The following is a 115,343-nucleotide window of genomic DNA, read 5'->3' as shown; positions in this document are numbered from 1 at the left end:
TCGAAGAACTTGACATCGCCGGATGCCTTCAATTGACCGACGAGTCGCTGCGTTACGTCGGGCAATTGAAGAAACTTCGCAAGCTGGATATCGCTAATACAAACACCACCGACGAAGGTCTTGAGTATCTCTATGGTATGCCGAACCTTTCCTACGTGGAAACGACCGGCACTAGGCTTACGACCGAAGGTCTGCGAAAGTTGTACGATTCACTACGGTGAAGTGGCGCTGTAGATGAGCTCTCGCACGGACCGGCAAACGCTTCGAAAACTTTGCGTTTGCCCCAGGCTTCTGTTAGCTTCAACGGAAACCACCCCTCTCCTCATGCGAGTCTCGCTTTATGCCTCGCTTTCTTCGTCAATTTGGACTGCGGTCGCTGCTGATCTTCTGCACGTTGGCGGCCGGTTGCTTTGGTCTCTGGCGTTGGCACATGACCTGGGTTGATGAGCAGCATGAGGTCGCCGCCCAGATTGCGGATGCTAGGGGAGATGTTCGCTGGGGAACGTGGGGACCCGAGTGGGTTCATCAACTCTTTGGTAGCTACTACTTCTCGAACATCATCGCCGTCGACTGGCATCATAAGCGAATCAAAGACGAACAATTGCAGCTGCTTCGTCAGACTCCTACGCTGGAAGAACTGTACATCCCGGGAGCTCGCATTCAGGACGATAGCTTGGCCGTGCTCGAAGACTTGCCGCGACTGCGGAAGCTGGCTATCTGGAGCATTCCGCTGACCAACGCTTCGCTGGAACATGTCGGCAAGCTGAAACGCTTGGAAGTACTCGACATCCATCGAACCAAGATGGACGAAGAGGGACTGGTTCACCTGCGAGACCATCCTCGCTTGCAGATCTTGCGGCAGGACTTCACGATGACCGACGTCGGTATCGGTCACTTGGCTTCGATCCCCAATCTTTCGATCGAATGGCTGGTTACCAAAGACCTGGGCTTCGAGAGCTTCTGGCTGCTGCGGGATAAGATCAGCGTGAAACGGCTCTACATTTCTCACCCCGTCTATCCTGAGTGGGCCACGTATCTCGCCGGTCATCCGACAATTGTTTCCCTTGAAGTGAGTGACGCGCCGATGACCGACGCGGAACTTCGGGGACTGATCGCCGCTGACACGCTCGTTAATCTGGAACTTACCAGTGTGCCGGTCGGAGACGAAGGCATCGGCAATATGCCGTACGCATCACGTTTAAAGTCGATTAGGCTTTCGCTGACCAACGTGACGCCTGAGGGGTTTCTGCTGACTTTTGGGCAGTACACTAAGCACGTTGTCATCTTCAGAGATTGGATTCGTCTGATCAATGGAACCAACGGACAGAGTGTTGACTGGATGGGACCGCTGACGGCCGAGAAGCTGGAGGCGCTCAAGTATTGCCGCAACACGACCTCGCTACACTTTGAGACAAACCAGCTGGAAGGCATGGACTACCGTTGGCTGGAAGGGCTCGAAAAGCTGAACTATTTACGAATCAATTACTACGGCAGCGACCAGTTGCTACAGCATGTCGCCGCACTGAAACACCTGGAAAAGCTTGATTTGGCAGGCGCGAAGAGCATCACCGCAGACGGATTGAAGGCAATCGTTCCTTTGGACAAACTCACGACGTTAGACCTGCGTAGTGCCGATATCTCGGATGATGCGTTGGAAGTGATCGGCGAGATGAAGCAGCTTGATAATCTCAGCATCGTTGGATCAAACGTTAGCGACCAGGGCATCAAGCATCTTGCCGGATTGAAGAACCTGGTGGTGCTCCATCTTTCTGGCTGCAAGAATCTTACCGATGATGCGCTCAAGACGGTGGGCCAGCTTGGGAAGCTGCAGTACCTGCATGCCCAGAGTACGCGGTTCACCGACAAAGGACTGGTGCACCTGCACGGAATGCCGCGTTTATCCAACGTGAGTCTACACGGTTCGCGGCACACCAGTCGCGGCATTCGGGAACTGCGTGACTCGCTTCCGTCCAAGGGAGGCAACATTTATTAGTCGTGCGGAGCAAGAAAAAGGAAAGGCCTGTCCGTAGACAGGCCTTTTGCGTTTAGCGGGAAGGTTGATTTGGCATTTAGCCACGACCCGATTTGCCCCGGTTGCCATTGCCGCGTCCAGGACGTTCGCCTGAGTTGCCGCGACCACCAGCTTCCCCACGAGGAGGATTGTTCGGTCCTGGATCACCCAATCCAGGATTCGATGGTGGTTGAGGACTCTTCGGAGCCTTGGGCTTGGGCGTCTCGGGCTTAGGAGCTTCAGGTTTTGGAGCTTCAGGTTTTGGAGCTTCAGGTTTTGGAGACTCAGGTTTTGGAGACTCAGGTTTTGGAGACTCAGGTTTTGGAGACTCAGGTTTTGGAGACTCAGGTTTTGGAGACTCAGGTTTTGGAGACTCAGGTTTTGGAGACTCAGGTTTTGGAGACTCAGGTTTTGGAGACTCTGGCTTGGGAGACTCAGGCTTGGGAGACTCAGGCTTGGGAGACTCAGGCTTGGGAGACTCAGGCTTGGGAGACTCAGGCTTGGGAGACTCAGGCTTGGGAGACTCAGGCTTGGGAGACTCAGGCTTGGGACGATCCGGTTTCGGCATGTCCGCACCTGGGCTGGCCGGGTCGGTTACGTTGGGTTGTTCCGGATTTCGCGGCTTCGGTCCCATTGGGTTGTCGTTGCCACGACGCTTGGGTTGCTCCCCGCTTTCCGGCTGAGGACGCTTGTCCTGCTTGGGTTCAGGTTGATTTTCCGGGTCGACATTCACGCTCAGTGGCCCGAAGTTCATACTCGTACTGCTTTGAGCCGAGGCATTTCCGGATGCCGATGCTTGACGGCGATCACCCTTAAACGATTCACGCCGCTGCTTCTCAATTTCCTGATAACGCGAACGCTGGTCGCTATACTGCTGCCATCGCGAGTTGTCTTCGCGGAACTGCAGCTTGACGTTCGTGTCGACGTCGTTGACCAACTGCGTTACCGAAGCGGCCAACAGCGGACGAATGTCGCCAGTGGACGTCCTGTTTCTGTAATCATTCCACACGACAGCCGGACGGGCATTCGCATTTTGAATGAAGTAATCGTGACGCGTTCGGTAGTAATCGAAGCGGTCGCGGTAGACGGTCGAATAGAACACGAACAGCGGATCGTAGTAGCTACGCTGAAGGCCGACCCAGGCCGTCAAACGACCACGTTTCGGACGAACGTCGTAGTAGTTGCCGAAGTGGTAGTGGCCGTAGTCTTGATAAACGAACAGATGCGTTGGCAGCGTTTGAACGGAAACGACCACGCTGGGCGTATAACGAACCTGCTGCTGGGCAGCCTCGATACGCACCGGGCTGAACAGGATTCCGCGTTGTTCCAGTGGGTAATCCCAATAGCCACTGACAAGCAGATAACCGCGTGGCATCCAAACATAACGCTGCGGAATCCAGACTTCGTTTCGGCGACCTTCCGCCCAGAAGCCAGGTTCCCAGCGATAATCATTAGCTTGATACACCCAATGTCCTGGCACCCAGAAGTGATTGGCCGATGGGGCCTGGCCTGGGTCTTCTTCACGAACTTCCGGCGGAGTCTTGGTGACCAAGGTCAGATTGCCTTCTTCCACCCAGGCACCGCTGATCCAGGCATAGCCGCCATCATGCGAAACCCAATCGCCTGGTAGCCACGTCATTCCTTCCGGAGGACGACGCCAAACACCACTGACCCACACGAACTCATAATCGGCCGGATCCCAACCCCAATAACCGGGGATCCATTGGATGTCGTCGGTTTGAGGAACTTCGCGGGGTGGCAGTTCGTCGATCGGTGCCGGTGGTTGCTGATCAACCACGATGGCCGCGCTGCGACTGGTACGCGTCGGCTGTGCGAACGCTTCGTGGACGGGGCCACGGCTCAAGGCGATAAAGTTTTGACCACTCGACGCATTGGCAGGTGCCGATGGACGCGGCGGTGGTGGCTGTTGTCCCAATAATACCGAAGGAATTGTTATTGCTACGGCAATTAGTGGGACCAGTATATGGGTTCTAAAAACCTGGTTCATTAGAGTTCACTCCTAGGGGAACTTGCTTGCTAATTCACGCGCATCACGCGACTGGCGTGCTGGCTCGCAGCCTTAGATCGCAAGTCTCGTTCCACAAATCTGGGTGGATCGAAGTTGGAGTGAAAGGAACCAAGAAGATCAGACTGGCTGAATTGGCAAGGAGAAGCACCACGAGGGATGGTCCCACCAAGGGGATTTGCCGTCATCCAGTTTCAATGGCGAGAACGTCCGAACCGTCAGCGTGACGCCATCAGGCTCAAACGTAAGCAGCCGCATCCAGCCATCGCCGCCGTTCCCTTTCTCAGCGGATCCACCTCCCATGCCTTGGGCGTTGAAGAGCATCTGATGAACAGGCGTGCCGCTTGAATTCGGATCGGTGCGGCGACCGACGTGACTTCCCATTTCGTGTCCGTTAAGCACCAGTTGAAACTGCGGGGCATCACGCACCAGTGCCTGCCAGAGGTCTTCGCCGTCGTGCGTGTTGCCGGCCTTGCCAGTGGGGTAAGTGTGTGGGTTGCCACTTCGCTTGCGGTTGCCGTCTTGTCCGTCCCGTTTCGACTCAGGCGTGATGAAGTCATGCACCAGCAGCATACCGGTATGTTGCTGAAAGCGATCTTGCTGGACCAACTGCTTCGCCCAGGCAACCGCTTCGCGGCGCGGTCCCCATTCCAGCGAAACGATCAATAACTTCCGCCCATCTGGCAGGCGAACCTCGTAGGCGGCATTTTCCAGCGTTTGTTCGCCGGCGGCGTTCTTGCCGGCCTCGATCAGGATACCGCCCCCCTGCCCATCGAAAACGAGCTTGTTGTCGGTCATGCCAAAGTAATCATTGAACTGGGTCTCGCGCGTTTCGGCATTGCGGATGCCGTAGTCGTGATTGCCGGTCGCGAAGATCATGGGCACGTGCCCTTCGAGACGAGCCAGGGCGCGTTTGGCGCTATGCCACTGAGACTCCGAATGCTGATCGCCCCAGCCGCGACCACCTCCTTCGGCGATGTTGTTTTGCTCGACAAAGTCGCCTTCGTGCATGACCAGGCCGATTCGCCAGGCATCGAGATGCTCGAGCACCCACTGACACATGCGCTCGAAGTTCTTTTGGTTCTTGCCGTACTTGGCATAGTTCTGGGTGTCGGGAAAAACGGCGATCGTCCACCCTTCGCGAATTCCACGAGATGGATCCGCTGGCAAGTGAAGCGGCCGTGTGGCTTCTTCGGCCGATAGCGACGAGGCCATGCCCAAAAACGGCAACGATGCGAGACCGCTGTTAAACGCACGGCGAGTCATGGAAGGGGAAGCGGAGGTAGGACGTGGCATAGTTGGTCTCAGCCAGGCGGGAAGTTCGGAGAAACGGCAGTGCTTGCGCGAAAACGTATTTTCATGCAGGAGGGGACATCCTGCAATCGGTTTTCTCGAATCGAGCGTAAATCAATTTGATGTCACGATCTACCTTGGTACATTGTGAGAACCCGCCTTTTGTATGCCCGCCTTAAGCCAGGAAATGGAAATCGCCATGCTTCGTTCTCTCATGTCACTCCCGTTTTGCTTGATCTTAGGCTTGATTGCTTTGGTTTCTTCCGCGTCGGCCGCGGAAAAGCAGCTCCTTGCTGGGGCGGCGACCAGCAATATCACACCGCCGCTGGGTGAGCTGATTGTGGGGGGCTGGCAACCGATCCCAGCTCGGCACATTCACGACGAACTCTACGCGCGCTGCCTGGTTCTGGACGATGGTAGCACGCGTCTGGCGATCGTCCTGTGCGACAACGTCGGCATTCCGGAAGAAGTGTTTGACGGTGCCAAGCAACTGGTAGAAGAGGCAACGGGAATTCCCGCCGCGAATCAGTTGATGGCCGCCACGCACACGCACTCGGCGACCACCGCACGCGGGAAGTCGAAGCTGATCAAGCAGAGCGAACTGACCGGATATCAAACCTTTCTTACCCAGCGGATCGCCGACGGCGTACAGCGGGCCGTTAACCAATTGGAGCCAGCCCAGATTGGCTGGGGAAGAACCGAAGAGCCAAGCGAAGTCTTCAATCGCCGCTGGTTCATGACCGATGCGGCGCAACTGACCAATCCGTTTGGTGGTGTCGATCGCGTGCGGATGAATCCACCGCGAGGCAGCAGTGCGCTCGACCGTCAGGCCGGCCCGGTCGATCCTGAAATCTGCTTCATCTCCGTGAAGAGTAAAGACGGGCGACCGATCTCGCTCTTGGCGAACTATTCACTGCACTACGTCGGTGGCGTTCGCAGTGGAGACGTTTCAGGCGACTACTTCGGTTACTTCGCCAAATACATCGAAGACAAGCTGGGGGCCGCCGATCAGCAGCCGGCGTTTGTGGGCATTCTTTCTAACGGGACTAGTGGCGACGTGAACAACATCGATTTCACGCAGAAGAGTCCCAAGCGTTACGCCTCGTACGAGAAGATGCAGGAAGTTGCTGAAAAGGTGGCCAGCAAAGTCGCCGAAGCACACGCCCAGATCGAGTTTCAAGAGTGGGTTCCTTTGGCGGCCGCCGCAACGAAGCTTCCTTTGAAAGCTCGCAAGCCGACGCCGGAAATGCGCAAACACTTCGAAGAAATCGAAGCTCGCTCGAAGGACGATTCTTCCGGGCATCGCCGCGAACAGATCTATGCCGATCGCATTGAACGCTTGAAAGATGCCCCAGATGTGGTGGAGATTCCGATGCAGGTTCTCAAGATCGGCGACCTGGGAATAACGGCGATTCCGTTCGAAACATTCGCCGAAACCGGCCTAGAGATCAAAGATCGCAGTCCGTTTATGGAAGCGTTCACGATCGAGTTGGCCAATGGTTCGTTCGGCTACTTGCCGACGCCTGAGCAGCATCGCCTCGGCGGGTACGAAACCTGGCTGGGCACCAACTTCGTGGAAGAAAAAGCGAGCACAAAGATTGTCGAAAGTTTAATGAGCCTGTCTAATTCTCTTCAGGAACAGGCAAAGTAATTCTTCAAGGCGATCGAAAGAGGCATTCTCGCTATGCCCGAATTCTTTATCGTTTTGCATCGGAAAGTATCGGAAGTCCCGGACGATGTTCCGGGAAAGGAAATCGCGAAGGCAGAGATCTTTCTCAGCCGACTTGCGCGCAAGTTGGGGGTTGTCTCGCTGACAGACTTCAAGAGTCAGTCCCCGGAGGTGACCGATGCGTTGGCTGGGATCAATGGCCTCGATCTGTCCGATGTGAAACTCGAGAGAGAAACCTGGTTTGCGCCAATGCAAGGTCTGCAAACGGTCACGGCACTACGAGACCACTTGCAGTCGCATCCGGCGGCGATTCCCAACACCAAAGAGGTGCTCGGCGAACTTGATCTGTGGAACAAGGTCCTCTGCAAAGCAGCGGAAGAAGGCGTGGCCTGGCATCTGTTGGTGGCGATTTAGCTCGGTACTAGCTGGGTGACACGAACCAAGCGGTGCCTGCGATCATCGCTAAGGCAAATGCCGATAGCCAGGCAGCCTGGGAGTTCACGGGCGAGTCGTCTTTGAACAGATCCGGCGGAGATCCCAATCGGTGCCACATCCAAAAGCCGCAGGGAATCGTAACGACACCGAACAGCCACATCGTCCAAATGGGTGATCCGGTGCGAAGGATCTCCTTGCAGTCGCCCACCTGCTCGAAAGAGCCGATGCCCAGATAAGCCCCGTTGGCAATCAGGCAGAACCCGGCGAAGAACTGCAAAAGGCCGCGTGGCCAAACCCAATTACGTGGAATCAGGCTCCAGACAACCAGCGGAAAGATCGCACCAAACAGCGGTCCTAGCCAGACGACCAGCGCCGGCCAACGGTTCGGTGAGACGTCTGTCCGCGAGATGGCCACCGGGCTGATAACAACCTGCGTAATGGTTCCGCCGCTGGCAACCGCGGCTAGAATGTGCCCTGTCTCGTGCACGGTCATCATGCCCAGCCAGCAGACCCCAAGCCAGCAGAGGCAAAACAGGACGATCGAGAACAGACGCATGAAAAGAGCTTTCTGAATATCGTTTTGGAGTTGGGTCTATGATAATGTGGAGGGCGATCCCCTTCCCCTTTTGTGCCGAGATATTTCATGAACCGTCTCCTCACACTGACTTTGCTTCTCTCGGCATGTGCCGTGGTGCAGGCGCAAGACGGACTCCAGCTTCCCAAACGCTGGACGTATAGCGCTCCGTTGATCACCCCGGAAGTTCGCGACAAGGACCCGAGTCACGCTCAGAAAGATCCGACGGTTGTCTATTTCGAAGGGAAGTGGCACGTCTTCATGACGGCCAAGCTGCCGGATCGTTCGGTGATCGAGTACTGCTCGTTCGCCGACTGGAAGGACGCCGACAAGGCCGCGCGGACCATTCTGCCGGTCAGCGAGAGTGCCTACTACTGTGCTCCGCAGGTCTTCTACTTCACGCCGCACAAAAAGTGGTACCTGGTCTACCAGGTGGGCATGCCAGGTCAGAAGAAGATGTGGGTTGCCTATTCGACCACCGAAGACATCAGCGATCCCAGCAGCTGGACCCAGGCCGCTCCGATATTGGATGGGGGTCCGGATGATCCGCGGTCGCAAGGAGGCCTCGACTACTGGATCATTTGCGACGACGACCGGGCGTATCTCTTCTACACCACCCTCAACGGAAAGATGTGGCGGCTCTCGACACCGATCGAGCAGTTCCCCCGCGGCTTTGATAACTGCGAGCTTGCCCTGGAAGATAAGATCTTTGAAGCCAGCCACACGTACCGGGTTCAAGGGCAGGACAAATACTTGACCCTTATCGAAGAAAACGGCAGACGCTACTTCAAAGCCTACGTGGCCGATCGTCTCGACGGGAAGTGGACGCCGATTGCCGCTACGGCGAAAAATCCGTTCGCGGCTTTCTCGAACATCGAACCTGCCGACGGCGTCCAGGCGTGGACCGACAACGTCAGTCACGGCGAACTTATCCGGGCAGGCCACGACCAAACACTGACGATCGACCCGGCTGACATGCGGTTCATCTTTCAAGGCATGTGGGACGAAGACAAGCGGGGCATCGGGTACGGAAGGTTCTCTTGGCGAATCGGTATGCTTACGCCCAAGCCCGAGTAAACGGCCCAAACGCGATGACCTCGGATTGCAGCCGCTTCACGCTATAATAGCGGCACGTTGATTTTCTGCCTGAGCTTCCGTTAGTGCCTATGTCCAGTCGTCGCAACCTGAGTTTACCGATTACGATCGCCGTGATCATGATCGTGCTGTTGATCGCACTGATCGTGGGCTGGGTGCTGCTCACGGTCTGGGGAGCGACCGAGAACGAACAGGCTGCGCCGCTGTACTACACCGTGCTGCCGATCGGGGCGACCTTTCTCGCCGTGATTCTGGCAGGCGTGATCTTCTACATGGTCCTGTCAATCAAGGCGATCAATCTAAGCCAACGCCAGGCCAACTTCATCGATAGCGTCACGCACGAGCTGAAAAGCCCGATCGCTTCGCTCAAGCTGTACCTGCAAACGCTCAACCGCCGTTCGATACCGCCCGAAAAAGTGGGTTTGTTCTACGAGACGATGCTGGAAGACATCGAGCGACTCGACCACCTGATCAATCACCTGTTAGAAGCGGGCCGGCTCGACCGGCGACGGGAAGACGCCGAAGAAGGCGATGTCCGGCTCGATAAGGTCCTGGCCGGCTGTGCCCAGTCGGTGGCCCTTTTGTATCGCTTGCCGCCGGATACCATCAAGGTGAAGTCGGTCCCGTGCACCGTTCGCGGTTTGCATGGCGATATTGAGATCATCTTCCGAAACTTAATCGATAATGCCGTAAAATATTCGGGTAAAGATCCCGAAGTAAAAGTACAACTACGCGTAAAGTACAACGACGAAGCGGTTATCGAAGTGACCGACAACGGGCCTGGGATTCCCTTCTCGCAGCGCCGGAAGATTTTCGGTCGCTTCGTGCGACTTGGCTTGGAACTTCAGCGTGAGAAGCCGGGGACCGGGCTGGGACTGTACCTGGTGCGTACCCTCGTCCGCCGCATGAAGGGAGAAGTGCGGGTCAAAGATCCGCCGAAAGGCACCGGCACGGTATTTGTTGTGATGCTTCCGGGAGCGAAGACCTTGGCAGAAGGCCAGTCGCCTGAACCTGCTTCTGCTTCGCCCGTCCCTTAATTGTAGTGTTTGTTAACGTCCCTACCGCCTGCTGATAATCCATGACGATGAAATCGAACGCCGACACGCACATCCTAGTGGTGGAAGATGAAGAGCATCTGGCCGTGGGGATACGCTACAACCTGGAAGCGGAAGGCTACCAGGTCTCGGTCGCGGAAGATGGACGCATGGCCCTGCGGATCGTCGAAGAAAACACAGGCCGCGTCGATCTGGTGATTCTTGACCTGATGCTGCCGGGCATGAGCGGTTACGCCGTGTGTGAAACGCTGCGAAGTAACGGCGAGGACATGCCGATCCTCATCCTGAGTGCTCGCACCCTTTCCGAAGACCGTACCCGCGGCTTCGATGTGGGGGCCGATCAGTACATGATGAAACCGTTCGACCTCGACGAGTTTCTTAGCCGCGTGAAGAATCTGCTCTCGCTGCGTCGACGTCGCCAACCGCAGAAAGATGCCGAAGAAGAACTGGTCCATCAGTACAGCTTCGGCGACGTCGAGATCGACTTCGATACCTTTCAGGCTTTCGTCGACGGTAAACCGATTCGGCTGACGCAGCTGGAATCAAAGCTGCTGTACTACTTCGTCAGCCATCCCAATCGCATCATTCCTAAGGGAGAACTGCTGCGAGAAGTGTGGGAGATGCCAGCCAACGTCTCGACCCGCGCTCCCGACCAGTTCATTGCCCGGCTGCGGAAGATGTTCGAGAAGGACAAGTCGAAGCCCAAGCACTTCATTACCATCCGCGACGCCGGCTATCAGTTTATTCCCGATGGGAAACCAGCCGTGCCGGAAACCGAAAAGAAGCAAGACGCGGACGAATCCGATTCCGCGGAAGCGTAACGAAATAAAAAAAGGCCATGCGGTTTGCATGGCCTCTTCTTTGGATTGTGTCAGCTTACGATCCGGGATCCGGTGCTTAAACCTTGATCGTGCCGTCTTTGGTCTTTTGCTTGTAGTCGACCACGTTCCAGACCAGACCGCACGCTTTCAAAACGCGGATCACGTTCCAGGTCAGGTCGAATTCCCACCACTTGTGACCGTGAACGGCCATGCGTGGGTAAGCGTGGTGGTTGTTGTGCCAACCTTCGCCGAAGGCCAAGAGACCGACCCACCACAGGTTAGTGCTCTTGTCGGTCGTTTCGTAGTTGCGGTAGCCCCACATGTGCGTGGCCGAGTTGACGAACCAAGTGACGTGCAGCAGGACGGTCAATCGCAGGAACATGCCCCACACGACCAGCGAGATGCCGGTGTACCAGCCGCCGATTGCGTAGCCGAGGCCGAGCAGGCCAAAGCCAAGTGCGAGGTGCCAGAAGATGAACGTCTTGTGCAGGAACCAGATGACCTTGTCTTTACGCAGGTCGGGACCCCAACGCATGTGCAGTTCGTCCTTTTCAGGACCAGTATGATGTGGGAAGAGCCAGATGATGTGGGCCCACAGACCGCCATCGAGTGGCGAGTGCGGGTCGTCTTCCCCATCGCTATGGGCGTGGTGTTTACGGTGCGTCGCGACCCAATCGAGGGCCGAGCCTTCGCCGGACAACTGACCGATGAACGCCAGGGTCCACTTCACAGGCTTGGTGGTCTTGAAGCCAGCATGGGTCAGGTAACGGTGGAAGCCCAACGTCACGCCGATGCAGCCGGTCAAGTAGAACAGCACGACTGCGGCAACCAGACCACTCCAGGTGAAGCAGAACGGAGCGGCGAGCGCACCCAGGTGAATCAAGCCAATCCAGCCAATGATCGGCCAGGCACCGCCGTGGCGGAAACGCTGGGCGTAGGGCTTCGACTGACGGGGCTTATCGGATTTCTTATTTTTGCTAGGTCGCTCTTTTGTGAGATTGCTCTCACCGAGTAGCGAAGTCTTTTCGTTTTCGGTGGCGATCGACATGGAAATGTCCTTACTTTCGATCCATTCGGGGGAGAGGTCCAAGTCGCGATTCTCTAGCGGTCGCTGAAGGGTCGCGGATTGAGAAGAATTGTAAGAGGAATCGTCTCAACCAGGGTAAATGGCGTGTCGAAGCTGTGTAATAGTTATGTAAATGCCGGCGTGAACTGGGGTTAACGCCCCTAACACGACGCAAAATTGCCCCGCCCAGGTGGGGAGTCTACCGCTAGCTGAGTCGTTCGAGGCCGAGTTATTGCCCTTTCGCGCGTCGCTCGGAATCGGGCCAGGCCTTCGCAGGTGCTTCCGTTCCACCAAGACTATGGTAAAGGACATACGACGTCCCAGGGCCGCGGGTTGCGTGCGGTCCGTAGAGTTCAAACGACTTGCTAAGTTGTTCTTTGGTCATCGTCCACTTCGTCAAAATACCCACGGCGTACGCATCTTTTCCGCGAAGGTTGTCATCGCGACACACGACGTCGATACCAAGAATTGTCGGAATCTTTGTATTCGAGACCTGCCCGCGAATGGCAATGACACGGCCGACGTATTGATCCAGATCGGTACTCTCGGTCAGCAGTGGAGGCGTGAAGTTCAAGACCTTGGGGCGAAACGAATCGCCAGTTTCTGAAGGCTCGTCGGCCAGTGATACTCCGGTGCAGATAACAAGAAACAAGAAAGCAAGAGTGCGGGTCAGCATCGCAATCTCCATAAAAAAACGACGTAGCGGGTTGGTACGTCGTATCGTACAGAAAGGGAGATCAACAAGCGAATCGCAGCTGCGATTACTTCTTCTCGTCTGCGTCCTTCTTCGCTTCTTCTTTCGGCTCTTCGGCTTTCACCTCAGGCTTGGCTTCTTCCTTGACCTCTTCCTTTTTGGGTTCTTCGGTCTTGGGAGCAGCTTCTTCCGCAGTCGCTTCGCTTTCCTTGGGCGGAGCCGCGGTGATCTTTTCGGTCGACCAGTCAGCACGCCAGCGGACCATCTCGGTGTCTTCCGGCACGAACGTTGGCTCGATCGACTCGATCTCGCGGACCCACATGTTGCGGAAGCGGACCGGGTTGCCGTGGAACTGCAGGCTAATGCTTTCGGCGTCCTTGTGGCGGTCGTAGGCTGGCGGCTTATGCCAGTTGGTGCTGCCGCGGATCGGATAGCTGTTTTGCAACAGCACACCGTTATGAATCACGGTGATTCGCGCCGGAGCGACCACGTCCCCCTTCTCGTTGCGGATTGGCTTGGTGAAGACGATGTCGTACGTATTCCACTCGCCGGGCTTCTTCATGGCGTTGACCATCGGTGGCGACTGCTTATAAACGGCACCGGCCTGGCCATCGAAGTAGGTCGTGTTGTCGTACGAATCGAGAATCTGAATCTCGTAGTGTCCCATCAGGAACACGCCGCTGTTGCCGCGGCCTTGGCCACTACCTTTGACTTCATCCGGGGCGGCCCATTCCATGTGCAATTGGATATCGCCGAACTTCTGCTTGGTGTTGATTCCCCCCTTGGCTGCCGTCGCGACACCGTCTTCAAACTTCCACTTCTCGCCGCCATTCCAGGCCGACATGTCTTCGGTGCCGATCAAAACGATCGCATCCGAGGGAGGGTCCGAAGGCTTCTCGCCTGGGGTAATGATCTTCGGTTCCGGCCATTCGATACCGCTTTTGAACTCTTGACCGCAGGCAACCGAGGCCACCGCTAAGCAACAAACCAAGGAAAGAAAACTACGCATCGACATCAGATGTCCTCTTCGGGGTGGGTGATTTTTGCAACAATACAAGGATAGTATCCGCTGCAGACGTGGCTACCTATTCTAACTTGCCCCGTTTTGAAAAACGATAGGCAGGCCTTTGGGCCTCAAAATCCCCGGAAAAAGCATGCTGAGAGAAATAAGCTGCCCCGATTGTCACTGGCATCGACTGGTCGGGACAGCCGAGAAACTACGCCTGTTGCACCAGGTCGGGATGCTTCGCCGTGAAGAAAACCCCGATCAGGCCATCATCGAGGAGCTGTTCGAGCGCAGCAGCCGCAAGCTGACCTGCGGCGAGTGCGGTCGGGTGGGGCTGCGAATAGATTTCCCGCGGGACGAAGAGGAAGACTGGGGCGATGGCCGTGTCTGCGAGCAGTGCCGCAAGACGATCCCCGCCGAACGGTTAGAAATCTTTCCCGATACCAAGATCTGCGTGGCCTGCCAGCAGAAAGATGACGACGGCGAAGACGACACCCAGCCCGATTTCTGCCCGAAGTGTGGAGAGGTTATGATATCAGGCACCTCTCGCGGTGGCGGACTAACACGGTATCGACTGCGTTGCCCTCGCTGCGGCTGACCTACCTGAGCTACTTATTTCCGAGAAGATCGAATGTCGCGTTTCCTGATTCTTTTATTGGTTGCCTCGCTGACCGGCTGTTTCGTCAAACCACCCAGCCAAACAGAGCAGCAGGCCGAGCCCTCCTTCGAGCGGCAACTGCTCGACGTCTCGTCGGCCGCGACCGATAGTATCCAAGTTTCCCAGTCGGCCGTGCCGCTGCAGCAGCTACAGCACCTGACCCAGGCGACCGATCTGCGTGAGCTTCGCCTCGATCAAACTCCGGTCACTGATGCGGAAGCCGAAGTCATCGCGTCGATTCCCACGCTGAAGATCGTCAACTTGCCGATGAGTGAGTTGACCGATGCAGGCATCGCCAAGATCGCATCGTTGCCCAACTTGGAGCTACTGCGAATTGGTTCGCCTCATCTTACTGACGAAGGGATCGCCAAGATTAGTGACAGCTCGACGATTCTCTATTTGCATCTGCTCAACACTCCAGTTACCGACGGGGCGGTCGACGCGATTGCCGCGATGGAGCAGCTTGAATCGTTCTACGCCGATGGTACGCAGCTCACCGACGACGGCATGTCGAAGCTAGTCAAAGCTCGACCAAAACTGCATATCCACTTCAACGATCTACATCCGTCCGGTAGCCAGGCCGGACATTCACACGATCATGATCATCACGACCATGACCACGATCACAGCCATGATCATTTCCACGACGATCACGATCACAAGCATTGATGCCTGGCCGACTTGATTTCCTTTTCATTGCTTGCGATAAACAAACAGCCGCGCGAATCTCTCCCGACAAACCTTCTCTTGAATTGATGAACTATGGCCCGCGACTTTTCGGAACTGCATGAACTCGCCACCGATCTATTTGCCTGGCCCACCGATGCCGCTGGCTGGGATCAATATCGCCTGACGCCTGAGCAAGTGGAGTTCTTCCACGAACAAGGCTACTTGGCTGGCGTGAAGATCTTGGATGAAAAGCAAATCGAAACGCTTCGCAGCGAACTGGCCGAGTTCTTTGAAGCGGATCATGAGGGACACGAGCTGTGGTACGAATACCATACCAACGAATCGACCACGCCTGAGACGGTCCTCTTTCACGCCTTGGGTGCCTGGCGATTGCGGCCAGCGTTCCATGATATTTTGTGGGCTCCCGGCTTTGTGATGGCCGCCAGCCAACTGCTGGGCGGTCCGGTTCGCTTCTGGCACGATCAGCTCTTCTGCAAGCCGGCCAAGCATGGCGGTGTGGTAGCCTGGCATCAAGATTATTCGTATTGGACACGCACCAAGCCGATTGCTCACCTGACCTGCTGGATCGGCCTGGACGACGCCACCAACGACAACGGCTGCGTGCAGTACATTCCCGGCAGCCACAAGTGGGACCTCCTACCAATTACGGGTCTGGCCGGCAACATGGAAGCCATCCGCGAGGTATTGACCGACGAGCAGTGGGAACAGTTCCAGCATCCGGTCGGCGCCGAACTGAAAGCAGGCGAAGCAACCTTCCATCATCCGTTGATGGTGCATGGCTCGTTTGAAAACCGCATCGATCGCCCACGCCGCGCGACGGTGATCAATGCCTTCCGTGACGGTGTAGTCAGCGACAAGAACGAAGAACTGCTCACCGGAGTACCGCCCATTCCGCAAGGTCAGAAGATGGAAGGCCAGTTCTTTCCGCTCTTGTTTGATCCCGCTACGGTCGGTTAAAGGGAAAAATTCTTGTCAAATTTCCCGATCGTTCCTACGATACGGAAGGTCTCTTCTTGAAGAGCCTTTCGCTGTCTGATCATGTCCGTGGGACGTCTCGGGAGTCGTGGTATGGGGCAAAATCCCCGTAAAGTCGTGTCTTTGTTGTTCTCGGCTGCCGTCGTTTTGGTCGGCAGTCTGGTTGCGCTTCAAAGCGAGGTGGTGGCCGCGGATGCCCAGGTCGTGATCGACGGGCTGTTGCGCGAAGGTTGGCAAGTCGGCCCCGACGGGATGGCTGCGGCTCGGCAAGGGACCGCCGAGGCACGGCAGCTGCAAGATGCGGATGCACTGTATGCCGCCGGTCTGGCACTGCTGCGGCATCATCAATACGACGACGCTGCCGAAGTCTTTCAAGCCGCGATCGATGTCGACCCGAAGCACTACCGCAGCTGGCGAGCGTTGATCTGGATTCGTACTCTGCAAGAGAAGTTCGACGCGGCGCTCGTGCAGATTCAGCGTCTGTCCAAGCAGCTTCCCGCCAGTGAGCTTACCGGCCAGGATGAAGCGAAAGTCCTCGAGACGGTGCGTCTGCTTGGCCGTTTGTTTGGCTTCTACGAAGGACCTCGGTCCGGCGATGTCTCGGCGGCGCTGGTGACGCGTGCTCGCGATGCCGTCCGCCCTGCGTTGGTGGGTCAGCGTCAGACCGAATTCGACAACAACTATCAGGACGTAGCGACCCTGTTCACCTCGTCGACGACCGAGCAACAAGATGCCAAGGACGACGCCAAGCTGAAGGAGCAGATGGAGAAGCAAAACAATCAGCAGCAAATCGAAGTCCGCCGGAAGCAGATCGAAGTCGATCAGCAGCAAGCTACCGATCAAATCGACAAGCTGCGTAGCGAGTGGACACAGGAAGAACAACGCTTCGCCCAGCTGGAAGGTCCCCTGAATGTTTCCATCTCGCAGTTGGAATCCCAGCAGAGCGTCATTCGCCGAGAGCTGGCGATCTTGATTGACGATGTCTTTCGCTTGAACGAAGCACGACGTCAGACAAATGACCCGGTACGCAAAGACCGACTCGATCGCGAGATCTTCCGGCTCGAGCGATTGATCAACGACTACGAGCGAGACCTGGCGTTGGTTCAGGCTGAAGGACGACGATTGGTTGCCAGTCGCGATGTTTTGCGAACGCGTCGATTGCAGACGCAGCAACGATTCGAGGCCGAGATCAAACAGCACGTGGACCGGAAGCAAGATTTAGAGCGAGCTGGCAAACGGCTGTCTTTGGAAACGCGTCGCAATAATCGGCCAGCGACCGGTAATTCAGCCAAGGTGCGCGTCCTGTCGGCGAAGACATCGAGCATTCGCACCTACTACGACTTTCCTTTGGAAGTCGAGCGGTTGACCCTCTTGGGGCCTTAGTAATAGGTGCCGGTCGTTTCTGGCTGGATGGCCAATTCCATTTGGCAAATGCGACGCAGAATCGCTTCTTCGGTGATCACGCCGTAGCGTTCTTCGCCACGCGGACAGACCATCACGGCGTTGATCTGTTGTTCGTACATCGTGGTAGCGGCTTGTCCCAAGTTGCTTGTTCGCTGTAGGCAGCTAGTCGTTTTCAGAAGATCAATCGCTTTGCTCGTTTCGCCCAGCCCGCCGTCGAAGAGAGTGCGTGCCATTTGGCGACAGCGGTGCCGCCGAAGATCGCGGGCCGTGATGACCCCCAGTGGGCAATCGCCTTGTACGACCAATACGTACGAAAGGCAGCCTTCGATGAACAGCTTGCGTACCTCATCGATCGGCGTATCAATTTCGACGATTTGAGGATCGGTGTCGTAGGTCTCGCCTACCGGTATGTCACGTACAGGATGCGAACTGTAGGCAAATTCGCGGATGAAATCGGTGGTCGTTATCATTCCCCACAGAACATCATTCTTCGTGACCGGCAGGCAGTGGATGCCTCGCTCGAGGATTCGGCTCAAAGCTTCGCGAGGGCTTCCGGAATGGTCGAGCGTTTCTACTTGCCGTTTCATGAAACTACGGATCGATACCTGGTAGTTCTGGCGGCACTCTTCCCGAGAAGCATTGGCGATGTATCGCTCGGTGGCTGCCTTGACGATGTCTTGGTCCGAGATCATGCCAATGACATGCTGCTGATCATCCACGACCGGCCAGTGATGAAAGCCGGTGCTGTAAAGCCGCTCGAGCAACTCATCGAGCGTGACTTCTTCGTGAACGCTGATCGGGTTGAACGTGACCAGCGTATCCATGCCCTGCGTTAGAAACGAGTGACTGACGATCATGACCAAGTCTGCCCAAATGGGTAAGCGATTGTTGGTTTGTTTCCCTTTTGAAGCTTACGGCTTTACCCGTGGATAAATGGGCATTTTGTCTGACAGATCATGCCGTTTTAGGGGGGATTTGAGTCAGCTGGTAACGGTTGTAACAACGATCTGGCCCCCAAGCAGGGGTCGGGGTTGTGGATGCCCGATGCCGTTTTGCAAGGCTCCAACCGGTGGCACGTGATATCACGATGCCTGAAAGAAAGCCCGACGGCGGGCTGATTCCAGAAAGCGTTTCGGCAGCCATCAGCGGATGTAAAGTCCGTCGATAGCTGCCGAAGACGATGTTCTTATTGTCTCTTGAGTTACCCGAAAAACGGTCGCTCAGGTAACCTCCTGACTTACTTCTTTGCGTCGATCATGCCGCGGTTCTTCAGCCACAGGTAGGCGAGATTGCCCCACTCGGCAGTGCCGGGGATCGACTTGGCCAGGCCAACGCCGTGGCGGCCTTTCTCGAACACGTGCATTTCGGCCGGAACCTTGTTCTTGATCAGGGCCAGGTAGAAGACCACGCTATTCTGGGGAGGCACGCCGGTGTCTTCGGTCGTGTGAAAGAGGAACGTCGGAGGCGTGTCGGAAGTGACCTGCAATTCGCTCGACATTGACTGGACCAACTCTTTGTCGGCGTCTTTGCCCAGCAAGTTGTTCTGAGATCCCTTGTGCGTGTACGGTTGGTCGAATGCGATCACGGGGTAGCACAAAATGGCGAAGTCCGGTCGGCAGCTGACGCGGTCGATCGGATCTTTCGCTTCCGGGTTGCCAGCGTCGAAGTGGGTCGCTGCCGAGGAGGCCAGGTGGCCGCCGGCCGAGAAGCCTTGGATACCGATGCGACTGGGATTAACGCCGTACTCTTCTGCGCGAGCACGCACGGTACGGATGGCTCGTTGGGCGTCTTGCAGCGGAATAGGGTGCTTGTAGCCACGACCCGAGTGACGGTATTCCAGCACAAATGCGGCCACGCCCAGGTCATTCCAGAAGTTGGCGATATCGACCCCTTCATGCCCGACGGCCAGATGACCGTAGCCACCGCCCGGAAAAACGACCACGGCACAGCCGGTATTGATTTCCGAGGCCGGCAGGTAGGTAGTCAGCGTGGGAATGTCCTTTTCCTCGGTCCCTTTGGCACCTGGGGCACCATCTTCCCACAGCGGGGCCTTCTTTCCTTCAGCAGCCCAAACGGCCGTGGACGAGAGGAATAGGACAAGGCAACACAGCGCAAGATTCTTCAGCATGATGGTCTCCAGGGGTGAAATCGTTAAGGCAGGGGCCGAGTTTGGCAGGTTTGGCGGATAAGCGGGATGCAATTCGCCACGGCTCATGGTAATTTATATTACTCCGAAACACATTGTTTCGCTTGATGACCTGTCCGATATCCTACCTGCTTCCCCTCCCCTACCAAAGGACTTCCTGTGCGAAAAAGTCTGCTTGCCGTAACCTCTGTGGTGCTTGCCTTGGCCACCGTGACCTCCGCTTACACGTTCTATCGCCTGGCCGGGACCGGCGAGAAAATGACCTCAGCGGCAGGTGCCCTGGTCGATACGCTCGATGCCGAGCAGAAGAAGGTGATGCTTTATCCGTACGACAGCCCCCAGCGTCTCGGCTGGCACTTCATCCCCAAGGATGAACGCAAGGGCCTGCAGATGAAGCACATGACCGAAGACCAACGCAAGAAGACCCATGCCCTGCTTCAGGTCGCACTGAGCGAAGTTGGTTACGACAAGACCACCCAGATCATTTCCCTGGAAGCTCTGCTGAAGCACATTCAGACGAAGGGACCGATCCGGGATACCCAGCGTTACTACGTGACCATCTTCGGCGAACCTAAAGCGGATAGCCGCTGGGGCCTGAGCTTCGAAGGGCATCACCTCTCGCTGAACTTCGTCGTCGAAGGTGATAAGGTCGTTTCGTCGACGCCGCAGTTCTTTGCCACCAACCCGGCCGAAGTCAAAGAGCAAGTCCTCGCTGGCTACCCCAAGGGGATGGAAGTGCTGAAGGCCGAAGAAGAAGTCGCGTTCGGCTTGGTCAACTCGCTCTCGAAGGAACAACTCGAGACGGCTGTGATCGCCGAGAAGTGCCCTGCCGAGATCCGCAACGCGGGCGAACCTCACCCGCCGCAAACCGCTGCTGAAGGCATTGCCTGGACCGACCTGACCGCCGACCAGAAGGCCACGCTGAAGAAGCTGATCGAAGCCTACGTCTCGGCCATGCCGCAGGACGTCGCAGCCAAGCGTTACGCCGACCTGGAAGCCGCTGGCTGGGATGGCATTCACTTTGCCTGGGCTGGTGGTTTCAAGGATGGCATTCCGCATTACTATCGCGTTCAGGGCGAAACGTTTCTCATTGAATTCGTCAACGCTCAGCCGGACGTCTCAGGCAACCCGGCCAATCACATTCACTGTGTATGGCGTGACATGCGAGGCGATTTCGCTTTGTCGGCGAAGTAACGCATTCGTGGTCATTCCATCCCAACGGAATTGATGATGGAAAGTTTGTGTGTCTTTTGCGGGTCGGCATCCGGAAGCCGACCTGCCTATGCTCAGGTCGCTACCCAGCTGGGCCAATTGATGGCCGAGCACAAGATTCAGCTCATCTATGGTGGCGGCAAAGTCGGCATGATGGGTGCCCTGGCCGATGCCGTGCTGGCAGCCGGGGGCGAAGTGATCGGCGTCATCCCCGGAGCGCTCGTCGAACGAGAACTGGCCCACCACGGTGTGACCGACCTGATCGTCGTCGATTCGATGCATCAGCGGAAAGCAAAGATGTCGGATCTGTCCGACGGTTTTCTGGCCCTGCCCGGCGGGTACGGAACGCTGGAAGAACTGTTCGAGGTCATCACCTGGGCCCAACTCGGCTTCCACCACAAGCCGTGCGGTCTCTTGAACATCGAAGGCTTTTTCGATCCCCTGCTGGCCATGCTCGATCAGGCCGCCGACCAAGAGTTCATGTCGGCCGATTGTCGCAGCCTGCTGCTGACGGCCAGCGACCCGGCCGAAGCCCTGCAGCAACTCATCGCCGCCCACCCGCACGAACAACCACGGTGGATTGATCGCTCGGAGACGTGAGCAGCGCGGTAGATAAGGAAAAGCCACAGAGGACACAGAGCCGGGGTGCCACGCCCAAGTCTTCTTGGGCGTGCGAAGGCAGGCTCAGGCGACCATCTTCGAGGTGCTTGGCGTTTCGATTCGCTTGGGTTTCGTAGCACTCACGCGGTTTAAGACACGCCCAAGCGGACTTGGGCGTGGCACCCAGGATTGGTTAACGAACCAGCGTCAAGCCGGTTGGCAAGCTCTCGCCAAAGATCTGCGACTGTTCTTCTTCATCCAGCTGACCACCGTCGCGGACGATGCGGACCCAGTGCTCGGTTGCTTTCTGCTGCTCTAGCCAAGTCGCCGCCTGGTCGCGGGCATCTTCGGCCAGGTCGCGGTAGCGGTCGTCAGTGCGGCGAGCCAGTTGCATTACGGCCAGCAGGTCGGCTCGGTCGGTGCTCTTCTGCTTGATAATCGCTGTTAGCCACTTCGCCGCGATCTCTTTCGGAACCAGCGTATTGAGCGGGCCATACACGGGCGTGCGAGTTCCCAAGCGGCCAATCGTCCACGCCATCGCACCGCGGGCCGGTTCCAGTTTCTTCTTGCCCAGCAGGTCGACCAGCATGCGACCGATCTCGGTTTTCTCTTGAGCACCAAGCAGTTCCAGGCTTCCCAAGAGACGCCATGCTTCGATCGCTTGTTGCGGGGTGAACGTCGCGGCGGCGCTTCCTCCGCCACCGCTGGTCATTCGCTTGTGCATCGCCCGCGTGGCGACCAGAAGGGGTTCGGCGATGGCTAGTTGCTGCCCGCGATTGAGTCCCCCGGCGATCCGCCGCCAGAGGATGAGCGATTGATTGCGGCAATTGTCGTCGTTGTGCAGCACCTTGCCTTGCAGCAGCTTCCACGTCTCGGAAACCCGCCAGTCATCGAGTGCCAGGCCATACCCAGGCCGTAGGCAGTATCCGGTCAGGTTCAGCCAGCGCGACTCGTGCGTGGGGCTCTTGCTGCGGCCTGCCTCCAGGTCCATCAGGTGTTCCCACATCCGCCGCAACAGCGAAGTCGGCCACTCGTCACGCCGCATCTCCAAAGCCGCGTCCAGATCTTTGATTAGCGGCTGCGGCTTGCGGGATGCGTCTTCGCCGAACGTTTCGTTCAGGACCTGAGCCGCTTCGTTCCACAGCGACTCATCGAGCATCCCTTCCGCTTCCTTGGCCGACTCGTGCGCGGCGACATCGGTCTGCGTGGCGCTACGAATGTCGAATTGCAGACGCCACGTCCGGTCGCTGTCGACCTGAGCGCACCACAGTTCAATGGTGCCGATCTCGGTCAGCTTGGCGTGCAGATGCACCGGAATCGTTTCCGCTTCGGCGCGTCGCCGGGCCCGCAGCACCGTACGGATCGGCGGCAAGGCTTTGATCTGCTGCGGATCGATCGGCACCAGTTGCCCTGGCTCGTCGATCAGACGCGTGCTGGAAATGAACAGGGGAAACTCGACCGGCTCCGACACACGCAGCTGGAACGTCAGGTCGAGGTCGATCTCTTGTCCCGGCTCGGTCGTTGCCGGCAACAGACATAACGCCTCGGTCGCTTCGCCGCTGCCGATCCCAATGTAATACGTGCGGGCCAGGTTGGCCGTGATCTTGACGCCAGTGCCGCGGCGGACTTGGCCGTAGTAAGTTGCCCCGCGCGAGACCGCCAGGTCGAGATGCTGATTCTCCAGCAGGACCGGCTGCCAGTTGGCATCGTCCTGGGTGAACCAGCGAGTCAGGACGTCGAGCAGACGCTCTTTCAGCACCGGCGATTCGAAGAAGCCACCGTTCAATAGAACCAAATCGGGACGAACGGATCCGCTCGCGTGGCGGCTCTCTTCTTCGATCACTTCATGATGCGTTCGCAGGAAGTAGGCCAGCCACCGCGTGATCGCCGCATCGGGGGCGTACGGCAAGCCAAACTCCTGAAAGCCAGAGGTCCGCGTGTCAGGCTCGTCGGTCAGTTCACAATCAGGCAAGAAGCCTTCGGCCAGTACCTGGTGGACTTCTTCTCGCGTCACTTCGCACTGCAAAGCACCGCCAATCAGCTTCGAGCCCAGTGCCGGAAGACTGACCGTCTGCGAGTCCGGGGCATCGGGGCCGAGGAACGTCTCTTTGATCTGACGACATCGCCGCACCAGGATCGACCAACGATCGGCCGGTAGCTTATCCTTGGGCGAAAGCTTTTGTTCCAGATGATGCGCCAAGGCCAGGTCGAGGTTGTCGCCACCCAGGATCAGGTGTTCGCCGACCGCCACGCGATGGAACTGCACCAGGTTCTCTTCGCCTGCCCGGGCACGGATGAGCGTGAAGTCGCTCGTACCACCACCAATGTCACACACCAGGATCGTCTGCCCTGGCGAAACGTGCTGCTGCCAACTGTCGGCATGCTTGGCCAACCAGTCGTAGAACGCGGCTTGCGGTTCTTCGATGAGGACCACGCGATCGAGCCCTGCCTGCTTGGCCGCTTCGACGGTCAGCTCACGCGCGATTTCATCGAACGACGCCGGCAGCGTCAGCACGATGTCTTGCTCTTCAAGCGGTTCCGACTTGAACTGATCGTTCCATGCACGACGCACGTGCTGGAGGTAGCGGCTGCTGACTTCGACCGGCGAAAGCTTTTCGACATCCGCGCTGCCATGCCACGGTAATAGTGCGGCGGTACGGTCGACGCCAGAGTGCGAGAGCCAACTCTTGGCCGAGTTGATCATGCGGCCAGGGACGCTTGTGCCGTGGTCGCGGGCAAACGCTCCGACGGCGGTCGTTTCGTCCGACTTGCTCCACGGCAGACGCAATGCGTCCTGGGCGAACTCTCCTTGGGCCGATTGATAGTGAAACGACGGCAGCGTCGTCCGCGCTTCGATCTGGCCGGGGGCGATGACCTGGGGGGCCGCGAAGGTCTCGATGCTGGCACCTTCGGTCTGCGTATCGAGGAAGGTCACGGCCGAGTTGGTCGTGCCGAGATCGATGCCGACCAGATAGCGGCTGGGGAGTTCCTCTTCGTCGCCAGGGCGTGGCTGAGCGGAGGTTGCTTTGACGATGGACATGGTGGGAGTGGTTTCTTGATTAGCCACAGAGCACACAAAGAAGAGGGTTTAATCGCGGATTTCGCGGATAGCACGGATGGGATTCGCAAGACGCGACTTCCTTATTACTTATCCGCGTTTATCTGCGTAATCCGCGGTTGAACTTCTTTTCTTCCCTCGGTGCTCTCTGTGTCCTCGGTGGCTAAGGCTTCTCTTGTTTCGTAGCCCCTCACCCTAACCCTCTCCCCTCAGGGGCGAGGGGACGAGATTAGGTAGATTCGAGGCTTAGTCCTCTTCGCGGACGTTGAACTCTAATTTCCAGCGGCCGGAGGTTTTGCTGCTGACGCACCACAGCTCGAGCATGCCGAGCTCGGTTACCTTGCTGTGGAAGGTCACCGGCACGTAGGGCTCGTTGATCTTGTCGTCGCGCGGCAAGGAAGCTTCCAAGCTGTCGGTCTCGGAAATCTCGGCTTCGTCCCACCGCTGGATCATCTGGCCAGGCTTGTCGTCTTTGCGAATCGGCGAAGAGAAAAAACGGAACTTGGTCGTCTCGCCGACTACCAGGCCGATCTCGGCGCTGGGTACATCGGTCTCGGTTCCTTCTTCCATGCCGATCGGCACCACGTTCAGCAGATGCAGCGGACGTGGGGCACCGGGGATTGCCAGGCCTGATGTCTGAATCCCGACGTAATAGGCCTGGGCCGTTCCGCCGCGAATGCGAATGCCCCCCTTCTCTTTCTGCCAGCCGTAGAAGGTTGCACCACGAGCGACCGCGTAGTCGAGGTCGTGATCCCCTTCCAGTCGCTGCGGTGGCAGTTCCGGTTGCCACGAACCGATGGTTTCCATCAATCGCGTTTGGAACGGTTCGCTCTTGAACACGCCACCGTTGAACAGCACGTGCGTCGGATGGATCGCGCTGCCTGCTTTCTCGGAATGTTGCGCCAGAAACTCGGCCAGGTGCCGCGTAACGGCTGGGTCCGATTCAAATGGCAAACCGAGTTCCTGAAAACCGGAAACGAAGCCTCGCTCTGGTTTATCGGTCGCCGCACAAGCAGGGAAAAAGCCTTCGAGCAGCATCTGCTTGATCGGCTCGCGCTCGACGTCGACGGAAACTGTCTTGGCGATCAACTTGCTGCCGCGGCCCAGGATGCTGACTGGATGCTTGTCGGGGCCGTCCTCTTGCAGCAGTTGTTCCTTGGCTGCTCGGCAGCTGTGCCACAGCGAGACCGACTGCCACGGATCGAGCGTGACGTTCTTCTCTTTGAACAGTTCGGCCACATGAAACGCCAGGGCAAGGTCCATGTTGTCGCCGCCCACCAACAGGTGATTGCCGACGGCCATCCGTTTGAGGACCAGTTCGCCCCCTTCTTCTTCGACGGTGATCAGCGTCAGGTCGGTCGTACCACCACCCACGTCGCAGACCAGCAGTTTGTCGCCGACCTTGAGGGCCTTCCGCCACTTGTCGCCCATGTGGCCAAGCCACGAGTAGACGGCAGCTTGGGGTTCTTCCAGCAAGGTAAAGTCGGCCGGGAAACCAGCCGCGATGGCCGCTTCGTGCGTCAGCTCGCGGGCACTGGCATCGAACGAAGCCGGTACCGTCAGCACGACCGCTTGATCGGCGAACGCATGCTCGGGCTGAGCTTCGTTCCAGGCAGCGACCAGGTGCTGAAGATATCGCTTGGAAGCTTCGACCGGCGAGATCTTGCCGACCTCTTCCGGTGCGTTCCAAGGAAGGATATTGCCTTGCCGGTCGACCTTATGATGCGAGAGCCAGCTCTTCGCCCCGCCGACCGTCCGGTCTGGCGTATCGGCCGACTGACGCCGAGCCCACTCGCCGGTGGCGTACGTTTGGCTTTCGTCCCACGGCAGCCCGAGCTTGCCACCTTCCTGATCGGCCTCGGTCGCGAGGTACAAGAAGGAAGGAAGCGACTTGCGGTTTTCGATCGTGCTGGCCGCGACCAGTTGCGGAATCTCTAACAACTCGACGACGGGCTGTTCCGCTTCCAGGTCGCTGTAGGCGATGACGCTATTGGTCGTACCGAGGTCGACGCCGATGACATATTTCGCTGCCATGGTTTAGACCTCCACTTCTGCCGGATTGAGCACTTGGGCCTGCTCGAGCGTGCCGTTGAACTTAGGCACGTCGCACTTGGTGGCCTTCCAGCCGCGATGCACGAGCGTCCCGGCTGAAGGCTTTTCGTTTTGCACGTTGCCGACCAGGCGAATCTCGCTGGCGTCGAACGACTCAGGCAGATCGATACGGCCCCCTTCTTCTTCACCACGCACTGGGCTGATGGCGAACAAGCGGTTGAGAGTGGCCTTGGTGTCGCGCTGCACGTCGCGAACGGCGGCACCGATCTGGGCGTCGTCGTACTCGCTCAGGTCTTCCTGGAAGAGATCCAGAAAGCGGGCCTCGCGCTGCAAGGTTGCCAGCAGCACCAACGCGTCGATGCCATCGGGCCGTGGCGGCTTGGGAGGCTTCGGTGGTGGTGGCGGCGGAGGAGGTGGCTCCGGTTTCTTCTCCTGCTCGTTCGGGGCAGGCAGCGAGAGCTTCTCCGCTCGCTTGGCGACATCAGAATTAAATAGTATTTGGAAAAAGAGCTTGAAAGCTAAACCAATTCGGCTCATTCACTTCACGCTTTTGTTGGATTATCTGTATGGAAAACAGCTGCTCCTTCGAGCAAAGTCACACCCAGGTGGGTGTCTAAGACGTTCCAACGTATCGGCAATGTTAACTGCTTGCAATTGGCCTGCACGTGTTGGCGAAGATGCCAACGGTAACGCCGCTTAGGGGCGTAATGATGGGTGCTAGAAAATACGGCGAACCGAACGCCCTTTAGACGTTTCCTACCTGTGGGCCCATTGTTAGTATATGAGTCCGCGCAGGCAATGATTAGCTTGCTTACCTCCGCTAGAACAACTTCAGGCAATCCTCCACTATGGCCACCGACGCCGCCTCCCTTGAGGCAGCATCTTTGCGACGCGATCCGCTCGTCCGAGCGACCCCTTTCTTCTACGGTTGGGTCATGCTGGGCGTCGCGATGGTCGCTCAATATTGCACCAGCCCCGGTCAGACGTACGGCGTCGCGCTGTTTAACAAACACATTGCCACCTCGCTGGCGACCGAAACGTTCAAAGCCGCTCACCCTGGCCAAGAGGTCGTTCTGACCAAGGAACTGATCGACGCCGAGATCGTGACGGTGACGACCGCCTATTTGTGGGGAACGATCCTCGCTGCGTTTCCCGTTCCGTGGATCGGTGCCCTCGCCGATCGGTGGGGACTGCGCAAGACCATCACGCTGATCATTACCCTGTTCGGCCTGGCCTGCATGTTCATGTCCCAGGTCGAAGGACCGTACGCGTTGTTCGTGGCATTTCTCGCGATACGAACCTTAGGGCAAGGCTCGCTCACGCTGCTGGCGACCAATACGGCTGACATGTGGTTTCAACGAAAGCTGGGCTTTGCCAATGGCATTCGTAACCTGTCCGCGCCGATCGCGTTCGCCACGTTTCCGGTCATCACCATCGCGTTGATTAACGCGTTCGGCTGGCAGCAGGCCTACTTCGCGTTGGGCGTGGGCGTGTGGGCAATCATGTTCCCGATCTTGCTCTTCGTCTTCCGTAACCATCCGGAAGAAGTTGGCCAACTGCCTGATGGCGAGAAACGCGTTCCACGTAAGGATAATGAGCCTGAGAGTCGCGGTTCGTTCTTCATGATGCCGCAGCTAACGCTGGGCGAAGCGTTTGGCGAACGCTCGTTCTGGATCGTGCTTTCCTTCATGACGATGTGGGCCATGATCGGCACCGCGCTGATGTTCATGGTGATCCCGTATGTCGAAAGCCGAGGGCTGACCGAAGAAGACGCTCAGGTCGTCTTCTGGACCATGGCCATCAGCATGGCCAGCTGTCAGTTCTTTGGCGGCATCCTGGCCGACTACTTCAAGTTGAATTACCTGTTGGTGGCTGGCGCCGTGTTGCTGGGCAGTGGCGTGCTGGTCTACCTTTCGATCGACTCGGTTTGGATGGCGGGTGCGTACGGTCTGACGTTTGGTGTTGCTCAAGGTGTTTCGGCTGCCGGATCGAATTCGCTGCTGGCACGCTACTTTGGCCGGGCTCACTTGGGCAAGATCAAAGGCTTCCAGATGATGTCGATCGTCGGAGGCAGTGCGGCCGGGCCGTTTCTGATGAGCCAGGGGAAAGAACTTCTGGGCAGCTATGACGCAGTGCTCATGTTGTTTGCTACCATGTTGTTCGTTCAGGCGGTTGCGTGCTTCTTCGCGACCCCGCCCGCCGCACGCGAGGAAGTGGCGGACCCCAGCAAGCACTCCCATCCGCAAAGCACCACTCATGGCACGGCTCCATTTACGGGGACTTCCTCCGGGGACCAATCGAAACCAACTCTTCAAGCTGCTGATTGAAGAAGCGGACATTCCCGGTAAAGAAATCGGCGCGATCGATCTGGTCCGCCGTCAGGCCAGCGTCGAAGTCGCGGAAGACCGCGCGAAGCGGGCCGCGAAGACCCTTCGCGAGAATCTGCCGGAAGTCGATGCCTTCTTCGAGCCAGACCAGATCGAGTGGCCCTCGCTGTTCGAGGACTTCCGCCGATGGATGGCGCTGGAAGCCAAGGAAGAGTCGCAGCGTCTGGCCGATGGCAAGCAAAAAGAAGGCGTGCTCAAAGGAGTCAAGCTGCACGAACAATGGTCGGCCCTGGCTGGCCGCGTGATCTGCCAGTTTCGCCCCAAGACCCAAGGAGCCTCGCTGCCGGCGCATCGCTTTCGATCGGGCTCGCCGGTGATTGTGCAAGACGTCGAGCAAAACCAGGTTCGCGGGCTCGTCGCTTCGGTGCGTGATGGCTCGATCGAAGTCGTCACGCAAGACTTTCTCGAAAACGACGATGACCCGTTCAACCTGATCCCCAGCGACGACGAAGTCACGCGTCGGCGAATGGAGTTCGCGCTGAAGCGAGCGGCCAGTGCTTCCGGCAATCGACTGGCTGATCTGCGTGATGTGCTGCTTGGCGAAGCGGCTCCGCGGTTCGATGCTGCGGTCGAGACCGGTGACGCGCCACGTAGTTTGAACGAGTCGCAGTGGGACGCCGTTGAGAACGCCCTGCGAGCCCAGGACGTGGCCATCATTCATGGTCCGCCTGGTACCGGTAAGACGGTGACGCTCGCGCATCTGATTCGCAAGCTGGTCGACCGGGGCGAGAAAGTCCTCGCGTGTGCGCCTAGCAACCTGGCGGTCGATAACCTCATGCTACGCGTGATGGCGCAAGGCGTTAGTGCCGTACGGCTCGGCCATCCGGCTCGTGTTTCCGAAAGGTTGCACGACGCGACACTCGACTACCTGGCTCGCTCGCACGCCGATGCCAAGCTGGCCGATAAGCTGATTCGCGATGCCCAGGCCAGGCTGCGGAGTGCCGGCCGCTACACGCGAGCCAAGCCTGCCCCCGGCGAACGCGCTGCGCTGCGTGATGAAGCCCGGCAACTGTTCGATGACGCCCAACGCATTCAACGACAGACGCTCGATCAGATTCTTTCCGGGGCCGACGTGCTGTGCGTCACGTTGACCGGGATCGACGATGACCTGTTGGCTGGTCGTAACTTCGATACGGTAGTGATCGACGAAGCCTGTCAGGCAGTCGAGCCCGCTTGTTGGATTCCGCTTTCGCGAAGCCAGCGCGTGATCCTCGCAGGCGACCACTGCCAACTTCCGCCGACGATCCTTTCGCAGGAAGCGGCCAGCGAAGGTTTTGCCGAAAGCATGCAGCAGCGGCTAGTGAGAAAGCGGCCTGAGATCGCCAGGCTTTTGAAGCGGCAGTACCGGATGCATTCTTCAATCATGGATTTCAGCAGCCTCGAATTTTACGAAGGCCAATTGGAAGCCGACGATTCGGTGGCGGCGCATGACCTGCAACCGCTGCTCAATGACGAGGTCTACGTCGATCCCAAGCCGTGGCAGTTCTACGACACGGCCGGGGCCGACTTTTTAGAGGAGGAAGACGAAGCGACCTCCAGCCGCTTCAACGATGCCGAAGCGCGATTCGTCGCGAAGAAGGCCACCCAACTTGTCGAGGCAGGCATTGAGCCGTCGGCGATCTCGGTCATCTCTCCGTATGCCGCCCAGGTGCAGCGTCTGCGGAATCAGCTGCCTGACGGCGTTGAAGCCGACACGGTCGACGGATTTCAAGGCCGCGAAAACGAAGCGGTGATCATCTCGCTGGTTCGCTCGAACACCTCCGGCGAAATCGGATTCTTGCACGATACGCGCCGCATGAATGTCGCCCTGACGCGGCCTCGGCGGAAGCTGATCGTGGTGGGGGACAGTTCGACGATCGGCGGTAACTCGTTTTACGAACGGTTCTTACAGTACGCCGAAGCGGTCGACGGCTATCACAGCGTGTGGGAAGAAATGGACTAATCTAATAACCCACCGATAGTGGTGGTTTCTTTGACTTTGCGCGACAACCAATTTCAGTTAAACTAAGAAGCTTACCGCCTCGGCTAACTTTCTTACCTATGGGCCGGGTTCCGGTTGAGCTTGATCGAATCGAACTGAAGAGGATTTCATGGCCGCTAATCATCGCGTCTCGCGTCGTACATTTATCAAGACATCCAGTGTTGCTGCCGGTTTGGCGGCTGCTCCGATGTTCATTCCTTCGACCGCTTTTGGTGCCAACGATCGTGTCCTGACCGGGCACATCGGTGTCGGCGGTATGGGCCGCGGCAACCTTGGCAAGTTCCTCGATAACGCCGTTGCCGTGTGCGATGTCGACTCGAAGCATGCCGAGAACGCCGCGAAGACCGTGCTCGACAAAAAGGATCGCAAGGTCGAGATCTTTGAAGACTACCGCAAACTGCTGGATCGCAAAGACATCGACGCCGTTGTCGTGAGCACGCCGGATCATTGGCACGCCCTGACCACTATTCACGCCTGTGAAGCGGGTAAAGATGTCTACTGCGAAAAGCCTCTGTCGCTGACGATCAACGAAGGCCGCAAGATGGTCGAAGCGGCTCGCGCGAACAAGCGAATCGTGCAGACCGGTTCGATGCAGCGTTCGTCGTCCAACTTCCGCCGTGCCTGCGAACTGGTTCGTAACGGTTATCTCGGCAAGGTCCACACGGTGCATGTCGGTATCGCAGGTGCCAACGACCCCGGCAAGCTGCCGCCCAACAGCGATCCGCCGGCCAACTTGAACTACGACTTCTGGCTCGGCCCAGCACGGGTCGTTCCTTACAACGAGAAGCGAGTTCACTACAACTTCCGCTTCTGGTGGGATTACTCCGGCGGTCAGATGACCAACTGGGGTGCTCACCATATCGACATCGCCCACTGGGGCTTGGGCAAGGACGATAGTGGCCCGCTGTCGGTGCATGCCGAACAGGTCAAGTATCATCCGGAAAACGCCCACGAGGTGCCGGAAGCTTGCCGCATCACCTACGACTATGGCGACGGCGTGACGATGATCGTCGGCCAAGGTCAAAAGGACATCAAGATGGGTACCCGCTTCATCGGCGACAAGGGCGAGATCTACGTCAACCGTGGCGTGTTCCAGCCTTCGTCCGAGGAAATCGGCGCGATCAAGTTGAAGGATTCCGACATCCACCTGATCGACAGCAGCAACCACCACCGTAACTTCCTCAGCTGCATGGAGACCCGCGAACTGCCGATCTGCGATGTCGAAATCGGTCACCGCACGGCAACCGCTTGCCACCTGGGCAACATCTCTTGCCGCCTGGAACGCAAGATCGAATGGGATCCGGTTGCTGAAAAGATCAACGGCGACGCCGAAGCCGCCGAGATGACGCACCGAGCCCACCGTGCCCCATACGTGCTCGGCTAATCGCGGTCAGTACCCAATTCGCAAAAGCGGGATCCGTTCGATCCCGCTTTTCTTTTGGGATAAACCGTGTCAGGATTCTTTGATGTTTCCGTTACTATTTTTGTGCCCCTTGGTGGCTATTCATTCTTTCAACTCCATCAAGTACCTCCTATCGCAATTCCTACCTGTTAAGGACTACACCTCATGATTCGCTTCCTCGCTAGTGCCTCTCTCGTGATGATGCTTGCCGCCGTTAGTTTTGCCGCCGATGGCCAGGTGCCCAAGAGCATTGCCAAGTGGAAAGGCGAGATGGACAAGTTCGCCAAGAAGGACCAGGAAAACCCGGTCAAGCCTGGCGGTGTGGTGTTTGTCGGTAGCAGCAGCATTCGGATGTGGGATCTCGACAAGTCGTTTCCCAAACTCAGTGGTTTGAACCGCGGCTTTGGTGGTTCGCGTTTGGAAGACTCGGTCTACTACGCGGATCGGATCATCCTACCGTACAAGCCGCGTACCGTCGTCGTTTACGCTGGCGACAACGACGTGGCCGCTGGCTATACGCCTGAGCAGATCCACGAAGACTTCCAGGAGTTCGTCGCGACGATTCGCGAAGAGCTTCCAAAGACGAAGATCCTCTACATCGCCGTGAAGCCAAGCCTCAGCCGCTGGAAGCTGATCGACGCAGTGCGTGGAACGAACAAGCTGATCGCCGAGGAATGTGCCAAGACGGAGAACTGCGAGTTCATCGACATCGATGCCCCAATGCTGGGCGAAGATGGCAAGCCCCGTCCTGAGCTGTTCAAAAAGGACGGCCTGCACATGACCGACGAAGGCTACGCCGTCTGGGCCAAAGAACTCGAGCCGCACCTGAAGGACTAAGTGGCACGGCCAACAACGTGAACAAGAAACGAAAACGCCCAGTGTAAACACTGGGCGTTCTCTTTTATATGCTCGGCTTTAGGTCGCCGTTGCCTAGTGGCAGGAAACTAGTCCTGAACGGAACTAGTCTTGAACCAGCAGGCGTTCCTTCATGGCGCGGCGTTCGGCACGCAGGCGGGCTCGACGCTTCAGGTCGCTCGGCTTTTCGTAATACTTGCGACGACGCATCTCTTTCTTGAGACCGCTACGCATGACCAACTTACCAAACCGACGAACTGCTTCTTGAATCGATTCCCTGTCGCGAACGAGTACCTTAACCATTGGTTACCTAAAGATTTCCTTTGTTTCGATAGCCCGACTTGCTGCCGGAAAAATGTGGTTTATGGGAAGCACTACTCAGATACCGGTAGCGCTTGACCTCAAGTCAAACAAGTAATATACCGCCAGAGCAAGCGATGCATCTAGTCCATTTAGAAAAAATCGCCCCTCTACACCCCGTTTCTTGGGCAAATCTTGGTCAATTTGGGAAGAATGCGGCGAGTTGGGGCCGGTTTTTCCGCGTCCGCGAGCCCCTTAGTCGAACAGCGTCGCCTCGCCATATTCCTTAATATAGCCCTTCAGATTCAGCTTTTTCATCGCGCTGTCGCTGGTCATGTAGCGGATTTTGCCGAAGATCTCACGCTCAGGGCCCCAGGCTCGATCGTACCGGCCAAAGCACCAGAAGATGCCGCTGTAACTGTTGGGGTTCCGACCATCCAGAGCGTACTTGTTGTTCAGATGGATCAGAATCTTGGCGGCATACTCTGGCGTGTTGGTCCAGTGCAGGACCTTCTTGCCCCATAGCATCCGCAGATAATTGTGGATGCGCCCTTCACGCACCAGTTGCCGCTGGGCGGCGTTCCAGAGTGGGTCGTGCGTCTCGGCATTCTCGAACTGCTCGAGCGTGTAGACGTGCTCGCGGTCGTCATCTTTGTGCTCACCGAGCGTTTGCTGGGCCCACTCCGGTAGCGAGCTGAACTGGTCGTAGTCGTCCCGCATGTGGCACATGTTGTAGCCCAGTTCGCGCCAGGTGATGAGCTCGTCGAGGTATGCCTCGGCACTCGGGCTCATGTTCCACCAACCTTCCCGGCTGCCGGTCACCTTCTTGCTCAGGCGGCTCGGTTCCCATTTCTCCTGCTTGGCCAACTCGTGGAAGACCTCGTGCACCGAGAGGTGACCAAAGTGCAAATACGGCGACAGCTGGCTGACGCATTCGTTCTCGACGCTGTTCCGCTCTTCACCGTACCGTGGGAGGCCTTTCTTGAGGAACCATTCCATCTGCTTGCGTCCCGCGACTGAGCCGCCATGCGTGTCGACGGGGGCCACTTCGTGATCAATTGGCAAGCTGGCGATGAAATCGGCGGGGCTCTCAAGCGTTCGTTTATCGATCGAGGGCCACTTCTGAATGATGTCGGCGATCAGCTTGTGGTTGGTGGCCGGAAATGACTTCCGGGCCAGCGGATTCGCATTGGGGAAGACTTCCAGATGCGGTGGTAGTTCTTTCTGCAAAAAACGCCGCAGACTGAACGCCCGAGGGAAGTCGCGATCGGCCGCTCGCATCGGCAGCAGGCCGTTGCTATCGATCGCTTCCAGCTTGACGTCCAGCTTCTTGCCGACGGCCTTGACCATCCGCGGCAGGAAGAAGCAGGGAAAGTCATCGGTCACGACCGTGCACGCATCTTGCGAAAGTGCCTTCAATAAGCCCTTGGCGGCGTCTTTCTCCGGTTCGACATAGGGATAGTAAACGACGGGACTGTCGGACAAGGCCTCGAGGTTGTCGAGCATGCCCTGCAAGACGAACGTGTGCAAACGATCGCTGGCCCACTCGTACCCAACCCGCAGGGCCTCGAACACGATCAGCGGCTTCTTCAGCTTATCGGCCCACCAGGCAGCCCTCTGAAGCGAGAAATTCCATTCCGTCCGCCGATTGGCAATCATCCAGTACAGCACGTACTTGCCGTTCTCGTTGACCGGAGCGTCGTTGATATCGCTAATTCGCAGTTGCCAAAGTTCGGCCGACAAGGGACTTCCTTTTCAAATGATATTGGGGGCAAGTTTCCGTAAACCGCTTTGCGGCATCGAGCGCATTCCTAAGCGAACTAAAACCGGAAAAGCTTCGGTCAATTAACAACTCGTTGGCAAGAAAATACTGGAATCCCATTTTGCGAGTTGGTAACTTGCCGACATCCGAAATCTACGGGTTCTTATCAAAGCCAGGCGGAGTTGATCATGGAACTGTTCTTGCAAATCGTCGGGGGCGTGTTTCTCGCCCTGGTTCTCTTTGTGGTCGTGGCCTACCTGGTGATCCGCTGGAAGCTGCGGAGCTGGATCAAATCGCTCGGCGATATGATTGCCCAAGGTATGGGTGGCGCGGTCCCGCCTTTCCGCGTGAAGCTCACCAAGCGAAGTAGTCTGGAAGATCCTCACGAGGATTGGGTGCCGGAAGAGCATCTGAAAAAGTTCGATGCGATAACCGAGCAGTTTCAAAGTCTCGGCTTCACCAAGCTGGAAGACTACGTGATCGAGGAAATCGCCACGCCGATGCGAGTGCTTCTGGATGTCGATCAATCGACGATCGGGGTGATCTATTGCCATCCGGTGATTGGCGTGTGGTGCGATGTCGTCCGCCGCTATCAGGATGGCACTGCCTGGACGTTCGGCAGCACCAAGTACCACGGCATGGACATCCCTCCGTACGCCACCCAGAAGTTCTTCCCAGATGAATCGGTCGAACAGATCGTAACCCGCTTCCGGGAGGAAGCTCCTGCGACCGACATGGTGATGATCACGAAGGAAGAGTACCCCGGCTACTTCGAAAAGGCCTATTCTCGGGAAATGGACTGGCGGATCGAACGCGGCGGCACGACCGAGGAGGAAATCCGCCGTATCGCCGAGATGAACGGCGACGAGTGCAACGACGAAACGGTACGACAAATTCAAGTGCAGTGGCGGACTGCCATTCATCACTTCCTCAGCGAACGCGCGCTGAAACGCTATCGCAAGGATGCCGAGCTCAGCTCCTTCCAGTGGGAGCATCTACAAAACTACGGTGTCGTCGTGCACGAGCAGATGCAGGCCGAACAGCTGCTCCAGGCTTACGACGAAGAGTACTATCCCGACATTCAATCCGAATGGGATGAAGACGATGACGACGAGTACGTTACCGAAATGCGCGAGCAGCGTGCCAAGTGGAATCAGCGGCTTTCCGAGTTAGAAGATGCCCTGCATCGTGGCACCCCGCAACAGGTCTTCCGCGATATGATCGAACTGGGGAACGGTTCCAACTCGCATCAAACGAAGTGGGAATTCCAGACCTCGGTAACTGAGCCGATCGCTGCCGATATCTGGACGCGAACCTACGAAGAGGATGACGAGGAGGAAGACTGGGACGACTAACTGCCGGTAGCTACTGCCGACCCAGCAGCTTCCGCAGACAACGCTCCAGGTTGGGTTCGCGGAAGTGATATTCGGTTTGCTCCAGCACCTTTGGTTCCATGCGGCAGCTGGAAAGGAGCATCTCGTCGGCCATTTCTCCCATGGCCAGCTTCGCCGCAAATTGGGGGACGGTGAAGAACGTGGGGCGTGAAATCACCTTGCCCAGCGTCTTGGTGAACTCCTCGTTCGTCACGGCCTTCGGAGTGCACAGGTTAACCGGCCCTTGAATGTTGTCGTTCATCATCAAGTGATGCAGGCTGCCCACGACATCGTCCAGCGAGATCCAACTCCACCACTGCTTCCCCGTGCTGATCTTGCCACCGACGCCCAGCTTGAACGGCGTGAGCATTTGGGCCAATGCGCCCCCCTTGGGACTCAGCACAATCCCGATGCGGGCATGCACCACGCGAATGCCGGCATCGCGAGCCGGCTGCGCGGCCGCTTCCCACTCTTGGCACACATCAGCCAGAAAACCATCCCCAGGGGGCGAGGCCTCAGTCAGGATTTCATCACCGCGATCGCCATAAAAGCCCATAGCCGATGCACACACTAAGACCTTGGGCTTGTTTTCCAGCTTCGCCAGCGACTCGCATAGCAGACGCGTTCCATCGACGCGCGAGCTGCGGATGGCTTGCTTCTTCTTGTCGGTCCAGCGGGCCGCCACGCTTTCGCCGGCCAGGTGAATGACGGCATCCAGCCCTTCCAGCTTCGCCGTGTCGATCTCTTGTTTCTTGATGTCCCACTGGATGGTGTCTTCGCCGGCCGAGCGAGAGATGGGCACGACTTGGTGCCCGCCGGTGGTGAGGAACGGCCCCAGCTGCGAGCCGACCAGCCCGCTGGCACCAGTGATGGCAATCTTCATCGTCGGACGTTCCTGATAACGGGCATGGGCAATCAAATCGTAGGTAGTCGTATCGTGCCGATAGCGAAACATCTGGAGCAGCATCTTCTCGACCTTCGAGCGGCCAAACCGAGTCCCCAGGCTTCCGCCTGGGATCTGGTAATCGACTTCGTCTTCCAGGACGCATTGGCCATCTTCGCTGGGCAGGAAACGATGCGTATGCTCCCACCTGGCAAAGGGGCCGGAAACCTGGCGATCGTGAAAATACTTATTCGGTTCCAGGGCCGTGTGTTCGGCAACCCAGCGCACGGGGAAGCCGCCAACGTGCATCTTCAACACGACGCGGCTTCCGGGCGCAATCGACCTGCTTCGCTGCTCGATCTGGACGTCTTCCCACGGAGGAATCAACCGATCTAAAGCCCCTGGCTGTTCGTGCCAATGAAACGCCGTGGCGACCGAAACGGGGATTTTGCTGCGAAATGTAAACATGGGTTCTCTCCGAGAAGACTTAATGTCCATCGGATTGACCGCTAAGTCGAAACGCGGTTAACCAACCCCCTGATTTTACAGCAAAACGGGGCTTTTTGTCTGCTCCAACCACGGCGTATGCATGCGCCGCTTTCCTGTCCCCTCGCCCTGCCATGGAGAGGGGACAAGAGATTGTCAGGGAGGTCCGCGTTCCGTTTCGTGATCCCGATCGGGTACCACGCCCAAGTCCGCTTGGGCGTGTCTTGGCTTCGCACGACCGGCGCGTCCTACCGCTTGTTGTTGGGGGACCTCTTCAGCACGCCCAAGAAGACTTGGGCGTGGCACCCCGGACGTCGAGCGTTTCTTCAAGAGCTTCCGCAGCCGATTGATTTCGCTCCCTTGCCGGTCGAGTACCTTCAGGTGAAACGAGACCCACGCCAGCGCGCGATCCAGTTGCCTGGCCGAGGGAACCCGGAGCCCGTCGATCAATTCGCCGGTAAGCGAGTTCGACTCTGGTTGCTCAGGACGTTTGGGACGCAGCGGCCGAGACGGCTTTGGCTTGGTGGCCGGCGGCCGCTGTTCAGTCTGCACGGTGTTACCACTGGCTACCGGATCGACAGCGGGTACGACGCTGGTCGCTTCTTCTCGCGCATCGGGTTCACTGTCCTGTTGATCCTGCGACGAATGATCGACCGCAACGACCAACTGCCCAACGACGTCGGCCGGAATTTCGACCAACGTCCCACAGGCCGAGCACACGTAGGTCTTGCCGGCGCGCACCACGACCTGCGGGGCGTTCTCTGGCGAGAACGATCCGCTGGGATCAGGTTGTGCGCTGGCTGTAGACATGGTGATACTCGTGACGATTGGGGGTGAAATGCCTATGACGGTGCGGGCATGTGGTGGCTTAAAAAGACGAAACATCGCGAGAGTGGCGATGGCTTTCGGGGAAGCGTCCCCGCGTGAGATCTAGGTATACCAGCCTGATGCCGCCTGAAGATAGTGCGCTTGGAAAAAAATTGGTAGGGAGAAGTGACCTGCTTCTGCACTCGGTCGCATTTAGCCCCCATGACTCAGGATGAGGATTCCCGTCGCGTACCATGCACCAATGCAGAATTGATGTTTGGGTTTCTCAGGGATGGGCGGGGAGCGTGTTTTGTGTTCATGCCGTATGACGGACGTTACATCCCAAGAACGGCCATTGAATCGTGCGATTCCAACGTGTTGCGAGCCCATAGAATGAAGTCATTGAGCATCTGCCGTAGATTCTGCATGTTGTCAGCTTCCGCTTCGAGGAAGCGCTGCTTGGTCGTGGTGAAGAACAGGTCGACCTCACCGCGGAGATCCGACAATCGCGACGCGTCACCGATGGATTGATGCAGACGCTGCAGGTCTGCCAGTATGTCTTCCCACATAGTCTTATCGATATCGGTAAAGGTATAGTGGTCATGCTCGGGGCAGTGTCGAATGATTGTCGGTTCGATAAAACCGAAATGCTCTTCGTCGAAGAAAACCGACTGGGAGTTCCAGCATTCACCTTGGAACTTGCCAGGCAGAATTTCGATGTAGCATGTGCCTTCGAGTTCTCCTCGATCCGTGATCATCCAAGACATAGTTCAAAGCTTTTGCGGCATGAATAACAAGCGGTGAAATGTTCGAAGGAGTTACGCGGATTCGCGTGAGTCTTGAAACGAATGCGGAACTGGATTGCCAGCAGATCGGACATAAGAAGGAGTTTATCAGACGGGTGCCGCTGGATCACAGAGTTACTTGTCTTCTGGTTGAATCATGCAATTGGGCAGAGCTTTGCGCAATGCTTGCCGGCCTTGCTCGGTGGTCTTCGTCTTGAAGAGACTAAGGCCTTGCAATCCTTTCATTCCGTTGAGGGGCTCAATTACTTCATCGGTGACGTTGGTTTTAGACAAACTCAAGTGACGTAGGTTCGCCAGGTCTTTGAGGTGAGCGATACCCGCGTCGCTGGTATCTGTGCCGTCGATTTCCAGTGTTTTGAGGGACGACAGCCTAACAAGATGTGCGAGCCCAGCATCGCTTATTTGGGTGTCGCTTAGAAACAAGTGCACTAGCCCATTCATTTTTCTTAAAGGGGCGAGTCCTTCGTCATCGACTTTTGTGCCTGCCAAATCTAGCCACGTTAGCTTGGGCAGACCTTGCAGATGCATCAGACCGGGGCCAGTGATATTCGTATTTTCCAGGTGCAGTGATCGCAAGTCTTTGAGACCCCGTAGGTATTTCAAACTGGTGTCCGTTACCTGGGTGTCTTCAAGATGGAGCCGGTTCAGTTTTGTCATGCCTTCGAGATGCACCATGCCTGCGTCCGTGATACTTGTTTTGCCGAGGTAGAGTTGCTCGAGATTGGCCAAACCGGAGAGATGCGGCATGCCGGCATCGGTGATCCGAGTGCGAATCAGGCCGAGGAATTTCAGCTTCTTATGTCCTTTGAGATGAGCAAGTCCCACGTCACTGATTTGGGTGTTAGAGAGACTCAGTGTTTGGAGATCGGAAAGTTTCTTCAGATGGATTAAGTCTGCATCTTTAACCTGGGTAAAGCGAAGGTGCACCCCGATGACCATTCCGCCGCTTTTTCGCACCTCGCCACCCAATGCTTCGATCGCCGCGATGGCGTCATCCTCTGATACATTGGTCGGCTGAGCCGACGAGTCTTGCCCGAGAGAGAGAACGAAGACCACGGCCGTTGTAAGAACTTTTAAGTAGGTACGCATTCCGGAGTTCCCAGGCGAGATAGTTGGGGCTACGAGGCTATTTTCCGTCGATCAACTCTCTCCACAACTTTAACGCCGCCGCGATATCAATGCCATCAATCCGCTTGCTGAACTTTTCATCAGCCATATCGGCATCTGTGTGCTGGGTATGACTAGCATAGCCAGTCGAGTTTCGGGCGCAAGTGACTGGCTTTTGGGGTAGTTGATAGGCTACCATAGCGGTGTGTCAAAATCGAATCTGCAGCAAGAGTGTGTTTGTCCTGGTGAAGGCCAGGTTGATACTAGTTTCCGATGAACCATCAATGGACCTTCCCGGATCGTGCGCTGGCCATCTTACGCCAGACAATCTGGGACCCCAATGCGATCTGCATCTACGACGGCGTTTCCGGCGGGCTCGTCTGGAGTGATGAGTATCCGCACGAGGCAATGAAGGTGTGTCTTCCCGATAACCATTGGGCATTCCGGTATGTTCTCGCCTACCGTGCTTCCTTAATCCTGGGAGAGCCCCGCGAAGAGTTCAGTGCTCCCTGGGATCAACTGATGAAAGAGTGCCCGAACTGGCCGGGGCTACGACCCGAACGGCAATCGACGGCGCTGCGCGAACAGCTAAAACAGGCGAAGTCCCGCTTCAAGCGAAAATTTGAAGAAGTGGATACCGTCTACGGTGATACACGGCGCGAGGGCTAGAAGTAGTGCTCGCGCGAACGCGGTTCGTTATCCGTTTTACGCGCCAGGATAGTGTTGCCAAACAACGTGAATCGATCACTTCGTAATTACACGCATGTTCGGCAAGCTGTAATACTGCAGTGTAGTCTTCAGGCTGTAGGTGTTGTCTCCAACGTTTACTTTTGCGGTAAGCGGCAAGGTGCTCGGGAAGTTATGCTTTCCCTTAAGTGATGCGTAGCTGATGTGATAGGAATCTAGTACAGCTGGAGGTGGATCTGAAATTGTCTTCGGGCGAATCTTAGCGACCTTAGACGCAAAGATTTCGACGACTTTGGCTTGCATCTTTTCATCGTGATTACGAATGGCGTCCTGTACGGTCTTCTTCACGACATGTGAGAACTCTGCCCGATATGCGCTCATCTTGCGTTTTGCTTTTTCCGGAGCATACGGCATATAGAACACAAGATCCTCAGCCCAATCGATGACAAAGAGCTTGTGGTCGTCGGTCCGAATGAACGTAATGCGTTTGTTTCGTCCAGGCGGAAACACATAGAGCTTACGGATCCGTGAAGAACTACTCGATTGCTTTTCGACTGCCGCAAAGATTGCGTCATCACTGAACTCTTCCGCATGCGCTGCACAAGGCAACAACATCCATGCCACAAGCAGGATGAACGAACTACGAACCAGGAGATGAGAGTAGCTCAGGCGGTTAAGAAGCATGCAAATTCTTCCAGGCCGAGTGTAAGCGAAAGCCAAGCAGTCGAGTCAGAGTGCACCACAGAAAAAGGACTTCTGACTCGAGTAGAGATGCTACACCTGTAGGGGTGGCATCGCAACCCCCTTGAGTGTTAGTGCTTGGGCAACGGAACTTCTGTGCACCTGCTTTGCAGTTAATCGAAGTCTCACCGTTGAGTGACGGTAATCTTTAAACCGCCACCGTATCCAGCTTGGCAATAATCGCTTCGGCGAATTCAGTCGTTGAGGCCGAGCCTTTCAAGTCGCCGGTGAGCGTTTTGCCTTCTTCCAAAACCGAGAAGAGCGAGGCTTCGATCTTTTTGGCGGCTTCGGTTTCTTTCATGTGCTTGAGCATCATCGTGGCGCTCAGCAGAAGAGCTGTTGGGTTGGCCATGTTCTTGCCGGCGATGTCTGGGGCGGTACCGTGGACGGCTTCGAAGACGGCCGCATCGGTTCCCAGGTTACCGCTGGGCGTCACGCCGAGGCCACCGACCAAACCGCTGGCGAGGTCCGAGAGGATATCGCCGAACAGGTTTTCCATGACCAGCACGTCGAACTGATGTGGGTTGAGGACCATCTTCATCGCAGCGGCGTCGACGATGCACTCGTCGTACTCGATGTCGGGATAGTCTTTGGCGACCTTGTTGCACGTGTCAAGAAACAGCCCGTCGCTGAGCTTCAGGATGTTGGCCTTGTGAATGCAGGTCACACGCTTGCGGCCCAGGCTACGAGCGGTGTCGAAAGCGAACTGGGCGATGCGGCGCGAGCCAGCTTCGGTGATCACGCGTAAGCTTTCGACCACGCCAGGGACGACCGTGTGTTCGAGCCCGCTGTAAAGACCTTCGGTGTTCTCGCGCACGACAATCAGGTCGACATCTTCAAACGGAGCTGGCACCCCTTTGAGCGACTTGGCCGGACGATAGTTGGCGTAAAGTTGCAGCTCTTTGCGGAGCGATACATTCACGCTGCGAAAGCCGGTGCCGCTGGCGGTGGCCAAAGGACCTTTCAGCGCCAGCTTAGTGGTGCGGATGTTGTCGAGGGTCTCTTGCGGCAGCGGGTCGCCATGTTTTTCGTACGACGAAAGACCCGCATCGCACGGGATCCATTCGATTGTCACGCCGGCCGCTTCGATGATTTCCTGAACGACATTGGTGATTTCTGGCCCGATCCCATCGCCGGAAAGCAGACAGACTTGGTGCGACATGCGTATGCTCCTAAAGTTTTTTCAGAACGAGAGGCCCCAGCCGGGATGCCTCAATCGGCGATCGTCAGGGTGTTCTACCGACCTATTTTGGACATCAAGCCAAGCATGTCGAGAGTCTCGCTTGCGGCCGCTCGCTTGCGCTTCTGCCGTGAAATGACTAGCGGCGCGGCATCGCACCGCAAGCGTTGACCTTGCGGCAATGCGAATTCCCTTGGTGACCGTTGGGGAATTATGCGGCTGGGTAAAAAATTCTGGCTGGAGGTGGACGATCCCACTTATGAGGGTCGTACAAGCTTACGAGGCGAGTTCCTTGGGACGCAGCACATCGATAAACTTCCAGGCACCCGCTTGGGTGAACGCAGACGGCCAGGCGCTGGTAACATTCTCAAATAACGCAGCGTTAGCGGTTGTCATGCGGACGTTTTGGCTTGACAATTGATGAACCGCTAATTCCCACCCTGGATTGTGCCCGATGATTAAACAGGTGCCGCAATCCTCAGGCAATGATTCCGCAACCTGGCGAATATCGGACGGAGATCCGTGATAGAGCGACTTTGCGGAAACAACCTGTCGTACCTCGGGAAAATGGCTTGCCATCATTTCCCAGGTCTGGGTGGTTCGCAGAGCGGCAGAATGAACCACCACGTCGGGGCTCCAGCCTCGATCCGATAGTTCCGCAGCGATGCGAGGAGCGTCTCGCAGACCGCGACGATTCAAAGGGCGATCAAAATCGGCGACATCATCTTCCCAAGAACTCTTGGCGTGCCGCATCAAAATCATTCGTATCATCCGTGGTCTCTTTCGGCCATCGTGTGGCAGGCGAGGATTCTTATGGCAGTTGCTCCGAACAACGATTCGCAGCAACAACGACAAGTGTGCCCTATTGTGTCGTGTACGGTGGACTTTGAATATGCATCTAGTCGAACTTTTGACGTAAGGATGGCGACCCTATGAGCCAACAACCGACCGAAATACGTCTGACCGGCCTGGAGTCGGATCTTGGCGCGCAGAACGGTGACGAACCTGTCCGCTGCGCCGCGATCGATATCGGCTCGAACAGCATGCGGCTGGTGGTCGCACAGAAGCTGGCCGGGTTCGACTACCGCGTGCTCGATGAAGAACGGGAGTCAACTCGCTTGGCACATAGCCTGTCGGTCAACGGCAATCTCGATCCAGAAGCGATCGATAGTTCCATCAGTGCCCTGCGCCGCTTCAAGAAGATTGCCGAAGGCTTCGGCGTCTATGATATCCGCACCATCGCTACGTGTGCCGTACGCGAAGCGGGCAACGGTGGGTACTTCTGCGAACGCGCTAAGGACGAAGTAGGAATCGATATCGAAGTGATCTCGGCCGACATGGAAGGCCAGTTGGCATTCCGCAGTGTGGCTCAGGCCTTCGACGTGCGCGACATGAACGTCGCTATCGCCGATATCGGCGGCGGAAGTACCGAGATCGTCTTTGCCTGCGGCGGCCACATCGAAGAGATCTTGCCGACCAAGCTGGGCTGCGTGCGCGTGACCGAGCAGTACGGCATCAACGAAGAACTCTTCTCGACGCCTGACAGCCTGAAGAAGATGATCGCCGGCATCGACAGAGAGTTGAAGCCGATGATCAAACGCCGCCCTTTTGTGCCGCAGGTTCTCTTTGGTACCGGCGGCACGTTTACCACGCTGGCCAGCATCCTCATGATGCAGCGCGGCGAAGTGGGCCAGATGGAGTGGGGTTATCGCATTCACCGCGCCGACGTCAGCCATACGCTCGATACGCTCAGCAAGATGACGCTCAAGGAACGTAAGAACGTGCCGGGGCTGAGCGCGGACCGGGCCGATATCATTGTCGCTGGCATTGCGATCATCGATCGGCTGATGCACCGGATGGACGTGAACACACTACGGATTCACGACCGCGGCATTCGTGATGGTCTGATGCTGACGATGATGGAAGAGCTTGAGCCTGGGTCGGCCGAAGATAAAGCGGCCGAAGAGCAGCGTCGTCAGGAAGCCATGTCGACGTTCGCGCGGAGCTGTGGGGTCGACATGATCCACACGCATCACGTTGCCGATTTGGCCGTCAGCTTGTTTCGACAGATGACGCCGCTGTTCGACTTGCGAGAGACCGATGACGAAACGATCTACGCGGCGGCAATGCTGCAAGACGTCGGTTACCTGATTAACTACGAAAAGCACCACAAACACAGCTACAGCTTGATTCTCAACAGTCAGCTGCCTGGCTTCTCGCGGCATGCGCTGGAAATTGTGGCCAACGTGGCCCGGTACCATCGTGGGGCAAATCCCAAGAAAAAGCATGCGAACTTCACGCGTTTGAGCGACAATGACCAGACGCGGGTCAAGCAGTTGGCTGCCATTTTGCGTGTGGCCGGGGCGCTCGACCGCAGCCACCGCCAGCAAGTATCCAAGGTGGAAGTCACCAAGCATCCCGATCACATCTATGTTTCGATCGAGGCCACCGGCGACCCGGAAGTCGACTTGTGGGCAGCTCGATCACGCACCGAGTTGTTTTGCAAAGCGTTCGATACCGATATCCGGTTCGGACTACATCGACCTGCGGTGAGTCGCACGTCGAACGACTAGAGTTAGCTCCATGGGAAAGAACAACAACTGGCTCGGTAAGATCGAGCCAGGGCACGCCATTTCTGAAGTTGCGAAGGAAGCGATCAGCACGCGTTCGAGTCGCATGCTCGAGATCCTTCCGCTGGCCGCCAATCGTTGGAAAGAAGACGTCGAGTACGTTCATCACCTGCGAACCTGGTCGCGTCGCACGCAAGCCGCGCTGCAGTTGTTCGCCTCGCTGTTGCCGCTGAAGCGTTCGACGGTTGTCCGGAAAGCGACCCAGAAGCTCCGCAAAGCCGGTGGCGAGGCCCGCGACCTGGATGTCTTCATTAAGCGGATCCGCAAGGCCAAGTTTGTCATCGGCGACGACGACAAGGCCGACGTGCTGGCGTTTCTCACGCGTCTTCGCAAGGCGGCGCAGCCCAAGGTGGTGCAGGCCTGGGAGTGGGCCAAGTCGGAACACCTGGCCAAGAAATTCGAAGGCGTCGTCCTGCGTACGCGTTGGCGGGAAGTCGCCGAAGAAGAGTCGGTCGAACAGATGGCACCCACGCTGCTGGAACCGCTGGTGGTTCGCTTCTTCCATTTTTCGCACTTGCTCGGCGAGTCGCCTGAGTCGCTGCATCAGATGCGGATCGAAGGCAAGAAGGTCCGCTACGCGATGGAATTGGTCGAGTGCGGCTTCCCCGATAGTTTTCGCGAAGAACTGTACCCTGCGTTCGAAGAAGTGCAGTCGAAGCTGGGCGTGATTAACGACCATCACACGGCGGTCGAGAAGATCCAACGCTGGCAAAACGAAACGGCCACCAAGAAGTTCCCAGCGTTTCTCTTACAGCTGGCCGAACACGAGCGTATCCAGTTCGACGAGAAGGCCGAAGCGTTTCGTGTCTGGTGGACCGATGCTCGGGCTCAAGAGCTGAAAGAGCACTTCGATCAGTACCTGGGTGGTCTGGGCTTGGCGCCGATCGCTTAAGGTCCTTCTTCGCGAACCAGCTGGCTGATCTGCTTGAACTGCGGGGTACCAGCGGCTCGGCACCATTCAAACAAGGCCGACTCGGTCGTGGTCAGCGTCACGCCGGTAGATTCCATGCGTCGCAGAGCAAACTCGTAGTCGTGCAGGTAACGCGAGCCGACGCTATCGGCCGCCAGGTAGACATCATAGCCCAGCGAAAGCAGGTCGAGTGCCGTTTGCTGCACGCACACATGCGCCTCGATACCAGCGATTAGAATCTTCGGCCGGTTGAACTCTTCCAGCTTGGCGATGATGGACTGGCAGCTGCTGAAATGAAGCTTGTTGGGCATCTCTCCCAATTTCTCGGCGAGCAGCGCGACGGTTGCCCCTAGCCCTTTGCGGTACTGCTCGGTGCCCAACGCTGGAATACCCAGGATTTCGGCCCCGTCCAACAATCGCCGTGCATTCCAGACGATACGCTCGCTATCAGGAATCGACGGAAGCAGCTTTTCCTGCATGTCAATCACCAACAGCACGGTGTTGTCAGGCGTCATCAAAAGCGGGTTGGGCAGTGGTTCAGACATGATGGGCACGATCAAAATAGGAAACAACTAACAGCCAAGATTTTAGCCACGGAGGACACAGAGAGCACCGAGGGAAGATAGACGAGGGAACAACCACGGATTACACGGATAGACACAGATTAGTGAGAGGGAAATCGGCGAGTCACTGCTGACAGACAATTCAATTCCCTTCTTATCAGTGCTTATCCGTGTAATCCGTGGTAGGTCCTTCTTTCCCAAGTCCTCACTGCTCTCTGTGTCCTCGGTGGCAACTCCTAGCCGATCGCAGCAAATTGCGCCACAATACAGGGCCATAACCTTAAGCCTAGCAATCGACAAGAAAGCTCGCGAGGACTCCCCGCATGAGAATTCGCTCTACAACCATCCTGGCCGTACGTCATAAGGGCGACGTCGCGATCGGCGGCGATGGCCAAGTTACCATGAACACCAGCGTGATGAAATCGGACGCCTCGAAGATCCGTCCCTTGCTGGGCGGAAAAGTGTGGTGCGGTTTCGCTGGTTCCACGGCCGATGCGTTCGCGCTGATGGAACGCTTCGAGTCGTTCCTTAAAGATTTTCCCGGCAATGTCCCCAAGGCCGCGACCGAGCTGGCCAAGCAGTGGCGAACCGACCGCGCGATGCGCCGCCTGGAAGCATTGATGGTGGTCGTCGATGCGCAGCAGACGCTGTTGCTTTCAGGCACCGGCGATGTGATTCAGCCGACTGACGGCATCCTGGGGATTGGTTCCGGCGGAAACTACGCCACCGCGGCAGCCAAGGCCCTGGTTAAGCATAGCGACCTTTCGGCGGAGGAGATCGTACGCGAAAGTTTGAAGATCGCCGCCGACATCGATATCTATACCAACGACAACATCAAGATACATCGCGTGGAGATGGACTAATGTCGAAAGCCAACCAGGAACTCACGCCACGCGAAATTGTGAAGATGCTCGATGCCGACATCGTCGGGCAGGACGAAGCCAAGCGGGCCGTGGCCATCGCGGTCCGTAATCGTTGGCGGCGCAAGCATCTGCCGAAGGAGCTTCAGCAGGAAGTCTCGCCGAAGAATATCCTCATGATCGGCCCGACCGGCGTGGGCAAGACCGAGATCGCTCGCCGCCTGGCCAAGCTGACCGGGGCTCCGTTTGTTAAGGTCGAAGCGACCAAGTTCACGGAAGTGGGTTACTATGGCCGCGATGTCGAGAGCATGGTCCGCGAGCTGGTCGATAACGCAATCGGCATTGTCCGCGAGACCGAACGCGAGGCCGTTCAAGAGGAAGCCAAGCAGCGGGCCGAACGTCGTTTGCTCGATCAGTTGATCTCACCCCGCCCTGCCCTGAGCAGCGGCGAGCCGGACGAACAAGAGAAGCACGAACGTTCGCGTCAGCGGATGAAAGAGATGCTGGAGGCCGGCCAGCTGGAAGATCGCACGGTCGAGCTGACCGTCGAGCAAAAGGGCACGCCGGTCATGATCGGCGGGATGGGCATGGAGCAGATGGATATGGATCTGCAAGGCATGCTGGAAAAGATCATGCCCAAGAATAGCACCCGCCGCGAAATGACCGTGGCCCAGGCCCGCACGGTGCTGATCGAACAGGAAACGGAAGCCTTGCTCGACAAAGAACGCATCTATGAAGCGGCTATCGAACTGGCCGAGAACCTGGGCATGATCTTCCTGGACGAGATCGACAAGATCGTTGCCAACGAAGGCAAAACCGGCACTGACGTTTCCCGCCAAGGCGTGCAGCGCGACCTGCTGCCGATCGTGGAAGGGACCACAGTCCAAACGAAGTACGGCTACGTGAATACCGATCACGTGATGTTCGTCGCTGCGGGAGCATTTCACAAAGTAAGCCCCAGCGACCTGATGCCAGAACTGCAAGGCCGCTTTCCGATCCGCGTCGAGCTATCCGACCTGACCAAGGAAGACTTCGTGCGGATCCTGACCGAGCCCAAGTCCTCCCTTACGCGGCAATACGTCGAGCTGATGAAGACCGAAGAGGTTGCCGTGCGCTTCACGAGCGATGCCTTGGAAGAGATCGCCTCGTACGCGTTTCAGATCAATCAAACAACGCAAAACATCGGTGCCCGGCGGCTGTACACGATCATGGAACGCCTGCTGGAAGAACTGAGCTTCGAGGCACCCGACATGAAATACGGCACGGTCGAAATCAACGCCGCCTACGTGAAGCAGCGGCTGGACGAGGTGAGCAAGGACGAGGATTTGAGCCGGTTTATTTTGTGAGCTTGGCAGGTCTCATCCGTAAGATGGTCTTGTTTTTCAAGGCATCTTCGATTCAGTTTGCTTGTTCGTTCTCGAACCATATCGCTGGGGCGCGACCCAGCCTAGGTCCTGCAAGGCCGCCCGTCGCCTGAACTTAAATTCCACCCGCCGCCCACGCGAAAGGCCGAAGAAGGCAATGCTTCGTCAAAGCAAAGAGTCCTGACACCGCCTCTTGTCGAGACTTTCCATCCCCACAGGGGCTCACGAGAAAACTGCGTATCCAGCGCAATTAATCGCTTCCTAATTGCAGTGGGCACATATAGAATTGGGCCATGTCCTCGATTCCACCAGAGTCCGGCCGACACCGAAAACCAAAGCCAATGGCTGCCCATGAGGTGCTGCCGATGGTTTACGAGCAGTTGTATGCTTTAGCTTCCAAGCGGATGGCCACGGAGAGAATAGATCACACGCTGCAGGCAACTGCTTTGCTGCACGAGGCTTACGCGCGTGTGGCTGCTCCCGGTCTGGGACCTCGCTGGGATTCGCCTGGCCACTTCTATTCTGCCGCGGCGGAAGCCATGCGTCGCGTTCTGATTGATCATGCCCGCAAGAAGTCGAGCCAGAAACGCGGAGGCAATATTCGACGGCTCGACGTACCGATGCAACAACTCTTACAACGAGATGGCCTGACGCCTGACCGATTGCTGGAATTGGACGATGCGCTGGAAAGGCTTGCGGAGGAAGACCACCGTATTGCGGAACTCGTCAGGCTCAGACTCTATGCCGGACTCTCCGTCACGGAAGCTGCCCAATGTCTGGGCATTTCTCGAAGTGTGGCTTACAGCTTCTGGGAATATGCGTTGTGCTGGTTCGCGATCGAACTAGACGACTAATAAAGAATCGGATTGTAGTCGCCGCATGTCGAGCCCGCAGAGAAGCGTCCATGAAATCTTCCTCCAAGCGATTTCTATTCCGGACGAAGCCGAACGACAGGAATTCGTCAATCAATCTTGTGCCGGTGCTCCTGAGCACAGAGAACGCGTTGAACAGCTGCTTCGCGCAAGAGGACAAGCCAGAAGTGGTACTTTAAGCCGCGCCGTAGGTGATCTGGAAGCTGGGGAAGCAGAAGGGCCATATCCGGGAACCATCTCTTCTGCTCCGGAAAGTTTTCCCGCCCCTGCAAGATCCGACGGCATCGAGAACGCGGAGGCGTCGCAGAAATTCGCCATGGTGGATGGTATGACCGGCGAACACGGTTTCCTAGCGCCTGGTTCAGTGGTCGGTGCCTTTGAAATCATCGAGCGCGTTGGTAACGGTGGAATGGGACATGTCTTTTTGGCTCGAGATCGGCGTCTTTCGCGCGACGTTGCTCTCAAGATGCCGCGACTGGACGTGCTTGGCGTGCCGGGACTCTATCGGCGGTTCTTGCAAGAAGCACGCACGGCCGCGCAACTAGATCACCCGGCATTGGTCTCCATTCTCGAAGCCGGAGCAGAAGGCCCCTTTCTTTTCATTGCTTCGCAGTGGTGCCGCGGGGGTGATTTGGCGGCCTGGCTTGAGAAAAATCCGGGTCCACACTCACCGATGGCGGTTGCGGCCTTTGTCGCCAAGTTAGCTGATGCGATTGCCTATTGCCATAGTCAGGGTATTCTCCATCTCGATCTTAAGCCGTCGAATATACTTCTCACGGACGAGGATGCCGATCAACAGGATCTGAGTCTTCTCAACTTCAAAGTTGCAGACTTCGGAATTGCTCGTTTTTTTGAGTCCGAGACAGTCGAAACATCGCTTTCAAGCCTAATGCTGGGAACTCCTCAATACATGTCCCCCGAGCAAGCGATCAATGATGTTGACGCCCTCGGACCTGAGACCGATACGTTCGCCCTTGGTGTCATTGCCTACGAACTTCTGGCGGGGTCGCGACCTTTTGAAGGCAAGAGTGCGATCGAAGTTCTGAAGAATATCACCGAGGTGGAGTTCGTAGAGTTTCCCAGCGAACTCCGGATCCCCAGAGACCTACAGACCATCTGCTTGCACTGTCTGGAGAAGAAGAAGCAGGATCGTTATGAGTCGGCACAAAGACTGATCGATGACTTAAACAACTTCCTGAACAATCGCCCGATTTCCGTACGACGGGTTTCTCCCCTGCGGAAACTTTGGCTATGGATGCAACGCCCAGCACGAATGACGTATGCCGGGATTGTCGCGATCGCCGTCCAGGCGGCCTTTCTGGCAATGATGGTTGGGCCACTCATCTCGCCGGCCATCGGTATCGAGACTCCAGACAGATTAGAGTTCGATCAGTGGCTTTCCGATGCTCTCCCTTTAGCATTGTTCGTCCACTTTCCTTCGTTTTGGAACAGTATCAGAACAATGCAATACAAACGCTTCGCTTCAACCATTGGTACGCTCTTTAGCGTATTCAGTGCAGCGTTCTTACTCGCAGTGCTCTGGGGAATTGCATCTCCCTTGACTGTTTATCAGGACGAGCCGGTTGCCAAGTTTGTCGTACATTTTGCGTTAGCGATGGTTACTTTATCCCAGCTAGGCTTTTACCTATTGGCTTTGCCGGCGGCTTGGAAGAACCGAACGTACTAATTCGCGATGTGCACGGACCAGGAAACGGCGTGATGGTCACGGCCAGCGCGCACTTTAGGTGATCTACGATAGCGGGATCCGTTTACGGCAGATGGCCGCCGCATCCGCGCTGGCCGATCAGGCAGGTGGCGCGATTATCACCAACGGATATGGTTGGTTCGTTCCCTCTGGTAACGAGGTCAACTGTATACTTGAGCCGCGAACGGGGTTATAGTCTGACTGCATTCCCAAGTAAACGTCCGAGTTCTTGACGTTGCCTGTTGACAGGCAGAACAAATGTCGCATTCAAGTCACCCAGCACCCACGGAATCTCACCAGTGCCCGCAGTGTGGGGCGCACGTTTTTTCGGCCAGTGAACCCTCGCAGTTGCACTGTACTTTCTGTGAGGCGATCACGCTGTTGGCTCCGGAGGACTCGGCGTCGGACACGGCTCAGCTGTCTCGAAACGCGTTGGTCGATCTCTCCAAGTTCAACATCTATGTGGATGGAGATCGCCTACGGATCTGGTGGAACTGGAATCGGTATGCCGGTATCGCGTCGCTGGTAGCTTCCCTGGTCGCTCTTGGGTTCGCCGTGCTGTACCTGGGTCCGGCGATTACCATTTTGAAAGCAGGTGAGTTCAATCAGGAGCGTTTGCTTTCGGTTCTATTTGGGGTGATTCCCTTCTTGGCTTTCGTGCACTTTGCGTACGCCGGGCTGGCGATGCTCTTGAATCGCTCGGTGATTACGATCGATGACGGTGTGCTGAAGTCATCGCACCCGCCCCTGCCGTGTTACCTGTGGCGGCGGCTACCGCTAACACAGCTGAAGGAGTTGGAAACCCATCGCAAGAAAGAGAAGCGGAAACGTGGCGGCATCAGCGTAGGTTCCGGCTACCAGTACGAACTGCATGCCGTGACCCAAACCGGTCGCAAGGTCGTGCTGATCAAACATGAAAAGTCGTCGGCAGTACCCCGGGCTGTCCGAGCCGTTTTAAACGCCCACATCGCCGGCCAGCTCTCGCAGCCTGCAAGATCCGCTACAACAACAGGGCCTGCTAGTCTCGATCAGGAAGCCGCGGAGCCGACACAAAAGATCGTGCTCATTTGTCCTCAGTGCGGCGCCCTGACTCCGCCACCACAGAAGATGACGTCTTCTCAGTGCACCTACTGCGAAGCGGAATTGGAGATTGACCAGGCGGTATGGAAGTCGGTGGGCCTGCATCCACCGCAGCGGCGCAATATCGACCATGTGCCGGTGACCCTGCTACTGCGTGAAGAAGGCCCGACGCTGACGATCACGGCCGACTGGAATCGGGCCGGCGCTTTACCTGTGGTTGTGGTGACGGCTGCGATCGTCGGTCTGGCAATGGCCGGGTGTGTGCTGATGCTCTGGCTCGAAGGCTGGTCGATCGCAGGCTTTATTCAGGGAGGAACGCTGTTCGGATTTCTGGCGTCTCTGCTGATCGGAGTTCCGGCAACCTGCTTGGGCTACCTGGCTTTATGCCAGCTGATCAACCGAACCCAAGTGACGGTCACTCCCGCATGGATTCGTGTCTCCAGTGGCCCGCTTCCGATGAGAAACACTCGGCAGCTTCCGGCCGAACAAATCAAGCAGATCAGTGTCCATCCTTCGGCCTACATCAACGCGCGGGGTAAGGCCCGCGGCAGCTACGATCTGGATGCGGTATCCGACTATGGAGCCACGCTACCTCTGCTGATCGACCAAACCGAGCTGAAGGGATTGAGGACGATTGAGCAACTAATCGAGCAGCGACTGGAAATTGCGGATAAGGTCGTTTCAGGAGAAGCTTAGGTGTGGAAACAGTTATGGTGGATGGAAATGCTCGGATAAACTAAGTGCCGAGTTAGCACAGCTGGATCTAGTCAAGATTCACGAGCAAAGTGCGAATCACAGAAGTCGCAAAGCCTTTTCCCTGAAAGTTCAAACGGATGTTCATCATGCATCGACTGCTTTCCCTCGTATTGCTGACCCCGTTGTTCGTTTACGCGGGTTGCAGCCAGTCGCCGGAGATACCGATTCCTCCTACCTCCGGCGACTTCGTCAAAAGCGAAGACGGTGTCGGGACGGCGAAGGTGTTTGGCATTGACTTCCAGGTTGCGGTGAGTGCCGGTGGCGCGAGCACGGAGGATGAGATTCATGCCGATTTCCTCGAGCCTGAAAAATCGGGTGCCTCGAAACGTTTCACTCTGGGTGACGAAGCCGTGATTCAACTCGATAGCATCAACGAATCGGAAGTTGAATTCGTCTATAACGATCAAGACTACGGCACACTCAAGGTGGGTGACCAGGTCGTGATTGATGCCGAAGGAAACGTGACGGTCAACGGCACCGAGCGAATGCCGGCCGCTGAGTAGTCGACCCAAGCTTTGGTTTACAAAGCGTCCTTCACCTGCAGTGGCACGTTTTCCAGATCTTCCCCCACGGACGAGATCGTGAACTGCCGGGCAGTCTCGCCCAACACTTCGATATCGATCCGCAGGTAGTCGTGCGGCAGGCAGTTCTCGACGCGGTCGGCCCATTCCAGCAGGGTGATGCCGTCGGAATCGAAATACTCTTCGGGCCCTAGTTCCAGAAACTCGTCATCGTCTTTGATGCGATAGACGTCGAAATGGTAGAGCGTCTTGCCGCCAAAGTAACGCTGCATGATGACGAACGTCGGGCTGATGACGTCTTCTGCCGGGATACCCAGGGCGTCGGCCATGGCTTTAACCAGCCGCGTCTTGCCGGCCCCGAGCGTGCCGTTCAGTGCGACGACGGTCCCTGGCGGGATGGCGTCGGCCAGAATGGTGCCGAGCTTCTTGGTGTCGTCTTCGCTGGTTGCTTCCCAGGTGATGCTGCTCATGGTGGGTATTGGGCTATTGGTGCGAGAAACCTTCCGGCTCCAGGGGCTGTCGCTGGCCTGACTCGTCCAGCAGGAACAGGTCGGTGCCTGATTGAATGGTTCCTATTTTTGTCACTGGGGTCGACTCCGTCCATTGGGCTTCCAGCCGTTCGATTTCCGCTTCCGGTACCGTGAACAAGAGCTCGAAATCTTCGCCGTCGTTCAGAGCATGCCACCACGCAGGCTTGCCGGTCGAGTGGTTCATCTGACGGGCCGCGTCGGAAATGGGAAGCGCACGGACGTCGATCTCGGCTCCTACACGGCTCCGTTGGCAGAGGCGTGGCAGGTCGATCGAGATGCCGTCGCTGATGTCCATGCCTGCGGTCAGACCGCAAATCTCGCGAAGCCGGATCGCTTCTCGCACACGAGGATGGAAGTCGATGTGGTCGCCCAGGATGCTGCCACCGAGGGTGCCTGTGACGTAGATCGCGTCCCCAGGCCGGGCTCCTTCGCGCAGCAGCGGCTTATCGAAGGGACATCGCCCTAGCACCGTCACGCTGACGGCCACTTTGCCGGGCCACGTGTTCGTATCGCCACCCAAAATTGGGCAGCCGTATGTTTCGCCTAGCTGAGCGGCTCCCTCGTAGATTCCTGTCGCCAGGTCGAGCGAGGCGTCACCTTGGGGCAGAAGCAGCGTGAGGAACGCTCCTACGGGCTCACAGGCCATGGCAGCGATGTCACTGAGGTTGATGGCCAGTGCTTTGCGACCAATCTGCTGCGGCGTGACATCCGCCAGGTGGAAGTCGGTCTCGTCGGAGATCAGATCGGTGCAGACGACCAGCTTTTGAGCGGCTTGCCACGATAGCACTGCCGCGTCGTCGCCGATGCCAATGCTATCGGGCGAGATGGATTGCTTCTGAGCGGCGAGATATTTGAGGAACGCTTGTTCCACGATCAAAGCCTTTCACAGGAACGTTTAGTTTGCCTGTGAATTATAAGAGAGCGATGCTGCGAGGGAGAGCCCCTCACCCTAACCCTCTCCCCTCAGGGGCGAGGGGACAAGATGCTCGCCCCACGCCTATCGTGGCGTGGGGAAAGGAATGTTGCAGCGAGCCAGTCTTATCGCTGCGTGACCTGCTGGGTGGCGGCCAGGCTGATGTCGCCGTACAGGGTGTCGCGTTCTCGCAGAATGTAGAAGCGAATCGCACCGCGTGTGGTCACCGACTTGTTCTTCAGAATGTAGTCGAGGTTCTCGTACGAGATCGTTTCCCAGTCGTGCATGCCGACCAGGATGTCACCGGTCTGGATGCCTTCGACTTCGGCTGGGCTGCCAGCTCGCACGGCGGTCACTTGCAGGCCACCGCGGTATCGGCTGGAAAGCTGAGCGAAGTCATTCTCTGGCATCGGCTTCACGCGGACACCCATCGTTCGCCAAGCCAGGTCGGAAACGTTGGTCGCTCCGCTAACGCTCTTGGTGACGATAGCCAACTGCTTGCCGGTTTCGCCAGCTCGGTCGACTTCCAGAGTCACTTCTTCGTTGAGCGTGCGGTTGAGCAGAGCCAGTTCCACGTCGAGCTGACGTTGAATGCTTTGTTCGCCAATCTTGGTCAGCGTGTCGCCGATTCGCAGGCCGGCTGCATCGGCAGGGCTGTCCTTTTCGACGCCGGTGACCTTGAAGACTGGGGTGTCGCCTTCCCACATGGTCTTGCCGCGAATGCCGTGGGACTGATCGCTCATGCGTTCGGTCGACATCATGCGGGAAGAGATTTCCATGACGTTGTCGACGGGGATGGCGAAGCCGATGCCTTGGGCACCGACGCGAACGGCAACGTTGATGCCGATCATCTGACCGTCGATGTTCAGCAGCGGGCCGCCGGAGTTGCCGGGGTTGATGCTGGCATCGGTTTGGATCAGGTCGTCGTACTTCTGGTTCTCGGTGACTTGGACGCTTCGGTGCAGAGCACTGATGATCCCGCGAGTGACCGAGTTTTCGTATCCGTAGGCGTTACCCACTGCGATGACCGTTTCGCCGGGCATCAGGTCGGTCGACTTGCCAATGTTAATGCAAGGAAGGTCCTTCGAGGCATCGACCTTAATCACGGCCAGGTCGGTCGTCAGGTCGTGGGCAATCAGGCGAGCAATCAGCGTTTCGCCATTGTTGAACGTCACTTGAATGCGTCGGACACCGTCCACCACGTGATGGTTGGTGACGATGAAGCCGCGGCGATCGATGATCACGCCGGTGCCCATACCATTGACTTGTCGGGGAGTATCGCCGCCAACGGCACTAACGGTCGAGACCGTCTTGTGGCCATGGATGTTGACGATTGCATCCTTGGCACCTTGAACCGCTTTGACGATGGGCGTCATGCGGAGTTCGGTGGCATGAGCAGATTGGCCGGAGAAGACCGGTGAATAGCACACTGCTGTTGCGAGCAAAAGCCAGCAAAGACGAACAGCGAGGTTATTCAAGGAGGGTGAACGCATAGATCTCTCGTCTTTCGGCAACCCGGAGCGTCTTCAGTACCTACGTATTGATAGCACCGCAGCTCCGATCGTTGCTTCTGACTGGCGGAGAGATGGATCAGCGGGCCGAAAGTTGTCATCGGAATAGACGGCTCGGTTGCTTCATCCCTCCCGAGTTGGGCCGTAGAGTCAACCTAAATTGCCAGCGAGGTCTTCGTTTATGCGCTAACTATGCGGTTTACGCGAAGATGCACAGCAAGCATACCATTGGACGGATCGACAGGCGTCAATGGGATGGACGATTTGCTTGCGGGACTTCGCAAGAGGATGAGGTAGATAAGGCCAACAGGCAGTGCTGTCAGGGGAAAACGCTAGTTCTGCGGATCCTCTTCCCAGCCGTTGGCGATGGGACGCACGGGACCTTCTAGGGAAAGAGGACGCGCGATGCGAAGTTCCTCATCGAGCGGCTGCGGAGCGTTGACTTCCTGATCGATCGTGTCCGGCTGGATATCCGTCGGCGGTGGGACCGGCATCGGCTTGCCAATCTTGGTAGGCAACGGACGCGGGATGTCGTCGTAATAAATGACTGGCTGAGCAAAGACCGGGCGGGTCGGAACCGGATGAAACCTCGAGTGAGGCGGAATCACCGGGGCCACCGACGGAGTGTGCTCATGGCCGTGCAGCCAGGCTTTCCAGCGATGATGGAAATTGAAGCCAGCCAGAAAACTGGTCGGACAGGCCTCCTGAGTGATGGGCGGAGGTTCTGCTTCTTTGCCTGCTAGCGGCGACATCTCTTCAGGAAAGGTCGTGTCGCAGGCAATGTGCGAGGCCTCGACAGGAAGCGGCATATCGTCACAACGGACCACAGCGCAGCCGCTACCAAGTAGCGCCGCGAAGGTCATAACGAGAGCAACTTTCCAATCCAACCGCATTGCCGAAGCACCCTGGTGGCTGACAGCATTTATGAACGGACTCCTAGCCATCTAGGAGTGCATTCTCAAGTATCGGTGCGTGCGAGTGGAATCTTTTGCGTAATCGGCAAAGTTTGCCAGCTGGCACTTGGTGTGGTTTTGGCCGAGTGCCAGCTTAGTGGACGAACCAGTGTATAGATTGTGTACCGTAAGGTTGAGCACGCTCGTTCGTCGCGTATCAGTCGAGGTACTCGGAAACAACTCGCCACGTTCCATCTTGCTTTCTCATTTGTAGAAGAGCGAAGTCACCTCGCGGTGGGGCAACCTTGATCAGGACATCCCGGTTTTGGATTTGGAAATGTAACTTCTTGTCCGATTCGTCGATGGCATCGGCCGGGTCAGCGACGATTACGAAGTCTCCCTCGGCGACGGCCAGTTGTTCAAACTTGATTAAGGGAAGCATTTCTTGAATCGCTTCCTTCTTCGTGGGCGTAACTGGATGTTGTGTAAACGCTTTGATGAGCGTCTCTCGCGGGAGTTGGGCTCCTTTCGCACGACTTCCTGGCTCGGTTAGGCCGTACTGGTCCTTCAGGAATTCGTGTCCTGGCATCAATTGAACGTTGGCGGCATAGGTCGTCTTGAGAGTTTTCTCGTCCCCTTCAAAAATTGCGCGAAAATGAGCCCGGGCGGTTTCAGCAGGATCGGCGAACGACCGGGGCTTGATTCCTGGGAGTCCGTCTTGATCTGTCGCGGCCTGCTTTACCCGCTTGAAGATAAAGACTTTGATGTGGGAGCTTGGGTTGTCTTCCAAAGAGCTGGTCGGAAGATACTCATCGTCGGAAAGGGAAATTCGGAGCGTATCTCCATCGAATTCATAGCTGCCCAGGGTGAGTCTCCACTCTTCGTCAATCAGCGTGATTTGATCCCAGGTTGGGTCGAGATAGAAATCGGTGTCCAGCTTTTCTGTTCCGTCATTCCGGATCAGCTTATTGCCTTGAAAGACAAAGGTCGTGGGATTGGCTTTCCACTCGGACGTTTCAATAGGACCTTCGTCATTCATTTTCTCGGTGAGTTGCCAAGTGCCCTGGATGAGCTGGTGATCGGAGAAAGTGGGCGGAACCTCTTTGAAAGTCAGCAGCGTGGTTTTCGACTCGGGAGTCGCCTCAAATGACGTGGGGCGCTCATTGGTCTCGAAGTCTTGGAGGCACAGTCGCATCGTGTCTCCCTCAATTTCATAAATGCAACGAGTCACATCTCCATTGAAAAAGATAAGATTGATCTTCTTGGGGCCGTCGTCACTGTAGACTAGGCGATAGTTGCGTTGCTCCTTCTCTGTGCCAGCGTCGATCACGAGTCGGTCTTCGTCGAAGATGAAATACAAGGGCTCATCTTGTTCCGTTTCCGCTCCATCAGCGACACTTGAAATCAATTGCCAGGTTTTCTCGATACGCTGGCTATCTAGTTGAACAGGTAGATCCAGAAGCTCGAAAGTCGTGAGCGTTGTCCCGGAACCTTTTTGGGACTCCATCTCGGTGGGCCGGTCTTTGTTTCCCGGTTTTGCCGTGCAAATCACCAGCGATTCCCCTTCGACTTCGTAGATGCCGCGCTCGATCGACCCATCTTCGTGTTGAATGTCAATCGTTTTAGGGCTTTGGGTATCGTCCAGGCGAAACTTCGCGTGATCGATCTCGGGGCCGCCAAGCACATTGACGGTGAACCCGGAGATCATGTAGTAGATAACATCTCTTTCGAAGTTTCTGGCAACGGGTGTCCCGTCGACGAATTGTGAAGTTGCACCCCAGTCGCCTTGGATGCGATCGCGATCGGTAACTCGGGGAACCGAACTTGCCAGATCGTTCATGGCCTCTGCGTTGCTAGGCTCTGCTGGCGTCTCAATCTCATTGCGAACCCACAAACCGTTTGGGGCTCGGGTGAGTTTCAAGCCTAACTCAGGCAGAGTGAATTCGACTACTTCCATGCGGCTGGCGTCGTATTTCAGCGCGAAGTCGACCTTGCCGGCGTAAAGTTCGGGAGCCTCGAACCAAACGGTACCCTTGAATAGCTTCGTCTCAGGATCAAGATCAAGCGTTATCTTCTGAATGTATTCTGGCTGAATGATCGATACGTAGCCGTGAGCCTGGCTCGGCGAGATCGCCTTGTGAAGATCTTGTGGCTTAGGCATGCGACTGGTGAGCATGCGGAAGGCAGGAGGGGTCGGTGCAGCGCCGGGATCTGAGGTGCCGGCAGGAGCACTCATGAGAAGCACTTCGGAAAGGGGCGTCCCTTCGATCGCGTCGGTCCCCATGCCTTGGGCGGTCTTTTCCCACTGGTCGTTGGGAATCCCGGCGGCATGGCTGATGGTGGCGTTCAGCTTACTGTTGAACTCGGTAGGGCTTTGCCCCGATTCACGTAGTCCTGCCTGCAATTCCGGAGATAACTTGAGGCCAGATTCCGAATCTGAATCGAGTTGCTGCGGCGCTTTCCACCTTGCGGGCAGCAGTTCACGCTCGGAACGTGGTTTCATCGCTTGCGTGGTGAAGTGATTTGTTTTCGTATCGACCAGAATCAGGAGCCCTGGCGACGATGGATCTTTCCACCTGTGGCTCCAATTCTTTCCAATTGAAATCATGCTATCGGTCAGGTCGAACTTAAATCCATGAAACTTGCAACTCGCTTTGCCGTCTCCAGAATTGCTTGTAAAGAAGACGTTGCCACTTGTATCCCTTTCTCTGGTTGAACTTGCCGGTAACGCATCGGACACCGCCACGTTCACGCCCACGCTGAAATCTCGCGTCGTCGAGATATCTTGTCCCAACAGTGCAATACGGCAGTCGCCGATATCGCAGATCGCTGCTGGTGTTCCATCTAGAGCGTCTCCCTCAACGGTGTAGAGCAGCAGATACTCCTTGCCCTCTGGTGGATAATTGACGGACGTCACGCCAGGGGCCATTTTGGCGAGCTTATCCCCAACCGATTCGCGCATCATGGCGATGGCCAGCGACACGACTAAGCCGATCAGACCCGCGGCGATTAAGAAGTTGCGGAAGGTCTTGGTCTTGCGTGCATTGGAACTACTGACCGTAGCGTTACTCGATTTTTCTCCGTCTGCAAACGGCAGTAATGCTTCCGCGACCTCGGCCGGGGACTGAAAACGCTCGTCAGGGTTCTTGGCCAGCATCTTCTCGACGACAGCACACAGTTCCGCGGGAATATCGTGGCGAATCTCCTGCAACGATTGCGTTTCAGATTCGGCAAGATTCTTGAGCTTCTCAGTCACATTGCTGCCGGCAATTGGCGAGCGGCCTGCGAGCAGATAGTAGAGCGTTGCTCCCAGGCTGTAGATGTCGCTACGAATATCGGCGTTTCGGGCATCTTCCGCTTGTTCCGGCGAGATGAAGTCCGGCGTACCCATGATCGAGCCGGCTACCGTGAGGTCTCCCCGTGCTTCGACCTCGTCGTTATCCGAAAGAGTCTCTGGAGCGAGAGAGGCGAGACCAAAGTCGAGGATCTTCACGGTGCCGTCCGTGGTAACCATCAGGTTATGTGGTTTGATGTCGCGGTGGACCATGCCCCGTTCGTTGGCGTGCTGGAGTCCTAGCGCTGCCTGGCGGATGTAATCGGCTGCTTTGCCGATGGGTAACACACCGTTGTCCCGGACAACCTGGGCAAGGTCCACGCCATCGACGTACTCCATCACCATAAAATGGAAATCGCCTGCCTGGTCGGCATCATGTGCTGTGACGATATTGGGATGAGAAAGCTGAGCCGCGGCTTCGACTTCACGATGGAACCGACTGACCGCTTGCCCTTGGCGAAACAACTTGCGATTGATGACCTTTAGGGCCACGGTGCGTTTCATCTTGCGATGCTGGGCCTTGTAGACATCGCCCATGCCACCTCGACCGATTAGCCCCACGATCTCGTAGCGAGGATGCTCCGCGAGTGGTGTCGGAACACTTTCGGAGCTTGAAGTAGTGGTGCCTGATGATTGATCCACCGTCTGATCGGTTGGTTCCCGATCGACGCTCTGCAAGAGTCCAAGGAATGTGTCATCGGACGAAAGATCGACGATTGTTTCACAGCACGGTTCGCACTTGTTGATGTGCTCTTCAATCGCGGTCGCTTCATCGGCAGACAGTCGACCCAGACCGAAAGCATGCAACTGGGCAGGGCTGGGGTGATTCGCTTTCTCGGGCACCGGGAATTCTCCGTCATTGGATCGTAGTGCTCGTCTGCCCAGGCCCTGACTCAAGTGCCTGTGAGCGACGTGCCGCTATCTGTAAAGAACCGGTCCTGTGAAAACATGCTTAGCTGTCGGCCATAAAACCTGAATAAGAATCAACGAGCCCGTCTGCCTCTTGCCGTAACCTTCTCAGTACTCGGGACTTAGCGGTCACGACCGCATTCAGAGAAATATTCAAATCGGCAGCGACATCACGCGGGCTTTCCCCCTTCAGTGCGACTCGATCGAACGCCATCCACGTGTTTTCAGCGAAATGAGGCTTGGCAAGTTTCAGGAGCTCCCGCAGCACGTATCGGTCGTGCTCGTTATTCCAAAGGCGGGTCAATTCACTGGTCGGGCTTTCCAGTTCGGCCAAGCGTTGTTCCATATTATCCCTACCGTCCGTCTCGTGCCGACGATCGCGGGTTCGCCAGAAATTTCGCAGCCGATTTACGAGAATCCCTTTGAGCCATGCTCGGAACGCGCCCGGCCGCCCCTGGTGCTGGAAACTGGCAACATCCTTGGATACCGCCAGCAGAACTTCTTGGACGAGGTCCTCGGCATCGCTCTCTTGCACGTCGTACTTTCGCAGCCAGGTCCTGATCAGAGGCGCATAGAGATCGACCAGCCGATTCCAGCTTTCGGATTCCGGAGAGTGGCGGAGACGATTGAGGAGACTGAGCGAGGTTTCGTTCATAGTTGGCCGAATAGATCAAGTGATCTTGATTATCCGACCTGAGAATTGCTGCGTCAAATTTTCCCCATTGGGGTGATCGCCGGTTCCCTTCGCGCCAAGGCGCTGTGACGAGCACGTTTTTATAAGCGTCGAAGGTGGAAGCCACCGTCGACGTCGATGCGTTGGCCGGTGCTGAAGGGGAAGTAGTCGGCGCAGATGGCGGAGACCGCCTTGGCGACGTCTTCTGGCTGGCCCCAACGCTTGATCGGCGTGAGCCCCTCGGCGATTTGCTTGTCGTACTTCTCTTTCACGGGGCCGGTCATGTCGGTGGCGATCACGCCGGGGCAGACCTCGAAGACCTGGATCTTCTCATTACCCAGGCGATCGGCATAGAGCTGGGTCATCATCGTGAGCCCTGCTTTGGCAATGCAGTAGTCGGCCCGGTTCGGTGAACTCGCGTAGGAAGAAAGGGACGACAAGTTGATTATCTTGCCGGCCGGAATAATGCCGTCTTCGATCTGGGAGAGCATCTGGTTGGCCGCGTCCTGAGTCAGGAAGAAGGGCCCCTTCAGGTTGGTTTCGAGGACCAGATCCCAGTTCTCGGAGGTGGCCTCCAGGATATCGAGCCGCCCTGGCGAGGTGATACCGGCGTTGTTGACCAGCACGTCCAGGCGGTCCCACTTGGCCATGGTATCGAGAATGAGTTGCGAACGCCCCTGCTCTGAGGCGACGTTGGCTTGCACCGCGATGGCTTCGCCCCCGGCCTGTTCGATGCCAGCGACCACTTCCATGGCGGCATCCGGGCTCGAGTTGTAGTTCACGGTGACGCAAAAGTCATCGGCGGCCAACTGCTCGGCAATCGCCCGGCCGATACCACGGGAACTGCCCGTCACAATCGCAACACGTTTCGACATGAGGCTTACTCTGGGGGGAGAAAGAAACTGAGGGAGAAGTTTCCAAGCTAGGTAGACGACTTTGTGCTGTCAACGCGAGGGAGAGCGAGATCGAACCACGGAGGGCACGATAAGCACAGAATATTGTGCCGAGCATCGAGGATGCTCGCTTGCTGTCGTTCATCGGTGGTGATCTGTGAAATCGGTGGTTGCTCCCCTGCTCTTCTCCTTCTGCACATGAAAAAACGCGGCGAGGATTCATTCGTTGAATCACTCGCCGCGTTGGTGGAGGCGACCTCTGGAGCAAATGACCCAAGCTCCAGAGGTCTAACCGGAAGCCCTCTGTGAAGCACTTGCCAAGACGGCCGACCCAGTAGCCGTGTACCTTGACAAGCATGAGCTTCAGCCCAGGAGGGGGGCAGGCAGTTCCCGCAAACTACCACGTGACAAAAGACTTCCGATGTCCGTTCCTGTGACCTCGTCACCGGTGTTCACCAGCGACGGGGGAGTAAATACGAAATCCCAAGATCCGTGTCACGACCGATTTAGAAATTTTTTTTGGTAGCTAAGCATTGGCGAATTGGTCCGATGGGGCCTGAAGTGGGAAGTTGCTGGGGTATCGACGGGCAAATTGGTCGTAACCAGCGCGGTTCGTTCCTATAAAGAGGGGGGAACTTGGAATCACTTTTCTTGGGTTGATACGCTATGCGACTTACTCTCCATCGCTGTTTATTGTTCGGTGTGGTCTTGTTGGTTCACGCCGTCTTTACGCATTTCATGCTTTCCGCTGCCGAGAAAGACGCGAAGGACTACGAGCGTTTTGGGAAAGTGTTTTATCCCGTAGGCTTGTCGGAATTTTGGGAGAAGCCGTGGGTCGAAGCGGAGACTGGGCCCGCGAATTGGACACGCGAGATTCGCGGCTGGTTGTTGGATGACCGCGAGAGGCAAGTCCTGATCTTGGACGTCGGCGGCAATACTCACATCCTTCGCAAGCCGGAACCAATGGAAGTACGACGCCGGCTGCCTGAGCAAATGGGTGGTTGGGTTTCGTTTGATGATACGCGCGACGAGGACTTTACCGTGCTATGGGGAATGAAGCTGCTAAATTTCGACGAACAAAGTGACATGTTTCTTAAGGAAGGTGCTCCGAAGGAGGAAGACTTGCCGGAGAATATTCTCATGCCGATGCTGGTCCACCGCGGCCAATTGGAACGGCATGTTATAAATGCTGTCCGGTATGCTTACCTTGCCCAAAAGCATGGACGCGAGCAACACGCAGCCGATCTTTATGCGCATGCGAAAGAAGTTCATGACGAGCTGATGGACCGCCAGGTTGGTGGTCCCGGTACGCTGAAAGATGTTTATCGGTTCGTCACCGAGAAACGGGCCTCCGGTCTGCGGAATTCCGCCGTATCTAGTGGACACTATGGAGATCCGCGGGGTGAGCTGTTAACAAAGTGGCAAAGACTTTTGGCAATGCCGGACCACAGTTTCCAAGAGGAAGCGGAATTAATGGTCGAAGGGTATCAACAACTGCTGACCGAGGATGGACAATGGGGCGAGCCAACACCCGAAGAGCGAGCCAAGTTTACTACAGAAGAACAACTTGCTTACTGGATGTATAAGCTGCGTGATCACAACGCTGGGCAATGGTCGGATCCCGGCATGTGTGATGTGTTTATTGATGGACTGAGAGAAGATGATGCCCCCAATCCCGCGAAGAAGATTCGAGAGCTGGGTATGGAGGCGATTCCTGTTCTCATTCAGCACATGGAGGATATACGACCGACTCGCTGCAAAGGGCATTGGCGAAGTTACTCTTCGGACGGACAGTACCTGCTTCGCTATGGTGATTGCTGTCAGCAAATCTTCGAATCGATCACCAAACACAAAATCTACCAACGCAAGTCTTCCATAGCCTATCCCACCTACGACGGCAGCGCCGCCGACTGCAAAGCGAAAGCCCAATCCTGGTGGGATGAATATCAAAAGAATGAGCAGGCGAAGTAGCCAGCCTACTGGATCATCATCTCTTCTTCGTCGCTGGCGGTCAGCTGGATTTCTCCGGCATCTTCCAGGCGGCGGACGATGTCCACGATCTGCTGCTGTACGGCTTCCACTTCGGAGAGCTTGACCGAGCCCAGGAAGTCCATTTCTTCCAGCAGCATTTCGCCGGCTCGTTTGGACATGTTGCCGACCACTTTGTCGCGGAGGTCTTGGCTGGCACCCTTGAGGGCCATCGCCCACTGCGAGGTCTCGACATTCTTGAGCACGGCCTGGATGTCTTTGTCCATCAGCTTCTGGATGTCGTCGAAGACGAACATTAAGCGGCGGATTTCTTCGACCAGGTCCGGGTCTTCCTGCGAGAGATTCTCCAGCAAAGCCTTGCCGGTGCTGCGATCGGTCACGTTGAGGATTTCGGCCACGCTGGGGACACCGCCGGCGTTCTCGAACGATTGGCTCATCACGCTGGCCATTCGGTCTTCCAGCCCTCGTTCGACCTCGCGGATCACCTCGGGGTTCGTCTGACCCATGTTGGCGATACGGCGAATCACGGACAATTGGCGTTCCGCAGGCAGGCCTGCGATCAGCTCGGCCCCGTACGATGCCGGCAAATGCGAAAGAATCAACGCGATGGTCTGGGGATGCTCGTCGACGATAAACGTCAGTAAGTTCTGGCTATCGACCTTTCGCAGAAAGCCAAACGGGACCGACTCGACCGACTGACGCACGTTATCGAGCGTTTCGCCGGCATTCTTTCCCAGGGCTTTTGATACCAGCGACTTGGCCAGGCCAATCCCGCCGCCGCCACCGCCCAGTTGGTTGGGGTTTTGTTCTGCGAAGGCCAGAATGACCTGTTCCTGTTCCTTACCGTCCAGGTTATCGAGCTGAGCAATTTCGATACAAACCGCTTCGACCTGCTTCGGCGAGAGCTTGCCCATCAGCTGGGCTGCTTCTTCCTCCGGCAACGACATCAAAATAATCGCTGCCCTGCGGAGCGAAGGATTCGAGAAGTGCTGGCTAGGATCGCGTTTGTTCATGGCTGCGGAAAGCGTTTTCCTCTCGCCCAACTGGGAGAGAGCTAAATGGAATGGCCCAGGGTAAACAACTGGTCATCCTCATTTATCGACATGTTCGACTTTGACGATTAGCGAAATATGGACGGGCAGGCGGTGCTAGCGGTCCGGTGTTGGCATTCCGTTTAGGAAAACATCTATGTGATGACGTCTAGAACAAGAATCATGAACGGAACGGAGATCGGACCGGCGAATAGCCAGACCGGCCGTTGGCGGACTGCGGCCATCACGATGCCGGCGACCACGCCCATCAAAAGCGGAACGCCCAGGCCGTTCGCCCAGGTTGGGTCTGGGCCGAGATTCACTCGGAATACGGTTACCGAGATCAGCAGGACGAGCATCCCCGTCAGATCGCCGAACTGGAGCTTGAATTTGCCATCTTGGCCAGTCACCAGAATTAGAAACGGCAACGTAAACGAGAGGAAGACGAGGAGACAACCGCATCCGCAGCCAGAGTCATCATAACCGGAAGCGAAATCTCCGATCGCCTCCGACCACCAGGGCTCATTCTTCGATGAGAAATAGTACCAACGGACTTTTTTGGTATCTTCTTGGGTGGCGTTCTTTTCAGGGGCATTCTGCGTCATGGCAGAATTTTAATTTGGTTGAGCAAGAAATGCGAATGGCGACAAGAACTCAGGTTCTGGCCGCCAGTAAGTTCCCTCGCTCAGGCGAAGGAACGTTTTGAATTGGAGCGATCGATTTAGATCATCGCGTGCACAGGCGTGAAGCCAACCTTCAGGGCCATCGGTCCCCAAGGACAATCAAACGTCACGGCGATTGGCTTCACCTGCGAAGGGAAGCGAATGTCGGGAGGGTGACCCAGGACGACGTTTGGCAGGCTGATCGACAGGTTCAGCTCTTCCAGTTCGGCTTTGGCCGATCCGGCGACCATGTTGGCGATTTCGCCGACGGCGTCGATGACGTCTTCGTTCAGGTCGTCGAACTCATTGGCGTCCATCATCAGCATGGCGGCGGCACCTTGGATCGCGACTTCTCGCGAAAGGCTCACAACGACCGAGCCTTGGGCACGACCGGAAAGCCCGATCACACCGCTGATCTCGTACTTGTCATTGACCTGGTCGGCCATGCACAGCTTGTCACGTTTGATGGTACAGCCCAGCATCGTGTCGAAGGTGACAAGCGTGGATTTAATAAAGGGGTTGATGTATTCGACCTGCATGGGAGCACCGTTTTCGAGGTGACGACGTTGAAGCGACCTTGATGTCTTTCGTGGCTGCGACTTCAACGCCAAGCGTGAAGGCTTCCTGGCTCGGAAGACTCCCAAAAATAGAGCGCCGACTTGGTCGGTCAAACCAAAATTCTTACCTTACAAACGGTTTTCCCCGTTTTAAGGGTGCGAGGTCCCCATCGGACCAGATTGATGGACGCTCGGGACGCTGACGAGGGTCAACTGAGATGGGTCGTAATGGTTTTACGGTCGCTTGAGCCTACGAAAATTCGCAATAACCCCACTGACCGTAATTTTCGTCAACACCGACGCGGAGAACTTCGGGTTTCCACTGCAGCTTCTCCTGAAGAGCGATCAGAAGTTGCTCGCCGATCCACTGGGCGAGTAGCTCGGTGGTCGTGTTAGGGATGTCCAGCAGGATGCATTCCTCTTGCGGGAAGACCCACCGGCGGTCTTCAAACGAGGCGGTGACTTCCTTGCCGTCACTTGCGACGTGGATCGCGGGATGCTTGGTCGGCAGTAGCATTCGATGATCGAGCCCGGTGACGATCTCTTGTAGCGAGTCCCGCAGCGCGATGAAGTCGACGACGTAGTGGTTCTCGTCGAGCGGACCATGCAGTTCGACCTCGACGCGGTAGTTGTGCCCGTGAATGCGCTCGCAGATATTGCCGCCGAAGGTGATAAAGTGCCCGGCACTGAATACGAGGTGATCCTTCGTTAGCTTGACCCAGTGACGAACGGGCATCTTCTGCACTCCAGGTAGAATCGATTAGACAAACGGGGCGACGATGGTTTCCTGTCGGAGGCAAACCAGCAGTCCGGCCGCGATCATGTCGGCGGTCGTGCCGGGGTTTCGCTTATGGCCGTCGCAGCGGAGCCAGAAATCGAGATTGGCCAGCTGCTGCATGTAATCTTCTTCCATCGGAGCGCCTGCGTCGATGACCCGCTGCGCTATCATGGCACTCTGCTGAGCCATTTCGTCCCCGTTTTTCCGAGCAATCAGCGTATCGGGCGACTGGGCCATCAAGGCGACGTGCGCATGGACAATCCGTTGACTCAAAGGAAGCGACTTCGGGCTGAGATCGGTCAGCAGCGGTACGACCTGGTCGAACAAATCGGCAAAGCCGTTCGTGTACTGCCGGGCAATCAAGTCGCGGTCGGCGGCTAGCTTCATGGCCTCCTGGATGTGCGGCGGAGCACTGCCGGCGATATCGTGCTCGGTGGAAGCATTCATGCCACCAGGCTTGGCCAGGTTAATCGCCTCGTAAATATCCGCAGCATCTTGGGCGGTCGAGTTCTCGACCGCGGCGGTGGCGGCCTCTTGCAGGTCTGCCGGATCTTGCGCCATGGCTAAGGGGGCCAGCAGCAAGATCATGCCCAGGTTGGTGTTCGTCCGCGTTACCAGCGAGGTCGCCTCGACACTTTGTAGGATGATCTGCCCAAGCGAAAGGGACTGGGCTTGATCGAAGACGGGGCCGATGGCGATCGCACTGGCCAGAAAGTCTTGCAGCGTGACGTCTTCAAAGTCGGCGCTGCGATGGACGTTGCCAGGCTTGGGGGCACTCACTTCCAGGGTGCAGGCCAGCGATGCCATTTGGCCGATCGAGAGTCCTTGCTTCGCGCTCATCGCGGCGTCTCGACTTCGACAGGCGTGGGCATTTGCGTCAGGAAATCACGCAGAATCGGTTCGATTCGCTCGTTGGCGTCTTCGACCACGTAGTGCCCTGCATCGCTGAACACGGTTGCTCGGGCAGTCGGCCAAATCGTTTGGAACCGCTCCATGCATTCCAGGCGAAAACACCAGTCCTTTCCGCCCCAGATCAGCTGAATGGGCAGATGCGACAGGGTCGGCAGTTGCTGTTCCATCTGCTCGAGCACCGCGTAGGTTGGGTGGCTCTTCGAGAGCGGAATATCCTGCACGAAGCGGGCCGTCGCGATGCGATTGGCGTAGTTGTCGTACGGGGCAATGTAGCCTGCGCAAACGTCCGGCGTGAAACGCTCCGGCTTTTCCGTGGCCATCGTCAGTGCCGGCCGGGCAAATGCGTTGAACGTGCGGACCATCCAAGGGCCCAGCATCGGAATACGGCACGCGCGAATTCGCAGCGGACAATATGGAGGCGGAAACGCCGCCGTGTTGAACAGCACCAGTCGTGCAAACCGGTCCGGTCGAGCCAGAGCCGCACCCAGGCCGATCGCTCCGCCCCAGTCATGCGCCAATAAGTTGATGTCCCGCAGGTCGAGGTGGTCGATCAAGGCCACCAGGTTGTCGATATGCCGCTGCAAGCGATAGGTGTATTGCTGCGGCTTGTCGCTTAGACCGCAGCCGATGTGGTCGACGGCCACCATGCGGTGCGAATTGCGAAACTGCGTGATGATGTTTCGCCAATAAAACGACCACGTCGGATTGCCATGCACCATCAACATGGGCTCGCCGGAACCTTCGTCGACGTAGTGCATTCGCGCATCATCAAGCGTCAGATAATGCGAAGAAAACGGGTACAACTTGCGCCAGTCGGCCGACGATGACATAGTCTGAGGGAGTCTCGCTGGAGGATCGAAACTCCTAGTTTACCGCTTCAGGGCAACTTAACTAGAGCGGCGAATTACGGGGCGTTGGCCATCTTGGCCCGTTTTTGCCAGAAATCTCGGGCATCTCGCTGCAAATCGATGATTTCGTTTCGCTGGTCCCCATCCGGCAGGTCGATGTTCATGGCCCGGCGGAAGACCCAATCGCGGAAGAATTCGGCGGCCGATTTGCTGATTCGCGGCTGGCCATTGGCCTCGACGTAGAACGGAGCGGTCGTGGCGTACTGATAGTAGCCAGATTCCTGGGTGACGACACGCACGAGAAACCAGCCCGAGTCGGTGAACGTCACCGGTGGCAGGACTCCTCGCCGATCCTTGTACTCGTCGAGCGAGATTTCCAAATCCTTTTCGCCATTCTTGATCACTTCCAAGTACGCAATGGTCTGCCGCGTTGCCAGGCTCAAAGCGATCTGGAAGTCGTGCTTTTCACCGATATTGATCGGGAAAACGTGCCCTGGCGGGTAACCTTCGACGGTAGCTCGCAGCAGCGGCCCATTGGTGACGAAGACGTTTCCGGCGTCGACGGCATCCCACCACGCGTCTGGCGTGAAATTGCCTTCCACCTTGGCGTAAACGCGATCTAGTCGAGACGATTCGTCTTCTTCATCGGTACCGTTGGCGGCGACCGGGGTCATGCGAACGCCTGTTTCCAGCAGTTTGTAGTAGATATCGAGGGCCAAGCGTGCCTTGCCGGTGACGTCTCCCTTGCGGATTTCAGCGGCCTTCTCGGCCAAGGGATGTTTTTCGCCGAATTCGTACGACTCGATTTCAGGCCCGAGGATGCTGATTGAATCGAGAAAATCCTGAGCGATCCACATCGGCAGGTCGGGTTCCAGTGGGCTCGCAGCGGTCACGTGGGCCGAACCCAGATCTGGCTGAAAGAACGTTGCCGCCGGGTAGCCTGGCTGGAGACGCTGCACCGGAAGTGGCTCGTTCATGCGAGCAAACCAGACCTTTCCGCCAGCCCGGTTATCTTCGCCACCCATTTCCCAAAGCGAGCGAAACGCCCCGAATTCATCACGTGGCGAGGAAATCGGTTTACCGGCCCAGGGATTGATTTGGTTGTTCCAGGTAATGTGATTGCCCAGCACCAGGTCGTCGGCCAGCATGATCGTTTCCAGGTCGTCGGTGCGGCCCGATAATGCCAGGTTGCCGGGGTACCACCCTTCCTGTTTCATGTCGATGAAACGCTTCAGCTCGATGGTGCGGCTGTCGGAATCACCGGAATTGAGGATGAAGTGTCCTTCCATGAAGGGATATTCCGGGCCGGCATCCAGTCGAAAACCATACTGTCCGGGGCGCAGCTTCATTTTTAAGCCGCCGGTGAAGTAGGCCGTTCCGTCGATCATCAGAGCTCCGTCGATCCGCTGGGCACGATCGCGCGAGTTCGTAATGCGAATCTTGGCCGAGCACGGCATCTGTGTCTTCGCGTCGGCCACGCGCAGCTCGTATTCGGCATAGGCACCAAGCAAAGTGGCCGGCGCAGCCAATAGGACAAGCAGCAGCAAGATAGCGCGAACGGCGACGAATATCTGGGATAAATGCATAGCGGCGGAAGTTTCCGGAAACCAGTGCGTGTGTTTGCCGGGCAAATCTGGGATAATTGGCCGCTCTCCCCAGAGCGGCTTCCAAGTATAGAATAGCTTGCAGAAGCAACCGTCTGAGCAGTTAAATCAAGACGGATACGCTCGCGAATATCGTTGGAAGTTGTTTTCAGGGAACCAGTTAGGCGAAAATCAAGAAGTTCATGGCTGACGATTACTACAAGATTCTGGGTGTCTCGAGATCCGCTACGCAGGAAGAGATCCGGAAGGCCTACAAGAAGTTGGCCCAGAAGTATCACCCGGACCTCAACCCGGATGACAAGGCGGCTCATACGAAATTCAAAGAGATTCAAAACGCCTACGACGTGGTCGGCGACGCCGAAAAGCGTAAGAAATACGACCAGTTCGGCAGCAACTACGAAAACATGGGAGCCGGTCCCGGTGGCGGCGGTCCTGGCGGTTTCCATCAATGGCGTTCGGCCGGCGGTGGCCCGGGCGGTGCTCAATATGAGTTCGACCTGGGCGATATCTTCGGCGGCGGTGGTGCCGGACCGGATCTGTCCGACATCTTCGGTGGACTGGGCGGCGGAGGTGGTCGACGTCGGCATGCCCAACCGGTACGTGGTAACGATCTGCAGCACGACGTGACGGTCCCCTTCAAGCAAGCCATGGAAGGGGGCGAGATTAACCTGAACGTTCGCCGCCCTGGCGGCGAGATGGAACGCTTGACCGCCAAGATTCCCCCGGGAATTGAAGACGGCAAGAAGATCCGTCTCCGCGGACAAGGCGACCCCGGTCCCAACGGCGGCCCGTCCGGCGACCTGTTGATCCGCATCCATGTCGAGTCGCACAAGTATTTCAAACGTAATGGCAAAGACCTGGAAGTGACCGTGCCGGTCTCACTGGCCGAAGCCATGCTGGGTGGTTCGATCGATGTCCCGACGCCTGGGGGCACTGTCACCATGAAGATCCCGGCGGGAAGCTCCAGTGGAAAACGTCTCCGCGTTCGAGGCCAAGGTGTGCCATCCGCATCTGGCGAGGCTGGAGACTTGTATGTCGTTCTACAGATTGCCCTGCCAGCAGAGCCCACCGAAGAGTTAAAGCAGGCCGTCGGGAAGTTCGCTGAAGAGCACGCGGAAGATCCCCGCAAGGACCTTCGCTGGTAGCGGAAAGGAAAGCGTGTGACGGAGAAGTCTCATCGGTTTCCGCCGCAACTACGTCTCAAGACGCCAGCAGACTTCGACGCGGTCTTCACGCGCCGAGCATCTGCTGGCAACGGCTGGTTGGTGGTCTATGCCGCCAGGAATTCCTTGAACGTCTGTCGCGTCGGGCTGGTCGTATCCAAAAAGAAGATCGGCAACGCCGTGCAGCGCAACCGCTGGAAGCGACGCCTTCGCGAGGCGTTTCGGCTCAATCGCGAGAAGCTGCCCAGTGGGTTCGATTTCGTGGTTCTGCCGCAATCGAAGAAGCATCCGACCTTCCCAGAGCTGGAAAACGGCCTGGTGCAGCTCGCCCATCGTGCCGCTCGGAAATGGAAGCGAAACCACGGCCAAAAGGCCCAGCCGCCGGAGGCTGCGCCCGGAGGATGAGCTATCTACGGTTTCTTTACCAGGGGTGGCAAGCACTGCTGTCGGAGGTGATGATCTTCGCCGTGCGGTGCTATCAGTACACGCTCAGCCCCTGGATCGGTCAGTCGTGCCGCTTTCAGCCGACGTGCAGCAACTACTTTATTGGTGCGGTGCGGAAGTACGGCCCTATTTCGGGGGCCCTACGTGGCGCGTACCGGATCTTGCGCTGTAACCCGTTCTGTAAAAGCGGGTTCGATCCGCCGTAAACCTAAGTCGAATAAGAAATTGCTCTTGATCGTGCTATCAGGTTTTCCTACTCTTTGGCGCAACTAGATCCGGGGGAAGGGAATTCTTCGGACTGAATACCGTAGGTTTTTGACGGACCAGCAACCCAATGCCACGGCACGGACGCTCTCATACGGCTTACCTGATTACAACGCTTGGCCTTATCGTGGTCGGGCACGCGCTCACCTCGGGGTGTACGGCCCCTTGGACCAGCGACAGCGGATCATCGATGAGTTATCTCAATCCTTGGTCTGATGGCGATGAGAAAGAGGAAGAGCCTTCGCACGATTGGGACAAAGTCCGCACGGTCGGCGATCTGACAGTGCCTGGCGGGATGAACAACGCCAAGATCAAAGGGGTCACGCTTATCACCGGGCTACACGGCACCGGTAGCGATCCACCTCCGTCGCAGGCTCGCGACCTGTTGCTCAACGAAATGCGTATTCTGCAGGTCGATCAGCCTCAACAATGGCTGGCCTCACCTCATACGGCATTGGTGATGCTGGAGGCCGTCATTCCGCCTGGGGCCCGCGAAGGAGACACGATCGACGTTACCGTGTTCGCACCACCCGAAACCGACACGACCAGCCTCGAAAACGGCTACTCGCCCTCGACGCGACTTTCGGAAATGGCCGTCCTGGGTGGTCGAGCCCGTAAAGGTAACGACATCGCCATGGCCTCTGGCCCGGTTGTTCTCGACAGCGTGATCGAAGGCAACAATAGCAAGTCAAACATGCGTCGCGGCCACATTCTGGGTGGTGCGGTGATGCTCGAAGAACGCCCGCTCGGCTTAGGCTTGATCGAAGGCGAAGTCTCGATCGCCGCGAGTGCCGCAATCGGAGCCGCAATCAACGGTCGCTTCCACATGTACCGCGAAGGGACCAAGCAAGGGGTCGCCACGCCGATGACCGACAAGTTCATCTCGCTGGACGTCCACCCACGCTACAAAGAGAGCATCTCGCGTTACATGCGTGTGATTCGCTTTATCCCGCTTTCTCGATCGACCGAGTTCCGACGTCGATACCTGGCCGAGTGCGAAGCCGAATTGCTGGTCGAGTCGACCGCTCAGGCAGGTGCTCTGAAGCTGGAAGCGATCGGCAAAGAAGCGATTCCTTCGCTGAAAAAGGGACTCGATTCCAAGAACGAACTGGTTCGCTTCTGCTCCGCCGAAGCGTTGGCTTACTTGAACGATCCAGCATGTGTCGAGCCGCTGACCGAAGCGGCCCGCACGAACAATGGTTTCCGCTTCCGTGCCCTGCAATCGCTCGGTTCGTTTGACGACCTAGACGTGATCGACAGCCTGGAAGGTCTGCTGCACGAGGAAAGTGCCGAGGCCCGCTACGGGGCGTTCGATCAGCTGAAGAAGCGATCGAACCAGCTTCCTTCGATCGCTGGCGAACTGCTGGACAATCACGTTCAACTGCATCACGTCCGCTCGGCTTCGTCGCCGATGATTCACTTCCGCTTAAAGGATCGTCCTGAAATCGTAGTCTTCGGAACCGACGTTCGCCTGACCGGCGATGTGGCCTTCGTGGGGCAAAATGGTCTCACGATCCGCTCTTCTGGGCATCGCAAGATCAAGGTCACGCGGTTTGAAGCTGGCGGCGGCGAGCTAGAGAAGGAGTGCTCGAGCGACCTGAAGGAAATCATCAAGGCCCTCACCGAAATCGAGTGTGGCTATGGCGAGATCGTCCGAAACGTCTTCGCTCTGCGAAACGAAGGTTACCTGACTGCTCGTGTCGAGGTGAACGCGATGCCGCGACCCGATCGCAGCTACGTCCGCTCGGAAGAGTTGGTCACCGAGGAGTCTCCTTCGCAGGAAAACTTCACGGATAACTTCTCCCAGTCGTCAGATTCTGCCAAAACCGAAGAGTCTTCCGAGGTAACCACCTACGCGGAAGGGGATGACACCTTGATCCCGACGTTCGATTAGAGGACTCTGGAGTGTTTATCCATTGCGTCCTTTTAATCCGCCCCCCCGTCGGAGCCGAATATGCTGAAGGCCTTAGAGCTTCACGGCTTTAAGAGTTTTGCCGACAAGACTCGCCTGGAATTCCCGGAGGGAATTACGGTCGTGGTCGGCCCGAACGGTTCCGGCAAGTCGAATATCGTCGACGCGATCAAGTGGGTCTTGGGGGAACAGAGTGCCAAGAGCCTGCGTGGTAAGGAGATGGCCGACGTCATCTTCAAAGGCTCCAGCGCCCATGGCCGCAAGCCGATGAACGCCGCCGAGGCGACCATCATCTTTGATAACGCCGAAGGCACCCTGCCGATCGACGCCCCGGAAGTTCACGTCACGCGGCGTGTGTTTCGTAGTGGCGAAGGCGAATATCTCATCAATCGGCATCCGTGTCGTCTGCGCGATGTGAAAGACCTGTGCCGTGGCACGGGTATCGGTACCGACGCCTACAGTATTATTGAACAGGGCAAAGTCGATACGCTGCTTCAGGCCTCGCCCCGCGACCGCCGAGCCGTGTTCGAAGAGGCCGCCGGCATCAGCCGCTTCAAGGCCAAGAAGCTGGAAACACAGCGACGGCTCGACCGGGTCGACCAGAACCTGGTGCGGCTGTCCGATATCGTCGAGGAAGTCGGCTCTCGCTATCGCAGCATCAAAGCCCAGGCCGGCAAGGCCCAGAAGTACCGCGAATACACCGAGCGTCTCCAGCTGCTACGCACCGTCGTGGGGATGGAAGACTGGAACAGCCTATCGGTTCGCGTCGAGCAGTATTCCAGCGAGCTGGAAGAGCTGCGCAAGGATCAGGCCAACGCCCAGGAAGTAATCACCAACGCGGAGGCCGGCCTTGAAGGAGCGGAAGCCAAGCTATTCGAGCTGCAGTCGGTGCTTTCGCAGAAGGAAGAGCAGCACGCCAAGCTGGCCCAGCGTCTGGCCACCCTGCACTCTTCGTCCGGCATGCAGTACCGGCTACTTACCGACCTGGAACAGGAGTCGACATCGCTATCGGTCAGCCTGGTTCGGAACTTCGGTTCGCTGCGAACACTGACTGCCGATCTGGCCGAGGCGCAGCACGATCTCTCGAAAGCGAAGACGCAGCGCGACGTCGTCTCGGCCGACCTGGAAAGCGTGGAAGCGGCCACCCAGGAAGTGCAAGCAGAGATCGAAGCCAAACGCGAGCAAGGCGAAGCCAACCGTCAGCAGCATCTGGAACTGCTGCGGCATGTCTCGACGCTCGACAATGCCCTGGGTGCGGTGAAGGCCCGCATCGAAAGCGACCAGAACCAACTGGAAGCGATCGAGACGAACATCGAGCGCGACGAGACCCGCCTGGATGAGCATCGTAGTGAGCTCGAACAGCTGACCGAGGATGAAGGCGGCCTGGTCGAGCATCTGTCGACCGCCCAGGCCGATGTGACCGACGCCAAGGGAGCATTGCGAAAGCAGGAGCAGGAAGCAGCCGATATTCAGGCGGACCTGGATGCCCTGTCTCGCCGCCGAGCGGTCGCCGCGGAACGAGCTTCGGTGCTTGATGAACTGGAACGCACCAGCGAAGGGGTGAACTCCGGCGTCAAGGAAATCCTTTCCCGGGCACGCGTCGAACGGCTTCCGCTGTTTCAATCGGTGATCGGCCTGGTCGCTGATGTGGTTCGTGTTGATGTCGAATACGCTCGGCTGATCGAAATCGCCTTGGGGGATTCGGCTCAGCTGGTGATCTTGGAAAACGGCGAGCTGCTGCAGCAAGTGTTGGAGCGAGAAGTGATTTTCCCGGGTCGCGTCGGTCTGCTCGACATGGAGTCGTTACCCAATCGAGAGGATGACGAGCCGTCCGGACTGCGGCACGAACCCGGAGTGTTGGGCAATGCCCTTGATTTTGTTGAAGCCGAAGACGATTTCCTGCCGGTTGCACGCTTCCTGCTAGGTGGTATCTGGTTTGTCGACAATGCCCGCAGTGCGTTGGAACTGAAGAAACGTTACAAGCAGCCGCTCCGCTTCATCACCCGCGACGGTGAGATGCTGGAAGCGGATGGCCGCGTCTATGCCGGCCCGACGACCAACGTCGGTGGTATCATCTCGCGGCGTAGTGAGCTGCGGGCACTGCGAAATGAAGTCGAGAAGCTTCAGCAGGCTCTCGAAAAGAAACAAGCGATCCTGGAAGAAATTCAAGCTTCCGTTGCCCAGCAAAAGCAGGCCCTGGAAGAACTGGTTGGCCAACAGCAAGAAGCCTCGTCGGTGCTTACCGAGCATCGCCTGGTGAAGCAGCGGCTTGAGTCACGCATCACCGACGCCGACTCCGAGCTTTCCAAGCGGATCGAGCAGCGCGAAACGATCACGACTCGCATCGAGAACGACCAAAAGCAGCTGGCAGAGAAAGAGCAAGAGCTTACTTCGACCCGGGAAACGATCACCCAGCTGGAGCAAGACAGCGAAGGCCTGACGCAGGTCTTGGGCGAACTCGAAGCGAGCCTCAGCGATAGCCGTGGCCAGATCACCGGTCTGAAGGTGGAACTCGCCCGCGCCGAGCAGCAGGTCGAAGCCCACCAGGCCAGCAGCGAGCGGCTACAGGCCAACCTTGATGAACGCAAAGCGTCGATCCAAGAGATTCACACGGCAATCGCCCAGAATCGAGCCAAGCTCGAAAGCCAGCAGCTGGAGATCCTGCGGGCCACTAGCGAGTACGCCTCGGCGATGCTGCAACTGACCGAGTCGCAGGAATTGCTGGCGACCGAACGTGGCGCTCGCAAGGATTTGGAAAAAGCGAAAGCCGAACATACCGCCAAGCTGGTCGAGGCTCGACAGAAGCAGCGAACGGCTGACGATCAGCTTCACCGCAAGGAGCTGGCCTTCACCGACCTGCGGCACGAACGCAGCACGTTGGAGCGTCGCCTACGAGACGACTATCAGATCGAGATCTCCGAAGTCGAGCTCGATACCGAAGAGATCGAACTGCCTGGCGACCGGGCCGCGATCGATGAAGAAATCGCCGACCTGCGGCGGAAGATCAGCAATATCGGCTCGGTCAACATGGAGGCCTTGAAGGAACTGGACGAATTCCAGGCTCGCTTCGAGCAGCTTGATGGCCAGCTGAAGGACCTGACCGAAGCGAAAGAGTCGCTCGAAAAGATCATCAACAAGATCAACGTCGACAGCCGCCGCCTGTTCGAGGAAACGCTGGAAACAGTTCGCAGCAATTTCCAGGTGATGTTCCGCCGCGTGTTCGGTGGCGGTTCGGCCGATATCATCATCGAAGAAGGGGTCGATATCCTGGAAGCGGGCATCGATGTCATCGCCACCCCGCCGGGCAAAAGCTCGCTCAACATCTCGCTGCTATCCGGTGGCGAACGTGCTTTGACTGCCGTCACGCTCCTGCTGGCCATCTTCCAGTTCCGCCCCAGCCCGTTCTGTATTCTGGACGAAGTGGACGGCCCGCTTGACGAAGCCAATATCGGCCGTTTTGTGGACGTATTGAATGGCTTTCTGGATTGGACCCGCTTCGTGATCGTGAGCCACTCCAAAGCCACCATGGCCGCCGCCACGACCCTGCACGGCGTGACGATGCAAGAGTCCGGCATCTCGAAACGCGTGAGCGTACGGTTCGACGACGTACACGAGACGGGCGACGGGGATATCTCGGTGGCGTAAACAGCTACTGCCGAAACAGAAAGCTAAACGTCCCTAAGACGATCGCCGTTACCAAAGTCGCGGCCATGATGTCGACGATGGTTAGCTGGCTCCAGGGAGTTGTTGTCATGCCTTGCTTACTGGCTTCCAGAAGCCGCTGACGCCATCGCCAGTTGCCCACCGTGAAGATGAGGGTGGCAATAACCAGAGCGACAAGCCCGATCGACGTGAAGCCTAACTCGGACACGTCCAGACCATGCCGTGAGATCGTTCGGCCGGCATACCACATCAAAGCGATCGACGCGCAGGTCGCAAGGCTGCCCCATTGCAGGCAAATGATCTTCGAGGCGAACACATCCCGCCTGATGCTGGCCATATACTGGGCGATCAACATTGTTACGGCCCATAGAAATACAAACATCGCAATACAGCTTGCTAGGAACGCCGTTCGCCAAGGAGCAAAGATGGCCAACGGCCCCGAGATCATCGCGACCAGCAAACTGATCCCCATGCCGGTCACGGCAAGCTCGGCATGGTCTGGCGAAGGTTGCGGGGTATTCATGACGTTTGCTTTCTTTAAGAAAGCGGACCGTGGTAGCGATGAATCAAAAAAGCAAGACGTAATTCCACCCCAGCCGGACAAAGTAGGAGGCGATCCCAGATATCCAGCCAATGGCAAGCATTCGTAAGAAAACTTCTTTTAACGTGATGTTGTATGGGGACTCAAGGCATGAAGCTATTCCGAGATCGCCAGTTCTTGGTAGAACGCCGTCTCGGTATCACGATCATAGGTGATGGTGTGATGCAGCGTCTCGGTCTTCCAATACACGGCAAGTCCCTTGTTAACTTGATGATTGCCTTCTGAGATCGGCAACGGAATGCGACTGGGGTCTGGCCGGTGTACGTTGAGTGGACTGGCAATTTCTTCCCAGAGGCCGCCATAGTGATGAACGTCCGAGTCCTCGCTGGTAATCCATTGGTGGAAGGCCGCTTCGTCGATCTTGTAGCTGACCAGTATCCGCCCGTCTCGCTGGCGTTCGTACTCAATGGCCTGAGCCCCTGGGGGAACGGCAATCGGCGCATCCGGCACGGAAACGTTTGCTCGATAAAGGGACGGATTGACGCTGGCACGATAGCTGGCCGGGATCATCAGGAGCCCCACAACGGCACAAAAGACCATGATCTCTCGAAGCGAGATCGTGAGCAATCGCGGAGGTTCGTTTCCGGCATGCTTCGCAAGTTTCCATGCCCACCGGCCGTTGAACCAACCACACGTGAGCGAGGCGATCGCAATGCTTGGCCAGATCAACAGGTGTTCCTCGGGCGAAGTTACCGAGGCATCGGGGCGAGTCCAATCGACTGAGTAGACACGGAGGATTAACAACGCAACGTAAAGAACCGCCGGGCCTCCGAGACTTCCGATCGTGGCGAAACGTGCTCCGTGGGGACTATTGCGAAACGTACCGAAGTATTGCCCGAGCATGGTCGCTAGTCCGATTCCCAACATCAGTAGCATGGTGTAGCTGAGCGCACTCGGCCAAAGAAGTTCAAGTCCTGCCATGGCGACGCTGATGATAGCGGCACCGATCAGCAGGACGATCACCGAGACAACGATCAGACCCACCGACGGGCAAAGCGGAGCAGGTTCTGGTGTTGGAGAAGGATCGGTGTGTGGGGCATCCATCGATGCAGGTTATCCAGAAAGAGGAAGCGGCAGAGCTACAATCTAAAGGGCTGCCGATGGCATCGCAACAATTCTTACGCCAGCGGTTGCGACACCTACCGCGTATGCGAATCGTAATAGAGACGAGCCTTTGGTGCGATGATCAGCCAGTGTCGAGTGATGTCAGCCTCGTTAAAGTGGAGGACCAGAAAACGTCCTCTGCCAATAAGAGCTCACGGCCATCACGAAACTGACCGCGACGACAAACCACATCAGTTCCCCTAAGGAGAACTTTTCGCGAGGCTTCGGAGCTGTCCCCTGCTCTTCGGCGGCTTTCACGTGCTGAAGCCAGATCCCGTTACAGACGACGCAAGCCAATCCCGTAACCGAGATCACGGAAGCGGTCGTGCAGCCTTCCCAGTCGATGCCCTTTATGCCCTTTATGCCCTCGTGAACAAGTGTGAAGAAAAGTAGCAGCGTCGTGGGGACGCCAGCCAAGCCTCCTAGAAACGCAGTGACGGACGCTGCTCGCTTGTTGAATCGAAACACGCTTACATACTGCTGCCATGCGACTAACGCGGGATAAGTCACCACGCAGAAAGCCAAACGGAGAAGATTGCCTCCGACGGGTAGCCACGAGATGATGATTCCCAGAGCGAACAGACAAACCGTGATGATACCGATCGCTGTGCAGGCGATAGCAATGGGCGGTTTCAGTGTTTCTGGTGAAGATTCCATGGGCACAAGATAGCCACTACTACCGCGGATTACCATCGCTTGCCAAGGTGAATACGTGATCGGCAGCTTATCGCGGCACGCTAGTCGCGATCGGTCTCGTAGTAATACACGTCGACGTCCAGAGGATCGGACAATGGCGGCCACCTGACTTCGTAGGTTCGTTTGCCGACTTGCCAGGTTGCAATATTCATTGCCCAATAGCCGGTGTGATCGTAGACGCTTCCATACTTCGTTCGCGGTATGGGTTCCGTGCCCCAAACCTCTTCCTGTTTATCGATCGAAAAGTGGACGACCTCAGGGCGTTCCTCTTGCTTCTGTAGCCACTTCTCCAGGATAGAGGGACTTTCGATCCAGTAGGCCCTGATCGTTCCGTCACGATCGCGACGGAACTTGATCTGGTCGGCCTTGTCGGAGACGGCGAAGGGCGTTTCCGCGCGAGGAACATCCTCCACGTAAAGAGATTGATTGGTACCTGCTCGGTAGCTAACCGGTCCGATCGTACATGCCAGCACAAAGGTGACCCCTAGGAGTTCCAGAAGGGAAAAGGACTTTGGTGGTTCATGGGACTCGTGCTGACGGGAAAATGCTACCAGGTTTTGGTACCACTTCCAATTTGCTTGGATTGCCCATGCAGTCAAAGGAGCCAAGACGACAAATACCATGTAAGTCAGCAATTGATCCGAGGCGGTCCGGTTCACGGCGAATTGAATTGTCAGGGTCACAAGCCCAATAAACGACCAAACCAACAAGAAGGATAATAGCCCGATCGCGATCAGCGTGCCGGACTTCCACCTGCGAAAAGTGCTGCCGTACTGCGTGACCAGCAGCACGAGGGCGCAGCCGCCGTAAAACACCGGGTATGAAATGAAGAGTGGATCGTCCTCAATCTCGATCAACGCCACCGAGAGACGAATCGTGGCGATGAGCATCACGAGCAGGGCGAGCACCACGTGAAACCATGTGGGGCGAGGCAATTCAACAGTATTCTCATTTTCCATCGCCACAACATAACCACCGCTGCTAGCGATTGCCATGGCTTCTGTGCACGAAGCTATGAACTTCGATGTGGGAGTGGACGTACGAAGTTGGTTGTGATGATTTCGAGAAAATCTTCGTCTTGAAGAAAGTCTTTCCCGGGTTGCTGGTCTGCGGACATCCGCCGAACAAATCCGATCATCGGCGATGGCCTTTTCATCAGTACTTGCGAATAATTCCATACCACCGGGTAGAACCGCTAGCGACTCATCGCACCGTTAAAACCGGAACAGGACGCACAATCTGTCGGTGCCGCTGGTGGCGATTTTAAAGATCGCAGCAAACAGATCGGAAAGATGCTAAAGAATCACCCCCCAAAACATCGAAATTAACCTTCGGAAGGCTTGTTACACACTTCCCGATTGCAGCACTTGTTGCAGTCGGTGTGATGAAGCAGCCGACCAAGGGGGGAATCTTTAACAAGCTGAAGCTTTCGCAGTGGCGTGACCTCGTCAATGCGTGAGTTGTTCTGTTTGGGATTCTCCCATTGGTCACCGCATCGCCGAGCCGCTGCGAAATGGTGAGTCAGGTTTATTCTTCGGAATGTCCTTTCAATCCTAGTCGTGAGTAGTGGATCCGGTTTCCGCCTTGAAGGCGCGGTTCAGAAGGATCTGAGTACGAGCCACGAGAGAAGCAGCGTTTGTAGCGCCCTGACCCAGACATTGAAAACGAAGACTCTACCCATAGCCGAGTGCGAGGGATCGCCAGAGGAGTCTGAGTGGAAGATGAGGGGCGATTTTCGTGTTTCCGCCAGAACCGGAAACACAGTGGAGGTCAACTCAACGAAAGAGTAATGGAGAGCCTGTGATGAAGGTCTTCACAACAGGACAGGTCGCAAAGATCTGCAAAGTGGCCCCCCGCACTGTGAGTAAGTGGTTTGATTCGGGCCGCCTCAAAGGGTATCGCATTCCTGGTTCCCAGGACCGTCGTATCCCGCGGGAATATTTGATCAAGTTCCTGAAAGAACACGGCATGCCCCTTGGCGACTTGGAAGACGAAGCCATGGCCAAGGTGCTGATCGTTGCTCAGGACCAAGTGTTGGTGGAAAACTTGCGTCGCGAGCTTCCGCTCGAGAAAGCATTCAAGGTCTGCGTGGCCGCGAGTGGTTTCGAGGCGGGAATTCAAGCCGAAGGTTTTCACCCGGACTGCATTATCGTGGATTTCTCGATCGGTCGTATCGAGGCATTGCAGATTTGCCAGAATCTGCGTCGGAATCCGGACTTCGCGGAAACGATTCTGATCGCCTTGCTGCCCGACGATGGAAGCTCTATGAGCTTCGATCGATCCACGATCAATGAGACGTTCAAGAAGCCGTTTGATGCGGCTCTGCTGGCCGAACGTCTGCGAACCTTGATCGGTGCTAAGAAGGAATTGGTCTAAGACCAGATTCTTCGGGGTTACCACAATCCGAGCTTAAAAAAAGACGCCACGATGCAAGTCGCGGCGTCTTTTTTTCGTTCTTGCCCCCTCCTCACCGACGCGCGGTGAAGAGGGAACAAGACCGCCCCCGAAACGCGACGGCGATGACTAGAACTGACCCAGCACGTTACCGTCATCCCGGTTGCTGAGGTTTTGCCAGGTCGAAAGAGATATGGTTTCGGCAACAAAGCGGACCGAACCGTCACCCATGGTTACCTGGACACCGCCAGGATGAAAGCTGCGAGCTGCGACATTGAACCACACACCATTGTGCTGACAGTCGGGGCTGGGTGGGTTCGGAGTGTACTGCGTGTTGAAGCACCAGTCTTGAAAGCGTCCGATCAGCCACGAGTCGCCATTGGGGACGGTGCTCTGTGTGCCCAGGTCCGAAATGCAGGTCGGCCGGGTGCTGCTGCTGGCGTAGAAGTCGCCATGGGTGATCTCTGAAATGGCCATCGTATTCGACAAGCCGTCGGTCACATCGGCAAAACGAACGGTGCCGTTGGCCGCGAAGATACCTTTGCTCTTGCCGTGCACAATTACGGCGGTCCAACCGGTGTTGTTGATGTCGTTGCCGCCCAGGTTCCACGATTTTCCTACGCATGCTGCGTAGTCGGTGGGCGCGGTCGATACCGACGCCGTGTTGCGGGGATCTTCGGCATTGCTGGGGCAGCGGTAAGCTTCGATTTCGACCTGGGCCGGCGTGTTGTTCGAGGTGTAGGCATCGCTGACGTAATTGACTTGCTCGTGCAGAGCCGTTTGTTCGATCTGCGGCAGAATGCGAGCCAGCCAGGTGGTCAGGTTGTTATTCCAAGGACTTGCCTTATCGAAGTACAGGCAACCGAGCGGGAATTGGCCGAACGCATCGTGATAAACATGCGTGGCTAGGCCCAACTGCTTCATGTTGTTGCTGCAAGACATGCGACGGGCGGCCTCGCGGGCCTGTTGCACGGCTGGCAAGAGCAAGGCAATCAGCACGCCGATAATCGCGATGACAACCAGCAGTTCGACAAGCGTGAAGCCGGACTTGCGAGATGAAGGGGCTAACATCGGGGATATCCTTCAAAGAGGTAGGGATAAGGAATGGATCGAATCGGTCATTGGTCTTAAGTGGGTTGGCTGGAGGCTCCGTTTACTTCTCGAGATGGAAGTCGATCGTTTGCTGCCCGGCTTCGACTTCGGCGGTCAGTTCGGTCCGCTCGTTGTACTTGGCAGGCACAAACTGCTTGGTCTCTTCCATTTTTTCGCCGGTCATGACATCCGTATAACTGCGGCCGGTCGGGCGATTGGCGAATATTTGGACTGAGCAATGCCCGATGACGGCTCCGCGCCGATCATTGATATCGGACTCTGTGTCGTATTGGCCATCGGTGATCTTGAGGGCCACCGGGGCGACCGTTTCGGGAATGAACATGATCACGCCCGATTCAACAGGCTCGCCGTCATAGGTGACGGTTCCCTGGACGGCGGCACGGGGGATTCCATCGCCACCGCAGCCACTAAGAAGAAGGCAGGTCATGACCAGGGCTGTCGATAACGCATAAGCTTTCATGAATGACAACTTTCCGACTTCAGAATCAAGGGCAGGAACTGGTCGAGATGAAGGGGGTTGGACTACTCTTAGTGGGGTGTTTGTGCTGCTAGATTTGTAATTAGCCTTGTTAAGGCATTCAAGGGAAAAAAACAGGGCAGAAGGGTAATTAAATGTCACCACCTGGAATGGGATGTCGGATTCCCCGCGATAGCAAGGGGTCTGGCGAATGTTTTCTGCTTCCTTGCCCAGGTTGCCAATCTGAATGTTGGCCTTTGGAAATGCCCTGAATTGCGCGTAAATGGCAGCCTAAGCGGGTCGTTTCCGGCGACTGGTAAGGGGCGTGAGCTGCCTGTCGAGAGGTGATTGAGCGGATGAAATCCCCCTCAACATTCGGGTTAACCGATTCTCACGCGTTGCGGTTCTCATGATTGAGAACACGCGGGTTGCGTGCTGCGGAGATTCGCCCAGAAGCGGGCGAGGGTTTCATCCGCAGAAAACGTTGTCAGCGCCCCTTCTGAAGAATGACGAATCGCCTTAACATGGAGGCATTGGTGATTTTACGTGTGAGGGCTTGATGGCGGATTTCACGCATTTGGATCGCTCTGGGGCGGCCAAGATGGTCGACGTGGGGCAGAAACAAGCTACCCTTCGCGAGGCGGTCGCCGAGGCTTGCGTAAAAATGGAAGCCGCTACCGCAGATGCGATCCGAGATAACCGAAATAAGAAAGGGGAAGTACTGCAAGTGGCAAGACTGGCCGGCATCATGGCGGCCAAGCGAACCGACGAGCTGATTCCCCTGTGCCACGGACTACCGCTGGAAAGCATTGAAGTGGCATTCGAGTTTGCCGATGCAACTCGGCTGATGGTGACCGCCACAGCCCGGGTAACGGCCAAGACTGGTGTCGAAATGGAAGCTATGACGGCCGCTTCGGTTGCCGCATTAACCATTTACGACATGTGCAAGGCAATCGATCGAAGAATGGAGATCGAGCATGTTCGCCTGATGAAGAAGTCAGGCGGCAGGTCAGGTACCTTCCAGCGTGCGTCTGAACCAAAAGCCGAATAGAAAGCGAATCGAGACCATCGTGAATCCTGCGAATCAGACTCCAGCCGCTCCCAGTGCCGAAGCACTGATGCGTTGTTACGGTGGAATCGGTGACGACTTGGCGGAAGTCGAAGCGATTTTGAAGCGGGAGATGTCGTCGAAGTTCCCCAAGGTTAGCGACATCGTTTCGTATGGTTACCTGCTCGGTGGAAAGCGTCTTCGCCCTGCCCTGGTTCTGCTTTGTGGTCAAGCTTGGAGCAACATCACGCCTAGCCATCACAAGCTGGGTGCCGTGCTCGAGATGGTTCACACGGCCACGCTAATTCACGACGACGTGCTCGACGGTGCAGAAACACGGCGTCACCTGGAAACGATTCATCATCGTTGGGGAACCGAGTCGAGCGTACTCGTGGGCGACTTCCTTTTCACCCACGCGTTCTACCTCGCCAGCACGCTGCCAACGACCTTGGCCGCGCAAAAGATCGGTCAGGCGACCAACATTGTTTGCGAAGGTGAGCTTCGACAGATCACGACCAAGGGACGCTTCGACCTGAGTGAAGAAGAGTACCTCTCGATCATCGAAGCCAAGACAGCCGTGCTCTGCCAGTGTGCCTGTGAACTGGGTGCAACCTATGCCGACGCGCCGGAAGAAGCGAACAAGCAGGCAGCCGAATACGGACGATGCCTGGGCGTTGCTTTCCAGATTGTCGACGATCTGCTCGATATCGAAGGCGACACTGATCGAACCGGCAAGACGCTTGGTACCGACCTGGCCCAGCGTAAGCCAACCCTGCCGATCATCCATGCGTTGAAAGTCGCTCCGTCGGAAACGAGAGCCGAGATGTTGGCTGCCCTGCAGGCCGAGTCGCCTGATCCTGCCCAGGTCATGGCTTGGCTTGAAGAGTTCGACAGCGCGGCTTATGCCCGGCAAACGGCCATTCGCCACGTAGAGACCGCGTTGGCAAGTATCGCCCAGTGGCCCGAAGGGGACGCGACGACGGCTCTGCGTCAACTCGCGGAATTCGTTCTCAAACGCTGCTATTAGAAGGCCGGCTATTCTCGCGAATGCTATCGCGGTGCTTTGCTGTCGAATATGCTAGAGGGAAACAGACCCCCTTCCCTCCCCTGTCGAACGATAGCTCACCATGCGATTTCTTACCCTCTTGTCCCTGACGCTGCTCGTTACCATTGTTCCCTCTGTCAGCCAGGCCCAAAAGGTTTCTGGCAATGGCGACTTCGTCATCGGACCCGATTACCACATCGATCCCGACCTGACCGACCAAGGCAATCCCAAGGGGAAGTCGTTTGAGTTCTCGATGCCGCTGGCCGAGAGCAAGATCTTCGACGGCAAAGACACGACGCTCGACCCTAAGAAGGAAGTGCGGACCGAACGGAAGATCTTCGTCTATGTTCCTGCCGCGTATGAAGACGGCACAAAGGCACCGATTCTGGTTTCTTTCGATGGCCCCAGCCGCTTGAACCTGGTTCGCAACGCGCTGGATAACCTGACGATCTCGAAAGATCCGAAGCGGAAGCTGCCAGCGTTCATCGCCATTGCCGTGCAAAACGGTGGCAATGATGGCAAAGGAAGCCAGCGTGGTTTGGAATACGACACCATGTCCGACCGTCATGCCCGATTTATTAATGACGAAGTCCTGCCGGCCGTGTTGAACAATCCCGAGATCAAAGTCGCTTATCCAAATATCGCTTTCACGGAAGATCCGTGGGGCAAAGCCGTGATGGGATGTAGCTCGGGCGGCGCTGCGGCGCTGACGATCGGTTGGTTTCGTCCCGACCTGTTCCGCCGCCTGATTACGTACTCCGGCACGTTTGTCGATCAGCAAGACGATGACGCACCTCAGGAGAAGGACTATCCCCTGGGCGCGTGGGAGTATCACTCGAGCATGAAGCTGATTGAAAACAGCGAGAAGAAGCCGCTGCGGATCTTCACGCACGTCGCCGAGAACGACAACCGCGCCAACGATCCCGAAGAGACCTACCACAACTGGGTCATGGCCAACAATCGAACCGCCGCCGCGCTGAAAGCCAAAGGCTACGACTACCGCTACATCTACAGCAAGGCTACCCGCCACTGCGACAAGAAGGTCTTCGAGCTGACCCTGGCCGATACGCTGGTTTGGATGTGGGACGGGTACAGCCCAAATTAGTGCTGCACGAAGAAAGAAACGTCCGCGTGCCGAAGTTCCAAACGTCTACGAAGAGGGCTTCGGTACGCTTGGGGCGTACTTCTTGAGCATCGGCTGCAGTTCGTCGACGAAGTCCCGCACGTCTTTGAATTCTCGGTAGACGCTGGCGAAGCGGACGTAGGCGACCTGATCGATCGCGTGCAGATGCTGCATGACCATCTCGCCGATTAAGCGGCTTTCAACTTCCCCTTCGTACTGCGAATAGATCTCGCTTTCGACTGCCGCCACGATCGCTTCGATCTGGGCTTCGCTGATCGGTCGCTTCCAGCAGGCCAGCGACAAACCGCGTTTGATCTTTTCCGGATGGAACGGTTCGCGGACGTTGTCCTTCTTCACGATCTTGATATCAAGTTCTTCGACCCGCTCGTACGTGGTATAGCGCCGTTTACAACCGAGGCACTCGCGGCGACGGCGAATCGAGAAACTGTCCTGGCTTGCGCGTGAGTCAATCACACGGTCGTTGTCGGCTCGACAGAACGGGCATCGCATTGGGCTTACTCGATATCACGATGACGCGAACAAAAAAAGTGCGCGGTCACCGTCAAGGAAACTGCTTCAATCTTCATAGTTTGGCCTGAACTTTCAAATTGAGCAAGCTAAGTCTTCTTCAGCAAACAAGATAACTCGCAATTCCGCCGACTTAATAGGCGGCGTAGTTCTGGAAAAACTCGCGACAGGGACGTTTTTTGAGCCTTCAGAAACTCTATAATGGCCGGGAAAAGGATCAAGATTGGCCTCGTTTTTGCGAATATTCGCTCAGAGGTATCCCCCCCTTTTTCAAGAACCACGCAGGCCCCCCTGCTTTTTCCATTGGGAAGGAATTGAACGATGGACTCGAGCAACCCCAACGATGCTGGCAACCCGCCTAACTTCAGTACGCCGAACGACGCCCCTACGGATGCGGGCGAGCGAGACCCCGGTGCAGAGTTCTCCGCGGGCAAACGAAAGGCCGGCGGCGGTGCTGACGAACATATCTGGAGCGGTGGATACTCGGCCGTCGATCAGAGCGGCAGTTTCATGATCCTGACTCTGATCACCATCGGGCTGATCGTGGGTGGCGTCTTCTTCTGGCCGATTTTGATTGCGATTCCCGTGCTTTGGATCGGACAATTCATCCGCGTATGGTGGATCAAAATGGGGGTCGCCTACGAGCTGACCACCCGCCGCTTCATTCACGAGCACGGTGTCATCAAGCGAACGACCGACCGGATCGAAGTGATCGACATCGACGACGTGACGGTCGAACAGGGTATTCTCGATCGTATGTTCAATGTTGGTACGATCCGGATTACCTCCAGTGACCGCACGCACCCCGAGCTTCGCATTCCCGGTATCAAGGAAGTGAAGAAGGTCGCGTTGATGATTGACGATGCCCGCCAGGTTCAGCGCGATCGCCGCGGCGTTTACATCGAATCGGTGTAAACAGCTACCCGACGATAAAAAGGGTGCGCACGAGCGCACCCTTTTTTCTTTTACGCCCAGACTATTTGATCAGAGACCTGAGTGTGGCCAGGTTCTTGGCGTCGTTCAGTACGCCATCTTCTTCCCCCTTGGGCGTTTCCAGATACATGGGGATCTTCTTGAAGCGGCGATCGTTGAGCATGTGACGAAACGCTTCGATGCCGATTTTTCCTTCACCGATATGATCGTGACGGTCAACCCGCGAACCAAGATCCTTCTTGCTATCGTTCAAGTGGATTGCCCGCAGCTTGTCGAAGCCGATCAACTTATTGAAATCCTTGAAGGTCGCTTTGAAGTCCTTCTCTTCGGAAATCGGGTAGCCGGCGGCAAAAATATGGCACGTGTCCAAACAAACGGCCACACGTTCCCCTTCTTTGACCCCTTCCAGGATCGACTGCAGGTGCTCGAACTTGTGCCCGATCGAACTACCCTGCCCGGCGGTCGTTTCCAGCAGCAGCGTTACCGGGCAATCCGGCAGCTTCTGATGAAGTTCATCGATCGCCTTAACGATTCGCTCGATCCCTTCTTCGAGCGTCGCTTCCATGTGGGCACCTGGGTGAAACACCAGGTTCGGGATGCCTAGTTGCTCGCACCGCAGCATCTCGATCCTTAACCCTTCGACCGACTTCTCCCACAGCTCCGGCTTCGGCGAAGCCAGGTTAATCAGGTACGAAGCATGGCAAAGCGGGGCATTCACTTTGTGCTTCGCCAAAGCATCTTGAAAGAGCGAAACGTCCTTGTCGGTAATCTCCTTGGCCCGCCACTGGTTGTTGTTCTTGCAGAAAAGCTGAACGACATTCATATCGACTTCGGCAGCTGCTTCGACGGCTTTGTAGTAGCCGCCGGCGATCGACATGTGGGCACCAATTGGGGGCATGCTAATCATTCTCCAGGTCAAAAGTCGGTAGCGATTTATGTCGCTCGTAGCCTACCAAAAGCCGGGTTCACTCGCTATTAGCCTTGTGTAACCTATCTTGGTGTACAGTCGCTAACGGCCCGCCTAAAATTCCAGTCAGGACTCCCTGCCGTTTGTTGCCGAAATACTGACTTAAGAAATGTTGTATCGTGGCTGAACTTCTACTGGTTGACGATCTGCTTTGGGTTTGGACTAACCCTATTGGTGTCGGTATCTACGATTTCGATTTCCGCAACTTCTTTCCGTGTCGACAGCCATGGCAGCGTCCGCAAGAGTTAACAGCCGTTGGCAGATGTGGAGCGTTGGAAGATTATTCGACTGAATATGACAATCTACGGGATGAAGGTGTTCGCCTTATTCACACGCCGCAGCAGCATGAGATAGCGAGCGAGTTGGCTCAGTGGTATCCGTTGATTGAAGGGCGAACACCTCGGAGCAAAGTCTACCAAGACGCACCTAGCGGACAGGCCGTTGCGGAAACATTTCAATTTCCTGTCTTCGTCAAAGGCTCACGGCAAACCAGTCGTCATCAAAAGTCACTGTCCATCGCCAATTCGCCGGAAGAGTTTGAACAGCTTATGGCAAGGTATGCCAGCGATCCGATCTTGAATTGGCAATCGGTAGTCGTAAGAGAGTTTGTTCCATTGCGTCACGTGGAGAAGAATGCTCAGGGAAAGATCGATAGTTCCTTCGAGTTCCGGACGTTTTGGTGGAAACGTCAATTCGTTGGTGCTGGTCGCTACTGGTGGGAAGGACGTGCGTATCAATGGTCAGATGTCGAGAAGTCAGAAGCTCTTACTCTAGCGGAATCGGTGGCTTGTCTGATCGATGTTCCCTTTTTGGTAATCGACTTGTCGATGACGGCGGATGGGGAGTGGATTGTTATCGAGTGCAACGATGGGCAGGAAAGCGGCTACGCAGGCGTGTCGCCCATTTCCCTTTGGCAGAATATTCTAGAGATTGAGCGTTCGTAGAAGTTGTTTTCCTACAATATCACCGAAAATCACGCGACTTCAATTCCAACGCAGAAAGACGCGTTGAGAGGTCTTCCACGCGGCGGACAATGACGTGGATCACTGTGTGTTTGCACTCGACTTTGCCATGCACCAGCCATGTTTGCGAGTGGCGGGTAATCTTGCGGAAGCGTTCCCAGGTCTTGGCGTGAACCACGAGATTAGCGGTGCCAGTTTCGTCTTCGATGGTCACGAAGGTAATCCCCTTGGAAGTGCTGGGACGTTGCCTAAGCAGCACGATCCCCGCGACTTTGACTTGGGTGTCATTCGCGACCTGTGCCAACTGCTGTGTTGGCAGGATGCCCAGTCGCTTAAGCCGTTCGCGTTGGAAGGCCATGGGATGCGAACGCAGCGACAGGCCGGTCGTGCGGTAGTCTTCGTAAACTTCCTCTTCCGCGGGCATCGTCGGCAAGATCGCCAGGGGTTCCGCTGGTGGTTCCAGGTCGTCAAACAGCGTCTTTTGGCGTGGCTTCTTCGCGGCTGCCAGGGCACTCCAGAGTGCTTCACGGCGACCTGGGCTCAGGCTGGCCAGTGCATCGGCCTCGGCCAGTAGCTCCACCTGAGCTAGCGTCAGCTTGGTTCGTCGCAGGAAATCATCCATCGACTGGAAGGAGCCCTCTTGCCGGCAGTGGGTGATCAAGTCGGCAGTTGCTTGAGGCAAACCATGGATGAGTCGAAAGCCGAGACGAACCGCGCCTCGTTCGATCTGACAGTCCCAGTCGCTGCGGCTGACATCGATCGATCTCATTTCCACCTGATGGTTCTTCGCGTCCTGCACTAGCTGGGCCGGGGCATAGAACCCCATTGGCTGGCTGTTGATAACGGCGGCCGCGAAGTGAGCCGGATAATAATGCTTGAGCCAGGCCGACACGTAGACCAGCAAGGCAAAACTGGCTGCATGGCTTTCGGGAAAACCGTACTCGCCGAAACCTCGGATCTGGCGAAAAACCTGCTCGGCGAATTCTCCTTCGAGGCCATGCTGCTTCATGCCGTCGAGCAGCTTCTGACGAAACTGATCGATGATGCCTGGTCTGCGCCACGCTCCCATGGCCCGACGCAGCTGATCGGCTTCGCCCGGTGAGAAGCCTGCCGCGACGATCGCTAACTGCATGCACTGCTCTTGAAAGAGCGGCACGCCCAGCGTCTTCTTGAGTACCTCGCGTATAGCATCGTTGGGATAGCTTTCTTCTTCCTCCCCGAACCGTCGCCGCAGATAGGGATGGACCATGTCGCCTTGAATGGGGCCAGGTCGCACGATGGCTACTTCGATCACCAGATCGTAGTAGCATCTTGGCTTCAGCCGCGGCAGCATCGACATCTGCGCGCGGGATTCGATCTGGAACACGCCAATCGTATCAGCGCGGCAGATCATGTCGTAAACCTGCGAATCTCCTTCGGGGATGCTGGCTAAGGTCAACGACTTGCCGGTCGTCTGCTGAATCAAGTCGAAGCATTTGCGAATTGCAGTCAGCATGCCCAGTGCCAGGCAATCGACTTTCAGAATCCCCAAGTCATCCAGGTCGTCTTTGTTCCACTGGACGACCGTGCGACCTTCCATCGAAGCGTTTTCGATCGGCACGAGTTCATGCAAAGGACCTCGTGTGATGACCATGCCTCCGACGTGCTGCGAAAGATGCCGGGGAAATCCAATCAACTGGCCCACCAGGTAGACAAACTGCTTGCCGGTGTGGGATTCGGTGTCGAGGCCGGCCTCTTGGCAGCGCAGATGAAAGTCGCCGGCTGCCCGGTAGTGATCGGCATTCTTAGCCAGGCGGTCGACCAGTTCCAACGAGAACCCCAGCGCTTTGCCCACGTCACGAATGGCGGAACGCGGACGATAGGTGATCGTCACGGCGGCGATGCCGGCTCGCTCGCGACCATATTTGTCGTACAGATACTGCAGCACTTCTTCGCGGCGTTCGTGTTCAAAATCGACATCAATGTCCGGAGCTTCGTCTCGTTCGCGGCTGATGAATCGTTCAAACAAAACATCGATTCGCCCGGGATCGACGGCAGTCACTCCCAGACAGTAGCAGACGGCCGAGTTCGCGGCGGAGCCTCGTCCCTGGCAAAGAATCTCTCGAGAGCGGGCAAACCGCACGAGGTCCCAAACCGTCAGAAAATAGGGCTCGTAATGAAGCTCTTCAATCAGTTCCAGTTCGTGCTCGATCAGCTGGCGAATCTTATCGGGCACTCCTTGAGGATACCGGTTGGCGGCTCCTTGCCATGTGAGATGCTTGAGATACTCGATGGGCGTGTGACCTGGCGGGGCCAGCTCTTCCGGGTATTCGTAGCGAAGCTCCTCCAGCGAAAACGTACACTGCCGAGCGATCTCTTGGGTGCGCTTCACGGCTTGCGGCAGGTCGGCGTAAATCGCACTAATGGTATCGATCGAGCGAAGATGCCGCTGGGCATTGGCCTGAAGTTCCTCACCTACCTGGGCAACGGTGGTTCGCAATCGAATCGCCGTCACCACATCGTGCAGTGGCTTTCGCTCAGGCGTATGAAACAGAACCCCGCCAGCGGCAACCAGGGGCAATCGCATTTGCTGGGAAATCTCCTGCAGCCAACTGCGCCGGTCGCGATCGTGCGGGCCTCGATGAAGCTCGGCCAGCAAGTACAAGTCATCGAACAGATCTCGATAGGGTCGGGCCTCAGGAAGAGAAAAGTCTTCGTGGCAATCCGGCGGAACGATTGCTGCGATCAGTCCTTCGGTGTGCTGGGCAATGTCATCCAGAGTGAGGTGGCATTCCCCCTTGGGGGCTCGTCGTCTGCCGGTGGTGATTAAGCGACAAAGGTTGGCATAGCCTTGTCGATTTTTGACCCAAACAACAATTGGCGGGGCATCCAGCGGGCGGATCTCCGAGCCGACAATCAGTTTGAGCGGATGGTCTTTGGTGGCCGTATTCGCGCGGACGATGCCTGCCAGCGTGTTGATGTCGGTTACGGCCAGCGCCGAGTAGCCCAGTTCCGCGGCGCGAGCAACCAGTTCATCAGGGTGCGAAGCTGCCTGGAGAAACGAGAAGTTCGTTAGGCAATGAAGTTCGGCGTAGTTCATGGTTAAAACCACTCTCCGTGCCAGAACCAGCGACCATCTTGAAGACGCCGAAATACCCAGAGCCACTCACCGGTTGCCGTTTCCACGCGATAATAATCACGGCAAACGTACTCGCCTTGCCACCAGCCGGTTTCGATTCTTTCCGGCTCCGAGCAGTCGACAAGTTCGATACGCCGCTTCTTCCAAAACAGAACCACCGGTGGGCCATCGGGGATAGAAGCGAGCACCTCAACTGGTCTTGGCTGGACGAATAAGGCCGTCGGTCGATCGAGTCCGTGAAACCGGCTGCTGTAGGACGTGGGGCTCAGAAGGGATGAACCGGTCACCGAGGCCAACTCGACCGATCGCTCCGGGATGGGATTTGGAAATAGAGAGGGAGCCACCACGGCCTGTTCTCCCAGGCGGCTGCTGAAGCGATTCAGTAAAAGGGAAAGCTGGCGAGATTGGTCCCGCGAGATGCCTTCCAGGAATGCTTCCTGCGATGCTCCTAAAGGAGCGACCTCGTGGGCTTCGATGTGCAGGCCTACAACAGGCGAGGTAAGACGAAACTTGTCCAAACGGATGCGGAAAAGCTCGTGGATATGTTGCTGGTCGCTGGTCGTTTCGCACAGACGTACATCGAGCAGCTGCGTCGTGCGGTCTTCGAGTACGAACCGACATTCCAGGTGTCGGGTGCCTAGCCGCTTCGGGGCCAGCAAGTCGAGCAGTTGCCGCAGCAGGTAAAACACAAGCTGGCGGATTGCATCTGGGTTGGTAATGCCTTCTTCCAAGGTTTTCTTAACCCGGTACTGAGGCAGCGGATGGCATGGGGTGACGGTCTCTGGGATTTGTCCGGTGAACTGGTCGAGGCGAGTCAGAAGCTCGTTTCCCAATCGACGCGCAAGGGAAGCCCGATCGAGCGTCATCACTTGGGCAATCGTGGTGATCCCCAGACGCAATAGCTTCCGCAAAAGGGGCTCGCTCAGACGCAACGCCGGCAGCGGCAGCCTATGGAGTTGCCGTGCTTCCGTGCTGGGGATGACGATCGGGCGGTTGGGCTCTGCCAGGTAGTGAGCCGCGGCCCAGGCAGTTCCGATGGTATCGCCGATGGCTATCCGGCCAGCGAATTGCCGGCGGGTCGCTGCTTGATTCAGTTGATCGGCCAGGGCCTGTTCACCGGAGAAGAAATGAGCGATGCCTGTCACATCCATGAGGATGCTCTCTGGAGTATCCGCTTCCTCGATGCCAATTCGGAAGCTGAATCGCTCACATCGCAGGGCAATCTGTACCAGGGCCTGTCGATCTTGAGCCGGCTGCACCTCTTCTACCACTAAGCGATCGTTGGGGCCGGCAAAGGTTCGAGCTTCCGAGACCGGCATGCCAATCCGCACGCCGCGCCTGCGGGCAAGCCGGTTGCCGTAACGAACGAAGTCGCCTTGCTTTCTCGACTCGGTTAACAGCAATACGCACTGCTCTAGCTCAGGCTGAGTATTGATACGCCGCTGCAGTGCCCAGTCGGCCAACCAAAGGCAAAGGATTCGCTGAGGTGTTCGTCCCATGGAGCGTTCCCTTCACTCGGTTAATCATGATGTCTGCTTGGGACCTTGGGGGCTTGCGGTAGCTGGAAGCCACCTCGACCCGTACACAGGGAGAGCCCTGCCGCGAAGGGGATGGCTGCACCAACAAACGTGCCTCTGCCCATGATGGTTGACGCATGGCTTGGTTGGATCGCACCAAGAAGCCGATGCCGGCCGCCGCCTCGGCCGCTAACTGTAGTCGCCGGAAACTGGTGCTGTTGAGCCGCTCGAGATTGGCCCATACCAGGCCGATCGATTCCGATCGCAGCGCCTCTTCACATGCCCACAGGGCTTCCTTTTCTGAACGAGGACGAATGAGAATGACCCTCGATAGATCGAAGCCTAATAGCGAAAGCGATAGCGGAAAAAGCTCGTGATGCACGTCGATCAGGACTGTGGGACTTTCTTGGGGACAGATCGCTTTCGCAGCAATCAGCGAGAGCGTTCCTGCCCTGCTGGCAGAACTGTTACCCAACCATTCAATGAGGCTCCCTCGCCGTACACCGCCACTGGGAAGCAGCGCATCCAAGTCGTCACAACCGGTGGAATAAACCGTCTTGGCATTCGGGGAAGTTCCCTGCTCCCGAGCCCAGATCTGATTCTGAAGTTCGGCAATCGTTTGCTGGCGGGTATCGTGATAGTCGAGTTTTTCCATGTTCAGTCCCTCGCACGGAATGTATACATGCGTACACTATTTGTCAAGCGTCTGAAAAAGAACAATTCTGAGGCGTGAAGCAAAACTCGATAACCAAGATCACGGAATGCCATGTGCGGTCGATACACCTTACGAGCTCGTCTGAACCAGCTTTTGCAAATCTATGGTGCGCAGTCCGAGGTCGAACTCATGCCGCGGTACAACATTGCGCCTACGCAGGACGTTGCTGCCGTCAGGTCCACGGCCGATGCCAACGCACGCGAACTGGTGCTGCTACACTGGGGGCTGATCCCTTCCTGGGCAAAAGATCCGAAGATCGGCAATCGGATGATCAATGCCCGCGGAGAAACGGTCGCCGAGAAGCCTTCGTTCCGCACGGCTTTCAAACGTCGGCGTTGTCTGGTCTTGGCCGATGGGTTTTACGAATGGCGAAAAGAAGGCAAGGCCAAGCAGCCGTACTACATTCGAATGAAAGACGAAGCGCCAATTGCCTTCGCCGGCCTATGGGAGCACTGGAAAGGGAACGGCCTGACGATCGAGTCTTGCACCATCATCACCACCAGCGCCAACCAGCTTATGTCCGAACTGCACGACCGCATGCCGGTGATCCTCTCGGGCCAAGATATCGATACCTGGTTAGATCAAACGATCGATGATCCGGAAATCTTGCAGCCGATGCTGGATCCTTACCCGGACGACGAGATGGAAGCCTACCCCGTCAGCACGCTGGTGAATTCACCAAAGCATGAAACGAGCGAATGCATTGAGCCGGTTGCCAAGTGACAACCGAGACGAAGTGAAACGAATCGTAAAGGAGCAACGCCATGTCTGACCAGGCACTGCGAGATCATGTCCTGTACGTGCTCAAAGGTGGTGGAGCACATCTTGGGTTCGAGCAAGCCATCGATGGTCTACCACGTGAACTGCGTGGGGCGAAGGTCGACGGCTGTCCTCATACGGCGTGGCGGCTGATCGAGCATATGCGGATATGCCAGTGGGATATCTGGCAGTTTTCCGTCAATCCCGATCACATCTCACCGGAGTTCCCCGATGGCTTGTGGCCGGCAACCGATGCGCCACCGGATGACGCTGCCTGGGATGCTTGTGTCCATCTGTTTCGTGGAGATGCCCAGGCCATGATCGACCTCGTTGCCGACCCCAGCATCGATCTGTTCGCCCCGATCCCTCACGGCGACGGACAAACGATTCTCCGCGAAGCGTTACTGGTCGCCGATCACAACGCCTATCACCTCGGGCAACTGGCGATGCTCAGGCGATGCCTGGGGGATTGGAAAGATTGAATCAGTCGAGAGTCGGCTGACCTTTAAGTTTTTCGGCCAACTCGTCGATCAACGCGACCTGGGCCGGGTTGATTTTCTGCTTCGCCTCCGACAAGTCAAAGAACTCGGCTCGATCGATTTCCGGAATCTCGATCTGTCGGCCAGACCTGGGTGGCCACTCCAGCAGGCATGTATTGGACACGATGGTTGCCGGGGCGTCGTCTCGTTCAAACGCCCAGGCATGTACAACCTTGCCCCCCTTTTGCTTGATCGGCGTCAGCTCGATGAATGGCCCTGCTGCCGTGAAGCCTGTTTCTTCGTGAAACTCTCGCTGCGCCGCATCGAGAAAGTCTTCCCCTTCTTCCGGCTCCCCTTTAGGAATCGACCAGACGCCGACGTCTTTCTTTTGAAAGAAGGGACCGCCTGGGTGCGCGATGAAGACTTGAAGCTGCCCTTGCCGGACGCGATACATCAACAGACCGGCACTTAGCTTTGACTTGGCCATGGAATCGCCCAATGTGTTGATTCAAATCTCTTACAGCAACATCCGCAGCATTGCCACCAGCAAGAAGCCCAAAAACAGAATCCCGTAGCCAATCACTCCGGCCATGCCCAGGTAGTTCGCCCATAGCAGCATCACCCGGCCGTTGGGGTTCATGTGCTGCTTGTCGATCTCTTCCAGGTCCGAGTGGGCCATGCTCCAGGCTGCGATGCTGAAGATGGGGCAGACGCCTAAAAGTCCAACCAGGGCAAAGATTAAACTGGGGATTCCGCGGTGTGGTAGCTGGTACGGGGCATTGGTCTCGTTGAGCTTCACCTGGTGAAACGGCGAGCCAGAGCCGACCTGCTCGGGCAGGGCCAAAATCGGGTATCTTTGATCCGATTTTTCCCAAACCTGCGAGTCGGTCCTTCGCAGTTCGCATTGCCGATCAATGCGCCCTTCCTGCACCCACTGATCCAGTTCTTTTGAGGGAACCGGACCGAAAATCTGCCCTTCGGGAATCTTGACGAAGAATAAGGGTCCTTCGTCGGGCGATGCAGTCTGAGAGGGCTCCGGAGCGGACGACATACGATGACGCAAAGGAAAGAGTTTTGATAAGACAGTGAATTGGCGACCATGGTAGCTTCTTGCCGCAGCGCGTGCCAGCATCGGCGAAGTTGCGGTAAATTCGTTGTATTTCTGGGCCGGTGGTCCTTAGAATAAATTGCATCTTAATTATTTCGATTGGGTGCGGCCCCTAAGACTATTCCCGGCAGTGCCCGAGTCGACTTTTGGCTGAGGATGATGACCATGTGGACGATTTGGATCGCAATTTGGATCTCGATTGTGGTCCTCGTCGTTTTGATTGGTGCGTGGGGATTGGCGGAGTGGATCCGCGACCGTCGCCGGTACCGGCTGAGCAGCAAGAATCAGGAGCAAGCTAAGCAGCGGTTCCGTCTACGCCGAGAATGGCTGGAGGCTGAATTCTTGAAGGTCGCCGCCGCCAGTGGCAAGCCGAGAGGTTTGCGCTGGGTCGATTGCGAGTTTGGCGACGACGTTCAATATGCCTGCGACGAAGAGTACGGTCTGTTGCGCGCGTTTGTCTCTTTGACCGTCCGCTTCGAGGCCATCGAAGGAGGAGACATGGAAGAGGTCGAGGCCGTTGGCAATTTACGGGCCGCGACTGGTGTCTTCGAATACGATGGTGAACGCTGGATCGCCAATCCCCGTGCCATTTTTAACCTGTCACCCAACCAGGCCATTCTGCACTTCAAGCATCGCTCGGTGTCGATCGATTAACACTGGCTACAGTTGCTTCCGCAGAAAGTTCCTCTGCTGACCTTGCGGGTAGTCCTCTAGCTTGCCGAACGGCTCGTAGCCGAGTCGCAAGTAGAATGCAGGCGACTGGAATGTAAACGTATCGACCCACGCTCCACGGCAGCTGCGCTGGCGTGCGATCTGTTCGGCCTGCTCGACAAGCTTTCGCCCCAGACCTTTTCCTCGGTAGCTCTCGTCGACGGCCAGCATCTCGATGTAAAGCCACTCCCAGTTCGTGTAGCCGACCAGGCCGGCGATTACCTCGCCCTTCTCGTCGATCTTGAGCACCACCGGCTCAGGCTCAAAGGGAAAGCCACTGGCCTGGGCATTCTGCGAAAGCAACGCGATGACGGCCTCTTCGACCCCATCCTCTTTCGGCTGAGCTTGTTCGACGTGCATGATGGTGGTTTTGGGAAGGTGTGTTCTGAGCAGTGCGAACAGCAATTATAGCGTCGGCAACTCATCGATCACGATTTGGCGGTCGTGGGTTCCACCAGCGGAAATCACAAGATTGTCGGGCGTCACACCGACGCCGGGCGGGCCATACTTGGCGGGACCCAACTGATGCGAATGCATGCGTTTGATGAGGGTTCCGAGCTCGGCGTCCCAAACGCTGATGCCTCCTTCCATATCGGCCACGACAAGCCTTCTTCCATCCGGAGCAAAGGCCATGCGGCATCCCATTCCCTGGTCGCTGGCACGCTCTTTGTCGAGTTCGAAGAGAATCTTGCCCGTGTTGATGTCCAGGATCGCGAACAGCGACTGGCCATGTTTTCGGCTCGTCGCCGCAAATCTGCCGTTGCTTGAGAACACCAGTTCGCTGCGTACCAGGGTGGTCTTTTCCATGGCCGTACGGTGAGTGAGAAACACACCGTTTTCTGTCTCTTCCACGTCGAAGCGAATATGACTGTGCCGCAGTCCTAACGTGAGGTACCTGCCGTCGGGGCTGACCGCGGGGTAGGAAGCGTCAGCATTTTCGTTCGAATGAATAACCTGCTCCGCCAACTGCTCTTCCGTCTCCCAGTTCCAGACACTCAGCAGGCGGGGAGGAAATTCCGTTTGCTTTCGAGCGTTACCCACCGGCTTCGAGTAGTAAAGGCAAGCCACCCAGTTGCGGTTGGGAAAGGCCGCAAACCGAACATTGCTCGATAGATAGATGGTTGATAGAGACTTGCCGGTATTCGGATCCACCGCATGGATGACTGCCCCGCCTGAGACCAAAATGACTTTGCCATCCCCAGAGTACGCGAGCTGTGAGACTTCACCACCCAAGATATGAAGTCGATTCACTTGCTTTCCGGTTGCGGTATCCCAGATGAGGATGTCACCGGGCGTATCACTGCCGGTCGCGGCAAAGTGTCTACCATCGGGTGCGACGGCCAGTTTATTCATCGCCCCAGGTGCATTGATGGTCATCTTCTGGAACGTGCTCGGTTTCTTGCGGAAGGGATCATTCGAGACCGTGGGCATGGATACGGACGAAGCCTCCGCCATCTGTGGAGCACTGCCTGAATCGTGCGAGCTGTCGCCCGGGGCAACGCTGGCAAGTTCCTCTAGCGGCTGATCGGCGAGCAGTTCGATCTCCAAAATAGTTTCTCCATCGCGGGCGACGGTAAACTGGTCGCTGGCCAGGCGAACGCCTCCGACCGTCACGGAAATCAGTCCTTGCTTTCCGCCGCCGGGAAGCACGAATTGATTATTCTGTGGGTCGAGTTCGAGAAACGCGTCGCCAATCTTCAGCTGTAGCTTGTGGTCGGTGGCTTTCGCTTTCTTGGTCTCGTCGATGGCAACGGTCTGCCCGTCAATTAAGACTTGCAGTCCTTCTAACTCACCGACGGTCTCGATGCGAACGGTGCCGTAAGGTGTCCTCATGAGGAAGATGCCAAGCACCATCAGCAGAAAAGCACCTCCGCCGCATGCGAGCCACGCCCACGTTCGCTTCCGGCCATTACCACCGGCCTTCGTGGACGTCTTGCGCGGCTTGATCTCTAAGCTGGAGACCGCGTCTTGGTCGCCTGAGGGAAGAAGTTGCGTTTGCTGAGCGACACGTGGAGCACTAGCGTGGCCTGCGGCCGATTGCTCGGCGATGGTGAATCTCCCGGAGTTTTCTTCCTCGCTTTCGGAGGATTCACGCGGCGCTGTCAGGTAGCTGCGCAGGGCCTGGGCGACGTCAGCCATCGATTGAAATCGCTGCGACGGATCTTTCTCCATCATCTTGTCGACGATCGCTTCCAACTCTGGCGCAACGTCCGGGCGAATTTGCGAGAGCTTTGGCGCGTCGGTGCTAGTGATCTTGTAAGCGAGTTCCGCGATCGAGCTTCCTTGAAACGGCAACTGGCCGGAAAGGAGTTCATAGAAGATCACTCCCAACGCATAGATGTCGGTCGTGGGACCTACCAGGTCGTGCTTACCTTGGATCTGTTCGGGGGACATGTAGGCGGGCGAACCAAGGAGTGTTCCTTCATGGGTCATTCGCGAGGTCGTATCGGTTTGCAGCGCCAGGCCGAAGTCCATCACAATCGGCTCGCGCTTCTGATCAACCATGATGTTGCCGGGCTTCAAGTCGCGATGCACCACGTTTTGATCGTGTGCTTCCCGCAGAGCCTGGGCCAACCGAAAGATGAGCACGGCCGACGAACGTTTGTTGGACGACTTGGTCGAACTGATATAGTCCGACAGGCAGCGCCCTTCGATATAGGCCATCGAGATGAAGTGCCGCCCGTTGATCTCGCCGACGTCGAACACCTGGCAGATGTTGCGATGCTGGAGCTTTGCCGCCGCGCGTGCTTCGCGCTCGAACCGGGCCACCAACGTCGCGTTATTGGGATCGCGAAATGATGGCGTCTTCAGGGCAACCTGGCGATCGAGCTTGGTATCGTGCGCCAGGTAGACTTTTCCCATCGCTCCGGCCCCCAACTCTTCGAGCACACGATACCGTCCAAATTCGACCGGCAAGTTCTCGAAGTCTTGCTTCGGCTTGGGGTGCGTTTCGTGCGAGGCCGGTCCCTTGGTATTGCGGGCGGTCGACGATGACGGTGTCATATTCGGCAACTCTTCCGAAAACGCATCGAACAACTCGGGATAGCGTGACTGGTATTCTTGCGGATCTGGCTCGTGTCCTGCTTCGGCACGGACCTGGTATTCATAGGCCAACAGCTGCGGAGTGATCAGGTCTTTCGACGCTGGTTCGGCGACTTCGGCCAGGTAGGCTTCGAGCAGTCTTCCTTGGCCTGAACTCCAGCCTCGTTGCAGATCGACTTTGATCAGCTCGACCAAGGTGGCTGCCCGGGCGTGATCGGACAGGTTGCTGGAGATATCGGGAGCAAAGTTGGCGAACTGACCACTCGTCCAGCCTTCTTCAAAGGCCATCAGAACCTGTTCTAGTTCGTCTCGCTCGGCTCGGGACAGGCAAGCCAGGGGATCTTGGATGGACATGCGTCTACCTGTGATCGTTTAAGTCGAAAACCCACGGATAGAATCGTCGAATAGTCCTTGGGCACAACTAGGATCGCATTCCGAGACGCGAGTGTCACATCGAATCCGACTTTTTTTAAATTGCCTTAAATTACGTCGAATCGCTCACGCAAGCGTTCGTCGAGCAAAGTACAGATTCGATGGACCGTTTGCCGGGAAATGGCAAGATTCTCGGCGATTTCGGACTTGTTTTTCCCCTCAAGCCGCGCGGCAAGGATCAGGCCTGCTTTTTGTGGCAGTCCCTCCAAGACCAGATCCACTTCTTCCCATAACGCGATCGCATCTTCCGGCTGGGGGGCCTGAGCGAGGAAACTGAAGTGCTCAGGTAGTTCTTGTTCCGCAGCCACGTCGCGTTTGTCTGCTTTGTGCCGTCGAGCATACGAGCGGGTCTTGAAGATGGTGATGGTGACCAGCAGATTCCAGAGTTGGCGATCGGTCTGGATGTCGAAGCTGCCTTGCTCGTGTCGCCGAAAGAAGGTCCGGAAGACCGACTGCACAACGTCCTCGCCGTCGAATCGTCGATCGAGCTGAGGTTCGATCTTGCCGGCCGCCAGTCGTGCAAGACGCTGAGAATAGATCGCAAAAACACGGCCGACGGCGTCTTCGTTTTGGCGATTCAAGCCATCGATCAGCGTTTGCCGCAGGTGTGATTCGTGCTGGTCCATCGACATCGGCTCTTGGTTCAGCCCACAAAACGTAAGCGTGAGGAGGTCGTACGGAAAGAAGAAACAAATTCAGGTCGAGACCAGTCTACACGATCGGATGACCCGCTGCTGAGGTACCGACTGTGCGCTGCGATACGCCTGGGCCGTCGCGAAATTCATAGAACGCCTAGTAGGCAGCTGTTAGAATAGGTGAGTGAAGCCACCGATCGCCGAGCATGATGCCAATCGATCGAGTTAACGACACCCCATCGATGCCCGCCCTTCCCTCTCTTCTCCAGCGAAAAGTATCTATGATTCAGTCGCAACGAAGTCTTTCGACGCTTGCTCTACTCGTCGTCGCGCTATCTGCTCAAATCGTGCTAGGGCAAACGCTCGAAGAACAGCTCCAGGCCATCGATCCCAATCAACTGGCAACCGAAGCCAAGCAGCTAGGCGATGCGAAGCGGGGAGCGATCCTCTTCTATCAGCCGCACATGGCGTGTCGGTCGTGTCACGCGATTGATGATCAGGCACCACTAGGGCCGGACCTGACCCAGTGGAAGAAGCTTCCGTCGGATGCCGACCTGGTCGACGCGATCCTGGCCCCGTCGAAAGCCATTCGCGAAGGCTTTGAAGCGGTCAGCGTTTTGACGGTCGATGGTAAAGTGATCACCGGCCGCCAGGTCGAAAGCACGCCACAGCACGTCGTGCTGCAAGAGTTAACCGGCGCTCAGCTGCGACACACGATCCCCGTCGACGATATCGAAGATCAAACCAACGGTAAGCAGTCGCTTATGCCGTCTGGCCTGGCCAATCAGCTCTCGGGTCGGCAGCAGTTCCTCGATCTGGTGCGATACCTGATGGAAATTCGCGATGGTGGTCGGATCGCCGCACGAAACCTGGAGCCGGCTCCTCATCTGTATGCGGTGAAGCCGATTCCTGAGTATGAAAAACGAATCGATCACGCCGGCATCATCGCCGAGCTGGACGACGCCAGTTTCAAACGCGGCCAGGCAATCTACGAGCGGGTCTGTGCCAACTGCCACGGCACGCACGACAAGGCCGGCTCGCTGCCGACCTCGCCGCGCTTCGCTAGTGCCAGGCTGAAGAACCGCATCGATCCGCACGGCATGTATCAAACGCTGACCCATGGCTTCGGCATGATGCAGCCGCAAGGATGGATGGTGCCGCAGCAGAAGTACGACGTGATTCACTACATTCGCGAGGCGTACTTCCAGAAGAACAATCCCACGCAATACGCGAAGATCGATGACGCCTACCTGAAGGGCCTGCCTGCCGGCGACTTCCGCGGGCCGGAACCCTCGCCGATGCGCCCCTGGATCACGATGGACTACGGTCCGTCCCTGATCAACACCTACGAGGTGGGAAACGACGGTTCCAATTTCGCTTATAAGGGAATTGCTACCCGGCTGGATGACGGAGCTGGCGGCGTCTCGCGTGGTAGCCGCTGGATGGTCTTCGATCACGATACGATGCGCATGGCCGCGGCCTGGCAAGGAGAAGGCTTCATCGACTGGCAAGGCATCCACTTCGACGGCAAGCACGGCGTCCATCCGCATGTGGTCGGTGAAGTTCTCGCGGAAAACAAAACGGCTCCTGGTTGGGCCAATCCTGAGAATGGCTCGTTCGACGATCCCCGTATCGTTGGTCGCGACGGTCGTCACTACGGCCCGCTGCCGGGGTCATGGGCGCAATACCACGGGCTGTACCGCCACGGGAACGAGCGGATCATCAGTTACCAGGTTGGCGACGCCGAAGTGTTGGAGATGCCTGAGCTGCTGGTGAACTCGCCGGCGGTATTTGCTCGCCAATTCGAGATCGCCCCGCGCGACCATCAACTGGTGCTGCGTGTCGCCGACTTGCCAGGAGAAAGTAGCGGGCCAGCTCAGCTTAAGAAGTGGAGTGACGACGGCTCGGCCTTTGTGGTTCATACCGGTTCGGAGAGTACACCGGTGAGCGATGAAGTGACGTTCGATGGTTCTACGTTTGCGGAAGTCGCCTCCGGTGATGCGTTCGACATGACCAAATCCGATTTCAGCATCACTGCCCGCATCCGCACCAAGCAAGGCGGCACAATCTTCGCTCAGACCACGCCAGGACCCAAGTGGGTTGCCGACGGCAAGGTCTTCTTCGTGCGAGGTGGTAAGCTGTGCTACGACATCGGCTGGGTGGGGGTCGTGCGGTCGAAGAAGAACGTCGACGACGGAAAGTGGCATGACGTCGCGATGACCTGGGACCAGGAAACGGCTGCCGTATCGCTATGGATCGATGGAAAGCTCGACCAGCAGAAACCGCTCCGACCGAAGCAATCTCTCCAGAACACCGTCGTGAGGATCGGCTACGCCAGCCCGAACTTCCCCGACCCAGGCCACTTCCAAGGAGAGATCGAATCCGTGAAGTTCTTTGGCGAGAAGCTGGACGCCGCCGCGATCGAAGATGCGAAGAAGCAGCCATTCCCGATCGCCAACTGGAGTACTGCCGCGGCGGACGACGGCCACTTGGTCAATCAATCCGGAAAGCCGTACCACGCCAAGATCACCCGTGGCACGCCCAAGGCGGCTTCTCCCAATTACCTGGTCGCCGGGCTGAAGAATCCTCCGGTCGATGCGACATTCCGATTAGCTGGCCAGTCGCTGCTCTTGGATCTGCCAGCCAGTAACGAGACAACGAAGTTCACCTTGTGGTTTACTTCCGCGGCAGATGCGGAGAAGGTCGACCAGGTCGTCAGTGCTGTGAAGCTGACCAGCAGCGATATTCCAGATCTTCAGGCCGCCACCCAAGGAAGCCCTGCCCGCTGGCCGGAAGTGATTGAGACGAAAACGGTGCAAGACGAAAGTGACGGCGCGTTTGCAGCCGACGTGTTGACGTTGCCTGAGGCCAACCCGTGGAATGCCCAGGTGCGTTTGACCGGCTTCGACTTCTACCCCGGTGGCGATCGTGCGGCCGTGTGTGCTTGGGACGGCGACGTCTGGTTGGTCGATGGTCTGATGGCCAAAGACGGCACACTCCGCTGGCGCCGCATCGCTTCTGGTCTGTTTCAGCCGCTAGGTTTGAAGATTGTTGACGGCACGATCTACGTGACGTGTCGCGACCAGATCGTCATTCTGCGAGACCTCAACGGCGACCTGGAAACCGACTTCTACGAGTGCTTCAACAATGACCACCAGGTGACCGAGCACTTCCACGAGTTTGCCATGGGACTGCAGGTCGACGACGACGGCAACTTCTACTACGCGAAGTCGGCTCGCCATGCCAAGACGGCGGTCGTTCCGCATCATGGAACGCTCTTGCGAGTTTCGCCTGACGGAAGAAAGACCGATATCCTGGCCACCGGCTTCCGAGCGGCCAACGGCGTGTGCTTGAACCCCGACGGCTCGTTCGTGGTGACCGACCAGGAAGGCCACTGGAACCCGAAGAACCGCATTAACTGGGTCGAAGAAGGTGGCTTCTATGGCAACATGTATGGCTACCACGATGTGACCGACGAGTCGGACGAAGCGATGGACCCACCGCTGTGTTGGATTACCAACGAGTTCGACCGTTCGCCGGCCGAGCTGTTATGGGTGCCGGAAGATTGCTGGGGCTCGCTGGGCGGATCCCTGCTCAACCTTTCGTATGGTTACGGCAAGGTCTATGTCGTGCCGTTTGAAAGTATCGACGGCCTGAAGCAAGGAGGCATGTGCGAACTGCCACTGCCGCAGTTCCCCACCGGGACTGCTCGTGGCCGCTTCAATCCAGACGACAGCCAGTTGTATGTGTGCGGGATGTTTGCCTGGGGGAGCAATCAGCATCAGCCTGGCGGCTTCTACCGCATCCGCCGCACCGAACAGCCGGTCTATTTGCCTGTTGGATTGAAAGCCACCACAGACGGCATTCAAATCACGTTCTCGGATAAGCTCGATCCCAAGACATCGACTAGTCCCGAGAACTACGCCATCACCGCATGGGACTTGCAGCGCAGCAAGAACTATGGATCGAAGCACTATAACGAGCGAGCCTGGAAGGCCAGCGCGGCGAAGCTTTCCGCCGATAGAAAAACGGTCACGTTGACTCTGCCTGATATCGAACCGACCTGGGGCATGGAGATCCGCTGCTTCCTGAAGTCGGAAGAAGGGGCTCCGGTGAACGTGCGGATTCACAACACGATTCATCGCCTGGGCGAAAGCTAAGGCGATGAAAAGATGTGATTGGCATTAGGCCCGAATTGAATCGATGGTGCCGCTGCTGTCGGCAAACTCGTCGATCGAGAGTCCCATCATCTGGGCTTGGGTGAGCCAGAGATTCGCCAGCGGGGTTCCCTCTGGCATGTTGATATGCTGGCCCGATCGAACTTTGCTGCCACCGCCTGCCACGACAATCGGCAGGTCGTTGTACTGATGGGTCGATCCATCGCCCAGCCCCGAGCCGTACGTGAATAGCGTGTTGTCGAGCAGCGATGTGCCGTCGGCTTCGACAATGCTATCCATCTTGGCCGCCAGGTAAGCGTACTGCTGCATGTGGAACTCGTCGACTTTCAACAGGTCGTTAATCATCTTCGATTGATTGTGCGACATCCCGTGATGGCTGCGCGGTTTGTCGAACAGGCTCTCGAACATGAACGGCGTATCCCACCGTTCGGGGCCGACCATGAAGGTCGCCACGTTGGTCAGGCCGGTCTGCAGCGCGGCCACCATCAAGTCACCCATCAAGCGAATGTACTCGCCACGCGGAAGGTAGGCCTCCGGCGGTTCCTCGAGATCGACTTTGGAAAGCTCATTCTTCATTGATTCCAGTCGATCCATCTGCAATTCGATGGCTCGGATTGAATCAAAGTACTCCGCAAACTTATGGCGGTCGGCATAACCCAACTGCTTCTGAAGGCTGTTGGCATCTTCCAGCACCAGGTCGGTCACGTCGCGCAGGCTATCGGTATCTTGCGTCGAGAAGAGCCGGCGATACATTTTGCGTGGATCGCGGATCGAAGGAGCCAGGTGCCCGGTGCCGTACCACGAGATGTTGTCGAAGTAGATCGACTCTTTGTTATCGCGATGGCTATTGCAGCTGAACTCTAACGTACGAAACGGCGTGTTCGTGCCAATTTTGTCGGCGACCAGGTGATCGAGTGTGCGATCCAGCGGCCATGCCGTGCCCTGGATGGTGTACGGCTTGGCACTACTTAGGTAACACGAGGCACACTGCGCGTGAACGTCGGTCCCTTGCTGGAAGGTACGGTCCATGCCAGTGATCAGGTTGATCTTGCTTTTGAGGCCTTCCAGCGGCTTCATGGTCGGTGTGAGCTCGTCCAGCGTTCCTTGTCGGAAGTTGGGGTCTTGCTTGTCGAGCGACTTCATCACGTTGCCCATGTTGCCCACGGGAATTTTGCCGTTCTGTTCGCCCGGAAAGAACCCTCGTCGCACGACCCCGATCGGCACGTAGAAAAACGCGATCCTCTGCCGCACGGCTTGGGGCGCCGCGGCGCCGGCAACGCTCGCCAGCCAAGGCAGGGCGAGCATCGATCCACCTGCTCCGTGGAGAAAACGTCGACGACTGAGCGACTTCGTCATGGACTCACCTTTTGAGATAGCTGCGTTGGGTTCGATTTGTCTGGGCTACGTTTGGCCAGGAAAGGCCGGCTGAGGATCACTTGCTTCAGCATGGTTTGCATTTTGAAATCATCTGCCTGAGCATTGGCGACAATGGTGTCCAAGGCGATTTCATCGGACGGTACCAACTCGCGAGCCAGGGAGAATGAAAGCAGGTGTCCTGCCAAGGCGCGGGCAAAGCGTGGCTCTTCGTCCAGGATCGCGTCTTTGAACTCGATGATGTCGGTGAACTGATGCTTGCCGAACAGCTTGCCGGAAACATCGACTTCGCGCCCATTGTCGTACTTCTCGCGCCACGTGCCGATGGGACTGTAGTTTTCCAAGGCAAACCCCAACGGGTCGATCTGTTCGTGACAGCCACGGCAATCGGATCGCTCGCGATGCAATGCCAAGCGTTCGCGCAGGGTGAGGTTTTCTTCACCTTCCTGCGGCTTTTCGGCCAGCGGCGGCACGTCGGCCGGCGGCGGTTTGGGGGGATTGTTGAAGATCACCGCCGCGATCCAGGCACCGCGCGTGATCGGCTGCGTGCGCTGCGGACCGGAAGTCATTGTCATGATCGCGGCATTGGTGATCATGCCCCCGTTTCGGCGATCGGTGATTGGTACACGCTCGAACTTCAAGACGGTGACATCGTTTCCTCTTACCCGCTTGGCGGCATCGGGAGACGCCAGTTTTCCATAGGCATCTTCGAGAAGTCGCGAGCGATAGGTGAAATCGGAATCGATCAATTGACGAATCGGCTGATTCTCGATCAGCACGGTCTCGAAGATCAGCAGCGGCTCGAGCATCATATGCATGCTGTCGCGATACCGCGAGAAGTAAAAGTTCGGATAGCGTTCAGGATCGGGGACCGACGAGATGATCCGTTCCAGTTGCAGCCACTGGGTGGGGAAGCTATCGGTGAACCGTTTCATCTTGCCGTCTTTCAGCATGCGTTCGATCTGCTGATCGAGCACCTCCGGCGAGCTGAGTTGGCCAGCGGCTGCCAGGCTCAGGAGCTTCTGGTCGGGGATACTTCCCCAAAGGAAAAACGATAGTCGTGAGGCGAGTTCAAAATCGTCAAGCGAGGTCGACTCCGCCCCTTCACTCTTCTGATCGTACAGATACAAGAATTTGGGCGACGATATTACCGCGGCGGCCGCAGACTTCATCGCCTCGGGGAACGCGACCTCCGCGTCAAGCTGCCGCGCGATGAACTGTGAGTAACGATCGAGCACTTCAGGTTCGACCGGACGTCGGAAGGCCCGGGTCAGAAAGATTTCGAGCCGGCGTCGTGCTTCTTCTTTGACATTCTGGTTGGCATCAGGCGGAGCGAAAAATGCTTTCCAGATGCCCACTCTTCGGGGCGTGAAATCGGGGCTCTCAACGATCGACTTGCCAAGCTTGAGAAACTCTTGCATCAGCAAGGGAGAAAGCGTGAGGTGATCGCCCCGGTTATCGAAGCCATGTTCGGCCCTCAGATCTTGCGGAATGACGACAACGCCAGCCAGGCGAGGTTCAATCATTTGCGATTTACCCATGGGTCGGCTGCCCACCGAAACGACCTTCGGCATCTGGCCGGTCTGCGGTTGGAAGTAACCGCTGTGGTCACGCATCATGCGTTCGGGCAAGCTGAACACGACGCAGTTCAGATCGAACAAGTCAACCACGGCGTTGTTGTACTGAAAGCGATTCATCCGCCGCATCGGAACGTGCGGCAGCGATTCTTCCTTGGCCACGGCATTGTGCAGCCGCGTGTTTAACTCGCCAATAAGTTTTAGCGATAGGTCGTCTTCCAGAGGCGCCTCGTCCTCAGGCGGCATCGCGCCGAATTCGATTGCTTCAATGATCTGCCGCAGCAACTCGGCATCGGACTCGTGGCCTTTGGTCGTAAACGATCGCAGATCGACATCGCCCGAAAGGTCTTCGGGGTCGGCCCCATGACACTTAACACAGCGTGTCTGAATGGTGTGGGCCAGCACATCCGTATTTGCCATGGGCTCGGCAGAGAGCCCAAAGCTGCTTCCGAGCGTCAACGCCAAGCCGATCGCGGCGATCCAGCCCGATTGAAAGTGTTTTCTTTGCCAACGTGATTCAAACAACGGAAAGCCTCCGCGCGGCGAGCCAATGTCAAAAACCGGAAGGGATGTTCCGAGGCGGAACGAACTGCAGGACAGGGACCTGTTCGATAATGCCGCCAAAAGCAGCAGACAGCGACAGGATTTAGGGGGAATGGGAAAAGGCACAAGTAGGAAGGTAGGTCTCAAAAGGCAAGTCTTACTTATAACAGAAAATCGCACGCTCTACTAATTCTTTTCGGGCGAGAACGGCGCCACTGATTTCCGCTGAAGACGCGCAAACACAACATTGACAAAACAATTCCCACGCAGGCAACCTCGTTGGTACCATGCGATTGGACCAGGAAGATGAAGCAAGATTCAGCCTCGAGGACTGCCCATGCCGTGTGCCAATCGAGTGAGAATACCGAGGCGAACGTGGTTGCTGACGTTGCTGTTGGCTGCGGTGGCCATTGCTCCCTGCGCGGGGGACGAACTGCAAACATACTCGGTCGAGCTGGCTTCGGTCGATGTTTCCACACAGATCGCTCCCGAGCCGCAAGGGGGCAGCACGCTTAAGCCCTGGAGCCGACCTGGCTACCAGGAGCTGAAAGATGCCATCTGGCGAGGCAACTGCGCGGCCGTGCTGGCCAATGGTGCGGACCCCAACGCGACCAGCCCCGAAGGAGAACCAATCCTTTTCTTGGTGCTGGATAACCGGGGAGGTAATCTTGAGTTTTTGCTCAAAGCAGGTGCTGATCCCAACGGAAGAGACCAGTTCGGGCGTACGCCGCTATCGGCGGCCATTTTCCGCGGCAACGTATCGTCCGTCGAACTGCTACTGAGATACGGTGCCGATCCGGAGTTGAAAAGCTCGGGAAAGACCGTGGTCGAATCGCTTGCTCCTTGGAATAAGGGTTGGGCGAAACACTTGAAAGCGGTTCCCGAGCCGCTCAAGCAAGAGCCCCCGATCACTGCCCCACGCATCCGGCATCCTGATGCCGTGTACGGCAGTCGCCTCTTTCGCCAGGCTTTTGGCGGCGAAGCGCTTGTCTATTCGGCGGATAGTCGTCAAGTCATTGCTGGTGATCGCGACGGCGCGATTCGTTTCTTCGATGCCAGGACAGGTGAAATCCAGAACGTGATCGCCGCGCATCAGCGGGAGGTTTGCGAACTGGCCCGTGTTCCCGGGACGGATCTACTTGCTTCCACTTGCAACGATGAACTGAAGTTATGGCATCCGAATACGTCACGGGAACGAATGCGTTTGAAAGGAGGTGGGCGTGCACTTTGCGTTTCGCCAAGTGGTCGCTGGATCTTTTCCGGTAAGCACCTTTGGCGAATCGATTCGCTCAGTCCTCTGCGTTTGTCCCCCAGAGGAATTGGTTTCACAAATGCTGGCAAAGAGATGGGGATATCATGGGCTTTCTTTACGCCCGATGATCGGTATTTGATCTTGGGAGTTTACCGGGGCAATGTCTGCATCTTTGACACGAGCCAGTTTGTCGTGCACGCGATGACGAACCTGAAGACTGCCGCCATGAAGTCGCTTACTTGGGGAGACCTGGCCGGTTACGTCGATATCGCAGCGGCAACGCCAGAGGACCTTTTGGCGTTGTCTCCCAACGAGTTCGCAATTCTGGTCGCGGATACCGACACGCTCAAAGCGTTTCGCCCGATCTTGGAGGCAGGTATCGCCCAAGAGAACTCCTTCTTGTTTCCGCAGCCACGTACGTTGGCGTGCTCGCCTGACGGGCAGTTCATGGCGTCGATGAGTGGTGCCAGTCGGATTGACGTGTACGACTTGGAGCAAGATGGAAAGCCAATTGCGTTGCACGGGCATACCAACGCGATTGGCGCCGTGGCAGTGTCTCCCGACGGTAGCCTGCTTGCCACAGCGGGAGGCGATTTGATGGTCCGCTTCTGGGACCAGGCAACCGGTCAGCCACTGGAGGAAATGTCCTGTGGTATGAGTGCGAACTCTCTCAGTTTCTCCCCGGACGGGGCTTACCTGGCCATTGGCTGCAGCATGTCCCGTCTTTATCTGGTCGACTTGGCAGACGGCCATCAAATCCCGCTTCGTGGCGAAGGACCGATGAATGGATTGTCGTTCAACGCGACCGGGGATCGGTTGTTTGCATTGAGCAGTCAGTTGATCTCCTTCGACGTAAAATCCCGTGAGAGACTTGCTTCGATTCCGGCGCTT

General features: G+C 56.9%; 97 protein-coding genes (2 of these 97 only partly in view). 44 read left to right on the top strand and 53 right to left on the bottom strand.

The features are described 5' to 3' along the window. Both PSR63_RS28005 and PSR63_RS28000 read left to right on the top strand, forming a co-directional pair. Window positions 1-221: the final stretch of a leucine-rich repeat domain-containing protein gene (locus PSR63_RS28005; RefSeq protein WP_274329597.1), read on the top strand. 1,414 nt of this gene lie to the left of the window's left edge; only the last 221 of its 1,635 coding nucleotides appear in the window; the start codon falls outside the window, past its left edge; it ends in the stop codon at window positions 219-221. Window positions 222-340: 119 nt separating this feature from the next. Continuing rightward, the gene (locus tag PSR63_RS28000) at window positions 341-1,993 is read left to right on the top strand and encodes a leucine-rich repeat domain-containing protein (protein ID WP_274329595.1); all 1,653 of its coding nucleotides are present in this window, start codon (window positions 341-343) and stop codon (window positions 1,991-1,993) included. A gap of 76 nt (window positions 1,994-2,069) precedes the next feature. Here PSR63_RS28000 and PSR63_RS27995 read toward each other — a convergent pair whose 3' ends face one another. Continuing rightward, complete coding sequence (locus PSR63_RS27995; protein WP_274329593.1) at window positions 2,070-4,019, bottom strand: hypothetical protein; 1,950 nt, start codon at window positions 4,017-4,019, stop codon at window positions 2,070-2,072. A gap of 138 nt (window positions 4,020-4,157) precedes the next feature. Next, the gene (locus PSR63_RS27990; protein WP_274329591.1) at window positions 4,158-5,333 is read right to left on the bottom strand and encodes a hypothetical protein; all 1,176 of its coding nucleotides are present in this window, start codon (window positions 5,331-5,333) and stop codon (window positions 4,158-4,160) included. A gap of 196 nt (window positions 5,334-5,529) precedes the next feature. Here PSR63_RS27990 and PSR63_RS27985 point away from each other — a divergent pair, with 196 nt between their 5' ends. Continuing rightward, window positions 5,530-6,981 carry a neutral/alkaline non-lysosomal ceramidase N-terminal domain-containing protein gene (locus PSR63_RS27985; RefSeq protein ID WP_274329589.1) on the top strand — a complete coding sequence of 484 codons (1,452 nt, stop codon included), beginning with the start codon at window positions 5,530-5,532 and terminating at the stop codon, window positions 6,979-6,981. A gap of 33 nt (window positions 6,982-7,014) precedes the next feature. After that, window positions 7,015-7,413 carry a hypothetical protein gene (locus PSR63_RS27980; protein WP_274329587.1) on the top strand — a complete coding sequence of 133 codons (399 nt, stop codon included), beginning with the start codon at window positions 7,015-7,017 and terminating at the stop codon, window positions 7,411-7,413. A 7-nt stretch (window positions 7,414-7,420) separates the two neighbouring features. On the opposite strand, the gene PSR63_RS27975 is transcribed toward PSR63_RS27980, so the two are convergent. Continuing rightward, a complete protein-coding gene (locus PSR63_RS27975; protein WP_274329585.1) occupies window positions 7,421-7,990 on the bottom strand; it encodes a hypothetical protein in 570 nt (189 codons plus the stop codon). A gap of 87 nt (window positions 7,991-8,077) precedes the next feature. Here PSR63_RS27975 and PSR63_RS27970 point away from each other — a divergent pair, with 87 nt between their 5' ends. From PSR63_RS27970 to PSR63_RS27960, 3 genes are all read left to right on the top strand, one after another. Beyond that, window positions 8,078-9,085, top strand: a complete 1,008-nt coding sequence (locus PSR63_RS27970) for a non-reducing end alpha-L-arabinofuranosidase family hydrolase (protein ID WP_274329583.1) — start codon at window positions 8,078-8,080, stop codon at window positions 9,083-9,085. A gap of 89 nt (window positions 9,086-9,174) precedes the next feature. After that, window positions 9,175-10,140, top strand: a complete 966-nt coding sequence (locus PSR63_RS27965) for a sensor histidine kinase (protein WP_274329581.1) — start codon at window positions 9,175-9,177, stop codon at window positions 10,138-10,140. A 41-nt stretch (window positions 10,141-10,181) separates the two neighbouring features. Further along, window positions 10,182-10,979 (top strand): response regulator transcription factor, encoded by a 798-nt coding sequence (locus tag PSR63_RS27960; RefSeq protein ID WP_274329579.1) that lies wholly within the window; start codon window positions 10,182-10,184, stop codon window positions 10,977-10,979. Between the two features lie 76 nt (window positions 10,980-11,055). Here PSR63_RS27960 and PSR63_RS27955 read toward each other — a convergent pair whose 3' ends face one another. From PSR63_RS27955 to PSR63_RS27945, 3 genes are all read right to left on the bottom strand, one after another. Further along, a complete protein-coding gene (locus PSR63_RS27955; RefSeq protein WP_274329577.1) occupies window positions 11,056-12,027 on the bottom strand; it encodes an acyl-CoA desaturase in 972 nt (323 codons plus the stop codon). 247 nt (window positions 12,028-12,274) lie between these two features. Further along, window positions 12,275-12,721, bottom strand: a complete 447-nt coding sequence (locus tag PSR63_RS27950) for a hypothetical protein (RefSeq protein ID WP_274329575.1) — start codon at window positions 12,719-12,721, stop codon at window positions 12,275-12,277. A gap of 85 nt (window positions 12,722-12,806) precedes the next feature. Continuing rightward, window positions 12,807-13,754, bottom strand: coding sequence for a 3-keto-disaccharide hydrolase (locus tag PSR63_RS27945; RefSeq protein WP_274329573.1), 948 nt, complete (start codon window positions 13,752-13,754; stop codon window positions 12,807-12,809). Between the two features lie 139 nt (window positions 13,755-13,893). On the opposite strand from PSR63_RS27945, the gene PSR63_RS27940 reads away from it, so the two are divergent. The 4 genes from PSR63_RS27940 (at window position 13,894) to PSR63_RS27925 (ending at window position 17,451) form a co-directional block, all read left to right on the top strand. Beyond that, window positions 13,894-14,343 (top strand): TraR/DksA C4-type zinc finger protein, encoded by a 450-nt coding sequence (locus PSR63_RS27940; RefSeq protein ID WP_274329572.1) that lies wholly within the window; start codon window positions 13,894-13,896, stop codon window positions 14,341-14,343. A gap of 33 nt (window positions 14,344-14,376) precedes the next feature. Continuing rightward, window positions 14,377-15,072: a hypothetical protein gene (locus PSR63_RS27935; protein WP_274329571.1), complete on the top strand. Its 696-nt coding sequence runs from the start codon at window positions 14,377-14,379 to the stop codon at window positions 15,070-15,072. Between the two features lie 93 nt (window positions 15,073-15,165). Further along, on the top strand, window positions 15,166-16,050 hold the full coding sequence (locus PSR63_RS27930; protein WP_274329570.1) for a phytanoyl-CoA dioxygenase family protein: 885 nt from the start codon (window positions 15,166-15,168) through the stop codon (window positions 16,048-16,050). Between the two features lie 111 nt (window positions 16,051-16,161). After that, window positions 16,162-17,451, top strand: a complete 1,290-nt coding sequence (locus PSR63_RS27925) for a tetratricopeptide repeat protein (RefSeq protein ID WP_274329569.1) — start codon at window positions 16,162-16,164, stop codon at window positions 17,449-17,451. Here the strand turns inward: PSR63_RS27925 and PSR63_RS27920 are convergent. Together PSR63_RS27920 and PSR63_RS27915 are read right to left on the bottom strand one after the other, a co-directional pair. Then, window positions 17,448-18,329 carry a CBS domain-containing protein gene (locus PSR63_RS27920; protein WP_274329568.1) on the bottom strand — a complete coding sequence of 294 codons (882 nt, stop codon included), beginning with the start codon at window positions 18,327-18,329 and terminating at the stop codon, window positions 17,448-17,450. The two genes, PSR63_RS27925 and PSR63_RS27920, sit on opposite strands and share 4 nt — an antisense overlap. Window positions 18,330-18,709: 380 nt before the next feature. Further along, window positions 18,710-19,600: an alpha/beta hydrolase gene (locus tag PSR63_RS27915; protein ID WP_274329567.1), complete on the bottom strand. Its 891-nt coding sequence runs from the start codon at window positions 19,598-19,600 to the stop codon at window positions 18,710-18,712. Between the two features lie 177 nt (window positions 19,601-19,777). Between PSR63_RS27915 and PSR63_RS27910 the strand changes: the two genes are divergently transcribed. Together PSR63_RS27910 and PSR63_RS27905 are read left to right on the top strand one after the other, a co-directional pair. After that, window positions 19,778-20,812: a DUF3500 domain-containing protein gene (locus PSR63_RS27910; protein WP_274329565.1), complete on the top strand. Its 1,035-nt coding sequence runs from the start codon at window positions 19,778-19,780 to the stop codon at window positions 20,810-20,812. A gap of 33 nt (window positions 20,813-20,845) precedes the next feature. After that, window positions 20,846-21,430, top strand: a complete 585-nt coding sequence (locus tag PSR63_RS27905; protein ID WP_274329564.1) for a TIGR00730 family Rossman fold protein — start codon at window positions 20,846-20,848, stop codon at window positions 21,428-21,430. Window positions 21,431-21,623: 193 nt separating this feature from the next. Here PSR63_RS27905 and PSR63_RS27900 read toward each other — a convergent pair whose 3' ends face one another. The 3 genes from PSR63_RS27900 to PSR63_RS27890 all read right to left on the bottom strand — a co-directional run bounded on the left by PSR63_RS27900 (window position 21,624) and on the right by PSR63_RS27890 (window position 27,077). Beyond that, on the bottom strand, window positions 21,624-24,470 hold the full coding sequence (locus tag PSR63_RS27900; protein WP_274329562.1) for a hsp70 family protein: 2,847 nt from the start codon (window positions 24,468-24,470) through the stop codon (window positions 21,624-21,626). Between the two features lie 264 nt (window positions 24,471-24,734). Further along, complete coding sequence (locus PSR63_RS27895) at window positions 24,735-26,522, bottom strand: Hsp70 family protein (protein ID WP_274329560.1); 1,788 nt, start codon at window positions 26,520-26,522, stop codon at window positions 24,735-24,737. 3 nt (window positions 26,523-26,525) lie between these two features. Next, complete coding sequence (locus tag PSR63_RS27890; RefSeq protein WP_274329558.1) at window positions 26,526-27,077, bottom strand: DUF2760 domain-containing protein; 552 nt, start codon at window positions 27,075-27,077, stop codon at window positions 26,526-26,528. 311 nt (window positions 27,078-27,388) lie between these two features. Here PSR63_RS27890 and PSR63_RS27885 point away from each other — a divergent pair, with 311 nt between their 5' ends. The 4 genes from PSR63_RS27885 (at window position 27,389) to PSR63_RS27870 (ending at window position 33,147) form a co-directional block, all read left to right on the top strand. Further along, window positions 27,389-28,867: an MFS transporter gene (locus PSR63_RS27885; protein ID WP_274329557.1), complete on the top strand. Its 1,479-nt coding sequence runs from the start codon at window positions 27,389-27,391 to the stop codon at window positions 28,865-28,867. Next, window positions 28,797-30,869 carry an AAA domain-containing protein gene (locus tag PSR63_RS27880; RefSeq protein ID WP_274329555.1) on the top strand — a complete coding sequence of 691 codons (2,073 nt, stop codon included), beginning with the start codon at window positions 28,797-28,799 and terminating at the stop codon, window positions 30,867-30,869. Before PSR63_RS27885 ends, PSR63_RS27880 begins: the two co-directional genes overlap by 71 nt. 148 nt (window positions 30,870-31,017) lie before the next feature. After that, window positions 31,018-32,292, top strand: a complete 1,275-nt coding sequence (locus PSR63_RS27875; RefSeq protein ID WP_274329553.1) for a Gfo/Idh/MocA family protein — start codon at window positions 31,018-31,020, stop codon at window positions 32,290-32,292. Window positions 32,293-32,475: 183 nt separating this feature from the next. Next, window positions 32,476-33,147 (top strand): SGNH/GDSL hydrolase family protein, encoded by a 672-nt coding sequence (locus PSR63_RS27870; RefSeq protein WP_274329551.1) that lies wholly within the window; start codon window positions 32,476-32,478, stop codon window positions 33,145-33,147. A 123-nt stretch (window positions 33,148-33,270) separates the two neighbouring features. Here the strand turns inward: PSR63_RS27870 and rpsU are convergent, their stop codons facing one another. Continuing rightward, window positions 33,271-33,468, bottom strand: coding sequence for a 30S ribosomal protein S21 (rpsU, locus tag PSR63_RS27865; RefSeq protein WP_105336245.1), 198 nt, complete (start codon window positions 33,466-33,468; stop codon window positions 33,271-33,273). A 252-nt stretch (window positions 33,469-33,720) separates the two neighbouring features. After that, a complete protein-coding gene (locus tag PSR63_RS27860; RefSeq protein ID WP_338000659.1) occupies window positions 33,721-35,208 on the bottom strand; it encodes a deoxyribodipyrimidine photolyase in 1,488 nt (495 codons plus the stop codon). A gap of 207 nt (window positions 35,209-35,415) precedes the next feature. Here PSR63_RS27860 and PSR63_RS27855 point away from each other — a divergent pair, with 207 nt between their 5' ends. Then, window positions 35,416-36,582 (top strand): hypothetical protein, encoded by a 1,167-nt coding sequence (locus PSR63_RS27855; RefSeq protein ID WP_274329546.1) that lies wholly within the window; start codon window positions 35,416-35,418, stop codon window positions 36,580-36,582. Between the two features lie 10 nt (window positions 36,583-36,592). Here PSR63_RS27855 and PSR63_RS27850 read toward each other — a convergent pair whose 3' ends face one another. The 4 genes from PSR63_RS27850 to PSR63_RS27835 form a co-directional block, all read right to left on the bottom strand. Beyond that, window positions 36,593-37,951, bottom strand: coding sequence for a TIGR01777 family oxidoreductase (locus PSR63_RS27850; protein WP_274329544.1), 1,359 nt, complete (start codon window positions 37,949-37,951; stop codon window positions 36,593-36,595). Between the two features lie 174 nt (window positions 37,952-38,125). Beyond that, window positions 38,126-38,779 carry a hypothetical protein gene (locus tag PSR63_RS27845; protein ID WP_274329542.1) on the bottom strand — a complete coding sequence of 218 codons (654 nt, stop codon included), beginning with the start codon at window positions 38,777-38,779 and terminating at the stop codon, window positions 38,126-38,128. 332 nt (window positions 38,780-39,111) lie between these two features. Beyond that, entirely contained in the window at window positions 39,112-39,543 is a 432-nt protein-coding gene (locus PSR63_RS27840) for a hypothetical protein (protein WP_274329540.1), read from the bottom strand. Between the two features lie 153 nt (window positions 39,544-39,696). Beyond that, entirely contained in the window at window positions 39,697-40,671 is a 975-nt protein-coding gene (locus PSR63_RS27835; protein ID WP_274329538.1) for a leucine-rich repeat domain-containing protein, read from the bottom strand. 291 nt (window positions 40,672-40,962) lie between these two features. On the opposite strand from PSR63_RS27835, the gene PSR63_RS27830 reads away from it, so the two are divergent. Continuing rightward, the gene (locus tag PSR63_RS27830) at window positions 40,963-41,358 is read left to right on the top strand and encodes a hypothetical protein (protein WP_274329536.1); all 396 of its coding nucleotides are present in this window, start codon (window positions 40,963-40,965) and stop codon (window positions 41,356-41,358) included. Between the two features lie 75 nt (window positions 41,359-41,433). On the opposite strand, the gene PSR63_RS27825 is transcribed toward PSR63_RS27830, so the two are convergent. The 3 genes from PSR63_RS27825 to PSR63_RS27815 form a co-directional block, all read right to left on the bottom strand. Then, window positions 41,434-42,060, bottom strand: coding sequence for a hypothetical protein (locus PSR63_RS27825; RefSeq protein ID WP_274329535.1), 627 nt, complete (start codon window positions 42,058-42,060; stop codon window positions 41,434-41,436). 205 nt (window positions 42,061-42,265) lie between these two features. Then, entirely contained in the window at window positions 42,266-43,279 is a 1,014-nt protein-coding gene (locus tag PSR63_RS27820) for an isocitrate dehydrogenase (NAD(+)) (RefSeq protein WP_274329534.1), read from the bottom strand. A 294-nt stretch (window positions 43,280-43,573) separates the two neighbouring features. Further along, window positions 43,574-44,068 carry a SixA phosphatase family protein gene (locus PSR63_RS27815; protein WP_274329532.1) on the bottom strand — a complete coding sequence of 165 codons (495 nt, stop codon included), beginning with the start codon at window positions 44,066-44,068 and terminating at the stop codon, window positions 43,574-43,576. 161 nt (window positions 44,069-44,229) lie between these two features. Between PSR63_RS27815 and PSR63_RS27810 the strand changes: the two genes are divergently transcribed. Further along, window positions 44,230-45,870 carry a Ppx/GppA phosphatase family protein gene (locus PSR63_RS27810; RefSeq protein WP_274329530.1) on the top strand — a complete coding sequence of 547 codons (1,641 nt, stop codon included), beginning with the start codon at window positions 44,230-44,232 and terminating at the stop codon, window positions 45,868-45,870. A gap of 10 nt (window positions 45,871-45,880) precedes the next feature. Then, on the top strand, window positions 45,881-46,819 hold the full coding sequence (locus tag PSR63_RS27805; protein WP_274329528.1) for a CHAD domain-containing protein: 939 nt from the start codon (window positions 45,881-45,883) through the stop codon (window positions 46,817-46,819). Here the strand turns inward: PSR63_RS27805 and PSR63_RS27800 are convergent. Continuing rightward, entirely contained in the window at window positions 46,816-47,382 is a 567-nt protein-coding gene (locus tag PSR63_RS27800; RefSeq protein WP_274329526.1) for a hydrolase, read from the bottom strand. The genes PSR63_RS27805 and PSR63_RS27800 overlap by 4 nt on opposite strands. A gap of 341 nt (window positions 47,383-47,723) precedes the next feature. Here PSR63_RS27800 and hslV point away from each other — a divergent pair, with 341 nt between their 5' ends. From hslV to PSR63_RS27770, 6 genes are all read left to right on the top strand, one after another. Further along, entirely contained in the window at window positions 47,724-48,263 is a 540-nt protein-coding gene (gene hslV, locus PSR63_RS27795) for an ATP-dependent protease subunit HslV (protein ID WP_274329524.1), read from the top strand. Next, window positions 48,263-49,606 carry an ATP-dependent protease ATPase subunit HslU gene (gene hslU / locus PSR63_RS27790; protein WP_274329522.1) on the top strand — a complete coding sequence of 448 codons (1,344 nt, stop codon included), beginning with the start codon at window positions 48,263-48,265 and terminating at the stop codon, window positions 49,604-49,606. Before hslV ends, hslU begins: the two co-directional genes overlap by 1 nt. A 311-nt stretch (window positions 49,607-49,917) precedes the next feature. Then, entirely contained in the window at window positions 49,918-50,478 is a 561-nt protein-coding gene (locus PSR63_RS27785) for an ECF-type sigma factor (RefSeq protein WP_274329520.1), read from the top strand. 25 nt (window positions 50,479-50,503) lie between these two features. Then, the gene (locus tag PSR63_RS27780) at window positions 50,504-52,183 is read left to right on the top strand and encodes a serine/threonine-protein kinase (protein WP_274329518.1); all 1,680 of its coding nucleotides are present in this window, start codon (window positions 50,504-50,506) and stop codon (window positions 52,181-52,183) included. A 276-nt stretch (window positions 52,184-52,459) separates the two neighbouring features. Next, a complete protein-coding gene (locus PSR63_RS27775) occupies window positions 52,460-53,977 on the top strand; it encodes a hypothetical protein (RefSeq protein ID WP_274329516.1) in 1,518 nt (505 codons plus the stop codon). A gap of 146 nt (window positions 53,978-54,123) precedes the next feature. Beyond that, on the top strand, window positions 54,124-54,540 hold the full coding sequence (locus PSR63_RS27770) for a hypothetical protein (RefSeq protein ID WP_274329514.1): 417 nt from the start codon (window positions 54,124-54,126) through the stop codon (window positions 54,538-54,540). A gap of 17 nt (window positions 54,541-54,557) precedes the next feature. Here the strand turns inward: PSR63_RS27770 and tsaE are convergent, their stop codons facing one another. From tsaE to PSR63_RS27735, 7 genes are all read right to left on the bottom strand, one after another. Continuing rightward, window positions 54,558-55,028 carry a tRNA (adenosine(37)-N6)-threonylcarbamoyltransferase complex ATPase subunit type 1 TsaE gene (tsaE, locus tag PSR63_RS27765; protein WP_274329512.1) on the bottom strand — a complete coding sequence of 157 codons (471 nt, stop codon included), beginning with the start codon at window positions 55,026-55,028 and terminating at the stop codon, window positions 54,558-54,560. A gap of 13 nt (window positions 55,029-55,041) precedes the next feature. Then, window positions 55,042-55,959: a thiamine-phosphate kinase gene (locus PSR63_RS27760; RefSeq protein WP_274329511.1), complete on the bottom strand. Its 918-nt coding sequence runs from the start codon at window positions 55,957-55,959 to the stop codon at window positions 55,042-55,044. Between the two features lie 167 nt (window positions 55,960-56,126). After that, the gene (locus PSR63_RS27755; protein ID WP_274329510.1) at window positions 56,127-57,494 is read right to left on the bottom strand and encodes a trypsin-like peptidase domain-containing protein; all 1,368 of its coding nucleotides are present in this window, start codon (window positions 57,492-57,494) and stop codon (window positions 56,127-56,129) included. Between the two features lie 350 nt (window positions 57,495-57,844). Further along, on the bottom strand, window positions 57,845-58,405 hold the full coding sequence (locus tag PSR63_RS27750) for a hypothetical protein (RefSeq protein WP_274329509.1): 561 nt from the start codon (window positions 58,403-58,405) through the stop codon (window positions 57,845-57,847). A gap of 217 nt (window positions 58,406-58,622) precedes the next feature. Continuing rightward, window positions 58,623-62,582 carry a protein kinase domain-containing protein gene (locus PSR63_RS27745; protein ID WP_274329507.1) on the bottom strand — a complete coding sequence of 1,320 codons (3,960 nt, stop codon included), beginning with the start codon at window positions 62,580-62,582 and terminating at the stop codon, window positions 58,623-58,625. 109 nt (window positions 62,583-62,691) lie between these two features. Beyond that, window positions 62,692-63,303 (bottom strand): RNA polymerase sigma factor, encoded by a 612-nt coding sequence (locus PSR63_RS27740; protein ID WP_274329505.1) that lies wholly within the window; start codon window positions 63,301-63,303, stop codon window positions 62,692-62,694. A 119-nt stretch (window positions 63,304-63,422) separates the two neighbouring features. Further along, window positions 63,423-64,196 (bottom strand): 3-ketoacyl-ACP reductase, encoded by a 774-nt coding sequence (locus tag PSR63_RS27735; protein WP_274329503.1) that lies wholly within the window; start codon window positions 64,194-64,196, stop codon window positions 63,423-63,425. Window positions 64,197-64,880: 684 nt separating this feature from the next. Between PSR63_RS27735 and PSR63_RS27730 the strand changes: the two genes are divergently transcribed. Further along, a complete protein-coding gene (locus tag PSR63_RS27730) occupies window positions 64,881-66,185 on the top strand; it encodes a hypothetical protein (protein WP_274329501.1) in 1,305 nt (434 codons plus the stop codon). A 5-nt stretch (window positions 66,186-66,190) separates the two neighbouring features. Here PSR63_RS27730 and fliG read toward each other — a convergent pair whose 3' ends face one another. From fliG to PSR63_RS27695, 7 genes are all read right to left on the bottom strand, one after another. Next, window positions 66,191-67,216: a flagellar motor switch protein FliG gene (gene fliG / locus PSR63_RS27725; protein ID WP_274329499.1), complete on the bottom strand. Its 1,026-nt coding sequence runs from the start codon at window positions 67,214-67,216 to the stop codon at window positions 66,191-66,193. Window positions 67,217-67,389: 173 nt separating this feature from the next. Then, window positions 67,390-67,839, bottom strand: a complete 450-nt coding sequence (locus tag PSR63_RS27720) for a hypothetical protein (RefSeq protein ID WP_274329497.1) — start codon at window positions 67,837-67,839, stop codon at window positions 67,390-67,392. A gap of 116 nt (window positions 67,840-67,955) precedes the next feature. Then, a complete protein-coding gene (locus tag PSR63_RS27715) occupies window positions 67,956-68,567 on the bottom strand; it encodes a chemotaxis protein CheX (RefSeq protein WP_274329495.1) in 612 nt (203 codons plus the stop codon). 136 nt (window positions 68,568-68,703) lie between these two features. Continuing rightward, entirely contained in the window at window positions 68,704-69,189 is a 486-nt protein-coding gene (locus tag PSR63_RS27710; RefSeq protein ID WP_274329493.1) for a 6-pyruvoyl trahydropterin synthase family protein, read from the bottom strand. 24 nt (window positions 69,190-69,213) lie between these two features. Then, window positions 69,214-70,071, bottom strand: coding sequence for a triphosphoribosyl-dephospho-CoA synthase (locus tag PSR63_RS27705; RefSeq protein ID WP_274329491.1), 858 nt, complete (start codon window positions 70,069-70,071; stop codon window positions 69,214-69,216). Beyond that, window positions 70,068-70,973 (bottom strand): alpha/beta fold hydrolase, encoded by a 906-nt coding sequence (locus PSR63_RS27700; RefSeq protein WP_274329489.1) that lies wholly within the window; start codon window positions 70,971-70,973, stop codon window positions 70,068-70,070. The genes PSR63_RS27705 and PSR63_RS27700 overlap by 4 nt, the downstream gene beginning before the upstream one ends. Before the next feature lie 74 nt (window positions 70,974-71,047). Next, entirely contained in the window at window positions 71,048-72,577 is a 1,530-nt protein-coding gene (locus tag PSR63_RS27695; protein WP_274329487.1) for a CehA/McbA family metallohydrolase, read from the bottom strand. A gap of 200 nt (window positions 72,578-72,777) precedes the next feature. Here PSR63_RS27695 and PSR63_RS27690 point away from each other — a divergent pair, with 200 nt between their 5' ends. The 5 genes from PSR63_RS27690 to smc all read left to right on the top strand — a co-directional run bounded on the left by PSR63_RS27690 (window position 72,778) and on the right by smc (window position 80,023). After that, complete coding sequence (locus tag PSR63_RS27690; protein WP_274329485.1) at window positions 72,778-73,740, top strand: J domain-containing protein; 963 nt, start codon at window positions 72,778-72,780, stop codon at window positions 73,738-73,740. A 15-nt stretch (window positions 73,741-73,755) separates the two neighbouring features. Further along, on the top strand, window positions 73,756-74,163 hold the full coding sequence (gene rnpA, locus PSR63_RS27685; RefSeq protein ID WP_274329483.1) for a ribonuclease P protein component: 408 nt from the start codon (window positions 73,756-73,758) through the stop codon (window positions 74,161-74,163). Further along, window positions 74,160-74,408 (top strand): membrane protein insertion efficiency factor YidD, encoded by a 249-nt coding sequence (gene yidD / locus PSR63_RS27680; RefSeq protein WP_274329481.1) that lies wholly within the window; start codon window positions 74,160-74,162, stop codon window positions 74,406-74,408. The genes rnpA and yidD overlap by 4 nt, the downstream gene beginning before the upstream one ends. 248 nt (window positions 74,409-74,656) lie before the next feature. Continuing rightward, window positions 74,657-76,360, top strand: a complete 1,704-nt coding sequence (locus tag PSR63_RS27675; RefSeq protein ID WP_274329479.1) for a flagellar basal body P-ring protein FlgI — start codon at window positions 74,657-74,659, stop codon at window positions 76,358-76,360. Between the two features lie 60 nt (window positions 76,361-76,420). Further along, window positions 76,421-80,023 (top strand): chromosome segregation protein SMC, encoded by a 3,603-nt coding sequence (smc, locus tag PSR63_RS27670; protein WP_274329478.1) that lies wholly within the window; start codon window positions 76,421-76,423, stop codon window positions 80,021-80,023. A 4-nt stretch (window positions 80,024-80,027) separates the two neighbouring features. On the opposite strand, the gene PSR63_RS27665 is transcribed toward smc, so the two are convergent. From PSR63_RS27665 to PSR63_RS27650, 4 genes are all read right to left on the bottom strand, one after another. Next, entirely contained in the window at window positions 80,028-80,564 is a 537-nt protein-coding gene (locus PSR63_RS27665) for a hypothetical protein (RefSeq protein WP_274329477.1), read from the bottom strand. A gap of 174 nt (window positions 80,565-80,738) precedes the next feature. Next, window positions 80,739-81,686 carry a hypothetical protein gene (locus PSR63_RS27660; RefSeq protein WP_274329475.1) on the bottom strand — a complete coding sequence of 316 codons (948 nt, stop codon included), beginning with the start codon at window positions 81,684-81,686 and terminating at the stop codon, window positions 80,739-80,741. 171 nt (window positions 81,687-81,857) lie between these two features. Then, entirely contained in the window at window positions 81,858-82,403 is a 546-nt protein-coding gene (locus PSR63_RS27655) for a hypothetical protein (protein ID WP_274329474.1), read from the bottom strand. An 80-nt stretch (window positions 82,404-82,483) separates the two neighbouring features. Further along, window positions 82,484-83,437 carry a hypothetical protein gene (locus PSR63_RS27650; RefSeq protein WP_274329473.1) on the bottom strand — a complete coding sequence of 318 codons (954 nt, stop codon included), beginning with the start codon at window positions 83,435-83,437 and terminating at the stop codon, window positions 82,484-82,486. Between the two features lie 808 nt (window positions 83,438-84,245). Between PSR63_RS27650 and PSR63_RS27645 the strand changes: the two genes are divergently transcribed. Next, window positions 84,246-84,818, top strand: coding sequence for a helix-turn-helix domain-containing protein (locus PSR63_RS27645; RefSeq protein WP_105353146.1), 573 nt, complete (start codon window positions 84,246-84,248; stop codon window positions 84,816-84,818). Window positions 84,819-84,965: 147 nt separating this feature from the next. Here the strand turns inward: PSR63_RS27645 and PSR63_RS27640 are convergent, their stop codons facing one another. Together PSR63_RS27640 and PSR63_RS27635 are read right to left on the bottom strand one after the other, a co-directional pair. Next, complete coding sequence (locus tag PSR63_RS27640; RefSeq protein WP_274329471.1) at window positions 84,966-85,907, bottom strand: DUF1559 domain-containing protein; 942 nt, start codon at window positions 85,905-85,907, stop codon at window positions 84,966-84,968. Between the two features lie 82 nt (window positions 85,908-85,989). After that, on the bottom strand, window positions 85,990-86,409 hold the full coding sequence (locus PSR63_RS27635) for a hypothetical protein (RefSeq protein ID WP_274329470.1): 420 nt from the start codon (window positions 86,407-86,409) through the stop codon (window positions 85,990-85,992). A 556-nt stretch (window positions 86,410-86,965) separates the two neighbouring features. Between PSR63_RS27635 and moaC the strand changes: the two genes are divergently transcribed. From moaC to PSR63_RS27620, 3 genes are all read left to right on the top strand, one after another. Further along, complete coding sequence (gene moaC, locus PSR63_RS27630; protein ID WP_274329469.1) at window positions 86,966-87,457, top strand: cyclic pyranopterin monophosphate synthase MoaC; 492 nt, start codon at window positions 86,966-86,968, stop codon at window positions 87,455-87,457. Between the two features lie 19 nt (window positions 87,458-87,476). Further along, on the top strand, window positions 87,477-88,481 hold the full coding sequence (locus PSR63_RS27625) for a polyprenyl synthetase family protein (protein WP_274329468.1): 1,005 nt from the start codon (window positions 87,477-87,479) through the stop codon (window positions 88,479-88,481). A gap of 100 nt (window positions 88,482-88,581) precedes the next feature. Continuing rightward, window positions 88,582-89,604 carry an alpha/beta hydrolase gene (locus tag PSR63_RS27620; RefSeq protein ID WP_274329467.1) on the top strand — a complete coding sequence of 341 codons (1,023 nt, stop codon included), beginning with the start codon at window positions 88,582-88,584 and terminating at the stop codon, window positions 89,602-89,604. A gap of 45 nt (window positions 89,605-89,649) precedes the next feature. Here the strand turns inward: PSR63_RS27620 and nrdR are convergent, their stop codons facing one another. Continuing rightward, window positions 89,650-90,132 carry a transcriptional regulator NrdR gene (nrdR, locus tag PSR63_RS27615; RefSeq protein ID WP_144972636.1) on the bottom strand — a complete coding sequence of 161 codons (483 nt, stop codon included), beginning with the start codon at window positions 90,130-90,132 and terminating at the stop codon, window positions 89,650-89,652. Between the two features lie 339 nt (window positions 90,133-90,471). Here nrdR and PSR63_RS27610 point away from each other — a divergent pair, with 339 nt between their 5' ends. Next, window positions 90,472-91,065 carry a PH domain-containing protein gene (locus PSR63_RS27610; protein WP_274329461.1) on the top strand — a complete coding sequence of 198 codons (594 nt, stop codon included), beginning with the start codon at window positions 90,472-90,474 and terminating at the stop codon, window positions 91,063-91,065. A 61-nt stretch (window positions 91,066-91,126) separates the two neighbouring features. Here PSR63_RS27610 and PSR63_RS27605 read toward each other — a convergent pair whose 3' ends face one another. After that, window positions 91,127-91,981, bottom strand: a complete 855-nt coding sequence (locus tag PSR63_RS27605) for a deoxyribonuclease IV (protein WP_274329460.1) — start codon at window positions 91,979-91,981, stop codon at window positions 91,127-91,129. 188 nt (window positions 91,982-92,169) lie between these two features. Here PSR63_RS27605 and PSR63_RS27600 point away from each other — a divergent pair, with 188 nt between their 5' ends. Further along, a complete protein-coding gene (locus PSR63_RS27600; RefSeq protein ID WP_274329459.1) occupies window positions 92,170-92,994 on the top strand; it encodes an ATP-grasp domain-containing protein in 825 nt (274 codons plus the stop codon). 19 nt (window positions 92,995-93,013) lie between these two features. On the opposite strand, the gene PSR63_RS27595 is transcribed toward PSR63_RS27600, so the two are convergent. From PSR63_RS27595 to PSR63_RS27585, 3 genes are read right to left on the bottom strand one after another with little or no spacing between them, the layout of a single operon-like run. Continuing rightward, entirely contained in the window at window positions 93,014-96,091 is a 3,078-nt protein-coding gene (locus tag PSR63_RS27595) for an error-prone DNA polymerase (RefSeq protein WP_274329457.1), read from the bottom strand. Window positions 96,092-96,093: 2 nt separating this feature from the next. Beyond that, complete coding sequence (locus PSR63_RS27590) at window positions 96,094-97,629, bottom strand: Y-family DNA polymerase (protein WP_274329455.1); 1,536 nt, start codon at window positions 97,627-97,629, stop codon at window positions 96,094-96,096. Next, entirely contained in the window at window positions 97,550-98,302 is a 753-nt protein-coding gene (locus PSR63_RS27585) for an ImuA family protein (protein ID WP_274329453.1), read from the bottom strand. Before PSR63_RS27585 ends, PSR63_RS27590 begins: the two co-directional genes overlap by 80 nt. 111 nt (window positions 98,303-98,413) lie before the next feature. Between PSR63_RS27585 and PSR63_RS27580 the strand changes: the two genes are divergently transcribed. Next, complete coding sequence (locus PSR63_RS27580; protein ID WP_274329451.1) at window positions 98,414-99,085, top strand: SOS response-associated peptidase; 672 nt, start codon at window positions 98,414-98,416, stop codon at window positions 99,083-99,085. A gap of 41 nt (window positions 99,086-99,126) precedes the next feature. After that, a complete protein-coding gene (locus tag PSR63_RS27575) occupies window positions 99,127-99,603 on the top strand; it encodes a DinB family protein (protein WP_274329449.1) in 477 nt (158 codons plus the stop codon). 1 nt (window position 99,604) lies between these two features. Here PSR63_RS27575 and PSR63_RS27570 read toward each other — a convergent pair whose 3' ends face one another. After that, window positions 99,605-100,087 carry an NUDIX domain-containing protein gene (locus PSR63_RS27570; protein WP_274329448.1) on the bottom strand — a complete coding sequence of 161 codons (483 nt, stop codon included), beginning with the start codon at window positions 100,085-100,087 and terminating at the stop codon, window positions 99,605-99,607. Window positions 100,088-100,117: 30 nt separating this feature from the next. Next, entirely contained in the window at window positions 100,118-100,651 is a 534-nt protein-coding gene (locus PSR63_RS27565; protein ID WP_274329446.1) for a hypothetical protein, read from the bottom strand. Between the two features lie 222 nt (window positions 100,652-100,873). Between PSR63_RS27565 and PSR63_RS27560 the strand changes: the two genes are divergently transcribed. Next, window positions 100,874-101,362: a hypothetical protein gene (locus tag PSR63_RS27560; RefSeq protein ID WP_274329444.1), complete on the top strand. Its 489-nt coding sequence runs from the start codon at window positions 100,874-100,876 to the stop codon at window positions 101,360-101,362. 6 nt (window positions 101,363-101,368) lie between these two features. On the opposite strand, the gene PSR63_RS27555 is transcribed toward PSR63_RS27560, so the two are convergent. The 3 genes from PSR63_RS27555 to PSR63_RS27545 form a co-directional block, all read right to left on the bottom strand. After that, entirely contained in the window at window positions 101,369-101,779 is a 411-nt protein-coding gene (locus tag PSR63_RS27555) for a GNAT family N-acetyltransferase (protein ID WP_274329442.1), read from the bottom strand. Window positions 101,780-101,824: 45 nt separating this feature from the next. Next, the gene (locus PSR63_RS27550) at window positions 101,825-104,815 is read right to left on the bottom strand and encodes a WD40 repeat domain-containing serine/threonine protein kinase (RefSeq protein ID WP_274329440.1); all 2,991 of its coding nucleotides are present in this window, start codon (window positions 104,813-104,815) and stop codon (window positions 101,825-101,827) included. Window positions 104,816-104,940: 125 nt separating this feature from the next. Then, a complete protein-coding gene (locus PSR63_RS27545; protein ID WP_274329438.1) occupies window positions 104,941-105,519 on the bottom strand; it encodes an RNA polymerase sigma factor in 579 nt (192 codons plus the stop codon). Window positions 105,520-105,809: 290 nt separating this feature from the next. On the opposite strand from PSR63_RS27545, the gene PSR63_RS27540 reads away from it, so the two are divergent. Beyond that, entirely contained in the window at window positions 105,810-109,688 is a 3,879-nt protein-coding gene (locus tag PSR63_RS27540; protein ID WP_274329436.1) for a DUF6797 domain-containing protein, read from the top strand. A gap of 24 nt (window positions 109,689-109,712) precedes the next feature. Here PSR63_RS27540 and PSR63_RS27535 read toward each other — a convergent pair whose 3' ends face one another. Both PSR63_RS27535 and PSR63_RS27530 read right to left on the bottom strand, forming a co-directional pair. Beyond that, window positions 109,713-111,062, bottom strand: coding sequence for a DUF1552 domain-containing protein (locus PSR63_RS27535; protein ID WP_274329434.1), 1,350 nt, complete (start codon window positions 111,060-111,062; stop codon window positions 109,713-109,715). Then, complete coding sequence (locus tag PSR63_RS27530) at window positions 111,059-113,182, bottom strand: DUF1592 domain-containing protein (RefSeq protein ID WP_274329433.1); 2,124 nt, start codon at window positions 113,180-113,182, stop codon at window positions 111,059-111,061. Before PSR63_RS27530 ends, PSR63_RS27535 begins: the two co-directional genes overlap by 4 nt. Before the next feature lie 397 nt (window positions 113,183-113,579). Here PSR63_RS27530 and PSR63_RS27525 point away from each other — a divergent pair, with 397 nt between their 5' ends. Then, window positions 113,580-115,343 carry the 5' portion of an ankyrin repeat domain-containing protein gene (locus tag PSR63_RS27525; protein WP_274329432.1) on the top strand. 651 nt of this gene lie beyond the right edge of the window, so the window shows 1,764 of its 2,415 coding nt (coding positions 1-1,764); it begins with the start codon at window positions 113,580-113,582; its stop codon lies off the right edge, out of view.

Source organism: Bremerella sp. P1, assembly GCF_028748185.1.
Taxonomy (GTDB): domain Bacteria; phylum Planctomycetota; class Planctomycetia; order Pirellulales; family Pirellulaceae; genus Bremerella.
This window is presented reverse-complemented; position numbering and strand designations above follow the sequence as displayed.

Bases quoted from the DNA above. Each gene is read 5' to 3' on its own strand.
- PSR63_RS28000 (WP_274329595.1), top strand. From the start codon at position 341: ATGCCTCGCTTTCTTCGTCAATTTGGACTGCGGTCGCTGCTGATCTTC.
- PSR63_RS27995 (WP_274329593.1), bottom strand. From the start codon at position 4,019: ATGAACCAGGTTTTTAGAACCCATATACTGGTCCCACTAATTGCCGTA.
- PSR63_RS27990 (WP_274329591.1), bottom strand. From the start codon at position 5,333: ATGCCACGTCCTACCTCCGCTTCCCCTTCCATGACTCGCCGTGCGTTT.
- PSR63_RS27985 (WP_274329589.1), top strand. From the start codon at position 5,530: ATGCTTCGTTCTCTCATGTCACTCCCGTTTTGCTTGATCTTAGGCTTG.
- PSR63_RS27980 (WP_274329587.1), top strand. From the start codon at position 7,015: ATGCCCGAATTCTTTATCGTTTTGCATCGGAAAGTATCGGAAGTCCCG.
- PSR63_RS27975 (WP_274329585.1), bottom strand. From the start codon at position 7,990: ATGCGTCTGTTCTCGATCGTCCTGTTTTGCCTCTGCTGGCTTGGGGTC.
- PSR63_RS27970 (WP_274329583.1), top strand. From the start codon at position 8,078: ATGAACCGTCTCCTCACACTGACTTTGCTTCTCTCGGCATGTGCCGTG.
- PSR63_RS27965 (WP_274329581.1), top strand. From the start codon at position 9,175: ATGTCCAGTCGTCGCAACCTGAGTTTACCGATTACGATCGCCGTGATC.
- PSR63_RS27960 (WP_274329579.1), top strand. From the start codon at position 10,182: ATGACGATGAAATCGAACGCCGACACGCACATCCTAGTGGTGGAAGAT.
- PSR63_RS27955 (WP_274329577.1), bottom strand. From the start codon at position 12,027: ATGTCGATCGCCACCGAAAACGAAAAGACTTCGCTACTCGGTGAGAGC.
- PSR63_RS27950 (WP_274329575.1), bottom strand. From the start codon at position 12,721: ATGCTGACCCGCACTCTTGCTTTCTTGTTTCTTGTTATCTGCACCGGA.
- PSR63_RS27945 (WP_274329573.1), bottom strand. From the start codon at position 13,754: ATGTCGATGCGTAGTTTTCTTTCCTTGGTTTGTTGCTTAGCGGTGGCC.
- PSR63_RS27940 (WP_274329572.1), top strand. From the start codon at position 13,894: ATGCTGAGAGAAATAAGCTGCCCCGATTGTCACTGGCATCGACTGGTC.
- PSR63_RS27935 (WP_274329571.1), top strand. From the start codon at position 14,377: ATGTCGCGTTTCCTGATTCTTTTATTGGTTGCCTCGCTGACCGGCTGT.
- PSR63_RS27930 (WP_274329570.1), top strand. From the start codon at position 15,166: ATGGCCCGCGACTTTTCGGAACTGCATGAACTCGCCACCGATCTATTT.
- PSR63_RS27925 (WP_274329569.1), top strand. From the start codon at position 16,162: ATGGGGCAAAATCCCCGTAAAGTCGTGTCTTTGTTGTTCTCGGCTGCC.
- PSR63_RS27920 (WP_274329568.1), bottom strand. From the start codon at position 18,329: ATGATCGTCAGTCACTCGTTTCTAACGCAGGGCATGGATACGCTGGTC.
- PSR63_RS27915 (WP_274329567.1), bottom strand. From the start codon at position 19,600: ATGCTGAAGAATCTTGCGCTGTGTTGCCTTGTCCTATTCCTCTCGTCC.
- PSR63_RS27905 (WP_274329564.1), top strand. From the start codon at position 20,846: ATGATGGAAAGTTTGTGTGTCTTTTGCGGGTCGGCATCCGGAAGCCGA.
- PSR63_RS27900 (WP_274329562.1), bottom strand. From the start codon at position 24,470: ATGTCCATCGTCAAAGCAACCTCCGCTCAGCCACGCCCTGGCGACGAA.
- PSR63_RS27895 (WP_274329560.1), bottom strand. From the start codon at position 26,522: ATGGCAGCGAAATATGTCATCGGCGTCGACCTCGGTACGACCAATAGC.
- PSR63_RS27890 (WP_274329558.1), bottom strand. From the start codon at position 27,077: ATGAGCCGAATTGGTTTAGCTTTCAAGCTCTTTTTCCAAATACTATTT.
- PSR63_RS27885 (WP_274329557.1), top strand. From the start codon at position 27,389: ATGGCCACCGACGCCGCCTCCCTTGAGGCAGCATCTTTGCGACGCGAT.
- PSR63_RS27880 (WP_274329555.1), top strand. From the start codon at position 28,797: ATGGCACGGCTCCATTTACGGGGACTTCCTCCGGGGACCAATCGAAAC.
- PSR63_RS27875 (WP_274329553.1), top strand. From the start codon at position 31,018: ATGGCCGCTAATCATCGCGTCTCGCGTCGTACATTTATCAAGACATCC.
- PSR63_RS27870 (WP_274329551.1), top strand. From the start codon at position 32,476: ATGATTCGCTTCCTCGCTAGTGCCTCTCTCGTGATGATGCTTGCCGCC.
- rpsU (WP_105336245.1), bottom strand. From the start codon at position 33,468: ATGGTTAAGGTACTCGTTCGCGACAGGGAATCGATTCAAGAAGCAGTT.
- PSR63_RS27855 (WP_274329546.1), top strand. From the start codon at position 35,416: ATGGAACTGTTCTTGCAAATCGTCGGGGGCGTGTTTCTCGCCCTGGTT.
- PSR63_RS27850 (WP_274329544.1), bottom strand. From the start codon at position 37,951: ATGTTTACATTTCGCAGCAAAATCCCCGTTTCGGTCGCCACGGCGTTT.
- PSR63_RS27845 (WP_274329542.1), bottom strand. From the start codon at position 38,779: ATGTCTACAGCCAGCGCACAACCTGATCCCAGCGGATCGTTCTCGCCA.
- PSR63_RS27840 (WP_274329540.1), bottom strand. From the start codon at position 39,543: ATGTCTTGGATGATCACGGATCGAGGAGAACTCGAAGGCACATGCTAC.
- PSR63_RS27835 (WP_274329538.1), bottom strand. From the start codon at position 40,671: ATGCGTACCTACTTAAAAGTTCTTACAACGGCCGTGGTCTTCGTTCTC.
- PSR63_RS27830 (WP_274329536.1), top strand. From the start codon at position 40,963: ATGAACCATCAATGGACCTTCCCGGATCGTGCGCTGGCCATCTTACGC.
- PSR63_RS27825 (WP_274329535.1), bottom strand. From the start codon at position 42,060: ATGCTTCTTAACCGCCTGAGCTACTCTCATCTCCTGGTTCGTAGTTCG.
- PSR63_RS27820 (WP_274329534.1), bottom strand. From the start codon at position 43,279: ATGTCGCACCAAGTCTGTCTGCTTTCCGGCGATGGGATCGGGCCAGAA.
- PSR63_RS27815 (WP_274329532.1), bottom strand. From the start codon at position 44,068: ATGATACGAATGATTTTGATGCGGCACGCCAAGAGTTCTTGGGAAGAT.
- PSR63_RS27810 (WP_274329530.1), top strand. From the start codon at position 44,230: ATGAGCCAACAACCGACCGAAATACGTCTGACCGGCCTGGAGTCGGAT.
- PSR63_RS27805 (WP_274329528.1), top strand. From the start codon at position 45,881: ATGGGAAAGAACAACAACTGGCTCGGTAAGATCGAGCCAGGGCACGCC.
- PSR63_RS27800 (WP_274329526.1), bottom strand. From the start codon at position 47,382: ATGTCTGAACCACTGCCCAACCCGCTTTTGATGACGCCTGACAACACC.
- hslV (WP_274329524.1), top strand. From the start codon at position 47,724: ATGAGAATTCGCTCTACAACCATCCTGGCCGTACGTCATAAGGGCGAC.
- hslU (WP_274329522.1), top strand. From the start codon at position 48,263: ATGTCGAAAGCCAACCAGGAACTCACGCCACGCGAAATTGTGAAGATG.
- PSR63_RS27785 (WP_274329520.1), top strand. From the start codon at position 49,918: ATGTCCTCGATTCCACCAGAGTCCGGCCGACACCGAAAACCAAAGCCA.
- PSR63_RS27780 (WP_274329518.1), top strand. From the start codon at position 50,504: ATGTCGAGCCCGCAGAGAAGCGTCCATGAAATCTTCCTCCAAGCGATT.
- PSR63_RS27775 (WP_274329516.1), top strand. From the start codon at position 52,460: ATGTCGCATTCAAGTCACCCAGCACCCACGGAATCTCACCAGTGCCCG.
- PSR63_RS27770 (WP_274329514.1), top strand. From the start codon at position 54,124: ATGCATCGACTGCTTTCCCTCGTATTGCTGACCCCGTTGTTCGTTTAC.
- tsaE (WP_274329512.1), bottom strand. From the start codon at position 55,028: ATGAGCAGCATCACCTGGGAAGCAACCAGCGAAGACGACACCAAGAAG.
- PSR63_RS27755 (WP_274329510.1), bottom strand. From the start codon at position 57,494: ATGCGTTCACCCTCCTTGAATAACCTCGCTGTTCGTCTTTGCTGGCTT.
- PSR63_RS27750 (WP_274329509.1), bottom strand. From the start codon at position 58,405: ATGCGGTTGGATTGGAAAGTTGCTCTCGTTATGACCTTCGCGGCGCTA.
- PSR63_RS27740 (WP_274329505.1), bottom strand. From the start codon at position 63,303: ATGAACGAAACCTCGCTCAGTCTCCTCAATCGTCTCCGCCACTCTCCG.
- PSR63_RS27735 (WP_274329503.1), bottom strand. From the start codon at position 64,196: ATGTCGAAACGTGTTGCGATTGTGACGGGCAGTTCCCGTGGTATCGGC.
- PSR63_RS27730 (WP_274329501.1), top strand. From the start codon at position 64,881: ATGCGACTTACTCTCCATCGCTGTTTATTGTTCGGTGTGGTCTTGTTG.
- fliG (WP_274329499.1), bottom strand. From the start codon at position 67,216: ATGAACAAACGCGATCCTAGCCAGCACTTCTCGAATCCTTCGCTCCGC.
- PSR63_RS27720 (WP_274329497.1), bottom strand. From the start codon at position 67,839: ATGACGCAGAATGCCCCTGAAAAGAACGCCACCCAAGAAGATACCAAA.
- PSR63_RS27710 (WP_274329493.1), bottom strand. From the start codon at position 69,189: ATGCCCGTTCGTCACTGGGTCAAGCTAACGAAGGATCACCTCGTATTC.
- PSR63_RS27705 (WP_274329491.1), bottom strand. From the start codon at position 70,071: ATGAGCGCGAAGCAAGGACTCTCGATCGGCCAAATGGCATCGCTGGCC.
- PSR63_RS27700 (WP_274329489.1), bottom strand. From the start codon at position 70,973: ATGTCATCGTCGGCCGACTGGCGCAAGTTGTACCCGTTTTCTTCGCAT.
- PSR63_RS27695 (WP_274329487.1), bottom strand. From the start codon at position 72,577: ATGCATTTATCCCAGATATTCGTCGCCGTTCGCGCTATCTTGCTGCTG.
- PSR63_RS27690 (WP_274329485.1), top strand. From the start codon at position 72,778: ATGGCTGACGATTACTACAAGATTCTGGGTGTCTCGAGATCCGCTACG.
- yidD (WP_274329481.1), top strand. From the start codon at position 74,160: ATGAGCTATCTACGGTTTCTTTACCAGGGGTGGCAAGCACTGCTGTCG.
- PSR63_RS27675 (WP_274329479.1), top strand. From the start codon at position 74,657: ATGAGTTATCTCAATCCTTGGTCTGATGGCGATGAGAAAGAGGAAGAG.
- smc (WP_274329478.1), top strand. From the start codon at position 76,421: ATGCTGAAGGCCTTAGAGCTTCACGGCTTTAAGAGTTTTGCCGACAAG.
- PSR63_RS27665 (WP_274329477.1), bottom strand. From the start codon at position 80,564: ATGAATACCCCGCAACCTTCGCCAGACCATGCCGAGCTTGCCGTGACC.
- PSR63_RS27660 (WP_274329475.1), bottom strand. From the start codon at position 81,686: ATGGATGCCCCACACACCGATCCTTCTCCAACACCAGAACCTGCTCCG.
- PSR63_RS27655 (WP_274329474.1), bottom strand. From the start codon at position 82,403: ATGGAATCTTCACCAGAAACACTGAAACCGCCCATTGCTATCGCCTGC.
- PSR63_RS27650 (WP_274329473.1), bottom strand. From the start codon at position 83,437: ATGGCAATCGCTAGCAGCGGTGGTTATGTTGTGGCGATGGAAAATGAG.
- PSR63_RS27645 (WP_105353146.1), top strand. From the start codon at position 84,246: ATGAAGGTCTTCACAACAGGACAGGTCGCAAAGATCTGCAAAGTGGCC.
- PSR63_RS27640 (WP_274329471.1), bottom strand. From the start codon at position 85,907: ATGTTAGCCCCTTCATCTCGCAAGTCCGGCTTCACGCTTGTCGAACTG.
- PSR63_RS27635 (WP_274329470.1), bottom strand. From the start codon at position 86,409: ATGAAAGCTTATGCGTTATCGACAGCCCTGGTCATGACCTGCCTTCTT.
- moaC (WP_274329469.1), top strand. From the start codon at position 86,966: ATGGCGGATTTCACGCATTTGGATCGCTCTGGGGCGGCCAAGATGGTC.
- PSR63_RS27620 (WP_274329467.1), top strand. From the start codon at position 88,582: ATGCGATTTCTTACCCTCTTGTCCCTGACGCTGCTCGTTACCATTGTT.
- nrdR (WP_144972636.1), bottom strand. From the start codon at position 90,132: ATGCGATGCCCGTTCTGTCGAGCCGACAACGACCGTGTGATTGACTCA.
- PSR63_RS27610 (WP_274329461.1), top strand. From the start codon at position 90,472: ATGGACTCGAGCAACCCCAACGATGCTGGCAACCCGCCTAACTTCAGT.
- PSR63_RS27605 (WP_274329460.1), bottom strand. From the start codon at position 91,981: ATGCCCCCAATTGGTGCCCACATGTCGATCGCCGGCGGCTACTACAAA.
- PSR63_RS27595 (WP_274329457.1), bottom strand. From the start codon at position 96,091: ATGAACTACGCCGAACTTCATTGCCTAACGAACTTCTCGTTTCTCCAG.
- PSR63_RS27590 (WP_274329455.1), bottom strand. From the start codon at position 97,629: ATGGGACGAACACCTCAGCGAATCCTTTGCCTTTGGTTGGCCGACTGG.
- PSR63_RS27585 (WP_274329453.1), bottom strand. From the start codon at position 98,302: ATGGAAAAACTCGACTATCACGATACCCGCCAGCAAACGATTGCCGAA.
- PSR63_RS27580 (WP_274329451.1), top strand. From the start codon at position 98,414: ATGTGCGGTCGATACACCTTACGAGCTCGTCTGAACCAGCTTTTGCAA.
- PSR63_RS27575 (WP_274329449.1), top strand. From the start codon at position 99,127: ATGTCTGACCAGGCACTGCGAGATCATGTCCTGTACGTGCTCAAAGGT.
- PSR63_RS27570 (WP_274329448.1), bottom strand. From the start codon at position 100,087: ATGGCCAAGTCAAAGCTAAGTGCCGGTCTGTTGATGTATCGCGTCCGG.
- PSR63_RS27565 (WP_274329446.1), bottom strand. From the start codon at position 100,651: ATGTCGTCCGCTCCGGAGCCCTCTCAGACTGCATCGCCCGACGAAGGA.
- PSR63_RS27560 (WP_274329444.1), top strand. From the start codon at position 100,874: ATGTGGACGATTTGGATCGCAATTTGGATCTCGATTGTGGTCCTCGTC.
- PSR63_RS27555 (WP_274329442.1), bottom strand. From the start codon at position 101,779: ATGCACGTCGAACAAGCTCAGCCGAAAGAGGATGGGGTCGAAGAGGCC.
- PSR63_RS27550 (WP_274329440.1), bottom strand. From the start codon at position 104,815: ATGTCCATCCAAGATCCCCTGGCTTGCCTGTCCCGAGCCGAGCGAGAC.
- PSR63_RS27545 (WP_274329438.1), bottom strand. From the start codon at position 105,519: ATGGACCAGCACGAATCACACCTGCGGCAAACGCTGATCGATGGCTTG.
- PSR63_RS27540 (WP_274329436.1), top strand. From the start codon at position 105,810: ATGATTCAGTCGCAACGAAGTCTTTCGACGCTTGCTCTACTCGTCGTC.
- PSR63_RS27535 (WP_274329434.1), bottom strand. From the start codon at position 111,062: ATGACGAAGTCGCTCAGTCGTCGACGTTTTCTCCACGGAGCAGGTGGA.